Genomic DNA, 115,038 nt, shown 5'->3' with positions numbered 1-115,038 from the left:
ACGCTCCGCGAAGTCGCCGTACACGGCGGCCATCGCGCGGTTCCACGCCAGGTCGTCCCAGCGGCGGCCCAGGACGGTCGCGGGTTGGTCGTGCAGACCGTGGATGAAGCGCAGGACGGACGGTGGCACGTCCTCGTGCAGCACGTCGCGCAGGGGGGCGGGCTGCCCGGCCAGGGCGAACAGGTGGGCACGTTCGCCGGCGTCGAGCCGCAGGGCGACGGCCAGGCGGTCGAGCAGCGGCGCAGACACGCGGATGTCGCGCTGCTGTTCCAGCCACGTGTACCACGTGGTACTGGTCTCGGCGAGCAGGGCGACCTCCTCGCGGCGCAGGCCGGGGGTGCGGCGGCGGGCACCCGTGGGCAGGCCGGCGGCCTCCGGGCTCAGGCGCTGGCGGCGGCTGCGCAGGAAATCCGCGAGTTCGGCGCGGCGCAGGGCGGGGGGAGCAGACGCGGGCGGTTCCTGAAGGGTCATGGCAACCTCGGCGGGCAGAGTGGGCAGGGGGGAACCTCTCAGTACCAGTATAAAGAAGCCCTTGTCCCCCCATAGCTGGGCGACCATGCTCTGCGCATGCCAAGGTCTCTGTGGGTGCTCGCACTGGGCAATTTCGCGGTCGGCACGAGTGGGCTCGTCCTGGCCGGCATCCTCGGTCTGCTCGCCGCCGATCTGGACGTCCCGCTCGGCACGGCCGGCACGGTCATCACCGCCTATGCCCTCACGTACGCCGTGAGCGCCGTCCTCCTGAGCGGCGTCACGGGCCACCTGCCGCGCCGGACGCTGCTGATCGCCGGGTTGGGGCTGTTCACGCTCGGGAACGTCGCGGCGGCGGTCGCGCCGTCGTTCGGGGTCTTGCTGCTGGCCCGCGCCGTCTCGGCGGTCGGGGCCAGCGTGTTCACGCCAGTCGCGTCGGGCGTCGCGGCGGCGCTGGTGCCCCCGGAACTGCGCGGACGGGCGCTGGCCCTGGTCTTTGTCGGCATTCCTGTCGCCACGGTGCTGGGCGTGCCGCTGGGCACATGGATCGGCGGGGCCTTCGGGTGGCGAACGGCGTTCTGGCTGGTCGTGGCCGTGGGCGTGCTGGCCCTCGCCGGAGTCGCCGCGCTGGTGAGGCCGGTGGTGACGCCACCGGCCGCGTCGCCCTGGCGCACGCTGCTGCGCCGCCCCGCGCTGGTGCGGGCGCTGCTGGTCACGGGCCTGCTGTACCTGGGACAGTTCGCGGTGTACCCCTATCTGGTGTCGGCGCTGCGCGGCGTGACCGGCCTGGATGCCGGGGGGATCACGGGCATCCTGCTGCTGTTCGGCGTGGCGGGCCTGCTGGGCAACGCCCTGGGCGGGCGGCTCACCGACGTCTGGAGCGGGCCGGGCACGCTGCGATCGGGCCTGATCCTGACCGCCGCGTCGCTGCTGGCGCTGCCGCTGGTGCTGGGTCACGGGTGGAGCGTGGCGGTGGTGGCCTTCGCGTGGGGAGCGGGCAGCCTGCTGGTGAACCCGCCGCAGCAGTCGCACATCGTGGACCTTGCACCCGGTGCCGCCGGCGTGGCGCTGGCCCTGAACGCGAGCGCCCTGTACGTGGGGCAGGCGCTGGGTGCGCCGCTGGGTGGAGCCTTCGCCGGGAACCATCTGACCCAGCTCGGGTACGTGGGCGGCGGGGTCGTGCTGCTGGCCCTGCTCGTCGCGCTGTGGCCGACCGCAGCCCGACCGGCGCAGGACGGTAAGCCGCACCCGCCCAGATCAGCGGGTGCCCGCTAGACTGCGGGGCGTGAAGCTCAGGCCAGACCATGTCAGAAATTTCTCCATCATCGCCCACGTGGATCACGGCAAGTCCACGCTGGCCGACCGCATCCTCGAGCGGCTGGGCGCGATGGGCGAGCGCGACAAGCGCGACCAGACGCTCGACACGCTGGAACTCGAACGCGAACGTGGGATCACCATCAAGTCCACCCCGGTGCGCCTGACCTATACCCGCGACAACGGGGAGCAGTACACCTTCAACCTGATCGACACGCCGGGCCACGTCGATTTCAACTACGAGGTCTCGCGGTCGCTCGCCGCGTGCGAGGGCGTGCTGCTGCTCGTGGACGCCTCGCAGGGTGTCGAGGCGCAGACCATCGTGAATGCGTATCTGGCGATCGACAACAACCTGGAGATCATCCCGGTCATCAACAAGATCGACCTGCCCGCCGCCGATCCCGAGAACGCCGCGCGGGAACTGGAGGACGTGATCGGCATTCCGGCCAGCGACGCCGTGCTCGCGTCGGGCAAGGCGGGGATCGGCATTCCGGAGATTCTGGAGGCCATCGTCGAGCGCATCCCGCCGCCACCGGGCGACCCGGACGCGCCCCTGAAGGCCCTGATCTTCGATTCCTTCTACGACGCCTACCAGGGCGTGATCCTGTTCGTGCGCGTGCTCGACGGCACCATCCAGGCGAAAGATCAGATCGTCCTGATGAACGCGGACAAGGGCTTTGAGGTGGACAAGGTCGGCACCTTCAGTCCGGGGCTGGTCGTGGGGCAGGAGCTGTCGGCCGGCGCGGTCGGCTGGGTGGCGGCCGGGATCAAGGACATCCATGACGCGCAGGTGGGCGACACACTGACCGGGAAGGAGCTGCGCACGACCGAGGCCTTCCCCGGCTTCAAGCCCGCCCAGCCGGTCGTGTTCTCGGGCCTGTACCCCACCGACACCGAGGACTACCGCAAGCTGCGCGACGCGCTGGAAAAACTCAAGCTCAACGACGCGGCCTTCACCTTCGAACCCGAGACCAGTGAAGCGCTGGGCTTCGGCTTCCGCTGCGGTTTCCTGGGCCTGCTGCACGCCGAGATCATCCAGGAACGGCTGGAGCGCGAGTACGACCTCGACCTGATCGCCACCGCGCCCGCCGTGGTGTACCGCGTGTCCCTGACCAACGGCGAGATCTTCGAGACCCAGAACCCGGCCGAGTTCCCCACCCGCGACCGGATCAAGGTCGTCGAGGAGCCGTACATCAAACTCTCGATCATGCTGCCCGAGGACTACGTGGGGCCGGTCATGCAGCTGCTGCAGGAGCGCCGGGGCTCCATGATCACCATGAACTACCTGGGCAAGCGCGTGGAACTGCTGTACGACGTGCCCTTCGCGGAGATCCTGTACGACTTCCACGACCGCCTCAAGAGCATCAGCCGCGGGTACGCCAGCATGGACTACGAGCAGACCGGCTACCGCGAGGGCGAACTGCGCAAGGTGGACATCATGGTGCAGGGCGAACTCGTCGATGCCCTGGCCGTGATCGTCCACGAGGACAAGGCCTACTCGCTGGGCCGCAAGATCGTGGACAAGATGGCCGAGGTCATCCCCCGGCAGATGTTCCCGGTGCCGGTGCAGGCGACCATCGGCGGGAAAATCATCGCGCGCGCGACCGTCAAGGCGTACCGCAAGGACGTGCTCGCCAAGTGCTACGGCGGCGACATCTCGCGCAAGAAGAAGCTGCTGGAAAAGCAGAAGAAGGGCCGCGCCCGCATGAAGCAGATCGGCACGGTGGAAGTGCCGCAGGAGGCCTTCCTGGCGGTGCTGAGCACCGACGAGTAGTTCCGATGGCCGACGCCCGGCACGTGCAGCGCCTCTACGACCGCCACGCGGCCACGTATGACACCCGCGCCGCGTCGCGCCGGCTGGACACCATGCGGGCCGCGCTGTTTGGCGGCGCCACGGGCGACGTGCTGGAACTCGGCGTGGGCACCGGCGCGACCTTCGAGCACTATCCCGGCGCCCTGCGGAGCCTGAGCGCCCTGGACATCAGCGCGCAGATGCTGGCGCGGGCGCAGGCCAGGGTGTCCGGTCTGCCGTTCCCGGTGCACCTCAGGCAGCACGACTACCAGACGCTGCCCTTCGCGGCGGCGAGCTTCGACACGGTGACGTCCTCGCTGGGGCTGTGCGGCATTCCCGATCCGGCGGGTCTGTTCGCCGAGGTGCGGCGGGTGCTGCGCCCCGGTAGGCACCTGCTCGCCCTGGAACACGTGCGGCCCCCGCGGGGCTGGCTGGGCCTCGTGGCAGACGGCATCGACCCCCTGTTCGAGCGCGTCGTCGGCTGCCACGCCAACCGCCGCACGGCCCGGCTGCTCCAGCAGGCCGGCTTCACCGTGGAGGTGCTGGACTCCCGCGTGGGCGGCATTCTGATCGCGCTGCGGGCCACGCCGGGCTGAGTCCGGGACACCACCGGCCCCCACCCCAGATTCCCGGGACACCGCGCCAGGACGGAGTTCACCCTGCCGGGGGTGGGGCTTGACAAGGATCGCCCGGAGCGTCCGACCGTGAGGGTTCTGTCAGATGCGGCTGCGTACGCTGCTCCCATGAGTTCCCGCAGTGTGTCCATGCCCCGCGACGCGGCCCTGCCGCTGCGTCCCCGGCGCAGCGTGACCCTGCGCTCGCAGTTCACCCTGGTGATCTTCATGCTGGCCTTCCTGCCCAACGTGGTGCTGACCTTCATGGCCCAGCCCAGCGTGCCGGTCGCCAGCCTGATCGGCTGGATGGTCGTGGTGGGCGGGCTGTGCGCCGCCGTGGGATATCTGCTCAGCGGCACGTTGCTGCGCTCCCTGAGCCTGCTGCACGCCGAGGTCGAACGCGGCGACTTCGCCCAGCCGCACGACGACGACCCGGCCGAGATCCTGTCGCTCCGGTCGGCCTTTGCCGATCTGCTGGGCCGACTGGGCACCGAGCAGACGCGCCGCAACGCCTTCATCGCCACGCTGGTACACGACCTGAAGACCCCCCTGATCGCCACCGGTCACCTGACCCGCGTGCTGACCACCATGCCCCTGCCCGACGCCGAGAAGCGCGAGGTGGGCACCCAGATCCAGGCCGAGACGACCCGCCTGCTCGCCCTGGTGCAGCAGATGGCCGATGCCCACCGCTTCGAGCGCGAGGACGTGCAGGTGCAGCTGGTCTCCACCGACCTGCGTGCCCTGCTGGACGACGTGGCCCGACGCATCCACGCGCAGGCGGCTGCCCGTGGCGTGACCGTACGGGTCTACGGCGAGGGCCGGGCCAGCGTCGATGCGCTGGTGCTGGAACGCGCCGTCATCAACCTCACCGAGAACGCCCTGCGCTACGCCTCGCACGAGGTGCAGCTGGGCGTCACGTCGCGCGGCGTGTCCGTCTCGGACGACGGCCCCGGTCTGAGCCTGCCGGTCTCGGAACTCGCGCAGCCCTTCAACTCGCAGCCCACCACCATCGCCGGCCAGCAGTACACCGCGGGCACCGCCGGCCTGGGCCTGTTCATCGCACGCCGCATTGCCGAGGCGCACGGCGGCGGCCTGCGGTACGACCGGGCGCCACCGGGCCTCCTCCCGACCGACCTCCCACCCACCGACCCGCCCCCTGCCTACACGCACCTCACCCTCGTCCTCCCGGAGGTCACCCCATGAGACTCGTAATCGCCGATGATCACCCGCTGTTCCGTATGGGCCTCAAGTACGCCCTGATCAACCAGGGCTTCGATGTGGTGGCCGAGGCCGCCGACGGTCTGGCCGCACTGGACGCGTGCCGCACCCTGCAACCCGACGCGGCGCTGCTGGACGTGAAGATGCCCGGCATGACCGGCATCGAGGTCTGCGAGCGGCTGCGTCTGAGCCATCCGCACGTCGTGTCCGTGCTGATCACGACCTTCGCGGAACCCGCCATCGTGCAGGCTGCCCGCGCCGCCGGAGCCCGCGGCTACGTGAGCAAGGAGACCGATCCCGAGAGCCTGGCCCGCCAGCTGCGCGACATCGTCGCCAACCCCGAGATCGACCGCCTTCCCCACGTGAACGTGCCCCGCCTGACCCCCCGCGAGTCCGAGGTGCTGCCGCTGCTGGCCCAGGGCTACAGCAACAAGGAGATCGCCAAGAACCTGGGCGTGTCCCCGGACACGGTCAAGGATCACCTGGCCCGCCTGTACGCCAAGCTCGACGCCGGCGACCGTACCGAGGCCGTGAGCCGCGCCCGCAGCATCGGCCTGCTGAGCTGAAGCCGCGAGGTCTCAGAGCCGGGAGTCGCCTTCGGGCGCTCCCGGTTCGTCATGTGCGCCGCGCGGCCCCTGAGGGGTGTCGAACGGTGGCCGTCAGATGAGAGTCCTGATTGCCGCCCTGCTGACCACCTCCCTCGCCCTCCTCTCGGCCAACGCGCAGACTGATACCGCTCCCACGACCGAACAGCCCGGCTAGTGGCTGGGGCTGGGCACGGAGGCCATCATCATTCCCGAACTCCAGCTGGCCGCCAGCGTGCCGGTGTACCGCTCGGGCGACCTGAACGTGAGCGTGCGGGGCAACGTGGACGCCACCTACGGCCTGTACGCCCTGGGGGCCGATGTGCTGCTGAACCAGGTCAACCGGGGTTGGTATGGCGGCCCCGGCGCGGCCGTGATTCTGGGCAGCGGGCGCTCTCGGTGGCTACCGCGCTGTACTGGGCAATCACCTGGGCTTCTTCGTCGAGGGCCGCGTGCGCTACCTGTACGTGCCAGAAGTGTTCGTCCGCCAACAGCCACTCACGCCCGGTCAGCCAGTACCGCCCAGGACAGATCTGTCCTCCGTGTTGCCGGGCCTGCACTGGGCCTGACCTACCGCCTCTGACGGATGGTGACGCACATCCGGCACGCACTGGGGCAGCGCTTCCCTACACTGCAAGCATGACCCTGCTCCGAACACTGGCCTTCGCCGCCGCCGCCACCCTCTCCCCTGCCCTGGCGCAGAACGTGACCATGTGGGGGGGCCTGGGCACGGAGCTATTCATCGTTCCCGGCGTGAGACTCGGCCTGAGTGCACCGGTCGGGCAGGTCAGCGGCCTGAACATGGCTGTGCGTGGCACGGCCGGCGTACTGGTCGTGCCGCTGGTCGGTGACCCAGCGCCGGGTACCCAGAGTGGAGGAGTTCTGCCCTTCCCGCTGGTGACGGGCGACTTCGACCTGCTGCTGAGCCGTGACCGTTCCGGGGTGGGCTTCTACGGCGGCCCCAGCGTGGGCACCGTGATGGGCCAGGCGTGGTTGTTCGGAGCGGTGGCCGGATACACGAATACCTTCGGGAGCGGAACCTGGGGCTATTACGTAGAGGGTAAACTCAGGGGGATCGTGGGGCCAGCAGACCTGCGTGGTGTCTCGCCCGGCCTGCACCTTGGCGTCACATACCGCTTCTGATGGGTGATGCCGCAAATAACGCGCGAGGAGAGTCGGCGGTTCCCTACACTGCCAGCATGACCCTGCTCCGAACCCTGGCCTTCACCGTCGTTGCCAGCCTCTCTCCCGCCCTGGCGCAGGGCGTGACCGTGTGGGGCGGCGTGGGCACGGAGGCCTTCTTCTCGCCTCAGGCTACCCTTGGCCTGAGTGCCACGGCCGAACACCTGGGCCGCGTAGCCGTTGATGTGCGAGGCCTGGGCAGCCTCATCGCGCTGAGTGTCGGGTCTGATCCGGCACTGGCATACTCCGTCACGGCTGACGTGCTGTTCTCCGGGAACGGTTCCGGCCTGAACGTATATGGCGGTCCCAGCGTGGGTGTGCTGGGTGACCTCAGCGGGCCTTCCCTGGCCCCTGTCTGGTTGTTTGGTGGAGTGGGAGGCATTAAGGGGAGCTTCGGCAGCGGATCGTATGGCTGGTTTGCCGAGGCGCGCGCCAGGATCGCCTACTCGGGCACTCAGACGTCGTCATCATTCAACGAGTCGCTGCCATTCCTGCCTGTGGCTGGGCTCGCCGTCGGCGTCACGTACCGCTTCTAAACGTTCTGGCTTACCCGCGCCGGGCCGCCTGTACCCTCCTGGGTATGAGCGGCCCCTTCTCGTTGTCGGCGCGTGTCCAGAGCCTCAAGCCCTCCTCGACGGTCGCGGTCAGCAGCCGCGCCCTGGAACTGCGCCGGCAGGGCATCGACGTGATCTCCATGAGCGTGGGCGAGCCGGACTTCGACACGCCACCGCACGTCAAGGCCGCCGCCATCGCCGCCATCGAGAGCGGCAAGACCAAGTACACCGCCGTGAACGGCATCGCGGAACTGCGCGAGGCGATCAGCGCCAAGTTCGCCCGCGAGAACGGTCTGGAGCACGCGCCGGACGCTGTCACGGTCACCAGCGGCGGCAAGCAGGCGCTGTTCAATGCGTTTTTTGCGCTGCTGAACCCGGGCGACGAGGTACTGATCCCGGCCCCGTACTGGGTCAGCTACCCCGAGATGGTGGCGTTCACCGGCGCGGTTCCGGTGCCCGTGCCCACCACGGCCGAGTCCGGCTTTCAGCTCGATCCCGGCGTGCTGGAGGCGCTGGTCACGGCCAGAACGCGCATGATCATTCTGAACAGCCCCGGCAACCCCACGGGGGCGGTCTTCCCGCCGGACGTGCTGGAGGCTGTAGCGCAGATCGCCCAGCGCCACAACCTGATGATCGTCACGGACGAGATGTACGAGCATCTGGTCTATGGGGCCGAACAGGTCAGTATCGGGCGGTACGCGCCGGAGCACACGCTGACCATCAACGGCGCGAGCAAGGCCTACGCCATGACCGGCTGGCGCATCGGCTACGCGGGCGGCCCGAAGGCCGTGATCGCCGCCATGAACGCCATCCAGTCGCAGAGCACCAGCAATGCCAGCAGCGTGTCGCAGTACGCCGCCCTGGCCGCGCTGGAGCAGCACGAGGAGACCGCGCGGTTCATCGAGATGGCACGAAATGCGTATCAGGAGCGCCGGGACGTGATCGTGGCCGGACTGAACGCCCTGGGCCTGCCCACACCCACCCCCCACGGGGCGTTCTACGTCATGGCTGACACGACCCGGATCGACCCGGACGAGCTGGAGGCCGCCCGCCGGATCCTGGACGACGCGCGGGTGGCCGTGGTGCCCGGCACAGACTTCGGAGCGCCGGGCCAGGTGCGCCTGAGCTACGCCACCAGCCTGGAGCAGATCCGCGAGGTGCTGGCGCGGCTGGGGACGCTGGTAGAGGGGTAGCGGTGGGGCGGCGGCCTGACCCCTCAGTCCGCTGCGCGGCCAGCTCCCCGCGGGGGAGCCAACGAACACATCCCTGCCTCCTCTTGAGACGCCTGATGTGAATTACGCTGGACACCGGCTGGGACGCCAATCTTTAGCTCCTCCCCCCTTGCGGGGGAGGCTGGGAGGGGGGTCGCGGGCGTAGCACGCCCTCGTGCTTGACGTCAATTTTCCACGCTGCCCCGAGGCGGCTGATTCTCATTTCACATCAGGCGTCTTGAGGGGAGCTGCCCCGCACGGGCGAACTCGCAGAGCTGCGCAGCAGAGGGGTTCGCCCGCCGTCCTACCTACTCCCCTACCGCGTCAGCGCATACGGAATCACGTGCGGGCGGCCGGTGTCCGGGTCACTCAGGATGTGGCCTTTCAGGTGGAACACGTCGCGCAGCAGGTCGTGGGTCAGGACGTCCTCGGCTGGCCCCTGGGCGTAGACCTCGCCGCCGTGCATGGCGATGATCTCGTCGGAGTAGCGGACGGCCTGGTTGAGGTCGTGGAGCACCATGACGACCGTCTTGCCCTGGTCGTGGTTCAGGCGGCGGGCCAGCTGCAGCACTTCCAGCTGGTGCGACTGGTCGAGGTAGGTGGTCGGCTCGTCGAGCAGCAGGATGTCGGTCTGCTGGGCCAGGCTCATGGCGATCCACGCCCGCTGGCGCTGGCCGCCGCTCAGAGCGTCGAGGGGCCGGCCGGCAAAGACGCGCATGCCGGTCTGGTCGAGCGCCCAGTGCACCGCCTGCCGGTCGTCCTCGCGGCGCACGGGAAAGCGGCCCTGGTGGGGGTGGCGGCCGAACCACACGAGGTCTTCCACGCTCAGGCCCTCAGGGGCAGTCGGTCCCTGGGGCAGGATGGCCAGGCGGCGGGCGACCTCGCGGCTGGGCAGGGTGTGCAGCGCCTGGCCGTACAGGTCGATGTGGCCGCCGCTGGTGGGCAGCAGCCGCGCCAGCGCCCGCAGCAGGGTGCTCTTGCCACAGCCGTTCGGCCCGATGATGCTGGTGACCTTCCCGCCGGGCAGCCGCAGGTCGAGGTTCGGGACGACGATGCTCTTGCCGTACCCGAGGGTGAGGCCGGTGGTCGCCAGGGGCGTGGTGGTGGAATCGGGATCGGTCATGGGGCCTTTCGCAGGGGAGCCGGGCACGGCACCGGACACGGGAACAGTAGCGGGCGGGTGGGGCGCGAGTCTGTGCAGCTGTGCCATATCACGCCGTCCGTCTCAGCAGGAACAGGAAATACGGCGCACCGACCAGGGTGGTGAACAGGCCGGCGGGCACCTCCAGCGGCGGCAGCAGGGCGCGGCCCAGGGTATCGGCGGCCAGCACCAGCAGCGCCCCCACGAGCATGCTGATGGGCAGCAGCCGCGCGTGCCGCCCCCCCACCAGTCGCCGCGCCAGGTGCGGCGCGAGCAGGCCCACGAAGCCCAGGATGCCCGCGCCCGTGACGGCGGCTCCCGCCAGGGCAACCGCGACCGTCAGGCTGAGCAGCCGGGCCACATTCACCCGTGACCCCAGACTGGTCGCCAGGTCTTCTCCCAGGTTCAGCACGTCCAGCGTGCGGGACAGCAGCAGGGCGGCGGGCAGCAGCACCAGCGCCCACGGCACGAGGCGAGCGGCGCGGGCACTGTCGGCGCCGTACACGCTGCCGGTCAGGAAGCTCAGGGCGGCGCCCAGACCGTCGGGGGCCCGCACCAGCACGAGCTGCTGCACGGCCCCCAGCGCGGCGGCCACCGCCACCCCCACCAGTGCCAGACGCACCGGATGCAGCGCGTTCGCACGCGGCCCACTCCACTCGCGCGACAGCAGCAGCACCAGCCCAAAGCCGGCCCACGCGCCGACCAGCGCAGCCCACGGCAGCCCACCGGGGGGCGACCCCGGCCATGCCAGCAGGAACACGGTGGCGGCCAGTCCCGCGCCCGCCCCCACGCCGATCAGATCCGGCGAGGCCAGCGGATTGCGGATCACGCCCTGGAGCACCGCCCCCGACGCGGCGAACATCGCCCCTGCCAGGACAGCCACGACGATCCGGGGGGCACGCAGGTCGATGACCAGCTGCCGCGTCAGGTCGTCCCCCCGGCCCAGGATGACCTGCACGACATCGCCCGGCGGCGTCCTGACCGCGCCGATGCCCAGGGCCAGCACCGCGAGCGCCAGGGTCGCGGCGGCCAGCAGCACGCCCAGCGTGACGGCGCGGGCGGTCGGGAAGGCCGGGCCGGGCGTGATCATAGATGCTGTCCCCTCATGCCCACATCACTCCCGGTAGCCGCTGGCGGGCGCGGCATCCTGGAGCAGCCGGCTCTCGATGGCCTCGCGCACCATGAGTTTCAGGGCCAGGGGGCCGCGTCCGCGTGTCCAGTTGTCGCGGTCGAAGACATAGACGCGCCCCCGCGCCACGGCGGGCAGCTTCTGCCACAGCGGGTTGCGGTGCCACGTCTCCGTGATCGGCGTCTCGTCCGGCGCGGTGAGCAGCACCAGCGTGTGCGGTTGCAGGGCGACCAGTCCCTCCAGCGAGACCTCGTACTGCGTCTGCCCGTCCTTGACCTTCAGCGCATTCGTGCGGCCCAGGGTCTCGAGGTAGCTGCCCACGAAACTCCCCTCGGTGTGCACCGTGACCGTGCGGGGTGTGACGACCGCCGCGACGAAGCCGGGCGCGCCGCGTTTCGTGAAGGCCCGCGCCTTGGCGTTCAGGGCCGCCTGGTCGGCCAGCAGCCGGCGGGCAGCGGCCTCACGCCCCACCAGCTGTCCGATGGCGAGGGTCTGGGCGTTCAGTTCGTCCACGGTGCTGCGGCGGCTCGGATAGACGGCGGTGGGGGCCAGTTTGCCCAGCTGCGGCAGCACGTCCTTGTGGATCAGGCTGTCGGCCAGGATCACGTCGGGCCGGGCGGCGGCGATGGCCTCCAGGCTGGGCTGGCCACGGCTGCCGGTGGCGGGGACACCCTTGACACGCGGCGCGAGGTACGGGGGCGCACCCCGGTCGCCGCCCTGGGTGCCCAGCGCCGCCCCAGCAGGCGTGACCCCCAGCGCGATCAGCGTGTCCAGAAACGAGTATTCCAGCGCCACGACACGCTTCGCGGGACTGTTCAGCGTCAGTGTACCCAGATCGTGTTTCACGGTGATGGCGGCGGCCACGGTGACCGAGGCGGCGGCCAGAGCAATCAGGGTCGAGCGGAGGTTCATTGACACCTTCCTTGGTGACACGGAGCGGTTGGCGTGGACACCTCACCGGCTCCGGCGGGCGATCAGGACGAAGAAGGGCGCTCCCACGGCGGCGACCAGGATGCCGACCGGCGTCTCGGCCGGGCGATCCACGAGGCGGGCGGCGACATCAGCACCGACGAGCATGGCCGCGCCCAGCAGCGCCGACACGGGCAGGCTGAAGCGGTGATCCGGGCCGACCAGCACCCGCGCGGCGTGCGGCACGATCAGCCCGACGAAGCCGATGGGGCCGACCACGCTGACCGACGCGGCGGCCAGCAGCACCCCGAGCAGTGTGACGAGGGCCGAGTCGCGTTCGGTGCGGGCCCCCAGGCCACGCGCCACGTCCTCGCCCAGGGCCAGGACGTTCACGCGCGGCGTGAGCAGCAGCGCCAGCAGCAGCCCGACCAGCATCCAGGGCGCGATCTGCGCCACATGCTCCCAGCCGCGTCCGGCGAGGCTGCCCGCCAGGGTGGACAGCGCCGCCTGGGCGCGTTCCTCCCACAGGATCTGGATGGCCCGGCTGGCGGCCCCGGCCAGACTGGCGACCGCCACACCGGCCAGCGCCAGCCGCAGCGGCGTGACGCCCACGGAGCGCGCGACGCTGTAAGCGGCCAGCGCCGCCAGCAGGCCCCCGGCGAAGGCAGCGGGCACGAACAGCCACGCGGGCGCGGCGGGAAAGAACACCACGGCGGTCAGGATGCCCAGTGCCCCGCCGGCCTCGACCCCCAGGATGCCGGGATCGGCCAGCGGGTTGCGGGTCACCGCCTGGAGGAGCAGGCCGGACACGCCCAGCCCCGCCCCGGCCAGGGCCGCGACCAGCGTGCGCGGCAGCCGCAGCGTGTGGATCACGAGGCTCTCGGTGCTGGTATCCGGATGCAGCAGCAGGCCCGGCAGACGGTTCAGCGGCAGGTCGCTGGCCCCCAGCGCCAGGGATGCCAGTCCGGCGAGCAGCAGCAGCGCCGCGCAGAGCGGCAGCCACGTGATGCGGGTGAGGACACCGGGGCGGGTCAGTGCCATGCCACGCGGTACTGCCGCACGTCGGACTGTGTGGCCGAGTGGCTCGAATCGGTCACGCTCAGGAGGTCGTGGGTGACGGTGGCCCGCACATGTCCGCGCTCGCCCTGCCAGTCGTAGTGCAGCGTCACGTCGTCGCCGTCCACATCGGCCCAGCGGTGGGCGTCCAGCCACGACCAGCCGTGCTGCACAAGCAGGTCACGGTCGAGCACCTGGGCCACGGGCGGCAGACCACTGAAGCCGCGCAGATTCCGGGCGACCTGTGCGGGCGGCACCTCGCGGCGGGCGACCTGCATAGCCAGCGCCGGGGTCAGGTGGGCCCACAGCAGGCCGCTGGGCAGTTCCACGGCGGTGGCGGCAAAGCGGTGCCCGCCGAAGTGGCCGGTGCGCCACGCCCGGACGCCACTGTCCGCGAGGTGCTGGTAGACCGGGACGCCGTAGCGCCCGCACGCGGCGTCCACCGTGCCGTGCGTGCAGACATGGATGTCCGGCCCCGCTGGCACCGGCTGTTCATCCCAGGCGTGCAGATTCTGCGGGTCAAGCAGTGTGTCAATCAGGCCATGTGCCCACTCCGTCTGCGGAAGCTCGCTGGCATAGTCGCGCCGCGTGTAGCCGCCCGCACCGAGCGTGTGATGCCGGACGCGCAGGGGTTGACCGCGTGTGGCCGGGGCACTCATCAGCAGGCCGAAGCCCGCGCCGCTGGCCTCGACCTTGCCGCGCAGGCGCTCGAACAGCTGGTGGTGTTCCGGTGTCCAGTTCGCCACGTCGCGCACCGTCGCCCACACCGGGACATTCAGCTCCAGCACCGTGACCTCCTGCCAGTGGGGCGCGGTGCCGACCGGGTCTTCCCCCAGCGCGAGCGACACGTCCGAGCACAGCGGCCGCCGGGCGGGGCGGTCAGTGGCGGTCACAGGCACGGCTCACACGGGTTCCATCCTCTTCCCGGTCACCCAGGAACGCACCGGATGTCCGTCCATCGCCTGGAATCCGTGCGTTCTCTGTCCAGTCGGATTGAACCCGCAGGACGGCACTGCGGGATTCAACCGGCATCCCGCTCACTTCATCTTCCCCAGGATCACGCGCGTCAGGTCGTTGCTGTTGCGCACGCTCACCAGGGGGCCGGTGTAGGCGCTGAAGTCCTCGGGGACATACACGACGCTCTGGGCGGCCAGCCGCTGGCCGATGGCGGTCTTCTGGAAGGCCTCCACGCCGTTGTACTTGCCGCCGGGGGGGAACAGCACGACCAGGGTCTTCCTGTCCAGGCCCAGCAGGGCCTCGTCACTGATCTGGGCCCCGACCCCCAGCGTGGTCTTGCTCGCGCTGTAGCCGTCCTTGAAGCCCAGGGCCTTCAGATCCGGGATCAGGCGGGTGTCGGTGTAGACCCAGTTCTGCCCACCCGCGAAGGGCGCGACCACGATCACCTTGGGGTAGGTGCGGAACACGCCGGCCTCGGTCAACTTGCGGCCGTTGGCGCGGTTGGTGTCCGACACGGCCTTGATGACCTGCTCGGCCTGCACCTGCCGCCCGAACACGCGGGCCAGGTCGCGCAGCCCCTTCTGCCAGAAGCCGGTGCCGCCCTCCTTGTACCCGACGGTGGGAGCGATCTTACTCAGGTTGTCGTAGTTCTGGTTGCCGTCCCAGGTCAGGCGCACGATCAGGTCAGGCTTCAGGGCCGTCACGACTTCCAGGTTGGGTTTCTGCCAGTCCCCGACATACGCGGGATTACCCAGCTTGGCCCGGCCGAAGTAGCCGCTCTTCAGGACATTGGGCTTGATGGTCGTGCCGCTCACGTCGCTGGGGGTCAGGTACACGCTGCCCAGACCCACGATGCGGTCACTGAGGCCCAGCGCGGCGATCCAGCCCAGGGATTCCTCGTCCATGACCACGATCCGTTTGGGGTCACGCGGCACGGTCGCCCGGCCCTCGTCGTGGGTGATGGTGACGCCCTGGGCAGAGGCGGTGCCAGCAGCAAGGACAGCAGAGGCCAACAGCATGGAGTTCAGGAAGGCGGTCATCATGGCGGCCAATATCGATTAATCCGAGTGGATTAGTCAAGTTACGGGTGTCGGGTGAGTCCTGGGGCCTGTGGCGCAGGCCGGGAGGCCCACACGGAGACGTGCTCCTGCCCGCCGTGGGCCCGGTCGGTCGCGCCCCCCCGGAGGGCAGGGGCCGGGCCGCGGTGCAGCGCTCGCCGTGGGATCGTCATCCGCTGACCCGGCCGTGCGGGTGCCGGTCACCGCACTCCGGTTCGGAACCTTCGCCCGGCAGCCGTCGTACAGTGCCCCGTATGACAAACATGCATCCAGGCAGTGACGGCACGTACTCCCTGCGCGACTTCGTGGCGCAGACCGCCGAGCGCGACCAGCCGGGGGACGTCTTCGAGCTGGAATCCAGCAAGATGCTGGAGGTCAAGGTCAACGGCCGCGTGTGGAGCAAGCTCGGGGCCATGATCGCCTACAAGGGCAACCTCAGCTTCAAGCGCGAGGGCACGCTGGAAGGCGGCCTGATGAAGGCCCTGAAGCGGGCCGTGAGCCAGGAGATGAGCCCCATGGCCAAGATCGAGGGCCGGGGCGTGGTGTATCTGGCCGATCAGGGCAAGGAAATCCAGATCCTGCGGCTGGCGGGCGATACCATCAACGTCAACGGCAACGATCTGCTGGCCTTCGAGGACAGCGTCCAGTACGACATCACCATGCACCGGCGCATGGCGGGCATGGCCTCGGGCGGCCTGTTCAGCGTCCGCGTCAGTGGGCAGGGCATGGTGGCGATCCTGTCGCACGGCAAACCGCTCACGCTGCGCGTCACGCCGAACGAACCGATCTTCACCGACCCCAATGCCACCATCGCGTGGAGCGGCAGCCTGATGCCGCAGCTGCGGGTGGATTCCTCCCTGCGCTCGATCTTCGGGCGCGGCGGCGGCGAGACCTACCAGATGGTCTTCCAGGGCGACGGCTTCGTGGTCGTGCAGCCCTACGAGGAATTCGAGGCCGGCATGGTGGGCGGCGAGAGCAGCAGCCACGGCGGCGGTATGGGCCGCGCCCTGGGTGACCTGTTCGACTGAGCACTGGGTCGGGAACGGCAGCGTGGGCAACACCGCCCCGCTGCCGTTCCCGTTGTGCGCCGTCCCGCACCGTCCCTGCCCAGAACCGGGCACGGGGTCATGGCCATAAAGCACTACACTTCCCCCCGATGAGTCTGGTCGTGTTGGCAACGGGGGGAACGGGCGGGCACATCTATCCGGCGGTGGCGACCGCGCGGGCACTGATGGCACGGGGACACCGGGCGCTGCTGCTGGGGCAGCGGGGCGGGATGGAGGAGCGCGTGGCCGCCGAGCAGGGCCTTGACTTCCGGGGCGTGGAGGCCGGGAAGCTGGCCCGCAGCGGCCAGGGCCGCGCCGACCCCCGCGAACTGCTGCGGGCCGGCGCCGGGGTCATGCAGGCGCGGTCGCTGCTGGCGCAGCTCAGGCCCGGCGTGGTGGTCGGCTTCGGTGGCTTTGCCAGCCTGCCGGGGGTGCTGGCCGCCCAGGCACTGCGGATCCCGACAGTGCTGCACGAGCAGAACGCCCGGCTGGGCCTGACCCAGCGGCTGGCCGTGCGCGGCGCGAGAGCCGTGGGTACCGCGTATCCGGAGGTCGTGGGGCTTGATCCCCGCAAGGGCACCCTGGTGGGGATGCCCGTGCGCGAGGAGCGCCTGCCCCGAACCGAGGCGCTGGCGCGGCTGGGGCTGCAGGATGGCCCGCTCACCATCTTCGTGATGGGCGGGTCGCAGGGCTCGCTGTTCCTGAACAATGCCGTGCCCGACACGCTGCGCAACATCTTCGGGGGCGAGGGTCTGGTCGATCATGACCTGGGCGTGCTGACCCCGCGCATCGACCTGGACTTCGGCGGGGCGCCCACCGCCCCGCCCCCGGAGCTGGGGGCCGGCGTGCAGGTCATCCACTCGACCGGCAAGCGCTGGATGAACGATGTGGCCCCGCGCGTGCGCGACCTCGACTGGTACCACGTGAGCGGCTACGTGGACGCCGTGGCCGCGTGGAGCGCCGCCGACCTGGCGATCACGCGCGGCGGCACCGGCACCCTGGCCGAGGCCGCGTTTCACGGCGTGCCGCTGATCATGGTGCCGCTCCCCGAATCCGCCGAGAACCACCAGTGGCACAACGCCATGACGGTGCAGCGGGCCGGGGCGGGACGTGTGGTCGAGCAGCAGGAGGTCGGCAGAGCGCTGGGAGCGGCGGTGTTAGAGTGTGCGGCAGCAGGCACCCGGATCGCGATGCGGACGGCCGCCCAGAAACGCTCTCAGCCCGGCGCGGCCGAGCGCTTCGCGGATCTGGTCGAACGCCACCTGACTCCGGCCGCCGCCACGACGACATGACCCACTTCCTCCCTGACGGCTCCCCTTCGGACACGCCCACCCTGCACTACCACCTGATGGGTATCGGTGGCATCGGCATGAGCGCCTTCGCGCGGCTGCTCGCAGCGCGCGGACAGCGTGTGAGCGGCTGCGACGCCTCCGCATCCGACCTGACCGCCCAGCTCCAGGCCGAGGGGATCGAGGTCGCGGTCGGGCACGGTGCGGCCCATATCACCGCCGCTCCCTTCGGGCCCATCGACGTGCTGGTGGCCTCCGAGGCCGTGCCCAAGGATCATCCGGAACTGGTGGCGGCGCGGGCGGCGGGCACCGAGGTGCGCCCGCGCATGGCGCTGCTGGACGAACTGCTGGACGTCCCGGACAGCGTCGGTGTGATCGGCACGCACGGCAAGACGACCACCACCTCCATGATCGCCGTGGCGCTGGCCGGCGCCGGCCTCGATCCGGCCGCCTTCGTGGGCGGCATCGTGCCCGAGTTCGGCAGCAACGCCCGCGTGGGGGCCGGCCCCTTCGTGGCCGAGGTGGACGAGTCCGACCGTGGCTTCGCGGCCCTGCGCTGCGGCACCGCCGTGTTCACGAACGCCGAGGACGATCACGTGGGCGGCAACCAGGCGACGTACTGGGAGACCGTCGAGGAACAGCACGCCGGCTTCGCCCGCTTCGTCGCGCAGTCCGGGCGTGTCCTCCTGTGTGCCGACTGGCCGGGCCTGGACGCGCTGTGTGCCGGCAATCCCCACCGCGTGAGCTACGGGCAGGCGGCCGGGGCCGACTACCGCGCGGTGAACCTCCGCCCGGACGCCGATGGCACCGATTTCACGGTGACCGTCCACGGAGCCGTGATGGGCATGGCGCGGGTGGGGCTGCCGGGCACGCACAACGTCCTGAACGCGCTGGCCGCGCTGGCGGTCACGCACCTGCACGGCGGCGACTTCGCGCAGGCGGCGGCGGCGCTGGCCGCGTTCCGGGGACCGGGTCGGCGCTGGCAACGTATCGGGGAGCTGAACGGTGCGCTGGTCATCGACGATTACGCGCACAACGCCACCAAGGTCGCGGCGGCGGTGCAGGCGGCGCGGCAGACCGGGCGGCGCGTGCGGGTCGTCTTCCAGCCGCACCGCTACCTGCGCACCCAGCAGTCGTGGCCCCGGCTGGCCGATGCCCTGATGGACGCCGACGAGGTGCTGCTGCTTGACATCGCCGCCGCGTCTGAACCGCCCATCGAGGGCATCCACGCCACGCTGATCTCGCAGCGCATGGCCGAGCAGGGGCACGCCGCGACTCGCTACATGCCGGACCGGGCCGAGGTCGTGCGCACCCTGCGCGACACCGCCGGGCCGGGGGATATCATCGTGACCATGGGCGCAGGCGACGTCTGGAAGCTGTCGCGGGAACTCGCGGGCGTGCCCGCATGACGGGTGGGGGCGTGACCGATCGGACGGTCAGCCGCACGGGGGCACGGGTCGAACGCCTGCCCCTGGCCCGCTTCACCACGCTGGGTGTGGGCGGCGAGGCCGAGGTGTGGTCTGTGGCGTCCGCCGCCCAGCTCGCCGAGGCGATGGAGCAGCCCTACCGCGTGCTGGGCGGCGGCAGCAACCTGGTGATCGCCGACGAGGGTGTGCCGGAGCGGGTGATCCGACTGGCCGGGCCGCTGGCGGAACGCGACCTGACGCCCGATCCCGGGCTGAGCAGCGCCGACGAGATCGTGACTGGCTGGGTGGGGGGCGGCGTCCCCCTGCCCGGCCTGATCCGGCAGCTCCAGAAACTGGGCCTGAGCAACCTGGAGGGCACGGTGGGCATCCCCGCACAGGTGGGCGGCGCGGTGTGGATGAACGCCGGCACCCGCTACGGCGAGATGTTCGACGGCCTGCATACCATCGAGATCGCCACGCCGCAGGGGACGGTGCAGGTCACACCGGCGGATCTCGCGTGGGGCTACCGGGACAGCGGCATCCCCCGCAACCACGTGGTCACGCGGGTGCGCCTGAAGCTGCGCCGGAGCACCCCAGAGGACGTGCTCGCAAAGATGGACTTCGCGGATCAGGCCAGGAAGGGCCAGCCCAAGATGAAGACGCCGGGCTGCGCGTTCAAGAATCCAGGCGGCGTGAGTGCCGGACGGCTCATCGACGAGGCCGGTCTGAAGGGTACCCGGATCGGGAACGCCCTGATCGCGCCGGAGCATGCCAACTTCATCGTGAACCTGGGCGGTGCGACGGCTGCCGACGTCCACGCCCTGCTGGACGTGATCCGGGGGCGGGTGGCCGTGCCCCTGGAACTGGAGTACGAGCTGTGGCCGACCCAGGGGCAGCCGTGACCGCGCCCGGCCCCGCCGCGCCTCCACGCCCGCGCTGGCCGTGGATCGCGGGAGCCGTGGTGGCGGGCGCGGCGCTGGCCGCGTCGTGGTTCGCGCTGCCGGTGCGGCAGATCGGGGTGAGCGGCAACGTGCAGGTGCCGGCCGCACAGATCAAGCAGCTGGCCGGCGCACACGCGGGTTTCGGGTGGCTGTACTACGGGTCGTGGCGGGCACGCGGCCTGCTGGACAGCCCGTGGATCGAGTCGGCGGTCGTGACCCGCCGCTTTCCCGACCGGGTCTCGATCACGGTGACCGAGCGGCGGCCGGTGGCCCGCTGGAATGCCGGATCGGCCGTGCAGGCCGTGGCAGCGGACGGCACCGTCATGCCCGGCGGCCGTGGTCTGGAACGCCTCCCGCTGATCGAGGGCTGGGGGCCGGACCGGCACCGGGACGCCCTGCGGGTGCTGTCGGCCCTCTCCGCGTACAATGTCAGGTCGGTGACGTACACACCGGCTGGTCTGCGGGTGAAGTTGCCCACGGGCTCGATCTGGAGTGGCGACCTCGATTCCCTCCTGAAGTATGCTGGGAGCATCACCATGTATCCGAATACCGACCTTGCTATTTACCCCTGGGGGGTGAGCGTCCAGGAATGAAGGACAACCCGATCATCGTGGGCCTGGACATCGGCACCACCAAAATCACCACCGTCATCGGCGAGGTCGCCGAGGGCGGCAACGTCGACATCATCGGCGAGGGCAGCATGCCCAGCGAGGGCATGAAGCGCGGCTCGGTCGTCAATCTGGAGCGGGCCACCCACGCCATCCGCCAGTCGGTACAGGCCGCCGAGCGGGTCAGCGGCGTCAAGGTCGACCGCGTGTTCGTGTCGGTGGCCGGCAACCACGCCAAGGCCATCACCAGCCACGGCCTGGCCGCCATCCGGCGCAACCAGGAGATCGCGCAGCCCGACGTCGACCGGGCCATCGAGAACGCCCGCGCCGTGCCGCTCGACCCCAACCTGGAGATCATCCACACCCTGCCGCAGGAGTACGTCGTGGACGGCCAGGAAGGCATCAAGAGTCCGGTCGGCATGCACGGTGTGCGCCTGGAGGTCGATGTCCACATCGTCGCCGGCACGGCCGGGCCGCTGCTGAACCTGCGCCGCTGCGTGCAGGAGGCCGGACTGCAGGTGAGCGGCTTCGTGCTGCACGCCCTGGCGTCGGGCCTGGCCACGCTGGAGGCCGCCGAGCAGATGCAGACGGTCATCGTGGTGGACATGGGCGGCGGCACCACCGACGTCGGCGTGTTCAAGCGCGGCAACCTCGCGCACTCGGCGTGCATTCCCATCGGCGGGGAGCACGTCACGGCCGATCTGGCGCAGATCCTCAAGATCCCGCTGGAAGAAGCCGAGAACGTCAAGAAACGCTATGGCGCGGCCCTGCCGGAACTGGCCGACCAGGATCTGACGCTGGAGATCACCACGGCGTCAGGCAGCACGCACGCCATCAGCGCCTTCGAACTGTCGCGCATCATCAAGCCTCGCCTGGCCGAGATCTTCTCGCTGATCCGCGACGAGATCGACCACACCCTGGGCCCCGTGGAGCTCGTGGCCCAGGGTGTGGTGCTCACCGGCGGCGCGGCCAGCCTGCGCGGTGTGGCCGATCTCGCCCGCGACCGCTTCCGGCTGCCGGTGCGGGTGGGCCGACCGCGCGGGATCGGTGGCCTGAATGACATCGTGAATGGCCCCGCGCACGCGGCCAGTGTGGGACTGGTGCTGTACGGCATCGGACAGGACGGCAAGGTGCCGCACACCGTGTTCCGCGACGATCCCAACAAGGATCAGATCGAGGGTCTGGATCTTCCGCCCGTCATCGTGCAGCCGCCGGTCATCGCCGAGCAGAAGGCCGGCAAGACCGGCGGAGGCGAGGGCTTCGTCGACCGGATCCGCAACCTGTTCAAGGACTGGCTGTAATCGCCGGTTCCTGCCGCCCGCCCGACACGTCGCAGTGTCAGGCGGGCCTCTCCGTACCGACGCGGCACCGCGGGCGCGGCGACCGACCGGGCTGGTCACGCCGTGCCCGGCCTCTGCGAAGGTGCGCTAAACTACCCCGAGTTGAACCGGCCCCCCTGCACAGAGGCGGCCGTTCCTGCAAGGAGACATGATGCAAGCGGCCAGAATTCGCGTGATTGGCTTGGGCGGGGCGGGCAACAATGCCGTCAACCGCATGATTGAGAGCGGACTCGAGGGTGTCGAGTTCATCGCCGGCAACACGGACGCGCAGGTGCTCGCCAAGAGCCACGCCGAGATCCGCATCCAGCTCGGTGACCGCCTGACCCGTGGCCTGGGGGCCGGCGCCGACCCCGAGGTGGGTGAGAAGGCCGCGCTGGAAGACCGCGAACGCATCAAGGAGTACCTGGACGGCACGGACATGCTGTTCATCACGGCCGGCATGGGCGGCGGAACCGGCACCGGCAGCGCGCCGGTCGTCGCCGAGATCGCCCGCGAGATGGGCGTGCTGACCGTCGCCATCGTGACCCGCCCGTTCCGCTTCGAGGGGCCCAAGCGCCAGCGCGTCGCCGAGGAGGGGATCAGCAAGCTCGCGGACCGCGTGGACGGCATGATCGTCGTGAACAACGAGAAGCTGCTCACCGCCGTCGACAAGAAGGTCTCGTTCCGGGAGGCCTTCCTGATCGCCGACCGCGTGCTGTACTACGGCGTCAAGGGCATCAGCGACGTCATCAACGTGGACGGCATGATCAACCTGGACTTCGCGGACGTCCGCAACCTGCTCGCGAACAGCGGCACGGTGCTGATGGGCATCGGCGCGGGGCGCGGCGAGAAGGTCGCCGAGGAAGCCGCGATGAGCGCCATCCACTCGCCGCTGCTGGAGCGCGGGATCGACGGCGCCCGCCGCATCCTGGTGAACGTCACGGGCGGCTACGACCTGTCCATGACCGACGCCAACGAGATCGTCGAGAAGATCCGTGAGGCGACCGGCTTCGACGACCCGGACATCCTGTTCGGCATCACGCCCGACGAGGCTGCCGGCGACGAGGTGCGCGTGACCGTGATTGCCACCGGCTTCAACGACACGACCATCGGCATCGCCTCGGGCCTGCGTGGGCCGAGCGTCGAGACCTTCGTCAAGCCGGTGCGCGGCGGCGGCAGTGGTGGCTACGATCCCAAGGACTATGACATCCCGGCCTTCCTGCGGAACGTCGAGCGGGACTGACGAGAGCAGGAGGCTCAAGGAAGAAGGCAGAAGGCCCGGGGAATCCCGCCTTCTGCCTTCTTCGGTCGGCCACCGGCCGCGCCGCTACACGCTCAGCGTCTTCGCGCAGCGGTACAGGTCGCGGCTGACGTCCTTGCGCTTTTCCCAGGTCTCCTGCAGCGGTGTGTACGTGATGCCGCCCGCGCCGCGCCCCACCATGACGTTGCTGCGGCCCTCCATCAGCGCGTACACAGACGCCTCGCCCAGACGGCTGGCGAGGATGCGGTCGGAGCTGACGGGGCTGCCGCCGCGCTGGATGTGGCCCAGGATGCTGACGCGGGTCTCGTAGCCGGTCTCGGCCTGGATGGCGTCCGCGACGGCCTGCGCGCCGCCGGGGTAGCCCTCGGCCACGATGATGATGCTGCCGAGCTTGCCCTTGGCGACCGAGTCCTTGACGGCGGCGATCGCGTCCGACACGGGTTTGCCATCTTCAGGGATGAAGACCTCCTCGGCGCCGCCGGCCACCGCGACGTCCAGGGCGATGTGCCCGGCGTGGCGGCCCATGACCTCGATCACGAAGATGCGCTCGTGGCTGGCCCCGGTGTCACGCAGCTTGTCCACGGCGTCCAGGGCGGTCTCGACCGCCGTGAAGTAGCCGATGGTGTGGTCGGTGCCGTACAGGTCGTTGTCGATGGTGCCGGGCACGCCGATCACGGGCACGCCGTGCTCCTGCTGGAGGAAATGCCCGCCGTGGAAGCTGCCGTCGCCACCGATCACGATCAGGCCGTCCACGTTCCACTCGCGCAGGTGACGCGCGCCGCGCTCACGCCCCTCCGGCGTGCGCCACGTGTGACTGCGCGCCGTGAGCAGGATGGTGCCGCCGCGCTGGATGGTGTTGGCGACGTCGCGGGCACCGAGCAGGTGCAGTTCGCCCCGGTGCAGCCCGGAGAAGCCCCGGCGGACGCCGACGACCTCGATGCCCTCGAAGGTCGCGGTGCGGACGACGGCCCGGATGGCCGCATTCATGCCGGGAGCGTCGCCACCGCTGGTGAGGACGGCGACGCGCTTGATACCGGCAGGGTTGGAGTGGTGGGTGGGGGTGGGTTCGGTCATGAAGCGTCTCCGTTGGGGTGGGCGGGGTTCGGCCGTGGCCCACAGGCGTCCCGGCACCGACCCCTAGGCCGTCGAATCCTCCGGGGTGGCCGCGCCGGTGACCTGCAGGGCCAGGGCATATGCGTCATTCTTACGCAAACCCCGCGCGACCAGCAGATCACGTATATCCCGAACGGAGTGCCCGCCGGCAGCCAGCGCCGCCGCCTCGGCGTGGTGCGTGTCAGGGCCGGTCGCCTCGGGGGGCGCGGTCTGTCCGCCCACGACGATCACGATCTCCCCTCTGACGTCGGCGGCGAACCGTGCCGCCAGCTCGTCCAGGGTGCCCCGCGCGGTCTCCTCGAACTTCTTGCTCAGTTCGCGGGTCACGCTCGCGGGCCTCTGCGAACCGCAGGCCCCGGCCAGATCCCGCAGCGTGGCGCCCAGCCGGTGGGGGCTCTCGTACACGATGCTGGTCTCGGCGCGCGCCGCGACCGCCGCGAGCCGCTCCTTGCGCTCGCGGCCCGAGCGGGGCAGGAAGCCCTCGAAGGTGAACCGTCCGGTGGGCAGGCCCGAGAGCACCAGCGCCGGGACGAAGGCGGTCGCGCCAGGCAGCACCTCGACCGGGATACCGGCGGCCAGCGCCGCCGCGACCAGTTCCGCGCCGGGATCGCTGATGCCGGGCGTGCCGGCATCCGAGACGTACGCGAGCCGGGGGTGCTGCTCCAGCACCGCCGCCGCGCGGTTCATGGTGTGTGCGTCGAGCCGCACCAGCGGCCGGCGGATCCCCAGGTGCGTCAGCAGGGCGCCGCTGCGGCGGGTGTCCTCGCATGCGACGGCGTCCGCGTTCCGCAACACCTCGACGGCCCGCAGGGTGATGTCGCCCAGGTTGCCCACCGGGGTCGGCACCAGCCACACGCGCGGTTCCGGAGTGCCTGCGGTGTCAGTCATGCCCTGTGTCAGTCATGTCCCGGCGTGTGTGCTCCGAGGGCCAGGCCAGGCGTGGGCTTCAGGCGGATCCTGACCTTGCGCGGGCCGCGCAGCACCCCGGCGATCCGGGCCCGCAACAGTTCGCCCTCGCCGACCGTGACGGTCACGATGGTGCCTTCCGGCAGCCGGGCGCCCACCACGACCACCACCCCATTTTCCACGACGCCCTTGTAGGCCCTCATGCTTCCCTCCCCTGCGCGCGGCGCTGCCGCCGCTGCGCCCTGGCCAGCGCCTCACGTAATGCCACGATCTCGGATTCCCTCGCGCCGCCCAGCCGGGCGTAGCGATCAATCACCTCTGAAGCCTCCCGTCTGCGGTCGAGCCGGAGCAGCAGTGCGCCCAGATGCTCGCCCCCCACAAAATACGCACGTGGGTTCTGCGGATCGGCGCGAACCTGCGCCCGCGCCGCCTCCAGCCGCTCCATGGTGCGCCGGTAGCGCCCCACCTGCCAGCGCACCAGAAACGTCGCCGCCGCAAAGGTCAGCAGCGCCCCCAGCACCGACACGCTGACGGCCTCCGGCACGCCCACCTGCGCGCCCAGCCGCACCGACAGCGGAAAGCAGAAGGCCAGCACGACCAGCACGGCCAGTGTCGCCGCGTAGTTCACGGCGCACCTGCCGCCGGCCCGCTGTCCCTCATGCCGCACAGTGTAGCGGGCCAGTGCAATTCGGATAGGCTGCCCGGCGTGCGGCTGCACCTGATCACTGTCGGAGAACCGAAACTCGCGTATGCCCGTGCGGGCTGGGACGAGTACGAGAAGCGGCTGCGGCGCTACCACAAGGTTCAGGTCACCCGCGTGGCCGGCAAGACCCAGGCGCTGGAGAGTGAGGCCGTGCGCCGGGCGGCGGGGCGTGCCCCCCTGATCCTGCTCGATCCGCGTGGGCAGCAGTTCACGTCCGAGGGGCTGGCCGCCTTTCTGGAGGGCCGCGCCGTGGGAGGCGACGGCGAACTGGCCTTCGCGGTGGGTGGCCCCGACGGCCACACTGACGACCTGCGCACCGGGGCGGCGGCGCTGTGGAGTCTGGGGCAGCTGACCCTGCCGCACGACCTGGCGATGGTGGTGCTGGCCGAGGCGCTGTACCGGGCATCGACCATCACGGCCGGGGAGCCGTATCACCGGGGATGAGCGCTCGACACTTCTACACTGACGGCATGACCGACGCCCTGCCTGACGCCGAGTGGCTCCTGGCCCCGACCCTGTCTGGCCACACCGTCACCCTGGAGGCCCTGACCGAGAACCATGCCGCCGACCTGGCTGCCGGGGCGGACGACGACACCGTGCGCTTCCTGTCGCGAGGCGGCCCGGACGCGAACACGCCCGCCGGGTGGGCCGGGTATGTCGCGCGCCTGAACGCCCTGCCCGCCCGCGTGAACTGGGCCGTGCTGGTGGGCGGCGTGGCGGTCGGCCGGATCTCGTTCAGCGAGGTCCGGCCCGCCGACCGCTGGGTCGAGATCGGCACCATGCTGCTGCCCGCCGCACGGGGCGTGGGCGTGAATCCCGATGCCAAACGCCTGCTGATGACCCGCGCCTTCGAGGTGCTCGGCGCGAACCGCGTGCAGTTCAAGGTCGATGCCCGCAACGAGCGCTCGCGGCGGGCCATGCACAAGCTCGGCGCAGTGCAGGAGGGTACCCTGCGGCAATACCAGCTTCGTCCCGACGGCTACGCGCGGGACTCGGTGATGTTCAGCGTGCTGCACGGCGAGTGGCCGGCGGTGCGGGCCACGCTCGACGCCCGCGTGGTGGCCGGCCGCTGACCCCGGGTTCCGGAGGCCGATATGAGACGGGCCGGAGGATTGTCAGAAAGCCTCTGGTAGCGTGGGTCACGTATGTTCCGCTCCAGCGTCTTCCAGTGGGTGCGTGCCCTTGCCTGGGCCGGCGCCGTGACACTTCCCGGCAGTGCCCACGCCCTGATCGTGCCCATGCCCGGCTGGGTGCCGGTCAACGGAGACGCGAACATCTGGACAGACTCGACCGGCAAGTGCGTGATGCGCGAGGAGCGCTACGGCCAGGCCTTCCCGACCTTCCGTTCCCCCGAGGACGCCCGCACCTTCGCGCTGAAGCTCCAGACGTCGCTCGACGCGCGCGTGGACGCGGTGGTCACGCAGCCGGTCGACCGGGCCGGCAACTGGGGCGTGCTCGCCGCCTACGACTACGTGCAGGCGGGCGCGACCTACCGCGTGTCGCAGCTGTACCTGAGTGACCGCGGCATCCTGCGCACCATCACCGGCAGTTCCGCCACCACCGGGGCAGATGCCTGCGTGAACGCCATGCGCGACTTCATCCGCTATCTGGCGAACTGAGCGGAACCGGGCGGCGTGGCCCGTGCTAACCTCGCCGCTTGAGATGACGCTTCCTGACTTCCCGAGGTTCCGGCCATGACGGTCATCGTCGCGCTGCTGTCGTGGTTCCTGGTGGGCCTGTTCATCCGGGTGAGCAAGGCGCGGGGCTGGGGCCAGCCGATCCGCGTGGACGGCCCCGCGCACCAGCACAAGGAGGGCACCCCCACCGCCGGCGGCGTGCCCTTCGTGCTGGCCATGACCGCGGTGTTCTTTCCGCTGTACCTGACCGGACACGCGGGCGGGACGCGCGAACTGGTCATCATGCTGGCGGCCCTGGCCATGGGCGTGATCGGCGGGATCGACGACCTGCTGAAGGTACGCTCGCGCATGGTGGGCGGCAAGAAGGAACTGCTGGCCCGCGAGAAGTTCCCAATGCAGATCATCGTGGCGCTGGTGTTCGCGTACGTCGCCGCGCCGCTTGCCTCGCACGAACTGCTGCCGGGCCTGGGCTTCTGGGGCGACGTGGCGCTGCTGACCTTCGTGATGGTCGGCTCCGTGAACGCCTTCAACTTCGCCGACGGACTGGACGGCCTGCTGGGCGGCATCGCGATCATCGTGCTGCTGCCGATGTTCGCGCTGTCGCCGGCGGCGGCGCTGCTCACGGGGGCGCTGCTGGGTTTTTTGTGGTTCAACGCCCATCCGGCGCGGGTGTTCATGGGCGACATGGGCAGTCACGCCATCGGGGCGGTCGCGGCCGGGGCGTACATCCTGTATGCCGACGTGTGGCTGCTGCCCATCGCGGCGATCATGCCGGTGATCGCGGTGCTCAGCGTGGTCATCCAGGTGATCTCGTTCCGCACGCGCGGCAAGCGGGTGTTCAAGATGTCGCCCATCCAGCACCACTTCGAGCATCCGGACGTCGGGTGGCCCGAGACCCACGTCGTCATGCGCTTCTGGATGGTCACGGCGCTCGCCACCGCCGGGGTGTGGTGGCTGCTGGGCGGCCGGCCCTGAGTGGCCACGCCCCTGACTGATCCGGCCCCGCCCACCGCCCGCCGTGCCCACCTGCCGGCCGGCGGCACGACCATTTACCGCGCGGTACATACCACCGAGACCGGCGGCGTATACGCGCTGGACGTGGCCGGGGACGCCGGCATCCTGAACCTGTACGCCCCGCTGCCGCCCGCCGAGGAACAGCGGCTGGCGGCCGACTGTGCCCGCGCCGCTGGACTGGCCGGCGTGTATGTGAAGCGCCGCCCGCCCGAGGCCCGGCATCTCGCCAACGTGGCCCGCGAGCACCTGTCGCCGCCCGATCCCATCTGGGGCGACCCCCGCCCCGAGGTCACCGCGCTGGAAGGCGGCGTGCCCTTCGTGATCCGGCCGGGGGCCGACCTGAGCGTGGGGCTGTTCACGGACGCCCGGCCGGCGCGGGCCTGGCTGCGTGCGAACGCCCCGCAGCGCGTGCTGAACACCTTCGCGTACACCTGCGGCTTCGGCGTGGCGGCGGCCCTGGGCGGGGCACGTACCGTGAAGAACGTGGATCTGTCGCGCAAGGTGCTCGCGTGGGGCCAGGAGAACTACGCCCTGAGCGACCTGGAGGCCCCAGACACCGATTTTCTGTACGGCGACGTGTTCGGGTGGCTGACCCGGCTGCACCGGCGCGGCGACGTGTTCGACGTGGTGGTGCTCGACCCGCCGGGCTTCTCGCGCAGTAAGGACGGCGTGTGGCGGGCCGAGCGGGACTATCCCGGCCTGATGGCATCGGCGGCGGCCGTGACCGCGCCGGGCGGCCGGGTGCTGGCCCTGCTGAACCACGCCGGGGTGGACGCGGCGGCCTTCGAGCGCTCGTGCCGCGCGGGGCTGGCCCAGGCCGGCCGCGCCGGCCGGCTCCGTGAGCGTCTGGGCGCAGGCGAGGACTACCCCGGCGCGGCGCACCTGAAGGTGCAGGTGTGGGCACTGGACTGAGCTCTGGGCGTCCAGATGACTTGTGCCCCGCCTCACTTCGTTTTCTAAAGCGGAGCGTATGCTGTGGTCATGACCCAGACCCAGGACACCCACAGCGACGCCGCGACGCCGGCCCAGGTGCTCGTGCCCCTGACCACCCCCGAGGCCGTGGACACCTTCCTGAAGGACTACCCGCTGGCCGCCGTGTTCAAGGCCGGGACGTGCCACAAGACCATGCAGGGCTTTGGGGTGCTGGAGACCTTCCTCCAGAAGCACGACCTGCCCGTGGGCTTCATCCGCGTGGTGGACTGGCGGCCCGCGAGCAACCACGTGGCCGAGCTGACCGGCATCACGCACCACAGCCCGCAGCTGATCCTGTTCCAGGACGGCCAGCCCCAGTTCGAGGTCAACAACTGGGACATCACCCCCGAGGTGCTGGCCCCGGTCTTCACGGCGCACGTGCCGGCCCGTGCCGGCGTGGCGACGGTCGCCACAGACGGCGGCGTGGAGCCCTACCGCCGCCTGATGCGCGCGTATCTGGACGGCCAGCTGTCCGACTGGGCCTTCCAGGATCAGTACGTCAACATGTTCCGCGACGACGCCAGCCTGCGCAGCCAGCGTGAGTTCGAGGCCCTGTCGCGCCTGTTCGGCGATCCCGACGCGTACCACGGCGGCCTGCACCAACTGGGGGCACCGCAGCAGCGCGGTGACCTGCGCCCCAGGGTCGAGGCCCTGCTGGCCGAACTGGGCTGAGTCCCGGCACCATCCTGACGCCCCGGCACGCATCCGCGTGACCGGGGCGTGACGTTTCTCACAGATGTAAGCTGCCCGTAAGACGCGCCGCGGTGTCATGACGGCGTTTCCTCCGGGTGACTCCACCTCACGACCCTGCGATCACGCTGCCTCATCCGAGCGACTGGACGTTCATGACCCCACCCGACACGCTGCCCGCCACCACCGAACCTCTTCCGGCTCCCGAGGATCAGGCCGTCTATCTGGGCCTGAGCACCGACCACTATCCATGGACTGACATCACCATTGACCTCGCCGTGCGGCAGGGCCAGGGCCTGAGCGGCATCTTCGATGCCCGTCAGGACGGCCGCTGGGCGCGGTTCGTGTGGCTGCGTGGCGAGCTGCTGGGCGGCTTCACGTGGGGTGGGCAGGAGGTCACGTGGGCCACCGCCACGCTGGCCCTGCCCCGCGCCCACGTCAGCCTGACCGTCCAGGAGCCCCGCGTGGTGCAGCTCCTGTGGTCGAGCCGCTCCAGCACCCCCCAGCCGCTCGCCGAGCCCTGGCCCGGCGTGCAGGAGGGCCTCCAGCGGGACATGTTCACGGGAGTCGTGCTGGGCGGCGGACACAGCAGCTACTGGGAAGCCGGCCAGATCCAGGCCGGTACCGTGCCGCCGCCAGGTACGGCCTGCCTGACGATCACCCCGTACAGCGAGATCAGCGCCGCGCAACTCGCCGGGTTCTGGCAGGCGCTGCTGGTCACCGTCAACCGGTCGGTGCCGCTGGAGACCACATGGCGGGAGGTCTGCACCCGGCTGTGCAGCACCTACGACTGCCTGGATCCCTTCGCCCAGGAGATCGTCCTGCGCGGCGGCCACCTGTTCGTGGATCCGGAACTGTCGCTGCAGCAGATCCGGCCTGCGCTGCTGGCCGCCCTGCGCGGCACCCTGTCCCGACTCGGCGTGCGCCTGAACGACCTGCCCCTCATGGAACTGCGGGCACGCCCGGAATGGACGGCAGCCGGACTGGAGACCCTGTGACCCCCCTGACGTGGCCCGACGGCCTGAGCGACACCACCCCCATGCCCTACCGCGTGTGGAAGGTCATGCACCACGTGGACGGCACCCGCCAGGCCGGCGACGTGGCCCGTCTGGCCCACACCACCCTGGCGGACGTGCAGGCCCGCGTGGACGAGGCGCACCGCTGGGTGGGCCAGGCCGTCCGGCGCGAACAGCAGGTGGAGGACGCCACGGCGCGGGTCGTCACGCAGTGTCTCGCGGCCGCGGTGGGCCCGCTGGCGTCCGTCATGGTGGACGAGGTGCTGGATGACCTGGGTCACCCGGTGACCCTGAGTGCGCTGCTCGCGTCACTGGCCGCACAGCTCCCGCCGGACCGCGCCCAGCTCTTCGTCCGCCAGCTGCGGGAACGGGGCATGGCATGACGCCGGGTCACCGCGAACGCACCCCACGCTCCGCCGCGCCCTGCGGCACCACACGGCCCTCCGGCACACCAGACTCAGGGAGACCCACATGAAGTACACCGTCGTGATCAGGCAGGCCGTGGGCGACTCGGCCCGGGAGCACCTCGAACAGCAGCTGACCGAACGCTTCGGCCTCGCACCCGAGCAGGCCGCCCGTCTGGCCTCACGGCGCACCGGTCGCCTGATGAAACCCACCAGCCGTGCCCGCGCCGAACTGCTGCTCGGCCTCTTCGAGGCCGTCGGGGCCGATGTCAGCCTGGAGAGTGTGCGCGACGAGACCACGATGCTCAGCGAGCCGTTCCAGGCCGTGGGTGACGTGGCCCCGGTGTCCCGGCCCCCGGTTGCCGACGATGTCGTCCTGGCGTCGTCCCGTGCCCTGCTGGCCGAGGGCGCCTTCGGCGGTGCCAGCCCGACCTGGCCGAGTGCCCCGGCCTCCATGACTGCGCCGGTCACCCCGCTGCCCTCCATGCCGGCGGCCGCCCAGACGGCGGTCTTCGCCGCTCCGGAGCCCGTCCGGTCGTCGTCGGGCGCCGCACCCACAGGGGCCATGCACGCCACCACGGCAGATGTGCTGGCGCTGGAACCCACGCCCAGTCCCTTCGGCCGGCTGACCGCAGCGGCCCCGGGCGATCTGGGCAGCGTCCGGGCGCCTGTCCCCGAGGAGGACGTGTGGTCGGACTTCACCGGCGCCCTGACCATGCACGAGGCCGCCAGCGTGCCCGAGCCGCGCGCCGAGGAGGTCGTGCCGGTCGTGCTGCCCGTCGCGCCCGACGACCGTGGCAGCGTGGCGGTCGGCGGCACCCGTGTCCCCCTGTCGCGGCGCCTGCAACTCGCCACGCTGCTGCCCCTGGCGCTGGCCGCCGCCGTGACCCTGCTGCTGCTGAGCGCCCTGCTGCCCCGCATGCAGAACCAGGTCGTGCAGGATCAGGCCCGCACGCTGGCCGCCACGCTGGGCACCACCCTGCCCACCGGCAGCGAGAGCATCGCGTATATGCAGCTCGACACCGCCCTCAAAGACCCGAACGTGGCCTTCGTACGCATCGAGAAACCGGGCGGGGTGAGCTACCTGCGTTCCAAGGACGCGGCCCAGAACGACGGCTGGAACAGGGAGGTGGCGCAGTGGACCACGGCCCACCCCGCGGGCGGCACCATGAAGCTGGCCGGGGCGTCCTACGTCGTCACGCGCCTGTCGGTGGTCGAGAACGACATCGGGCAGCCGACGGCCCTTCCGGTCGCGGCCGAGAAGGGAGCGCTGATCCACCGCGTCACCATCGGCCTGCGCAACGAGGCGTTCCGGGCGAACCTGCGCAACACCATCCTGCTGGTCATCTTGACCTCGCTGTTCAGTCTGGCGATCGCGGCGTACCTGGCCAACCGCGCCGCACGCGCGGTGGTGCTGCCCATCGAGCAGCTCGTCAAATCCGCCGACGCGATCAGTATGGGCGACCTCTCGCGCCCGGTCACCATCGACCGGAACGACGAGATCGGCGACCTGGCCCAGGCCCTGGAACGCATGCGGGTCAGCCTGGAGTCCGCCCTGGAGCGCCTGCGCCGCCGCAAGCGCGAGTAGAGCGCCCCCCCACGATCAGGACAGCCCATCAGGGCGGCGGGCCGGGATACACCCGGCCCGCCGCCCTGATGCCCGCCGGTCAGTCGGCCTTCATGCCCCGCTTCAGATCACGGATCTGGTCGTGGCTGGCCTTGACCTTGGCGTACTGGGCCTCGACAACGCTGCGCACGTCCGCCGGGAGCTCCGCGTCGTCCAGCACATCCTGATAGTTCTGGATGGCGACGTCCTCACCGCGCTCGGCCTCGGCCACCACGGCGTAGTCGTCGCGTCCGGTCACGGCGTCGCGGACGTTCAGCCACGTGCGGTGAAGGGCCGCACCGACGCTGCCGCCCTCGCGGGGGGTGTCGCCCAGGCGCGTGACGTGCTGCTCGATCTCCGTCGCCAGGGTGGCCCGCTGCCCGCTGCGCTCGGTGAACAGGGACTTGAGCTGCGGATCGGTGGCATGCTCGGCGGCGTCGGCAAAGCCCTTCTCGCCGTCGCGGAGGGTGCCCAGCAGTTTGTTCAGTCTGTCCTGTACCTGGTCGTTGCTCATCATGGCAGTCTCCTTGCGGCCCTTCCCAGGGCCGGATCAAGCTCCCCGAGCGTAGGGGGGGGACTGTGGCCGAACGTGTGCGCCCCGCTACGAACGCCGTTCACGCAACATTGACCAGACCGGCACGAAGTGTCCATCTGTGCCCGAACCTTCAGGCCAGCCGGTACGCTGCAGCCATGACCGACCGCCCCTGGGTGCTGCGCATGACGTGGCGTGATCTGTGCTTCATGCACTGGCCGGTGCGTGCCGAGCTGCTGGCACCGACCCTGCCGCGGGGGCTGACGCTCGATACGCGCGGCGGCCAGGCGTGGCTGGGCGTGGTGCCCTTCACCATGACCGGGGTCGCGCCCCGTGGCGTGCCGGACGTCCCCGGATTGAGCGCCTTTCCCGAGCTGAACCTGCGGACGTACGTGACGGCAGGCGGCGTCGGCGGCGTGTGGTTCTATTCGCTGGACGCCGCCAGTCCCGTGGCCGTGCGGCTGGCCCGCGCCCTGTTCCATCTGCCCTACTTCGACGCGCGGATGTGGGCCACGACAGAGAACAGCATCACCCGCTACGCAAGTCTGCGCACGCACCGGAACGCGCCCGAGGGCCGGTTTGCCGGGGCATACCGGCCGGTCGGTGACCCCCTGAGCGTGGCCTCCGGCAGCCTGGAGGACTGGCTGACCAACCGCCTGTACCTGTATTCCGCCGATCCCGCCGGACACGTGTACCGGGGCCGCATCCACCACACGGCGTGGCCCCTGCGCCGCGCCGAGGCCGTGATCCGCGAGAACACCCTGGCCGACCGCCTGGGCGTGACCCTGACGGGCGAACCGCATCTTCTGCACGCGCAGACCCTGGACGTGCGGGCCGAGTGGGTCGAGCGGATCACGTGACCGGAGCGGTCAGGGACGCGACGGGTCGTCCAGATCGAGCACGAATGGCTCGCGCAGCCCGTTTTCGGCGGCATCACGGGCCACCTGGGGGGCATGGGACAGGGCCAGCACGGCGCGGTACGTGCGCTGAGCCAGTTCGCGGTCGCCCAGGGCGTCGCGCACCTGACCCAGCCGCGCCAGCGTGAGCCCCGCCAGGCTGCGCGGCACCTCGTCGGTGAGGCCGTGGGCGGCGCGTTCCAGCAGTTCACGGGCGGCATTCAGGTCACCCACGGCGAGGTAGATGCTGGCGGCAGCGGCATCCAGTTCGGCCCTGGGGGTCACGCGGTCGCCGGTCTCGCGGGCCAGCGCGGCCAGCAGGGCGTTCAGGTCGTCGTCCTCGCCCAGCGACCACGCGCGGTCGGCCAGGGCCCGCAGGCGGCTGATCTCGCCGGGCACGAAGGTCGCCACGTCGGGCAGGGCCGCGCCGGGGAGTCGCGGCACCAGACCGGGAAGGTCATCCAGCGGAACCAGCACCACGCCCTGCAGTCCCTCCAGGGTCGTGGCGAGTGCCTCCAGCCGCCGCTCCCGCCAGCGCGTGCCCGGCCCCTCGTCCAGCGCGGCGCGGACACGGTCGTGGTAGGTGGCGGCCGCGGCCAGGGTGGCCGGGCTCAGCACCTGCGGGGCGGTCAGGGGCGCCGTGAGCAGCGCCGCGAACTCCCGTTCGGCCTGCCCGGCGTCGCGCAGCCGCTCGCGGCCCTGCGGGTACTGGTTCAGGAACTCGATCAGCTGGGCGTGCTCGGCATCGGCCCACGCCCAGTCCGGGAGAGCGAGCCCGTGAACGTCGATTCCAGCAACGGGAAGTGCGTCCCGCAGCGGGTGATCCGGGTCGTCCGAGGTCGCCCACCACACCGCCCGCACGCCCAGATGGCGCAGCAGTTCCACAACGGTTCCCGCGTTGTACTGCGGGTGCAGCCGCAGCAGGTCGCCCAGATCCGGCAGCAGGGTGACGCTCACGCCTTCGCCCCGCTGCCGCTGCGGGCACGGCCGTCCCGGCCCAGGCGCACCATGTCGGTCACGCCGTCCACGCGCAGCAGGGCCGTACGCACGGAGGCCAGGTCGGCGTTGCCGGTCACGGCAAGGCGCAGCAGGATGTGCGCGACCTTGTCGACCCCCACCCGCGCCTCGACCTTCAGAGGGCTGCGCTTCTCGGCGCTGAGGACACCGAGCACATCGGCCAGCAGGCCCGAGCGATCCGGGCCGGTCACGTCCACATCGACCAGGGTGCTGCCGGGGGTCTCGGCGTCCCAGGAGGCGGCCACACAGCGCTCAGGCTCGTCCTTGAGGAGCCGGATCATGTTCGGGCAGTCGATGCGGTGCACGCTGACGCCCCGCCCACGTGTCAGGTAGCCCATGATCTGGTCGCCCCGGATCGGGGAGCAGCAGTTGCTGAGCTTGGTGGTGGTGGTGAAGCCCTCGACATACACGCCGCCGGTATCGGGGGCGCGCGGGGCGGGGGCCTTGCGCGGACTGGGCACGCCCTGCTCGCGGGCCAGGCTGGGCGACAGCACCCGGCCGACCGTGGCGGGCATGATCTTCCCCGCGCTCAGGGCGAAGTACAGGTCGTCGGGATTGCGCGTGCCGAGCAGCTTCTGCGCCGCTTCCTCCAGCAGCTTGGTGCGCATCAGCTGGCGCACCGCGAGCTGCCGCTTGCGCAGGTGACGCTCCAGCATGTCGTGGCCCTTCTTGAGCGCCTCGGTGCGTTCCTGGGTGCGGAAGTGGTGGCGGATCTTGGTGCGGGCGCTGCGCGTCACCGTGAAATTCAGCCAGTCCTTGCTGGGGTGCCCGTTCTTGCTGGTCACGATCTCGACCATGTCGCCGTTGCCCAGCCGGTGCGACAGCGGCACGATGCTGCCGTTCACCCGCGCCCCCACGGTGGTCTCGCCGATGCGGGAGTGGATGTGGTACGCGAAATCGACCGGCGTGGATCCCAGCGGCAGGCTGATCGCCAGGCCCTTGGGCGTGAACACGCGCACACGCTGCGACAGGATGTCGGACTTCACGGCGTCCATGTAATCCGACGCGTCGTTGATCTCGTTCTGGAGTTCGCGCAGCTGCGCGATCCAGTTCTCACGGTCCTTCTGTGCAAGCTGCGAGCCCTGCTTGTACATCCAGTGCGCGGCGATGCCGTACTCGGCGACCTCGTGCATGCGCCGCGAGCGGATCTGCACCTCGATCGGCTGGCCGCTCTGTGAGATCACAGTGGTGTGCAGCGACTGGTAGCCGTTGGGCTTGGGCACCGCGATGTAGTCCTTGAAACGCCCCGGCAGCGGCGTCCAGATCGAGTGCACGATGCTGACCGTGTGGTAGCAGATGCGCTTCTCGCGCGTCTCCTCGGCGCGTTCACGGCGCTTCTCGTCGGTGCCGGGCGGCACGACCAGATCCCTGGGCGTGAGGATCACGCGGATCGCCAGCAGGTCGAAGATCTGCTCCAGGCCCTTGCCCTCGCGCTGCATCTTGGTGTGGATGCTCCACAGGTGCTTGCTGCGCCCCGCGATGTCGATGTCGAGCACCCACTCGGGCAGCTCCAGGTCGTCGATCAGCGCCTCGTTCAGCTGTGTGACCGCCCGGTCGATCAGCGCCTGGCGCTCCTCCTGCTTCGTGCGCAGGCGGCCGCGCAGGAACTCGTATTCGGTGGGATACAGGTACTGAAAGCTCAGATCCTCCAGTTCCCACTTGATCTGCCCGATCCCGAGCCGGTGCGCCAGCGGCGCGAAGACCTCCATGGTCTCCCGGGCGATGCGCACCTGTTTCTCGGGTTTCATCGCGCCCAGCGTGCGCATGTTGTGCAGCCGATCCGCCAGCTTGACCACGATGATGCGGATGTCGTCGGTCATGGCGACCAGCATCTGGCGCAGGTTCTCGGCCTGGAGATCGCGCCCGGCGTCGCTGACCTCGGCGGCCTGGGAGCCCTGCTTGGAGAGCTTGCTGACCTTGGTCTCGCCCTCGACGATGCGGCGCACGTCCGGCCCGAACTGCTCCTCGATGGCCTCGAAGGTGACGTGCTCGACGTCCTCGACCGTGTCGTGGAGCAGTCCGGCCATCAGGGAGTCGGTGTCCATGCCCAGCCCCGCCAGGATGACCGCGACCGCGACCGGGTGGGTGATGTACGGCTCACCGCTGCGGCGCCTGACGCCGGCATGGGCCTGCCGTGCGAATTCGTAGGCACGCTCGATCCCGGTGCGCTCGGCCACCGGCCGGTCTGCCGTCAGCCGCCTGAGTTCCTTCATCCCCTCGCCGTCCGGCACGACGCAGAGCATAGCGCGTCGTCCGGGCGGGCCTCCGGGGATCAGCTCACGCTCTGCCCACGCCAGGAAACACCCACCCGGTCACGGGTGGGTGGGAGAGGTGGATGTTCAGCCCCTAGCGCCGGTCACGCACGCGCACGGGGATCGGGACCAGCCGCGGTTCGGGAGTGCCCTGGAGCGCTTCCCGGAGCCAGTCAATGAATTCGCGCAGGCCCTTCATGTCCAGAGTGTACGCCTGGAATCCTGACAGAGATGGCACCAATCTTACCCTGGGTTTATCAACCGGAGGTCATATGCACTTGCGTTTTTTCGACGATCCGGATCACGCCATCGGCCGGGTGCGAGAATGGCGGACATGTCCCTGGCGTCCACCCCCCACCCCGTCATCCTGGACGGCGACCCCGGTCACGACGATGTGGTAAATGTCCTGCTCGCACTGGCCAGTCCCGAGCTGAACGTCCTCGGCCTGACCACGGTCTTCGGCAACGTGGGACTGCCCAGAACGACCCGCAACATGCTGATCACGCGGGAACTGGCCCGCTCGAACGTGCCGGTTCACGCCGGGGCCGATCGTCCCCTCGTCGATCCCCGCATCTCTGCCGAGGCCGTTCACGGTGCGAGCGGCCTGGACGGCCCGCACCTGCCCACGCCGACCCGCGGCGTGGAGGCGGAGCACGCGGTGGACTTCATCGTGCGCACCGTCCGCACGCAGCCGCGGCCCGTGACGCTGGTGCCCACCGGCCCCCTGACGAACATCGCGCTCGCGCTGCGGCTCGCGCCGGACATCGCCGGGAACATCGCGCGGATCGTGTGGATGGGCGGCAGCACCGACACCGGCAACTGGACGCCCGCCGCCGAGTTCAATGCCCTGGCCGATCCGCACGCCGCGCACATCGTCTTCACCAGCGGCGTACCCCTCACCATGATCGGCCTGAACGCCTCCCACCAGGCGATCGCACACCCGGCGCGCGTGCAGGCCTTCCGCGACCTGGGCACCCCGGTGGGCGAGTTCGTGGCCGTGCTGCTGGAATTCTTCGCGGAGCACCACCGGGAACGCTACGGCTGGGACGGAGGCGCGCTGCACGATCCCCTGACGGTCGCGTGGCTGCTGCGCCCGGAGCTGTTCCGTACCCGGCCCATGCCCGTGCAGATCGACACCAGCGGCGGCCCCAGCCACGGGCGCACCGTGGCCGACGTGTGGAACGTGACCGGCCAGCCTGTAAACGCCGACGTGATGACCGACATGGATGCCGACGGCTTCTTCGCGTTCCTGACCGAGCGGATCGCCGCGTACCGTTGATGGCCAGGGTGGGCGCTACCCTGCCCCATGCCCGCTGCTGAATTCCGGATGCTGGATGTCGGTGACACCCGCCTGCACGCCCGCGTGGTCGGCGACCCGGCCCTCCCGCCGCTGATCGTGCTGCACGGCGGCCCCGGCCTGGATCACACCGAGTTCGGCACGTACCTCGATCCGCTGGCCGACACAGTGCGGCTTGTGATACTGGATCAGCGGGCCCAGGGACAGAGCGACCGGGACGCGCCGCAGGACACCTGGACACTGGCGCAGATGGCAGCGGACGTGTCCCGCGTGGCCGCTGCCCTGCAAGCCCCACGGTACACGGTGTTCGGGCACTCGTACGGGGCCTTCGTGGCCCTCCAGCACGCGGCGGACTTCCCCGGAGCAGCGGCGGCGACCATCGCGTGCTGCGGCGTGGGCTCGTCGCGCTGGCTGGACGCCATTCCCGCGAAGCTGGAGAGCTTCGAGCCGCTGGAACTGCGCGAACAGGTGCGGGCCTCGTGGGCGGACGAGGCGAACGTGACCACCGAGGCCGACTTCGCCCGCGTGATGCACGAGCAGATGCCGTGGCACTTCGGCGATCCCCTGGATGCCCGGATCGCGGAGTATGAGGCACACACCTGCGCGATGCATCCCCGCTACGCGCCGGACGTGCTGCGTGCCTTCAGCGTGGCCGGCTACGGCGGCATCGAGGTCGAGGAGCGCCTGGGCGCGGTGACGCAGCCGCTGCTGATCCTCGCCGGACGGCACGACCGCACCTGTCCGCCCGAGGCGAGTGTGGTGGTGGCCGACCGTGCCCCCGCCGGCGAACTGCACATCTTCGAGCACAGCGGCCACATGCCCTTCGTGGAACAGCCGGGCGAGTTCCTGGCGGTCGTCCGGGGATTCCTGAAGCGCACGGTGGCCTGACCGATCATCCCAGCGCCCGCAGCCGCCGCGCCGTCTCCGGGGGCAGGGGGTGCCGGGCACCGGACAGTGGATGGAGCGTGGTGTGAAGGGTGCCCGCCGCGTCCAGTGAGCCCACCAGCACCGCCCCCAGGCGATGGCGGCCGCGCGCGAAGGCCCGGCCGTCCAGACTGCCCGGCGTCTCCCCTGTCGTGTGGACGGCCTGTTCGAGCAGTCTCAGGGCCTGAGACAGCATCTCCGGCCCCTCCACGCCGGGCGGCAGTACGGCCGCCAGCACAGTGACCGCGCCGGCCGGGAGCTGTCCGACTTTGTCCGCGAGACTCCGCGCCAGCGTCAGGGGGACGGCGCCCCCCCGCAGGCGCGTGACCTCCACAAAGAAGGCCCCGCTGCCGTCCGGGGCGGCCACCCGGACATCCGGCCCGCGCCCACCGGACGCCGCGAGCGGTTCATACACGAGCGTCCAGCGCCGCTCACGCAGCAGCCACGCCGCCACCGCGAGTTCAGTGTCCACATCGGCCAGCGCGGCCGGATCCGTGACCCGCAGCTTGCGTCGCACCTTGCTGGCGTTGGCCTCCACGAAGGCAGTGAAGGTGCGGGACGCCTGCATCCATCCCCGCAGCCGCGTCTCCAGGGGATGTCCTGGCGATCTGCAGACGTCCTCCAGTACCGAATCTACCCGGCCCATCACCGCCGACGATACGCCCTGACGGGCCTGGCGCACGCAGATCACGGCCGCAACGCCCACGCAACGCCCCGCACCGCACCGTGGAGTCCGGAGGGAACGATGCACAGACACCAGCAAGCCGCCGTCCTGACCCTGGCCCTGATCCTGACCGCCTGCGGGGGCGGCGGCACGCCCGCTCCGGGTGACGGCCTGAGCGCTGCCCAGCGCGCCACACTCCAGGCGGCCCCCGCCCTGGACACGGCCAAGCCGCCCACCGGCGCCCAGACCGTGGACGCCGCGACCCTGGCCGATCTGGTCGACAGCGGGCAGTTCCGCTTCGTGACCCCACAGGAACAGGCGGAACTGGCCCAGGCCGACGCCGCCTCGCCCGACCGGGTGCAGGCCTGGAAGACCGAGATCGGCCGCGCCGCCCCGGCCCTGCTGGCCAGTCTGGGCGACCTGAGCGGCGAGCCCGGCGACACGGCCACCATCCCCATGCCCGGCGAGGGGGCACTGGGCACCGTGCGCGTGAACCGTCCCGTCACCGAACTCGCCGGGTACGTGGCGGCCGTCCGCGCCCTGGCCGACGTGGACGTGCAGCGGCCGTCCTACGCCGCCGACTACCGCAGCCTGCTGGACAGCGCCCGGCGCAGCGGCGTGGATCTCAGCCCCTACGGCCTGACCGACCCACAGCGCCTGACGACCGCGCCCCTGAGCGACCTCCAGGCCGCCCGCGCCCGGCTGGAGACCGCCGTGCAGCGCGTCGGCAGCAGCCTGAAGTCGCCCAGCCGCACCCTGACCGGCCTGACGAGACAGACCATCGACAACCCCACCGAGGAGGAGGGCGCGATCAACATCTTCGGCAAGGGGTACTACGACCGCGCCGGCAGCAAGACCCGCTGCGAGGGCTGGAGCGCCACCGGCCTGTACCACTACGCCGGCTTCCTGCCCAGCGCCCAGCGCTGGACGGCCGTGAAGGCGCAGGGCAACCGGGGGACGTGCTGGGCGTTTGCCATCACGGCGTACATGGAAGACCTCAAGGCGCAGGCGACCGGCAAGCGCTGGAATTTCAGCGAGCAGGCCGCGACCGCCTTCCTGAAATACGACGTGCGCGGCCAGGACAAGGCCATCCTGGGCAAGGTCGCCAATGACGGCGAGGACACCATCGCCGCGTTCCAGACCTTCTTCGACCGCCGCTACAGCCCGGTGCTGGAGACGTCGTGGTACTACAACGGCGGGTGGCAGTGGCCCGCCGCACCCGATGGGCAGGCGCAGACCTACGCCGGCGTGTGCACCGGCTACGACGCGACCTTCGCCAAGGCCTTCGGCAAGTTCCAGACGTGGTGCAGCGCCACCAGCCACGAATACCCGGTCGTGTGCACCACGTTCCTCGGCCTCTATGTCTGCGGCGTGTTGAACGTCGCGGGGAACACCAATCTGTACGCCGCGCAGCCGCTGAACTGGAAGACGAAGGTGGACGCGTGGTACCGCCCGAATTCCAGCGCCGCCGACGCGGCCACGCGCATCGTGAACTACGCGATGGGATCGTGGACGGAACCCGTGGTGATCAGCGTGGACTCCCGCTACCTCCAGCCAGATGCCTCGGGCTTCGTGGGCGACCTGGCCGTCGATCCGGACATCAAGGCACCATTCAGCAACCACGCCGTCGTCCTGGTCGACTACCTGACCGAGGCCGAGACCAAGCAGTACCTGCCGCAGTCGCGCTGGACGACCGGCGGCTACCTGGTGATCCGCAACTCCTGGGGCGACTGCTGGGGCGACTCTGGCTTCGCCTACGTGCCGATGAACTGGGCCAAGAAGTACACCTTCAAGTACGCCCGCGCCGTGAACTGAGGGAAGGTGAGATGCCGCGCTTCTGGCCGCTGGCCAGAGGCGCGGCGCTGTCGTGGAGCCGAATGGTTCTCCGACCGCACGCATACACCAGCTTCACGACACTCGCGGCATCTGCATCAGCCCATCGCGGTCTTGTCTGACAGAATGAAGGCATCGTGAAGACCCTCCATCCGCCATTCTTCCGCGAGGTGCAGGACTCACGCCGGGTGCTGATCGCCGGCATGGGCGGCGGCTTCGACGTGTTCTGCGGCCTGCCTCTGTACTTCGCGCTGCGGGCCGAGGGCAAACAGGTCTTCCTGGCGAACTACTCCTTCACCAGCCTCGCCTTTCATCTGCCAAAAGCCCTGGCGCCAGCGGTCGTCGAGGTCACGCCGGACTCCAGCGTCTCTCCCGGCGACTATTTCCCCGAATACTGGCTGAGCCGCTGGCTGGCCACGCAGGGCGAACCCAGCACCGTCTATGCGTTCCGCAAGGTCGGCGTCCAGCCCCTGAAGACCGCCTACGAGGCGCTTGTCCGCCACCTGAACATCGACACGATCCTCCTCGTGGACGGCGGCACCGACTCGCTGATGCGCGGCGACGAGGTCGACCTGGGCACCCCGCACGAGGACGCCACCAGCCTGGTGGCCGTGAACGAACTGCGCGGCCCGAAGACACTGCTGGCATGTCTCGGCTTCGGCATCGACCGCTTCCACGGCATCTGCCACGCCAACTATCTGGAGGCGACCGCCGACCTCGCCCGCAGCGGCGCGTACCTGGGGGCCTTCAGCCTCACTCCCGACATGCCGCCCGTGCAGAAGTACAGAGACGCCTGCGAGGCCGTGTTCCAGATGATGCCGCGCTACACCAGCATCGTGAACAGCAGCATCGTCGGGGCCATCGACGGGCACTACGGCGACCACCACGCCACCAGCCGCACGCACGGCAGCGAGCTGTGGCTCAACCCGCTGATGGCCCTGTACTGGACATACCGCCTGCCGGCCGTCGCCGCGCGCCTCCAGTACTACCGGCCCATGCTGGACACCATCACGCTCAGCGACGTGGGCCTCGTGATCGAACGGCACCGGGAGGAGGTCACGATCCGGCCGCGGGTGGCAATTCCGGTGTGACAGCGGTGTTCAGTTCCACCCCGGGGCTGAACAGATGCCCCAGGGTTCCACTTCCAACCGCTGCCTTCTCCAGATACTCGCTCCGCTCGATTCAGAGGCGCCCTGGAAACCCCAGGGCCCCTCTGAATTCTGCCGTGACCCGCTGCCAGCCGCGCACCCACGCGACCTCCAGCGTCTTCGGCCAGGGGCCGCGCCGCTCGCTGCCGGGCAGCAGGTGCGGGAGCTCGTAGATGTTCAGCATGAGCTGCATGGGGTACGCGGGCGACTGGGGCACGCGGCCCACGACCCCACCGTCGACGCGGAAGGTGACGTCGTGCGGCGTCCACTCGGCGCTGTACACGTGCAGGTCGGCAGGACTGCCGGGGATCAGGGCGTCCCGCATGTCCAGGGTGAGGGCCGGGTCGTGGATGGGTTTCACGCCGAAGTGCACGCGGAAGGCGTCGGGGCCGCGTTCGTGGCCGAAGACCTCGCACACGCAGATCTCGCCGGACTGTCCCGGTTCCCTCTCGACGCCGATCATCCAGAACGCGCCCAGGTAACCGGGGGGCAGGTCGGCGCGCAGGGCGACCTCGAGCCGGCCGTACTGCGGGGTGTACAGCCAGGTCTCGGGTTGCGCCTCGGTGACGCGCAGGCCCGGGTGGAAGCGGTGCTGGCCCACCGCACTGCCCACCGGCCCGGCGGAGCACCCGGTCTGCACGCTGGACACGCGCAGCGCCCCGTCGAAGGCAGGATTCCACGGCGGCTGATCCTCCGTGATCTGGAGATGCAGGCCCGTGCCCGGCAGGGCGTAGCGGGCGGCGGACGCCTCGCGGCTGGCCCACTGCGGCAGGTAGTGCGGCAGCCAGCGCCCGGGGTGCAGTTCGGGCCCGCTGAAGTCGTCCTCGAAGGTCAGGGCGAAGTCCGGCGAGGTCACGCCAGCCCCAGCCCCCGCCGCAGCGCGTCCAGGGCGGAGGTGCGGAAGGTGCGGGCCACCGCCGAGTCCGGCGCGAAACGCTCGAAGGCGTGGTACGCGCCGGGCACCTCCATGTACTCGCACGGCACCCCGGCGGCTCGGAGTCGGTCGGCGTACGCGCGGTCTTCCCCGTGGAACAGGTCGAGGGTGCCCACGCCGATCCACGCGGGCGGCAGTCCAGTCAGGTCGGCGCGGCGGGCAGGTGCGGCGTACTCGGGGGCATCGTCCATGCGCGGTGGGCGACCCAGGTACGACGTCCACCCCAGCACGTTCGATGCGGGCCGCCAGATGAACTCGCCCCGCCCGGCGTGATCGGCGCTCAGGGCCGTGCGGTCGTCCAGCATGGGGTAGTACAGCAGCTGGAAGGCGGGCGTGACCTCGCCCCGGTCGTGCGCGAGCTGCGCCAGCGCGGCGGCCAGCCCACCCCCGGCACTGTCGCCAACCAGCGCGATGCGGGCCGGATCGATTCCCAGCGCGCCCGCTTCCCGCGCCATCCACGTCAGGGCGGCATAACAGTCCTCCAGCGGGCCGGGGAACGACGTGCCCGGCGCGAGACGGTACTCGACGCCCACGACCAGCACGCCCAGTTCCCGCGCGTAGGCCGCGCTCTGCGGGTGGTACGCCGCGGCCGAACCCGTCACGTACCCGCCCCCGTGAATGTTCAGGATCGCCGCCGCCCCAGCCGGAAGGTTCGGAGGTCGGTACACGAACACCGTCACGTCCGGCGCACCGGGCGGGCCGGGAATGCGGCGCTCCTCGACCTGCACCCCGTCCGGCAGCGCGGGAGCCTTCGCGCGGGCCCGCATCGCCTCCATGACCGCCACGACGCCCGGCGTGAACGGCGGCGACCGGAAGCGCACGAATGGAGAGCGCAACTCGGGGTGCAGCTGGGCGAACGACGCCGCGCGTCTGGTCGAAAGGAACCATGCGCCCACGGCCAGCGCCGCCCCCACCGTCACAAGCTGTACGCGTCTCATGGCTGATTGTCGCACCGGGCGGGTGTCGCCGCGACCTGCGCTGCCGTCTGTGCGGATTGAACGTCGGGCCACCTCCCCGCACCGGGTCACGGCTACGGCTCGGGACTGGGATCAGGAGCTCGGCCTGCACCTGCCTCTTGACCTTCCCGGCACTGGAAGGCCTACGGTGAATGGCGCATGGAAGGACGCCTGCTGATCTCGCAATTCGCCCTGCTCACCGGTCTGACGCCCAAGACCCTGCGGTACTACGACGACATCGGCCTCCTGACGCCCAGGTGGGTCGATGGAGCCACCGGGTACCGGCAGTACGGCATCGAGCAGGTCGGCGTGGGCATCCGCATCCGCCACTGGCGGCACATCGGTCTGCCCCTGCGCGATATCCAGCGACTGATCCACAGTCCAGGCCATGCCACGGAGGTGCTGTCGCGGCACGAGGCCCGGCTGCACGCGGAAATCACCGCGCGCCAGGACGCCCTGCAGAGCCTGAGCACCCTCCTGAAGGAGAACACCATGGAATATCGAGTGGACCACCTGCCCACCCAGCAGGTTCTCCGCATCCGCGAGACCCTGCGGCCCCCACACTACGAGGTGATCCCACAGGCCCTGCAGGAGCTCATGACGTACATCAGGGCCATGGGCTACCCGGTCAGCGCCCCGAGTTTCTTCGTCCACCATGCCGGAGGTCAGGTCGAGTCCAGCACCGTCGACATCTGCGTGCCCGTGGCCGGCGACGTGCAGCCATCAGGCCGCATCGAGGTGCAGCGCTTCGAGGGCAGCCCCGCGTTCATCGGGCGGTTCGTCGGATCCTACGAAAAGACGGGCGCGGCCTACACCGTGATCGCCGAGGAAGCCATCCGCCGTGGCCTGCCGCTGACCGGCACCACGGCCGAGATCTACGTCAAGAGCGTGCCACACACCCCTGACCCCAACGCGTATGAAACCGACATCGCCTTCATGCTCGCACCGGAGAGCGGTGGACGGCCGGTCGGGAGCGACTGAACACCGCGTTACAGGGTCAGGCTGACGTTCCAGAGCCGCCCCTCCTGAAGGGCGATCAGGGCTCCGGAGGAGGTCTTCCAGAGCTGCTCCCCACCCTTCTCGTGCATCATGGTCACGGACATCCCCTGCACCGCACACCATCCCAGGAGGTCGCTGGAGAAGGGGTCAACGCCACAACAGTTCACGAGGTCGGACAGGCCGTGATAGGGACTGGTCAACACCTCGACGCTATCAAGACGGCCTTCGATGAACCAGAACATCAGAGTGTTGCGCTGAAGATGCACGACGCCCTTCCCAGTGCGCACCGCCCCCACCGCCACAAGCTGTTCGCGTTTCATGGCTGATTGTCGCACCAGCAGGTCACAGGTCGATTGACCGATCAGCGTGCGTAATGTGCACGGTGAGCGTGACGTTCCAGAGCCGGCCCTCCTGACGAGCGTGAGGCCCACACTGGGGCGACCACCACTCCCGTCAGCTGCGGGGGTCGCTGTGCAGAATGGCCATGCGGTGCTGGTCGATCCACGCGCCGTCCCACCACAGGGCGTGGCGTTCCGTGCCTTCGTGGATGAAGCCGCACTTCTCGTACACGCGCCGGGCGCGGCGGTTGAAGGCGTACACGCCGAGGCTCACGCGGTGCAGGCCGATCACGTCGAAGGCGTAGGCGAGCACGGCGCGCGTGACCTCGGTGCCGTAGCCGCGGTTCACGTCACCGCTGGCCTGCAGGGTGATGCGGTAATTCATGCTCAGGTTGTCGGCGTCGAGCTGGTTGAGAACAGCCTCGCCCACGTACGCGCCGCCAGTGGCGTGCAGGATGGCCCAGTCGGCGCGGTCGGCGGCGGAGCCGATGCGGTGCAGGAAGGCGGCCACTTGGTCGCGCGTGAAGGTGGCGTGCGTGCCGGTGAGGCGCATGAAGTCGCGGTTTGCCAGCACGGCCAGGGTGTCATCCAGGTGAACTGGCCCCAGCGGCACCAGCCGCAGCCGGGCGGTGCTCAAGATGGCCGGCGGGGTCAGGGCGCTGGGGTTCAGGGTCGGGTTGCTGGGGGGCATGGCGTGCATGCTGCCTGCCGCCCGCCCTGTCGCGCATCCGCGCTTTGCATTACTCCGCAAAGCGCCTTAGCACGTCGCGGCTGATCACCAGCCGCTGCACCTCGTCGGTGCCCTCGCCGATGCGGGTGAGGCGGTTGTCGCGCCACATGCGTTCCACGGGATATTCCTTGATGTACCCGTACCCGCCGAGCATCTGGATGGCCTCGTCGCAGGCCTCGACGCCCACCGTGGTCGCGTACAGCTTGGCGCGGGCGACGGGCACCGTGAAGTTCATGCCGGCGTCCTTGAGGTCGGCGGCCTTGCGGATCAGGAGGCGCGCGGCCTCCAGTTTGGTGTCCATGTCGGCGAGGCGGAAGCTGATGTTCTGGTTCGTGGCGATGGGCTTGCCGAACTGTTCGCGTTCCAGCGTGTAGCGCGTGGCGTACTCGAACGCGGCGCGGCCCAGGCCGAGGCCCATGGCGGCAATGCCGACGCGGCCCCCGTCGAGGACTTTCATGACGTCTTTGAAGGCGTTGCCACGCTCGCCCAGCAGGGCGTCAGCGGGCAGGTGGATGTCCTCGAAGATCAGCTGCGCGGTGTCACTGGAGCGCAGGCCGAGCTTGTCTTCCTTGCGGCCGATGCTGAAGCCCTGAACCTCGTCGCGGTTGAACACGAAAGCGCTGATGCCGTCGTTCTTGCCCTTGCCGGGGCGGGCGGGGTCGGTGCGGGCGAGGATCACGTACGTGCCGCCGACGCTGCCCTGCGTGATGAAGTTCTTGCTGCCGTTCAGGATCCACGAGCCGTCCGGCTGCTCCTTCGCGTTGCTCTGCATGCCGCCGCTGTCGCTGCCGCTGCCGGGTTCCGTCAGGCCCCACGCGCCCAGCTTCTCCGCGCTCGCCAGGGCAGGGAGGAACTTCTGCTTCTGCGCTTCCGTGCCGCCGATCAGGATGTGGCCCTGGCACAGGCTGTTGTGCGAAGCGACGGTCAGGCACAGGCTGCCGTCCACCGCCGCGATTTCTTCGATGATCATGGCGAACGTCGCCGTGTCCAGCCCGGTGCCGCCGTACTCCTCAGGCGTCTGCGCGCCCATGATGCCCATCTCGCCGAGTTCACGGACGATCTGCATGGGGAACTCGCTGGTCTGGTCACGCTCGGCCGCGCCGGGTTCCACCTTGTTCTTCAGGAACGACTTCAGCGCATTGATGATCGTGCGCTGGTCGTCGTTCAGGGGCTGCGTGTTCGGGTTCATGGCGTCGGGACGGTTCAGGGTGCTGGTCATGGGGGGCTCCTTCGGAGGGTTGATGGGTGATGGAGGAAGGCGGGTCATCTTTCAACCATCGACGGAGTTACACCTGGAACACGCCGACGCGGAATTCGTCCTGGTGGGGGTTCTGGGCGCAGGCTTCAAGGGCGCGGATCAGACGCTCGCGGGTGTCGTTCGGCTCAATGATCTCGTCCACCCACAGGCGGGCAGCGGCGTAGCGGGGATCGAGTTCGGTGTCGTACTTGCTCTTGACCTCGTCGTAGAGGCGCAGGATGTCCTCGTCGTCGGGTTCACGACCGGCGCGTTTCAGGGCGGCGAGCTGGATGTCCATGAGGGTCTTGGCGGCGGCGTTGCCGCTCATGACGGCGTACTTGGCGCTGGGCCACGCGAACAGGAAGCGGGGGGCGTAGGCCTTGCCGTTCATGGCGTAGTTTCCCGCGCCGAAAGACCCGCCGGTGATGATGGTGATCTTCGGGACGACGCTGTTGCTGACCGCGTTCACGAGTTTCGCGCCGCGCCGGATGATGCCCTCCTGTTCGCTGTCGCGGCCGACCATGAAGCCGGTCACGTCACTCAGGAACACGAGGGGCACGCCCGCCTGGTTGGCGTCCATGATGAAGCGGGCGGCCTTGTCGGCGCTGTCGCCGTAGATGACGCCGCCGACCTCGATGCGGGTGCGCAGGCCGGGTTCGCCGCCGCTCTTGAGCTTCTTCTTGATGACCGTGCGCTGGTTCGCCACGAACGCGACCGGGTAGCCACCGGCGCGGGCGAAGCCGCACACGAGGGTCTCGCCGTACTCGGGCTTGAACTCGTGGAACTCTCCCCCATCGACCAGGGCGGTGATGAGGTCGCGCACGTCGTAGGTCTTGCTGCCGTCGAAGCCGACGAGGTCGGTGAGGTCGCGTTCCGGGGCGGGCAGCGTCTCCTTCCGGCGACGGGCGAAGGGGGCGGGGTCGCCCTGCGCGTACAGGTCGGCCAGCGCACGGATGCGCCTCAATGCGGCGGCGTCGTCCGGCTCCTTGTAATCGACGGTGCCCGCGATGGAGGCGTGCATGCCCGCCCCGCCCAGCTCCTCGCTGTCCACGACCTGTCCGATGGCGGCCTTCACCAGCGCGGGCCCGGCGAGGTACAGGCCGGAGCCCTCGGTCATGATCAGGGTGTCACACATGACGGGCAGGTACGCGCCGCCCGCGACGCAGTTGCCCATGATCGCGGCGATCTGCGGGATGCCGCGCGCGCTCATGCGGGCGTTCAGGTAGAACACGCGCCCGAAGTCGTCCTGGTCCGGGAAGATCTCGTCCTGCATCGGCAGGTACACGCCCGCACTATCCACGAGGTACACGACCGGCAGGTGGTTTTCCAGCGCGATGGTCTGCGCCCGGATGACCTTCTTCGCGGTGATCGGGAAGAACGCGCCCGCCTTCACGGTGGCGTCGTTGGCGATGATCATCCACGGACGGCCCTGAATCTGGCCGATGCCGGTGACGGTGCCGCCGCTGGGGCAGCCACCGACGTCCCCGTACATCTCCCAGCCGGCGAAGGTCATCAGTTCGTCGAAGGGGGTCTGAACGTCGATCAGTTGCCGGATGCGCTCGCGGGCGGTCAGGCGGTTCCTGTCGTGCTGGCGCTGCTGGGCCCTGGCACCGCCGCCGGCGTGGACGGTGGCCCGGTCAGCGGCAAGGCGCGCGAGGGCGTCCGGCCACGCGGACGCGGAGGGCGGCACCGGGACGGTGCTGGTGTCGGGCTGGGTCATTGTTGACCACAGTCTAACAAACGGTCGTTAGGTCTGCATGGGGGCGGGGCGTGCAGCGGCGCAACGCCTGCGCAACGGTCGCCGGAGCACCATCACGGCACAGGACAGCGGCGCCGTGAGCACCGCATCCGGGAGGATTCCACATGCGACTGATGACCCTGCTGACCGCCCTGACGACCCTGAGCACCGCTGCCGCCCTGGCCGCGCCCGTCACGTTGACCCTCAACGGACAGCCCGCCAGTGTGCCCACCACCGTGATCGGCGGCGTGACCTACGTCAAGCTCGCCGATCTTCAGCGCATCCTGACCGCACAGGGCGGCGCGAACCAGAAGGCCAGTGTGTCCGGCTGCGTGAACGAGTGGCTGTTCAACGGCATCTGGCGCATGCGCGTCACGAAGGTCGCGCCCGTGCAGGATCAGTACTACGGCGACGGCTGGGGCGTGACCATCGAGCTGAAGAACGGCACCACCCAGACCCTGCGCATGGATGACGCGGGGATCCACTACAACGGCGCGGTGAACGTGACCTTCGCGGATGGAGACAGCTGGGCCAGGAGCTGGCGCAGCGGCTGGCAGGACAAGACCTACGCCAAGCTGCCGCAGGGCACCGGCACGGTCTACACCTTCGCGATCTTCCCCGAGACCAAGATGGACGCCGCCGCCGTCCAGGCCATGCCCGCGCAGAAGTTCCTGCTGGACATCGAGCCCAAGACCGCCGACGGGCTCAAGGCGAAGTTCAGCGTGGCCGACCCCAGCTTCCGCGTGGATCTGACCTGCCGGAAGTAGCCAGCGGATCGTCCCGAGCGTGACGTGACGCCGCCGTCCCGGTACCGGACGGCGGCGTCCCTGTGCACCGCGCCCTCTCTACAGCAACCCACCGTCACGCACCGTCCGCTCCCGCGTGCGGCACACGAGTTCCATGTAGCCCAGGGCGGCAAGCAGGGTGCCGAAGGTGTGCCGGCTGGCGTCGGCATGATCCACGACGTCCACGCCGCTGGCATGCACCGTCACGGTGAAGTGGGCCAGCGGCGGTGCCGGGTGGTGGGGGGCGCTGGTCGCCATACCCGACAGTGCATGGCCGGGCGTTGCGGGCACGTTGCAGATCGGGGCGACAACGCTCGTCCGCGTGCCTACACTGGGAGAATGTCCCTGCAGCTGACCCGGGTGCCGGAACGCGCCAAGGCAAAGCCGCCGCTGGTGCTGGCCGTGCTGGCGCTGGGCGGCCCGACGGAACGCTCGGCGCTGGCGCACCTGCTGTGGGAGGACTCCGCGCACGCGCGCTCGAACCTGCGGGTCGAGCTGCACCGGCTGGCGCGCGGCCCCTTCGCGGACGCGGTGAACCCGACCGGCACGCACGTGACCGTCTCGCCGCAGCTCGTGTCGGACGTGGCGACGGCCCGGCAGCGGGCGGCGGCCGGCGACACGGCGGGGGCGCTGGACGCCGCGGGCCCGGAGCTGCTGCCGTGGATCGAGGGCGCGCCCGGTCGGCTCGGCGAGTGGCTGGGGGCCATGCGGGCCGACTGGGCCGCGTTCTACCGTGAGACGGTGCACGGGGCCGCCCGCCGCGCCGAGGACAGCGGCGACCTGGGGGAGGCCCGGGCGCTGGCCCGCCGGGCGAGCGACCTCGACCCGCTGTCGGAGGACGCGCGGCGCGAATGGCTGCGGCTGTGCGTGCTGCTGCGCGACGCCCCGGAGGCGCGGCGCGTCTACGCCGAGTGCGAGGCCATGACCCGCCGCGAGTTCGGCCGCCCGCCGCTGGTGGCGACCCGGGCGTGGCTGGAGCAGCTGGGCGAACCCGGCACGGCCCCGGCCCCCGCCCGCGGGCTCCCCCGCCTGCCGCTGGTGGGGCGCGCGGAGCTGCTGCGCACCCTGCAGGGCAGCGCCGCCTTCACGCTGCTGGTGGGCGACCCGGGCGTGGGCAAGTCGCGTCTGGCGCTGGAGTTCGCGCGGCAGTCGGAGCGCACAGTGGTCGTGCCGGGCGCAGTCACGGCCGGGCCCCTGGCCGCCGTGGCCTTCACGCTCGAGGAGGTGGGGGCCGCGGCCCTCTCGGCCCCGTCGCGCGCGGCGCTGGCGCAGTTGCAGGACACGGCGGCGGTGCGCGAGTTCAGCGCCGCGGCGCGGCAGGAGCTGCACGCGGCGCTGGCCGGAGCGCTGCTGGAGGCGGCCGGGCCGCGCGGCTGCGTGGTCTTCGACGACCTGCACTCGCTCGATGCGGCCAGCCTGGACGTGCTGGGCGCGCTGGTCACGCGGGCGGCGGGCCTGCCTGCGGCCCGCCGCCCGGCGCTCGTGGGCACCGCCCGCGCCTTCGAGCTGCAGGGCAGCGCCGCCGACGGGTGGGTGCGCGCCCAGCGCTCGGCCGGCACCCTGCACGCCGTGACGGTGCCGCCGCTGACGGGGGCCGACGTGCTGGCGCTGGTGCAGCACCTGAGCGCCGGTGCGGGCGGCGCGCAGTTCGCGGCGGCGCTGCTCCAGACCACCGGCGGCAACCCGCTGTTCTTCCTGGAGACCCTGCGCGCCCTGATCGGCAGCGGGCACGTGCGCGTGGACGACGGCGGGCGCTGGCATGTGGACTTCCACGCGGCAGGCGGCTACGCGCACCTGCCGCTGCCGCGTTCCGTGCAGGAGGCGGTGCTGGCGCGGGCCGACCTGCTGGACGGCGCGGCGCGGCGGGTGCTCGACACCCTGAGCATCCAGGGCCTGCCGCTGGGCGCGGCGGTGCTGGCGCAGGCCTGCGGCCTGGACGAATGGGCGGTCGTGGAGGCGATCCGCACCCTGGAGGCCGCCGGCTTCGTGCACGAGGTGAGCGCGGGCCTGACCCTGCGCCACGACCTGCAGCGCGAGGCGCTGCGCAGCGCCCTGCCGGGCCAGCGCCGCGGCGTGCTGCACGCGGCGCTGGCCACGGCCCTGGCCGACTCGGGGGCGGCGGCGCAGGACGTCGCGCAGTGCTTCGAGGCCGGGGGCCGCACGCGCGACGCCGCGCTCTGGTGGGTGCACGCCGGCGACCACGCCCAGCGCGCCTTCGCCATGCCCGAGGCCGCGCAGGCCTACGAGCGCGCCGTGGCGCTGGGTCTGGACGACGCCGAGGCCCTGAGCACCACCCTGAAGGTCTTCGGCATCGCCCTGAACGCGGTGGGCGACGTGCCGCGGGCCCGGGCCCTGCTGCCCGCGCTGCGTGGCCTCCAGGCCGCCTCGCCCCTGGGCGACGCCGAGATCGCCCTGTGCGAGGCTCAGATCCACCTGCTCGACGCCGCGTACGCGGACACGCTGGCCATCGCGGGCCGCGTGCTGGAGCTGGACGTGCCCGACGCGCTGCGGGCCACGGCCCTGTCCCTGCGCGGCACCGCCCTCTTCAAGCTGGGCCAGTTCGCGGACGCCGAGACCGATCTGCGCGCCAGCCGCCGCCTCGAGCCCCTGGACGGCACGGGCCGGGCCTTCCAGGGCACGGCCACGCTGGTGCAGCTCGCCTCGCAGCGCGGCGACCGTGCGGCAGCGCGATCGGAATGCGACGAACTGCTGCGCCTGGCGGGCCTGCTGGGCGATCCCAAGTCCCTGACGCACGCGCAGTTCATCAGCGCCACGCTGCACGCGATGGCCGGCGAGCACGCCCTGGCGCGCCGCGCGCTGGAGGGCGTCGTCGAGCTCGCCGACCGGCACGGGCTCGCGCTGCTGGGCGCGCAGGCCCGCAGCAACCTGGGCGGGGTGCTGCTCGCCGATGGCCAGTACCGCGACGCCCTGCCGCTGCTCGCCGCTGCGCGGCCGCACCTGCCGGAACAGGCGCTGCCCGCTCTCCTGGGCAACCTGGCGGTGTGCCGCTTCCGGCTGGGCCACCTCGGCGCGGCGCTGCAGACCTACGCGGAGGTCGTCGAGCTCGCGCAGGTGCGCGGGGAGGCCCTGCTGACCGTGCGGCGCACCGCGACCCTGCTGAGCATGCAGGTGCAGTGCGGCCTGGACGTGGCCGACGTGGCCACACAGGAGCTGCTGGGCCGCATGGCCGCGCTCGGCAGCGGCGAGTACGCCTTCGTGGCGCACTGCGTGGCGGCGCAGGCAGCGCTGCGGCGGGGCGAGACGGAGCACCCCTCGCTGGCCGTGCTGGAGGGCACCGAGCCCGCCCCGGACGAGCGTGAGCAGCACGCCTACACCCTGGGCTGGGCGGCGCTGCGGCGGGGGGACGTAGACGCCGTCCGCCGCTGGGCAGACGGCGCACCCCCCGGGGCCCTGATCGCTGCCCTGCGGCTGCTCGCCGACCCGGACGCCCCGGATCCCGGCCCCGCGCCCGAGGCAGCGGCGGTGGACGCCCTGATCCTGGCGCACGCCCGGGCGGCCCGTGAGCGGCCCGGTGCAGCCGCCGAACTCACCGAGCGGCTCACCGCGCTGGAGACGTCGTGGCCGGAGCATGGTGGCGCGCTCCGGCGGCGGCTCGCCGCCCTGCCCCCCCTCGGAGCCCACGCGGGGGCGGCGCGCTCTACAGTGCGGACGTGACCGCTGCTCCCGGCCCGTCCCGCCCGCCCGGCCCCCGCTCGCGCTCGCCCCTGGGGCACGCGCGGGTGCTGCGCGCCGATCCGCTGGGGTACATGCGGCACCTGCGCGTGGCCTACGGCGACGTGCTGAGCTTCAGGGTCGGGCCGCGCGAGATCCTGCTCGTCAGCGACCCCGCCGCGGCGCGCGAGGTGCTCGTGGACAAGGCGGCCTCATTCCGCAAGGGCCGGGGCATCCAGAAGATGCGGGACTTCCTGGGATCCGGCCTGCTGACCGCCGAGGGCGCGGAGTGGCGCACCCACCGCCGCCTGATGCAGCCCGCGTTCCACCGGCCCGCCCTGGCCGGCATGGCGGCCGACATCGTGGCGGCGACCCGGCCCACCCTGGAGCGCCTGCACGGCGCGGCGCAGGCGGGGGAACCCGTGGAGCTCGGCGGCGAGATGCTGCGCGTGACGCTGCGGGCCATCTCGGCGGTGCTGTTCGGCACCGGGCTCAGCGACGCGGAACTGGAGGTGGTCGAGCGCGAGCTGCCGCCGCTGCTGGAGCGCACCACGCAGCGCGTCCGGGCGGTCGTCGATCTGCCGGCGCACTGGCCCACGCCCGCCAACCGCCGGGCCACCCGCGCCGGCGCGGCGCTGGACACCGTCGTCGCGCGGATCATCGCGCAGCGCCGCGCGGCCCCGGAGCCGGGGAGCGACCTGCTGGGCCTGCTGCTCGCCGCGCGCGACGAGGACGGCGGCGGCGGCCTGACCGACGCCGAGGTGCGCGACGAGGTCATGACGCTGTTCCTGGCGGGCCACGAGACGACCGCGAACCTGCTGACGTTCCTGTTCCTGGAGTTCGCGCGGCATCCGGACGTACAAGCCCGCGCCCGCGCCGAGGTGCGTGCCGTGCTGGCCGGGCGCGACCCGGACGCCGCCGACGCGCGCGCCCTGCCGTACGTGAACGCGTGCATCCAGGAGGCGCTGCGCCTGTACCCGCCCGCGTGGATCGTGCCGCGTCAGGCGACAGAGCCCGTCACGGTCGCCGGGTACGACCTGCCGGCGGGCGCGAACGTGTCGGTGAACATCTTCCTGATGCAGCGCAGCGCCCGGCACTGGCCGCGCCCGGACGCCTTCGAACCCGGGCGCTGGCTGGACGGCGCGCGGACGCCGGACGCCTTCATGCCGTTCGGGACAGGCGCGCGGATGTGCATCGGCAACCACCTCGCGCTGCTGGAGGCCACGCTGATCACGGCCACGCTGCTGCGTGGCCTGCACTACGACGTGCCGGGCGGCGGCCCCACCGGCCTGCACCCGGGCGTGACCCTTAAGCCGGGCGGGCCGGTGGACGCACGGGTGAGCGCCGTCCGGGAATGAAACAATCCCCGGCCGTGACCGGGGATGGGTCGTGCGGGGATTACTTCGCGGCGTCGTAGCGCTTCTGGACTTCCGCCCAGTTCACAGCGTTCCAGAAGGCCTTGAGGTAATCCGGGCGCTTGTTCTGGTAGTTCAGGTAGTACGCGTGCTCCCACACGTCCACGCCCAGGATCGGGGTGCCGCTCGTGCCGGCGATCGCCTCGCCCATCAGCGGGTTGTCCTGGTTGGCGGTGCTCACCACGCTCAACTTGCCGTCCTTGACGACCAGCCACGCCCAGCCGCTGCCGAAGCGGGTCTTGGCGGCGTCCTCGAACTTCTCCTTGAAGGCGTCGTAGGAGCCGAAGGCGTCGGTGATCGCCTGGAGCAGCTCGCCGCTGGGCTGGCCGCTGCCCTGCGGGCCGAGCACCGTCCAGAACAGCGAGTGGTTGGCGTGGCCGCCCGCGTTGTTGCGCAGCGCGGTCTTCTTGTCGGCGGGCACCTGATCCAGTTTCGTGATCAGTTCCTCGACCGGCAGGTCGGCCATGTCGGTGCCTTCCAGCGCCTTGTTGGCGTTGTCCACGTAGGTCTGGTGGTGCTTGGTGTGGTGGATCTCCATGGTGCGGGCGTCGATATGGGGTTCCAGGGCGTCGTAGGCGTAGGGCAGGGGGGGAAGTGTATAGGCCATGGTCTCACTCCTTTCACGACGGAACACGCGGCCACACGGACGTGGTCTCGGCCCCGGTTCCGGCGGGCGACCCGTATCTTACGCGCCCCTGATTGGAGGGTGGGTGGCTCCGGGGCTTTATGAGGGCTTCATCCCGCCGCTGCCCCCGGATCGGTGCGCGCTGGACACGGCCCGCAAAGCGGTGGCCCCGGATGCACCCGCTCACGCCGCCGGGCCCATGCGCTCGACGCCGGCTGCGGCCCGCCGGAAATCCGGACGCCGCGTCAGCGCGGGCATTTGCTCTAGCATGCACGCGATGCGTTCTCCACTCCCCCGCGCCGTGATGACCCGCCTGGAGACGGGCCGGCTGGTCGTGCTGAGCGTGCTGCTCGGAGCGCTGATCGGCGGCCTGTGCATCGTGCTCCGGACGCTGCTGGACGGCGCCGTCGCGCTGGGCGCGGCCGTGACCGGCTACGCGCCACCCGGCACCCCCGGCGAGGGCGGCCTGCTGATCGCCTTCGGCACGGCCACGCCGTGGGGCCTGCTGGCCCTGCCCTTCGTCGGCGCGGCGTATGCGTGGTTGATCCCGGCCACGCCCGGCGGCCCGCTGACCCAGCTCGTCGGCGGCTACCACGCCCGTGGACAGTGGCCGGACGCGCGGGTTCAGCTGCGCACCCTGGCCGCCACGGTGCTGGGCTACGGCTCCGGGCTGCTCGTCGGGCGCGACGCGGCCTTCACCATGACCGGGCAGCTCGGCACCCGGCTGATGCAGCGCGTGACCCGGCTGGACGCCGTGGAGATCCGTGCCCTGACCCTGGCGGGCGCGGCGGCGGCGCTGGGCGCGGTGCTGCACGCGCCCCTGGCGGCGGCCGTGTTCGTGGTCGAGGTGCTGTACCGCCGCTTCGAATTCGAGTTCGAGGTGCTGATGCCGTGCGTGCTGGCCGCCGTGGCCGGCAGCGCCGTGTACGGTCTGGCCTACGGCTTTTCACCGCTGTTGAGCCTGCCGGACGTGCAGGTGCCGGCCGCCGCACAGGTGCCCGCCTTTGTGCTGGTCGCCGGGCTGGTCACGCTGGCCGGCTGGGTGCTGCTGCTGACCGGCCGGGTTCGGTCGATCCCGATCGCCACGGGCTGGCTGCGCCCGCTGCTGGGCGGGATTTTCGGGCTGATCACGGCCGCCGTCGCGTGGCTGGTCACGCCGAGTGTCCTGGGCGACGGCAGCGGCTTCGTGCAGCTGGCCGTCTCCGGCTTCACCGGCGCCGAGGGCCTGTCGCAGGGCGCGTGGCGCTGGGGACTGCTGGTGCTGGGCACCGCCGTCGCCTTCGGCGGCGGCATCCTGCCGTCGGTGGGGGTGGGCGGGCTGTTGGGCGCGGGGCTGGGCAGTGTCCTGGGGATCGACACCGCCACGTCCACCCTGGTCGGCGCGGTCGCCTTCCTGACCGTGACACTGAACGTCCCGCTGGCCGCGGCCCTGCTGGGCGTCGCGTGGGGCGGCGAGGCGCTGCTGCCGATCGCCCTGCTGTCGAGCGGCCTCGCGCACCTGCTCAGCGGGGTTCCCAGCCTGCTGCCCACCCAGCTCACGTCGCGGCGGGACAGTGGCGTGCATCAGGGCGGCCCGGCCCTGCTGCCCGACACGGTGCGCTTCATCCCGCGCCGCGCGCCCGACACCCCGGCCACCCCCTTCGATGCCCCCACCGACACTGACCCGGCCCCCACGTCAGACCGGGAACTGTACCGGCGGGGCGTGCCGCCGTCGTGGCGCGGGGCACGCCTGCACCTGCTGAGCCTGCCGCCAGGGGTCGAGGTGATCGGCATCGTCCGCGACGGCACCGTGCGTCTCCCCCGCCCCGAACTGCGCCTGACCGACGAGGACGAACTGGTCTTCCTGGCCCGGCCCGATGCGTATGTGGCGCTGGAGGGGCTGCTGCGGCTGCCGGGAGCGTAAAGAAGACGGACGCGCCGCCGGGACACAGGCCACCGGCGGCGCATCCTTATACGGATTCCGTCCGATTCCCGTGCATCCGGGAAAGAACCGGATGCACGTCCATCTCCCGAAATCCGTACTTCTCCTAGTCCCTTCGGTCGTACCCCACCCGCAGTTCTGCGGGATTCAATCGGAGCGCTCCGGTCAGTGCCGGACGGGCAGTTTCCCGGCGATGATCATCTCCAGCACCTCGTCCTGCGAGATCTGGTTCGTGGGGGAACTGCCCACCACGCGGCCGTTCTTCATGACCGTCACGCGGTCGGCGAGGTCGAACACGTCGTGCAGGTCGTGGCTGATCAGGAAGATGCCCACACCCTCCTGCTTCAGCGAGCCGATCAGCTCGTTCACCTGGGCGGTCTCCTGCGGCCCCAGGGCGGCGGTGGGCTCGTCCATGATCAGCACCCGCGCCTTGAAGTAGATCGCGCGGCTGATCGCGATGCACTGGCGCTGCCCGCCGGACAGGTTGAACACGGGCTTCTTCAGATCCGGGAGGTTCACCTTCAGGCGGTCGAGCACCTTGCGCGACTCGAGCTCCATGGTGTCCTCGTCGAGCCGGCCGCCGCGCATCAGTTCGCGCCCCAGGAAGATGTTCGCGGCGACGTCCAGGTTGTCGGCCAGCGCGAGGTTCTGGTAGATGGTCTCGATCCCCAGGTTCTGCGCGGCACGCGGGGAACTGAGTTTCACCTCCTCGCCGTTCATGAACACCTGGCCGCTGTCGGCGGTATAGGCCCCCGAGAGCATCTTGATCAGCGTGGACTTGCCGGCTCCGTTGTGGCCGAGCAGACCCAGCACCTCGCCGGGGTAGAGCTGCACGTCCACGTCTTCCAGGGCGTGCACGCCGCCGAAGGCCTTGGACAGGCCGCGGGTCTCGATCAGGGGGGTGGCTGTCGTGTGGGCGGTCACCGCGTCCTCCGCTTCTGCGCGATCACATCGAGCGTCACGGCCAGCATGAGCACCAGCCCCTGCACGACGTTCTGCCACGCGCTGGACAGGTCGAGCAGCAGCATGCCGTTGATCAGGCTGGCCATCAGCAGCGCGCCCAGGAACGCGCCGGGAATGCTGCCTGTCCCGCCGGCCAGCGAGGTGCCGCCGATCACGGCCGCCGCAATCACGCTGAGTTCCGCAAGGGTGCCGGTGGAGTTCGTGCCGGCGTTCAGGCGGGCCGTCTGGATCGCGCCGGCCAGCGCGGCCAGCGTGCCCATCAGGGCGAACACCGCGATGGTCAGGCGTTCGGTGTTGATCCCGGCCAGGCGCGCGGCCTCGGGGTTGCCGCCGTAGGCGTACACATAGCGCCCGAAGCGGGTGGAACGCACGACCCACATCATGACGGCGGTCACCGCCAGCATGATCAGCACCGGCACCGGCATGCCGCGCGGGAGCCCGGTGCGCGGATCGGGGTAGCCGTTCATGACCAGGATGAAGCCCAGCACGACCAGCAGGCTGCCGCCCGTGAACAGCAGCTGCAGGCCCATGCTGCGGTTGGGCAGGCCGCGGCGCTCACGCTGACGGCGCGTGAGCAGATCCGACGCGACGATGGCCGCCATGAGCAGCAGTCCGACCGCCCAGCTGGCGGGGCCACCGATCGCGCCGTTCAGGCCGCCGCCGAGCACCTGATAGTTCTCGGTCAGGGGGGCGATGGTCTGCCCGCTGGTGAGCAGCCACGCGCCGCCCCGGAAGATCAGCAGGCCGCCCAGCGTGACGATGAACGACGGCACGGCCAGCCGCGCGATCCACGTGCCCTGCAGGGCCCCGACGACCGCGCCGAGCAGCAGGCCCAGCAGCAGCGTGAGCAGCGTGCCCCACCACGTGTCGGCGGTGATGAAGCGGGTATTCACGACCGCCATGAACATGCCGGTGAAGCCCAGGATCGAGCCGATCGACAGGTCGATGTTGCGCATCACGATGACCAGCACCATGCCGCTGACCATCACACCCACCGACGCGGTCTGCACCGACAGGTTCCAGAGGTTGCGGGCACTCATGAAGGTGCCCTGCGTGAACAGGTGGAAAAGGATCCAGATACCGGCGATCGCCAGCACCATGAACACGAGCCGCCCGTCCAGACCGAGCTGGTTCAGACGATCCGGGCGGGAGGTGGTACGGACACTACTCTGCATGCCTTGACTCCAGGGGGGGCCGACACACGCGAGCCGGGGCGCGGGCAGAATCGCCCGTGGCCCCGGTGACGCGGGTCAGGAAAACTTCAGCGGCAGGCGGCCGGGGCCGACGCGCCCGTCACGCCCTTGCAGATCTCGGCCTTGGTGGCCCACTTCGCGGTGATCAGCGTGCCCAGGTTGGCCTTGGTGATCACGACCGGCTTGAGCAGCGTGCCGGACACGCTGACCTTGCGCGGCCCACCGTTGAACGGCTTCGCGCCGGGAACCGACGCGACCTTCATGCCGCCCGAGAGCATCACGGCGATCTTGGCGGCCTCGGTGCCCAGGGTGCGCGAGTCCTTCCACACGGTGCCGGTCTGCTGGCCCAGCGCGATGCGGTTCAGGGCGGCCTTGTCGGCGTCCTGGCCGGACACCGGCACCTTGCCGGCCAGACCCACGCTGGCGAGCGCCGCGACCGAGCCGCCGGCCGTGCCGTCGTTCGACGCGACCACGGCGTCGATCTTGTTGGCGTTGGCAGTCAGGATCTGCTCCATGTTGCGCTGCGCGACTTCCGGCTTCCAGCCTTCCGTGAACTGGTTGCCCACGTTCTTGATCGCGCCGGACTTGATCGCGGCGGCCAGGACTTCCAGCTGGCCGTCGTACAGGAGCTGGGCATTGGGATCGGTGGGGCTGCCCTTGATGAAGGCGTAGTTGCCCCTGGGCTTGGCGGCCAGGATCATGCGCGCCTGCAGGCGGCCGACCTCCTTGTTATCGAAGGAGATGTAGTACGCCCACGGATCCTCGATCAGGCGGTCATAGGAGATCACGGGAATGCCCTCGGCCTTGGCCTTGGCGATCCCCGGCAGCACCGCTTCACTGTCCTGGGCCAGCACGATCAGCACGGTCGCGCCGCGCGTGATCAGGCTCTCGATGTCCGAGAGCTGCTTCTCGTTGCTGCTCTGCGCGTCGGCGCTCAGGTACTTCGCGCCGGCCTTGTCGAGCTGGGCCTTGATGGCGGCCTCGTCGGTCTTCCAGCGTTCCTCCTGGAAGTTCGACCAGCTGACCCCGACCACCACGGGTTTCTGGGCCATGGCGGGCGCAGCGAGCAGGGAGAGGCCGAGCACGGCGGTCATGAGCATGCGGGGTCGTTTCATGGATCTCCTTGCGCGGGCGCAGGGCCCGCAGGGGGCGGTGGCGCGTCACCCAGAACCGGGTCGCCATGCTCCCGGACTCTGCCCAGGACACGGCATGGAGGTGCGCCCACCGCGTCCTGGGGAAATCGATTTCGGTACGGCGATGGTACACCCTGCCACGAGGTCTGCCAAGCAGCGTCGGTCTACACAGCCGGCGGGTTCCGGTCATCCGGCGGGGCGCTAGCGCCCCTGCACCGGCGCGGTGGAGCGCCGCTGGATCAGGCGGGGCGGCAGCAGCGTGGTGCGCGGCGACTCGCCCTCCAGGCGTGCCACCAGACTCTGGACACCGGCCACCGCCATCTCTGCTGCCGGGTGGTACACCGTGGTCAGCCCTCCCGCGATGTACTCCGCGCCCTGGATGTCGTCGAAGCCCACCAGCGACACGTCTGCCGGCACCCGCAGGCCCGCGCCGTGCAGGGCGTGGAAGGCCGCTGCCGCCCCCAGATCCGTCTCGGCAAACACCGCGGTCACGCCGTCCCGCACGGCCTGGAGCAGGCGTCCGCCGTCGTGGATGGCGGGGAGCGGCGTCAGGCCCGCGTGCTCCAGCGCCTGCCGGTAACCGGCCTCGCGCTGGGCGAAATGTTCCACGCCGCTGCCGGCCCCGCCGCCGTAGAACGCGATCCGGCGGTGGCGCAGCTCCAGCAGGTGGCGCACCGCGAGACCGGCACCGTACGCGTGATCCACGTCCACCACGCCGATCCCGGCCGGGGCCACCTGTGTCCACAGCGCCACGATCGGCACCGGCGCGTCCGTCAGGCCGCGCAGCAGGGCGTGCCCGCGCAGCGGATCGCAGCTCACCAGCAGGCCGTCCACCCGCCCATCCAGGAACGACCGCACGTCCAGGTCACCACCGGGATAGACCACCAGCGCCGGCACGTCCAGTTCCCGCGCCGCCTCGCTCAGGCCGGCCATGATCGCGCCGTCGAAGGTGCGCCGCACCGCGTGCGACACCGACAGGCCGCCCAGCAGCGAGTCCGGCTCGGACGGCCCCACCGCCTCCAGCACGACCCCCAGCTGCCCGGTCTGCCGCGTGCGCAGGTGGCGCGCCGCGATGTCCGGCACGTAGCCCAGATCGCGGGCCACGCGGCGCACCCGCTCGGCCGTCCGGGCATGCACCGGGTAGTCCGCCCGGCCCGACAGCACCTTGGAGACCGTGGCCGCGCTCACGCCAGCGGCCACAGCCACCTCCTTGATCCTCACCTTCACGTGACCAGCGTAGAGCACACCCGGTGGGGATCACGTCGCGTGCCCGCCGCGTCCCGCCACGCCGAACCGCCCCCTGGAACCGGACGGATAATGCCCCCCATGCCGCGCGTGGAATGGAGCCGCAACGAGAAACTGGGCATCCTGAACGGCTGGGGCGCGTCCCTGGGCGACGGCTTCCTGAACGTGCCGGTGGTCGTGGCCGGCTTCGCGGCGCGTCTGGGCGCCCCGAACTGGGTGATCGGCCTGCTGCCGTCCATCGCCGCCGGGGGGTGGATGCTGCCGCAGCTCCTCGTCGCGGCGCGGGTGCGGGCCCTGCCGTACAAGCTGCCGGTGTACCGCTCGGCGGCAGGCGTGCGCACCGGCGCGTACCTGGCGATGGTGCTCGTGGCGGGCCTGCTGGCGGATCGCCCCGCCCTGTGCCTGACGCTGTTCGTGCTCGCCATGCTGATCAACTCGCTGGCGTCGGGCGTGTCCGGCCTGCCGTTTCTGGAGGTCATCAGCAAGACGGTGCCCAGCGAGCGCCGCGCCCGCTTCTTCGGCACCCGCAACCTGTACGGGGGCCTGCTCGCCTTCGGGGCTGGCCTGCTCGTCCGGCTGATCCTGGGCTCACCCCTGGAGTTTCCCTACGATTACGCGCTGATCTTCGCGCTGGGCACCGTCGCGTACACCATCGGTTACGCGGTGCTGGGGCGCGTGGACGAGCCGCCGGATCCGCCGCAGGTCGCGCAGGGCGTGCGCGGCGAACTGCGGGCCATCCCCGAGACGCTGCGCGATCCGCACTTCCGGGCCTTCCTGACCGTGCGCCTGCTGCTGGCCGGGGCCAGCATGAGCGATCCCTTCTATGCCGCCAACGCCCTGCGCGAGCTGAAGTTCCCGCCTGCCACCCTGGGCATCTTCGTCATGGCGCTGACCGGGGCCGCTCCGCTGTCGAACGTCGTGTGGCAGCGCGTGGCCGAACGCAAGGGCTCACGCCGGATCATCCGCTACGCCACGTTCTTCTACGGGCTCGCCCCGCTGTATGCCGTGCTGGTCGGGGCGCTGGAGCTGGGCCCGTGGGCCTACCTGGGCGTGTTCATCCTGACCTCGGTGGCCGCTCAGGGCTTCAACCTGGGCCACACCAACCACCTGCTCAACATCGCCCCGGCGGGCGAGCGCAGCCGCTACATCGGCACGCTGAACACGCTGGTGGGCGCGGCCCTGTTCATGCCGGTGCTGGGCGGTCTGCTCGCCGATGTGGGCGGCTACCCGGCTGTGTTCATCCTGAGTGCCGCATTCAGCGCCGCCGCGTGGTGGCAGTGCGGCAAGCTGCGGCGGGACGCGTGAACAGAAGAGCGGCCGCCTGACCGGGAGCTGGATCACCTCCCGGATCGGTGCGGGCAGCGCGGCTCCGCCAGACCCGGCCCCACGCCCCTCAGTGCCCCAGGATCTTGCTCAAAAATTGCTTGGCCCGCTCGTGCTTCGGATGTTCGTAGAACTCGTCCGGCGTGGTGTCCTCGACGATGTTGCCCTGGTCGAAGAACAGCAGGCGGTCGGCGACCTCGCGGGCAAAGCCCATCTCGTGGGTCACGACGATCATGGTCATGCCGGTGCGGGCGAGTTCCTTCATGACGTCCAGCACCTCCTTGATCATCTCGGGATCCAGGGCACTGGTGGGCTCGTCGAAGAGCATGATCTTGGGGTCCATCGCCAGGGCGCGGGCGATGGCCACGCGCTGCTGCTGCCCGCCGGAGAGCTGGGCGGGGTACTTGTGCGCCTGCTCCTCGATGCCGACCCGGCGCAGCAGTTCCAGGCCGCGCGCCTCGGCCTCGGCCCTGCTGGCCTTGCGGACGCGGGTGGGGGCCAGGGTGATGTTCTCCAGGACGGTCAGGTGCGGGAAGAGGTTGAAGCTCTGGAAGACCATGCCGACCTCGCGCCGGATCGCGTCGAGGTTCTTCGCGCCCTGGAGGGGAATGCCGTCCACGGTGATGCTGCCGCCGTCGTGCGGGTCGAGGGCATTGATGGTGCGGATGAAGGTGCTCTTGCCGCTGCCCGACGGGCCGATCACCACCACGACCTCGCCGGGGCGCACGCTCATGCTCACGCCGCGCAACGCATGGAAGGTGCCGAAATGCTTCTGTACGCCCTCGGCCACGATGATCGGCGCGGCGTGGCTCAGGGCGGGGCTGGCGGCGCGGTCGGGACGTGGGGCCGTCATGGCGTCACTGTATCGCGTGGGTGCCGCCAGGGTACGGGCATGGCCGGATCCCGGAAACGGGCGATTTCGTCCGTGTGTTAACATGCCCCTCATTCCCCACGACCCCAACCAGCACGGTTCCACGTGCTGTGCGCAGGAGGATTCTCATGAAGAAGACCACGAAGCAGCTCCTGGCCCTCAGCGTCCTCGCGACCGCCGCCCTGGCCCTCGCCCAGGGCAACACCTTCCTGACCATCGGGTCGGGCAGCACGACCGGCGTGTACTTCCCGGTGGCGACCGGCATGGCCAAACTGATCAACGACAGCGGCAGTGGCGTGCGCGCCAACGCCCGCAGCACCGGCGGCAGCGTCTTCAACGTGAACGCCCTGGGAACCGGCGAGCTGGACGCCGCGCTGGTGCAGAACGACATCACGTACTACGCGTACAAGGGCTCGGGCCTCCAGGCCTTCGAGGGCAAGGCCAACGCCAAGCTCCGCGTGATGGCCATGCTGTACCCCGAGGTGCTGCATCTGGTGGCGCTGAAGGACAGCAAGATCACGTCCGTGGCCGACCTGAAGGGCAAGCGCGTGGTCATCGGCGACCTGGGCTCGGGCACCGAGCAGACCGCCCGGCAGGTGCTGGAAGCCTACGGCGTGGGCTTCGACGACCTCGGGCAGGCCCTGCGCGTGTCGCCCGCCCAGGGCATCTCGCTCATGCAGGACAAGCGGGCCGACGCGCTGTTCTTCACCGGCGGCCTGGGGGCCAGCGTGATCGGGCAGATCGCCCAGACGCTGCCCGTGAGCATCGTGCCGGTCGCGGGCAACCAGGCCGCCAGCCTGATCAAGAAGTACCCCTTCTATGTCCGGTACAACATCCCCGGCGGGCAGTACAAGGGTGTGGGCGCGACCGTGCCCAGCGTGGCGGTGCAGGCGACCCTGGTGACCACCACGAACGTCAGCGAGGACACCGTGTACAAGGCCATGAAGGCCATGTTCGACAACGAATCGGCGCTGAAGGCCATCCACCCCAGCCTGGCGAACAACTTCACGCTGGCCAAGGCCGTCAAGGGTCTGCCGGCGCCGCTGCACGCTGGCGCGGTGAAGTACTTCCGGGAAAAGGGCCTGAACGTCAAGTAAGGCCACGGGCCGCCCGCCTTTCGGGGGTCAGTCGCGGTTCCGGCTGACCCCGTTGCCATTGCCCCACAGTGAGGACGGCATGAGTGATCCGACACGCCCCATCAGTTCCGACCCGACCCTGAGTCCCCCCGGACACGACATGACCGAGGGGGAACGCCGCGCCATCGAGATGGTGGAGGCCGCCGAGACCGGCGGCCGCAAGCTGGGCGGGTGGCAGGCGCTGCTGGTCACGCTGCTCGCCGTGGCGTGGTGCCTGTACCAGATCTACGCCGCGCAGGTCGGGAACGTGGACACCGTGACCCTGCGGGCCACCCACCTGGGCTTCGCCTTCGCACTGGCGTATCTGGTCTTCCCCTTCCGCAAGACACCGGGCCGCCCACAGACGCGGGTGCCGTGGTTCGACTGGCTCCTGGGCCTCGGCGCGACCCTGACGGCCGTCTACCTGATCCGGCAGTACCCGGACATCGCCAACCTCCAGGGCGGGGTGCTCACCAGCACCGACGTGTGGGTGGGCAGCGCCATGATCATCCTGCTGCTGCTCACGGCGTGGCGCACCATCGGGATCGCCATGCCGATCGTGGCGATGGTGTTCATGCTGTATGCCCTGACCGGCCCGCGTGGCCTGATCCGGGGCGACCTGGGGCCGCAGCTCCAGCTGCACGCCGGGCAGACGTGGCCGCAGGTGGTCGGGCAGCTGTTCGCCAACACCGAGGGGATCTTCGGCACCGGCCTGGGCGTGTCGGCGCAGATCGTGTTCCTGTTCGTGCTGTTCGGCGCGGTGTTCGACAAGCTCGGCGCCGGCGACTGGTTCATGAATGTCGCGCAGGGGCTGCTCGGCGCGTTCCGCGGCGGCCCCGCCAAGGCCAGCGTGCTGTCCAGTGCCCTGAACGGCATCATCTCCGGCTCGGCGATCAGCAACGTGGTCACGGGCGGGAACATCACCATCGGCACCATGAAGCGGGTGGGGTACAGCGCCGAGAAAGCCGGCGCGATCGAGGTGGCGAGCAGCAGCAACGGCCAGCTCATGCCGCCCGTCATGGGCGCGGCGGCGTTCATCATGGCCCAAAACCTGAACATCGACTACCGCGCCCTGATCCTCGCGGCGGCCATTCCCGCGTTCCTGTGCTACGGCGCGCTGCTGGTCGTGACCCACATCGAGGCGCTGAAACTGGGCCTGCGGGGACTGCCCCGCAGCGAACTGCCGCGTGTGCGCCAGACGCTGCTGTCGGGGTGGTACTACCTGATCCCGCTGGGCTACCTGCTGGGCACCCTGACCCTGCACCCCGAGGCCACGCCGGAGCGCATCGCGCTGAACACCGTGTACATGATGCTGGTCATGATGGTCATCCAGGAAGCCGTCCTGGGCCGCCGGGACGGGCGCAGCGTCGGCCAGGGGGCTGTGGACGGCCTGAAGAAGATCGTGCAGGCCTTCGAGGGCGCGGCCCGCAGCATGGTCGGGATCGCGGTCGCCACGGCGGCAGCGGGCATCATCGTGGGCATCGTGACCATCACCGGTCTGGGCTTCGGACTGGCCGATATCGTCGAGAACGTGTCGAGCGTCTTCTCGAACCCCTTCCTGAAGATGCTGGTCGTGCTGTTCATGGCACAGCTGATCGCCCTGGTGCTCGGCATGGGCCTGCCCACCACCGCCAACTACATCCTGATGAGCGCCCTGATCGTGCCGATCATCGTGAAGGTCGCGGGGCTGGACACCGGCAACCCGGCCGAGCTGCTGCCCGCGCACATGTTCGTGTTCTACTTCGGGATCATGGCCGACAGCACGCCGCCCGTGGCACTCGCGGCCTTCGCGGCGGCGGCCATCAGCGGCGGCAATCCGGTGGCGACCGGCATCCAGGCCTTCCAGTACGAACTGCGGACCGCGTTGCTGGCGTACATGATGTTCTTCAACCCACAGCTGCTGCTGATTCAGGACGGCAGACTCGGCGGGGTGCCGTTCTGGGACGCGGCCTTCATGGTGGTCTTCGCGTTCATCGGGCTCGTCGCCTTCAGCGCGGCCACCCTGCGCTTCCTGCACCGCCGCACCAATCCCGTGCAGATGATCCTGCTGCTCGTCGCGTCGTTCATCCTGATCATTCCCACGCACATCGCGTACAACCTGGGGGCGCTGGCCCTGATCGCCGCCGTGTACTTCTGGCAGAAGGCCGGGAGCCGCGCCGAACCGCCCAGCGGGCTGCCCGCTGCCGCGTGAGCTGACCGGTTCGCCCCCGGCGTCCAGGGTGGCGGCCGGGGGCGTGTCGTCTCGCGGAGATCGGTGGCAGGATGTAGGGGTGACCCCCCCGCCCGCTCCGCCTGACGCGCCGTCCCGGCCGCTCCGCGACCCGTCGAGCTGGTGGGACGCCCGCGATGTCCGTCACCTCCTGCGGCTGATGTGGAGTCGCCCACCGGTGCGTCTGCTGGCCTACCTCCTGCTGGGCTGGGCGGCATGGCGCGTCCTGGTCTGGGGCTCGGGGCTGCTGGCGGGCGTGATCGTCATGGTGCTCAGCGCGTATGCCCTGGCGTTCCTGGCACAGCCGGTGCTCGTGTGGCTGGAACGCCGCCGCGTGGGCCGACCGGTGGGTGTGCTGCTGCTCCTGATCGTCACCGTGGCGCTGCTGACCTTCCTGATCACGGCCGTCAGTGCCCAGGTCACCGGCCTGATCAACGGCATCCCGCAGATCGCGCAGACCCTGGAGAACGTACTGTTCCGGCTGCTCGACCGTCTGGACACGATCCCCGGGGCCCAGGGCCTGAAGGCCAGCGTGGACAAGTACCTGGGCGAACAGACGGCCAACCTGACGCAGAACGCCGGGCCGATCCTCGACCGCGTGCTGAGCAGTGGCCCGGACGTGCTGAACACCCTGTCGAACCTCATCGGCTGGCTGGGACAGGTGGGATTCATCGTGACCCTGGCGCTGTACTTCATGTTCGACTATGGGCGGGTGGGCCTGAGCGTGCTGCGCCTGTTCCCCCGGGCGTGGCAGCCCACCGTGTACCGCCTGTCGGAGGACGTCAGCGAGAGCTTCGGCGGGTACATGCGCGGCCAGCTGCTGCTGATGGTGGCGGGCGCAGCGCTGGCGTACGTGGGTCTGCTGGTGCTCAAGGTGCCCAATGCCCTGGCGCTGGGCCTCCTGAGCGGGCTGCTGACGGTGGTGCCCTATGTGGGGATCGTGGTGGCCGCCGTCATCGCCATGCTCCAGGCCCTGCCGCAGGGGACGATCACGGTGGGGCTGGTCGCCGCCGTGTTCTTCGTCATCAACCAGTTGCAGGGCAACGTCCTCGGCCCGCTGATCATGGGCCGCACGCTGTCGCTGAGCCCCGCCGCGATCCTGGTCGCGCTGCTGGTCGGCCTGAGCCTGGGCGGCGCGCTGGGCGCGATCCTGGCCGTGCCCATCGCCACGCTGGGCAAACGCTGGGTGCAGCGGTACTGGCTGACCAGCACCGCGTACCGTGGCCCCGGCCTGGACGCCGCCCCGGCCGGCCCAGCATCCCAGGTGTCCGGACACGTATCCTCCGGGGAATGACCCCCCTGCTTCCCTACGATCCCGATGCCCACGCCCGGCTGCTCAGCGCGTACTGCCTGAGCGCGGCCCCCGGCGAGCGGCTGCTGGTCAGCGGTGCGGCCGACACCGTGCCGCTGGTGCGGGCGGTCACGCGGGCCATGCTGCAGGCCGGGGCGCGGCCGGTGCCGCGCGTGGAGTACTCCGAATTCCAGGACGACCTCGCCCGGTTCGCGTCGGACGAGGTGCTCGACACCTACCACCCGGTTGAGGCCGAGGACATCGGTGCGCTGGACGGCAGCCTGCGCGTGCTGGGGGGCGAGGCGCCGGTGCAGGCGGACGCCGCCCGCCGCGCCCGGCTGCTGGCGGCCCGCGCCCCGCTGGCCACCCTGCGGGCCCGGCGCAAGTGGGCGCTGACCCTGTACCCCACGGCGGCCGGAGCCGAGCTGGCCGGCATGACCGCGCCCGAATACGAGGACTTCGTGATGCGGGCCATGTTCCTCGACCGGCCCGATCCGGTGGCTGCGTGGGGCAAGGTGCGGGCCACGCAGGCCACCCTGATCGAGCGTCTGTCCCGCGCCGATCACATCCGGATCGAGGCGCCGGGCACCGACCTGACCCTGCGCGTCGGCGGGCGCACGTGGGCCAACAGCGACGGCCGGCGCAACATGCCCAGCGGCGAGGTCTTCACCGGCCCCCTGGAGGACAGCGCCGACGGCGTGATCACCTTCACGGTGCCGGCTCCCTACCACGGACAGATGGTGCGGGGGGCCCGCCTGGAATTCCGGGACGGCGTGGTCATCTCGGCCACCGCCGACGAGGGAGAAGACGTGCTGCACGCCGCGCTGGCGACCGATCCCGGTGCCCGCCGCCTGGGCGAACTGGGCATCGGCACCAATGCGGGCATCCAGCGCCCCAGCGGGAACATCCTGTTCGACGAGAAGATCGGCGGCACGGTGCACCTGGCCCTGGGCCGCTCGTATCCCGAGACCGGCGGCGTGAACCTCAGCGGCATCCACTGGGATCTGATCACCGATCTGCGTGCCGGGGGCCGCCTGAGTGCCGACGGCGAGGTCATCCAGCAGGACGGGATCTTCGTGTGAACACCGGCCCCATCTGGGTGCTGTCCGGCAGCCCTGGCGTGGGCAAGAGCAGCGTGGCCCGCGCCCTGCTGGCCCGCACCCCACGCGGCCTGCACCTGCCGATCGACGACCTGCGCGATCTGGTGGTCTCCGGCCTCGCGCCGCCCAGCCTGACGGATGACCCGGAGGCCACCCACCAGTTCCGTCTGGCCCGCGAGGCGGCCCGCTTCCACGCGCGGCTCTACGCCGAGGCCGGCTTTGTGGTCGCGCTGGACGACGTGCTGTGGCCCGCCGACCTGGCGATGCTCCGGGTGGCGTGGGACGGACTGGACGTGCGACCGGTGCTGCTGGCACCGTCCCTGGCGGTCACGCACGGACGGAATGCGGCGCGGGTGGGCAAGCCCTTCGACACGGCGCTGCTGGTGCCCATGATCGACGCGCTGCACCCCGGTCTCCAGCCGGCCGACTTCCTGGCCGCCGGCTGGCACGTGCTGGAGACCAGTGACCTGACGGTCGAGCAGACGGCCGACGCCCTGCTCGCGCTGCCGTGGTGAGCGTTACAGCGTGCGCGTTCTGCGCCAGCCCAGCAGCACGATGATCAGCGCGAAGGCGATCATGGCCAGCACGGGGATCGTGATGACCGTGTTGAGCGGCGACCCCACGCCCCACACCGGCCACGGCGTCCCGCACGACGAGCTGGGATCGGTGGTGCACGCCCGCAACACCGGCACCACGCCCCACGTCTCCAGGTTCTGATACAGCGCCGTCAGCCCGCCGATCACGGCCAGCGGCAGGACGTACACGCGGATGCCCAGGTCGCCGCGCAGGGCGGCGATGCCGAGCAGCACCGCCAGCGGGTACATGCACACGCGCTGATACCAGCACAGGATGCACGGCCGGAAGCCGCGGATCTCGCTGAAATACAGGCTACCCAGCGTGGCGACCAGGGCGATGACCCAGGCCACGTAGACGCGGTTGTCGCGGGTCACGGCCTCAGTTGCTGGCAGCGTCGATCGCCGCGCTGACATCCGCGAGGGCGTAGGAACTCTGCCCGGAGGCGTTCATGACCTCGCGCCCGTTCACGAACACCGTGGGGGTGTGGTTCACCCCGGCCCGCTCGACCTGGGCCTTGTCGGCCTCGACGCGGGCAGCCGTGGCGTCGGTGTCCAGACACGTGGCGAAGGCGGCCTGATCCAGTCCCTCGACGTTCCCCGCCAGCTCCTTCAGGCGGGACTTGGTGGCCCACACGGTGGTCTCGTCGCCCTGGCCCCGGAACAGGATCGTCTTGTAGGCATTGAAGCCGTCGTTGCCGCGCTGGTCGTACACGCAGCGGGCCGCCTGCGAGGCGAACTTCGAGTCGTCCTGCGGCAGCCCGCGCGAGGGGCTGGACAGGAACGGCCAGATCATCGAGTAGAGTTTCGCCTTGCCGGTGTCGATGTACCTGGTTTTCAGTTCCGGCGCGATGGTGTCCTCGAAGGACTTGCACACCGGGCACTTGAAGTCCTCGACGACGACCACACTCACGGGCGCCCCCTCCTGTCCGGCGAAGGCCACGCCATCCAGATTGAAGTTCGGGGTCAGGCCCGCACCAGGAGCGGGTTTGCCACGCACCGCGAAGAGGGCCAGCGCGATCAGCGCCACGGCGATCAGGGTGCCGATCACCAGGACGGTGCGATTGGAGTTACTTCCCTGGAGTCTGGTCATGGTGGTGCCGAGTCTACCGCCCGCACGTTAGAGCACGGAGAAGGATGTCCCGCCAGTGTCGGTCACGCGGGAACGTTGCCCGTGTCCTGGCGGGCCTGCCGGCGCAGCACGGCCCGGTAGATGATGCCGGTCAGCTGCCGCACGAAGCTGAAGCCGAGGCCCAGCCCCATGGCGAGTAGGGCCGTGCGCTGGAAGGTGGCGTTGGCGGGCAGCGTCAGCTGCGGGTCGATCTTCGTGCCGTAGCGGCCCACGGCCAGCAGCACGCCCGCGTACAGCACGGCGGCGAAGGGCAGCACCAACGGCCCCCCGGAGTGCTTGATGAGCAGTACTGAGAACAGTGCCCCGCCCACCAGCGGCAGGATCACCAGCCACTGCGCGGGCGGCGGCTCCGGGCTGAAGTACCCCAGCCCCCCCAGCGCCAGCCCGATGTACCCGAACCACCCGCCGAACTCGTCGGCCAGCAGGGTCAGCAGCACCCAGACCAGCAGCAGGGTGGGCCATTCACCCGGCGTCCACATGAAGTAGGCCAGTGCCAGCACGGACATGATGCCGCCGAAGAGCCGCAGGAAGGCCAGGAACTGGCCCCGGTGGCGCAGTTCCGCCGGCGTGCGGATCCGGCGGCGGCGCGTGGGCACGGGCGACACCGGGGCCTGAGGCTCCACGGTCACCCCGGCGAGATCAGGCGGTGACGTGGGGGTCGGCTCCGGGCGCTCGGTCATGCTGCTCCCTTCTTAGCACGTCCTTTCCGCACCGGGGCAGTGCCGACCAGTTCGCGTTCCGGCTGTGCGGCCGCCGGGACGATGCCCGGCACCTTCCGCAGGTACTCGCCGGTGTGGCTGGTGGGGTGGGCCGCCATCTCCTCGGGGGTGCCGGTGGCGACGACTGTACCGCCGCGCACACCGCCTTCCGGGCCCAGGTCGATGAGGTGGTCGCCGCACTTCATGACGTCGAGGTTGTGCTCGATGATGACCAGGGTGTTGCCGCCGTCCACGAGGCGCTGCAGCACCTCCATGAGCTTGCGGACGTCCTCGAAGTGCAGGCCCGTGGTGGGCTCGTCGAGGATGTAGATGGTCTTGCCGGTCGCGCGCTTGCTCAGTTCCGTGGCGAGCTTGATGCGCTGCGCCTCGCCGCCCGAGAGCGTGGTGCTCGGCTGCCCGATGCGCATGTAGCCCAGGCCCACGTCGAGCAGCAGCTGCATCTTGCGCTGGATGGGCGGGATCGCCTCGAAGAAGGTGTTCGCGTCCTCGACGGTCATGTCCAGCACGTCGGCAATCGTCCTGCCGTTGTACTTCACCTCCAGCGTCTCGCGGTTGTAGCGGGCTCCCTTGCAGACCTCGCACGGCACGTAGATGTCCGGCAGGAAGTTCATCTCGATCTTCATGACGCCGTCGCCCTTGCAGTGCTCGCAGCGCCCGCCCTTCACGTTGAACGAGAAGCGCCCCGCGAGGTACCCGCGCCGCCGCGCTTCCGGCGTGCGGGTGAACAGGTCGCGGATCTCGGTGAACACGCCGGTGTACGTGGCGGGGTTGCTGCGCGGCGTGCGTCCGATGGGACTCTGGTCGATCTCGATGACCTTGTCGAGGTGCTCCATGCCCTCGATGCGGTCGAACTTCCCAGGCGTGGTCTTCGCGCCGTTCAGCTCTTTCGCCAGGGTGGCGTGCAGGATGTCGTGGATCAGGGTGCTCTTGCCGCTGCCGGACGGGCCGGTCACGACGGTCATGGTGCCGAGCGGGATCTCGATGTCCACGTTCTGCAGGTTGTGCTCGCGCGCGCCGATGACCTTCAGGCGCTTGCCGCTGCCCCGGCGGCGCTCGGCGGGCACCTCGATCTTCAGCTCTCCGCGCAGGTAGCGGCCGGTCAGGCTGTTCTTGTCGCGCCTGACCTGCTCGGGCGTACCCACCGCGACCACCTCGCCGCCGTGCACGCCGGCCCCCGGGCCCATGTCCACGAGGTAGTCGGCCTCCATCATGGTGTCCTCGTCGTGCTCGACGACAATCAACGTGTTGCCCAGGTCGCGCAGGTGCTTGAGCGTGCCGATCAGGCGGTGGTTGTCCTTGGGGTGCAGGCCGATGCTGGGCTCGTCGAGCACGTACAGCACGCCCGTCAGCCCGCTGCCGACCTGTGTGGCGAGCCGGATGCGCTGCGCCTCTCCCCCACTCAGGGTGTTCGCGGTGCGGTCGAGGCTCAGGTAGTCGAGGCCCACGTCCACCAGGAACTTCAGCCGCGTGCGGATCGCCTTGAGGATCGGCGCAGACACAGCCGTGCCGAAGTCGTTCAGGACGTACTCGTACTTGCGGGGCGCGTGCGCCTTCGCCTCGCCGCCGAGGTGCCCCCCGAGGTACGGCTCGATGGTCGCGTGGTCGAGCGCCCCGTCCTGCAACTGCCGGAAGTACGCGTCGGCGTCGAGCACGCTCATGGCGCTGGCCTGCGAGATGTTCAGGCCGCCCACCCGCACCGCCAGGATCTCCGGCTTGTACCGCGTGCCGCCGCACGTGGGGCACGGCCGCAGCTCCATCAGCTCCTCCAGCTTCTCGCGCATGAACTCCGACTCGGTGTCCGCATAGCGGCGCTCCAGATTGGCGATGACCCCCTCGAACTCGGTCGTGAAGCGCATGGTCTCCTTGCCGCCCCGGCGGTAGACGACCTCGAAGGGCTGTCCCGGCCCATACAGCACGGCCTTCTGGGCCTTCGCGCTCAGCTCGCGCCACGGGGCCTTCAGATCGAACTCCAGATGCTCGGAGAGGGCCTTGAGCTTGTCCCAGTAGTACACGCCGCCGCCCGTGCCCTTCTTGCTCCACGGCAGGATCGCGCCCTCGGCGATGCTGAGGCGCTCGTCGATCACCAGTTCCGGCGAGAACTCCTGCTTGCTGCCCAGGCCAGCGCAGTCGGGGCACGCCCCGTATGGGTTGTTGAAGGAGAAGGAGCGGGGCTCCAGTTCCTCCAGCACGCTGCCGTGTTCCGGGCACGCGAACTTCTCGGAGTACAGCTCCTCGTGCGCGCCGCCGTCCTCGCCGCCGTCGGGCATCAGCACGCGCAGCAGGCCCTCGCCGCGGCGCAGGCCGAGTTCCACGCTCTCCGCCACGCGGCTGCGGTCGGCCTCGCGCAGCGTCACGCGGTCGATCACCACGTCCACATCGTGCTTCTCGAACTTCTCCAGCTTCAGCTTCTCAGCTTCCTCCAGCTCGTACAGCGTGCCGTCCACGCGCACCCGCGCGAAGCCCTCGCGGCGCAGGTCGCCGAACAGCTTGCGGTACTCGCCCTTGCGGCCCCGCACGACCGGCGCGAGCAGGATCGCGCGCTTGTCGAGGAAGCCCGCGAGCAGGCGATCCGTGATCTCGCTGGGGCTCTGCTTCTCGATCTTGCGCCCGCAGATGGGGCAGTACGGCGTGCCCACGCGGGCGTACAGCAGCCGCAGGTAGTCGTGGATCTCGGTGACGGTGCCGACCGTGGAGCGCGGGTTGTGGCTGGTCGTCTTCTGGTCGATGGAGATGGCCGGCGACAGGCCCGTGATGCTCTCCACGTCCGGCTTCTCCATCAGGCCCAGGAACTGGCGGGCGTATGCGGACAGGGACTCGACGTAGCGGCGCTGGCCCTCGGCGTAGATGGTGTCGAAGGCCAGGGTGCTCTTACCGCTGCCGGACACACCCGTGATCACCACGAACTGGTCGCGCGGAAGCTCCACGGTGATGTCCTTGAGGTTGTGTTCCTTCGCGCCGCGGACGATCAGGTTGCTCTGCAAGGTGGGGGCTCCTTTTTTCCTGTCCTGCACAGCATGCAGCGTCACAGGCGGGTTATGACTGGGGCGTAAGGCACAATACGTCCTACGCTCTGAAACGGGCCATTCTAGCAGGACGGGCCGGGATCGGGCTAGGCGTCAGGACATGGCGGGAATGGGCAACAAGGAAACGAATCAGGGAGGCGGGGTCCGCGGGTCAACCCTCCGCCCCGCCGGGGCACCTCCCCTCAAGGGGAGGCAAGGATGTGATGGTTGGCTCCCCCCCAGGGGAGCTGGCCGCGCAGCGGACTGAGGGGTTCACGCAGGTGGGCGAGCCTGGCAAGCCGAGAATCCTCCCCACCCCCCTTGCACTCGCTCCAGCTTTCCTGTATGGTTCTTCCTTGTGCGCCGACCGGGAGTCACCCGGCGGCCGGAGAGTGCCCCACACTCAGGACGAGCTTTCGCGATAAGGCGTTTGTAGTTCACAGGGGACTTTCCCGAAAGGACTACAAATGAATTTTGATCAACTGATCGCGCCCGAACTTGCGGCGCGCCTCGCTGAGCGCGGTATCACGGAAGCCACCTCCATTCAGGTCGAGAGCCTGCCCCAGACGCTGGCCGGCAAGGATCTGATCGGCCGTGCCCGCACCGGCACCGGCAAGACGCTGGCCTTCGCGCTGCCGATCATCCAGGCGCTGGCCCCCAGCCGCGAGCGTGGCCGCCTGCCCCGCGCCATCATCGTGGCCCCCACCCGCGAACTCGCCAAGCAGGTCGCGGACGAGTTCTCCAAGAGCGGCGGCGAACTGGTCACCGTGACCGTGTATGGCGGGGCTTCCTACGGCCCGCAGGAGAACGCCCTGCGCCGTGGCGTGGACATCGTCGTGGGTACGCCGGGTCGCCTGATCGATCATCTGGATCGCGGCAACCTGGATCTCGGCGACGTGAAGTTCGCGGTGCTCGACGAGGCCGACGAGATGCTGTCGGTGGGCTTCGCCGAGGCCATCGAGACCATCCTGGAAAAGACGCCGGCCGAGCGCCAGACCATGCTGTTCAGCGCCACGCTGAACGGTGACGTGCGCCGCCTGAGCAAGAAGTACATGAACGAGCCCGTCGTGGTGGACGTGGTGGGCGAGGGCAAGAGCCAGGCCGCGCAGACGGTCGAGCACCTGAAGATCAAGGTGGGCCGCAGCCGCACCCGCGTGCTGGCCGACCTGCTCACCGTGTACAACCCGGAGAAGGCCATCGTCTTCACCCGCACCAAGCGCGAGGCGGACGAACTGGCGAACGAACTGATTCACCGTGGTCTGGAGTCCGAGGCGCTGCACGGCGACCTGGCGCAGACGCAGCGCGAGCGTGCCCTGGGGGCCTTCCGCAGCGGCCGTGTGGGCGTGCTCGTGGCGACCGACGTCGCCGCGCGTGGCCTGGACATCCCCGAGGTCGATCTGGTGGTGCAGTACCACCTGCCGCAGGATCCCGAGAGCTACGTGCACCGTTCGGGCCGCACCGGCCGCGCGGGCCGCACCGGCACCGCCGTGATCATGTACTCCGACCGGGAGCAGCGTGACGTGGCGGGCCTGGAACGCATCACGGGCGTGCGCTTCGCCGAGCGCGGCCTGCCCACGCCCAAGGAAGTGGCCCAGGCCAGCGCCAAGGCCAGCGCCGACGCCGTCCGTAAGGTCGACAGCGACGCCGCCGCCGGCTTCCAGTCCGAGGCCGAACGTCTGTTCAGCGAACTGGGCCTGGAGGCCCTGACCCGCGCCCTGGCCAAGATCAGCGGCGTGACCGAGCCCCTGAAGGCGGCCAGCCTGCTGTCCGGCGAGGAAGGCCTGACCACGGTCATCCTGCACGGCGAGCGCCTGGGCGTGGCCCGCACGGTCGCCCTGCTGGCCCGCGTGGGTGATGTCGACACGCGCCGCCTGGGCAAGGTGCGCCAGTGGCGCGGCGGCACTGTGGCCGACGTGCCCAGCGAGTTCATCGCCAAGCTGATCGCCGCCAACCCCCTGGAAGGCGAGATCCAGATCGAAGTCGCGCAGGAACTGCCGGAACTGTTCGAGGCCCCGACCCGGGAACGCCAGGGCGGCTCGTACCAGGGCGGCGGCAACCGCGGCTACCGCGACGAGGGTGGCTACCGTGGTGGCCGCTCCGGCGGCGGCAACAGCGGCGGCGGCCAGGGCCGCTGGAGCCGTGACGGCGGCCAGGGCGGCGGGAACCGTGGGGGCGGCCAGGGCCGGTACGCCGACCGCAACCAGGGTCAGGCCCGTCCCCGCGAGGACTTCGCCGACCGTGAATTCCGCGGCTGAGTCCAGCTGAAGGAAGGATCCCCGTCCGTGTGGCGGGGGTCTTCCGTTGATGCCGGGTGCGTGGCGCCGATCCCGACTCGGGCGCTGGGCGCGGCACCAGTGGGGTGGCGCGTGTGCGTTGCGGCAGCGTCCTGAGTGTCCCCCAGCCCGTTCCGCCCGCCCGTCTAGACCCGGCTTGCCTTCCTCATGCGGCGCGCCGTAAGCTGACCGGCATGAGTGCGGCTCTCGTGGTGGTAATTCTTGGCGTCGGGGATCTTCGAGGCTGAGCGTTACCGCGTGCCGCATCCCCCGCCCACCACAGAGGCGGGGGTTTTTCATAGGGAGGCTGGGCAGCATGGCGAAAGAAGGTGCAGACGGGCAACGGGATCGCGGTGACATGACCGGCGCGAAGGCGCTGTGGGCGACGCTCGCGAACCACGGCATCACGACCGTGTTCGGCTACCCCGGCGGGGCGATCATGCCGGTGTACGACGCGCTGACGTTCTACCCGGAGGTGCGGCACGTGCTCACGCGCCACGAGCAGGGCGCGGCGCACGCCGCCGAGGGCTGGGCCAAGGCGACGGGCGAGCTCGGCGTGTGCATGGCGACGAGCGGGCCCGGCGCGACGAACCTCGTGACGGGCCTCGCGGACGCCATGCTGGACAGCGTGCCGCTGCTGGCGATCACGGGGAACGTGGCGCGGCACCTGATGGGCACGGACGCCTTCCAGGAGGCGGACATCACCGGGATCACGCTGCCCATCACGAAGCACAACTACGTGGTGCGCGAGGTCGAGGATCTGCCGCGCATCGTCGCGGAGGCGATCCGCATCGCGCGTAGCGGGCGGCCGGGACCGGTGCTGGTGGACATTCCCAAGGACATCCAGCTCGCGGCGTTCCACGGGGAGATCCCCACGCCGCACGCCCGCCCGGAGATTCCCGCACCCACCCCCGAATCGATCGAGCGGGCCCGCGAGCTCCTGCGGGGCGCGAAGCAGCCGGTGATGATGGTCGGCGGTGGGGCGCTCGACGCCGCCCCGGAGATCACGGCGCTGGCCCGCGCGTGGGACATCCCCGTGATCACGACCCTGATGGGCCTGGGGGCCTTCCCGTCCAGCGACCCGCTGTGGCTGGGCATGCCCGGCATGCACGGCAGCGTGGCCGCGAACCGGGCGATCAGCGAGGCGGACGTGCTGCTGGGCATCGGCCTGCGTTTCGACGACCGGGTGACGGGCCGCGTGAACGGCTTCGCGCCGAAGGCCAGCATCATCCACGTGGAACTGGACGCCGCGGAGATCGGGAAGATCATCCGCACGCATGTGCCGGTGCGCGGCGACGCGAAGGTGGCCGCCGCCCAGCTGACCGAGGGCGCGCAGAAGATCCTGACGCCCGAGTGGAAGGCCACGCTGGACGAGTGGACGTCCCGCACGGTCACGCCCGAGACGTGGGGCGCGGGCTACGCCGTGAAGGCCGTCGTGGATCGCCTGACACCCGACGACATCCTGAGCAGCGACGTGGGACAGCACCAGATGCTCGCCGCGCAGCTCGCCCGCTTCGAGAAACCCCGCCGCTGGATCAACTCCGGCGGGCTGGGCACCATGGGCTTCGGCTTCCCCGCCGCGATCGGCGCGGGCATGGCGGAACCCGGCGTGCGCAGTGTGGTGATCGCCGGGGACGGCGGCTTCCAGATGACCGCGCAGGAACTCGCCACGCTGAAGATGTACGACATCCGCAACGTCAAGATCTGCATCATCAACAACTCCTTCCTGGGCATGGTGCGCCAGTGGCAGGAGATGTTCCACGAGAAGCGCTACTCGGAGGTGTGGCTGGGCGACAGCAACCCCGACTTCGTGAAACTGGCCGATGCCTACGACGTGCCCGGCTACCGCGCGACCAGCGCCGAGGAGCTGCCCGCCGCCATCGACGCATGGCTGGCCGACCCGAAATCCGCGCTGCTGGAGGTCGTCGTGCCGCACGAGCACGGCGTCTTCCCGATGGTGCCCGCCGGCGCGGCACTGTCCGAACTCATCGAGACCGAGCCCAAACGCACCCCCGACCTGAGTGACGCCATGGAACACGCCGCCGAGGAGGCCAACAAAGCATGAACAGGAATCTGATGGGAGCCGGCGGACTCTGGATGGACATCCGGGCACGGGGGAACGCAACGGGCCGCACGACTACGGAGCGCGCATGACCGCTCAGGATCAACTCCTCTCCCTGCTCGTCCGCGACGAACCGCGCGTCCTGACCCGCATCACGGCCCTGTTCGGGCGGCGCGGGTACAACATCAAGAGCCTGTCGGTCGGCACCACCGAGCACCCCGGCGTGTCCCGCATGACCATCGTCGTCCACGGCGACCGCGGCGTCGTCGAACAGGCCATCAAACAGCTCGAGAAGCTGCACGACGTCGTGAAGATCATCGACCACAGCCTCGAGAAGTTCGTCGACCGGGAACTCGTGCTCGTCAAGGTCGCCATCACGCCCGACAGCCGCGTGGAAGTCCGCCAGATCGCCGAGGACTTCCGCAGCCGCATCGTCGACGTCGGCCGGCACGCCCTGACCTTCGAGGTCACCGGCGACGAGGGCAAACTCACCGCGTTCATCGAGCAGATGCGCCCCTTCGGCATCCTGGAGACCATGCGCACCGGCCGGATCGCCCTGACGCGCGGCAGCAACGCAGACATCCCCACCCACGTCTACCACGCGGGCGAGACCGAGGCGCTGAAACCCGTGATGGAAGGGGTCGAGGCACGAGAAGAGCGGGCGCGGCACGTGCCGAACCTGTTCTGAGTGGCCGAGAAATCTAGATCTGGAAACTACCTGATGTGGGTTCTGGAGCCCGCCTTTTTTACTCAGCTTGATGTCTCTCCCGACGTTCCCGTGCTGGCCTCGACTATGGATCAGACGGACAGACGCTGGCTCCTCGGGATCAGTGAAATGTTTCTGGAAGGCAACGTCAGATTGACGGGAGTGCGTCTAGAGGCCAAGAATTGGGAGAATCTCTCGTTCGCCTTACACAAGGCAGCGGATGCCCAGGTCGAACCCCATGTCCAGAGCACGGACTGGGCAGGTGAGTTCGGCGTGCTGGCCGGATTCGCCTACGACGGTAACGACCTGAAGGCCCACGGATATCTCCGCGATTCCGAGTACTACTACTGCGAAATGACGTTCCAGAAGCCTGAACTGTACGTCGAGTACTTCGACCGTCGTGAGTTCACTCCCCACGCCCTCCCCTAGCCCACACATCCCCCCGTACCCCCACCTGTAGGAGAATCCACGAATGGCAGCAACAATGTATTACGACCGTGACGTCAACACCGACATCCTCGAGAACAAGCTGGTCGCGATCATCGGCTACGGCTCGCAGGCGCACGCGCACGCGCAGAACCTGCGGGACAGCGGCTTCAACGTGGTCGTGGGCCTGCGCGACGGCTCTTCCAGCAAGGCCAAGGCCGAGCAGGCCGGGCTGCGCGTGGCAAGCATCGAGGACGCCGTGAAGGAAGCGGACGTGGTCATGCTCCTGATCCCGGACGAGCAGCAGCCGAAGACGTACGAGCAGAGCATCGCCCCGAACCTGACGGACGGCAAGGCGCTGGCGTTCGGGCACGGCTTCAACGTTCACTTCGGGCGGATCAAGCCGCCGGCGGGCGTGGACGTGTTCCTGGTCGCGCCGAAGGGCCCCGGTCACATGCTGCGCCGCGTGTACGCGGACGGCGCGGGCATGCCCGGTATCTTCGCCGTGCAGCAGGACGCGACCGGGAAGGCGCGCGAGATCGCCCTGGCGTACGCGCGCGGCATCGGCTGCACGAAGGCCGGCGTGCTGGAGACGACCTTCAAGGAGGAGACCGAGACCGATCTGTTCGGCGAGCAGTCGGTGCTGTGCGGCGGTGTGACGCACCTGATCCAGGCGGGCTTCGAGACGCTGGTCGAGGCCGGGTACCAGCCGGAGATCGCGTACTTCGAGACGCTGCACGAGGTGAAGCTGATCGTCGACCTGATCTACGAGAAGGGCTTCGAGGGCATGCGCCACTCGATCAGCAACACCGCCGAGTTCGGCGACTACGTGACGGGGCCGCGCATCATCACGTCGGAGACGAAGGCCGAGATGGGCCGCGTGCTGGGTGACATCCAGAGCGGCGCGTTCGCGAAGCGCTTCATCGACGACGCGGAGGCCGGCTTCCCGTACATGAACGAGCAGCGCGGCAAGATGCGCACGCACACGCTGGAGACGGTCGGCAAGGAACTGCGCGACCAGATGCCCTTCATCACGAAGAAGGCCCTGGAAGTCTAGGCACGCCTCCAGGGGCCAGGAGATACGGGGAGACCCGACTCCTGGCCCCTGCTGTCGTTCGGGGATCGGGTCGCTGCGGCCCCGGTCGGGTGGATTCCGGACACACCACGCCAGCGCCCGGAGCTGGCCTCTGCCCGGGAGTGGCGCCCCGGGAGGGCATGGCACGCGCCCCGCCCTCCCGAGAATGGGGTGGTCATTGTGATGTTTCCGACATGGCCTGCACGTACGGTAGACAGTATGTTGGCCGTGCACTCACAATTCGGTATGGTGCGCGCCCGTGCCGTGATCTGGATGTGGACGCTGATCCGGTGTGTGCTTGCCGCGGTGATACTGGCCCTGGCGGCCATGCCGGCGTCGGCGCAGGTGGCGTTCAGCGCCCGCTACACCAACACCGCGACCAGCGGCGACATCGTCCTGATCGGGAACGTGAACTACCACTGCTCGACCGCGAACCCGCCCGCGACCGCCGCGCAGGTCACGGCCTGCAACACCGCGCGCACGGCCGGCAACCAGTCGGTCACCAACAACGGCGTGTACATGGTGGCCGTGGACACGGACAGCAACGCGGCGACCACCAACTCCAGTTCTGCCACACTGACGCTGCAGTCGGGCAGCAGCGTGCTGTTCGCAGGCCTGTACTGGGCGGGAATCAGTTCAAGCGCCACGAACCGGGCATCGGCGGTGTTCGCCACGCCGGCGGGCTCGTCCACCGTCACGGCGACCACCACGGCCGTGATCGGCTCCACGTACCAGTCCTTCGTGAACGTGACCTCCCTGGTACAGGCCGGCGGGAACGGCATGTACACGGTGGGGAACATCGCGAGCACGCAGGGGGCGACGTACTGGGGCGGGTGGACGCTGGTCGTGGCGTACCGCAACACGGCGCTGCCCACCAGGAACCTCGCGGTGTTCGACGGACTGCTGCAGGCGAACAATGCGGCCACGCCGGTGGACATCACGGTGAGCGGGTTCCTCACACCCAGTTTCGGCACGGTGAACAGCACGATCGGCGTGGTCGCGTATGACGGCGACGCCGGTCAGGCTGAAGGGGCCAGCGCGACGCCCACGGGCAGCCTGCGGTTCGGGCCGAACACGGCGGCGCTGAGCACCGTGTCGAACACCGTGAACCCGGTCAACGACGTGTTCAACTCGTCGATCTCCACGACCACGGGCACGGCCGGCGCGGGCACGAACGTCACGACCGGGCGCACCCCGGCGTATACGAACACGCTGGGCGTGGACATCGATACCTTCACGCCGAACACCCCGCTGCCCAACGGCAGCACCTCGGCGGTGGTGCGCGTGATCGGCACGAGCGGTGACGTGATCTTCCCGGGGATCATCACGCTGGCCACGGAGATCTTCGTGCCGAACATCAAGGACTCGCTGACCAAGACCGTGACGGATGTCAACGGCGGTGCGCTGCTGCCCGGCGACGTGCTGGAATACGATCTGACCGTCAAGAATCAGGGCAACGACGGGGCCGTGAATGTGGTGCTGACCGACCCGATTCCATCCAACACCACGTTTGTCCCTGGCTCGATCACCACCACCCTGATCAACGCTGGCCTCAAGACCGATGCGGGCGGCGACGACCAGGCGGAGTACGACACGGCGACCAACCGGGTGGTGGCACGGCTGGGCACCGGGGCGACCGCCACCACCGGCGGCACCCTGGCTCCCGGCACAGAGACCCACCTGATCTTCCGGGTCACGGTGAATTCTGGAACCCCGGGCGACACCACGATCAACAACACGGGCACCGTGACCTACCGCCAGCAGACCCTGGGCACCACCGTGAGCGACACCAGTGACAGCGATCCCGTGGCAGCGGGCGACCAGCCGGCGACCATCCGGGTGGCCACGCCGGATCTCAGGGTGGACAAGTTCCACACCGGCAACTTTGCCCCGGGCGTGCCCGGCACCTTCACATTGCGGGTGACCAACAGCGGCTCGGCCCCCACGATCGGTACCGTGACCGTGACCGATACCCTGCCCGCGGGCATGACGGCCCAGAGCATCAGCGGCACCGGCTGGACGTGCACCCTGTCGCCGCTGGCGTGCACCACGGGGGCGATCCTGCCCCCGGGCAGCGCCTATCCGGACATCGCCCTCGCGGCCTCGGCACCCGGGGGCACGTATACCAACTCGGCCACCGTGTCGGGCGGTGGCGAGGGCAGCAGTGCCGCCGGCAACAACACGGACACCGACAGCGTGACGGTGGTCACCTCGCCACCCCCCAACGTCGTCGTGACCAAGACCGTACAGAACGTGACCCGATCCGGCAGCGTCACGACCAGCAACAGCGCGAGGCCCGGCGACGTACTGGAGTACTGTGTCAGCTTCAGCAATACCGGCAGGACGGTCAGCCCGGTCACCGTGAGAGACACCCTGCCCGCCAACACGGATCCGGAGCTCGATGCCTACGGTACCGGGCTCGGCCTCCGGCTCACCATAGGTGCGGTCACCACCACCCTGACCTCGGCCGCCGACACCGACGCTGCGTCGCTGGTGGGGCAGGCCGTGACCCTGAGTCTGGGCAGCCTGTCGAGCACGAATGGCGGCAGCGTGTGTTTCCGCGCCCGCGTGCGCTGACGCCACCGCACCATCCGGTGCAGAATCCGCACCCCCCACCGCACCCCCCCTATCACATGAGAAACCTGCTGAAGGCACGGTGGACTCATGATTAAGATGCAGGAACAGGATGCGACCACTTGTTCTGCCACAGACGTTCCGACCGCTCCTGCTGAGGCTGGTGGCGCTGGTCAGCGTCTGCCTGACGTGGGCCGGCGCACAGACGAACTTCAGCGCGCGGTACACGAACACGGCCACCAACGGCGACATCGTCCTGATCGGCAACGTCAACTATCACTGCTCGCTGTCGACGGCGCAGGCCACGTCCGCACAGATCAGCACGTGCAACTCCGCCCGCACGGCCGGAAACCAGACGGCCACCAACAACGGCGTGTACATGATCCCGGTGGACTCCGACAGCAACGCGGCCACGACCAATTCCAGCTCCGCGACCCTGAGCCTGGGCAGCGGGAGCAGCGTCCTGTTCGCCGGGCTGTACTGGAGCGGGATCAGCACCAGCGCCACGAACCGCGCCACCGTCACCTTCGCCACGCCCTCCGGGCTGAGCACGCTCACCGCCGGTAGCACCAGCGTCATCGGCGGGAACACCTACCAGTCCTTCGCGAACGTGACCGCACTCGTGCAGGCGGGGGGCAGTGGGGTCTACACCGTCGGGAACATTGCCAGCACGCTCGGGGCCGCGAACTGGGCCGGGTGGTCACTGGTCGTGGCGTACCGGAACGCGGCGCTGCCCACCAGGAACCTCGCGGTGTTCGACGGCTTTCTCCAGGCCAGCACTCCGGCGACGCCGCTGGACATCACGGTCAGTGGCTTCCTCACGCCCAGCATCGGTACCGTGAAGAGCACGATCGGTGTGGTGGCGTGGGACGGCGACGCCGGGCAGGCGGAGGGGGCGTCAGCGACACCCCAGGGCAGCCTGCGGTTCGGGCCGACCACGGCGGCGCTCAACACCGTGTCGAACACCGTGAACCCCGTGAACGACGTGTTCAACTCGTCGATCTCCACGACCACGGGGACGGCCGGCGCGGGCACGAACGTCACGGCGGGCCGCACGCCCAACTTCACGAACACGCTGGGCATGGACATCGACACCTTCACACCAAACACCCCGCTGCCGAACGGCAGCACCTCGGCGGTGGTGCGCGTGATCGGCACGAGCGGTGACGTGATCAATCCGGGCGTGATCACGCTGGCCACGGAGATCTTCGTGCCGAACATCAAGGATTCCCTGACCAAGACCGTGATGGATGTCAACGGCGGTGCGCTGCTGCCCGGCGACGTGCTGGAATACGATCTGACCGTCAAGAACCTGGGCAACGACAACGCGGTGAACACCGTGCTGACCGACGCCATCCCCGCCAACACCACCTTCGTCCCCGGGTCGATCCGGTTCACCCTGATCAACGCTGGCCCCAAGACCGATGCGGGCGGCGACGATCCGGCGGAGTACGACACGGCGACCAACCGGGTGGTGGCACGGCTGGGCACCGGGGCGACCGCCACCACCGGCGGCACCCTGGCTCCCAACGCCGAGACCCACCTGATCTTCCGGGTCACGGTGAACGCCGCCACGACCGGCGATACGGTGATCAGCAATTCCGGCACCGTGACCTACCGCCAGCAGACCCTGGGCACCACCGTGAGCGACACCAGTGACAGCGATCCCGTGGCAGCGGGCGACCAGCCGGCGACCATCCGGGTGGCCACGCCGGATCTCACGGTGGACAAGTTCCACACCGGCACGTTCACGCCGGGCGTGGCGGGCACTTTCACGCTGCGCATCTCGAACGGCGGCGCGGCCCCCACCTTCGGCACCGTCACGGTCACGGACACGCCGCCTGCGGGCCTGACGGTTCAGGCCATCAGTGGCAGCGGCTGGACGTGCGTGCTCGCCACCCGCACCTGCACGCGCAGCGACGTCCTGGCTGTGGGTGCCAGCCACCCGGACATCACCGTGACGGCCGTGGCGGCTACGGCCGGCACCTTCGCCAACGTGGCCAGCGTGAGCGGCGGCGGCGAGGGCACGTCTGCAACCGGCAACAACGCGGACTCGGACAGCGTGCAGGTGGTCGCGCTGCCGCCTGCCGTGACCCTGACCAAGCGCGTCCGCAACGTCACGACCGGCTCGGCTGCCGGCACGCTGGCGACCGCCCGTCCGGGAGAGACGCTGGAGTACTGCGTGAGCTTCAGCAACACCGGCGGAACCGCCCTGGACTTTGTCGTACAGGACACGCTGGATCCGGCCACGACGGCCGTGCTCGACGCCTACGGCCCCGGCCTGGGCCTGCAGCTGACCGTGAACGCGGCCACCACCACCCTGACCTCGGCCGCCGATGCCGATGCCGGCACGCTGAGCGCCCAGCAGATCACGCTGAACCACGGCACGCTGACCCCGGGCACCACGGGCAGCGTGTGCTTCCGCGCCCTGATCCGCTAGACGACCCTTGCACTGAGCCCCCTCCCGCGCTTACCCTGGGCGCATGTCCAGTTTCGGCCTGCTTCTTCTTACCCGTCCTCCGGTGGAGTGAACGGCCAGGAGCGCATGGTCTGAACCCCCCGGAGGAGCCCCCTCCGGGGCTTTTCGTTTGCCGCCCTCACCCCGCACAGGAGCCCACCATGACCCAGCAAGACACGCCTGCCCAAGCCGAACGCATCCGCATCTTCGACACGACCCTGCGCGACGGCGAGCAGTCACCCGGCGTGGCGCTGAACCACACGCAGAAACTGGAGATCGCGCACCAGCTGGCGCGGCTGGGCGTGGACGTCATCGAGGCGGGCTTCCCCATCGCGTCGCCCGGTGATCTGGAGGGCGTGAGCCGCATCGCGCGCGAGGTGCGCGGGCCGATCATCGCCGGGCTGGCGCGGGCGGGCCGCCCGGACATCGAGGCCGCCGCGAAGGCCGTGGAGGCCGCCGAAAAGCCGCGCATCCACACGTTCATCGCCACGAGCCCCATCCACATGCAGAAGAAGCTGAACCTGGAGCCCGACGCCGTGGTGGAGCGCGCCGTGCAGGCCGTGCAGTACGCCCGCACCTTCGTCGACGACGTGGAATTCAGCGCCGAGGACGCCACCCGCAGCGAGTGGGCCTTCCTGGTGCGGATCTTCAAGGCCGCCGTGGAGGCCGGCGCGACGACCATCAACGTGCCGGACACCGTGGGCTACACCACCCCGAAGGAGATGCGCGAGCTGTTCGCCTACCTGAAGGGCGAACTGCCCGCCCACGTGATCCTGTCGAGCCACTGCCACGACGACTTGGGCATGGCGGTCGCGAACTCCATCGCCGCCGCCGAGGGCGGTGCGCGGCAGATCGAGTGCACCGTGAACGGCATCGGCGAGCGCGCCGGGAACGCCAGCCTGGAGGAGATCGTCATGGCGTTCCACACCCGCCGGGACGTGTACGGCTTCGAGACCGGCATCCGCACCCGCGAGATCTACCGCGCCAGCCGCATGATCTCCCGCCTGAGCGGCATGCCGGTGCAGCCGAACAAGGCCATCGTCGGCGACAACGCCTTCGCGCACGAGTCCGGCATCCACCAGGACGGCGTGATTAAGGCCCGCGAGACGTACGAGATCATGAACGCCGAGATGGTCGGCCGCGAGGCCGCCGTGCTGGTCATGGGCAAGCACTCCGGCCGCGCCGCATTCCGCAAGGCCCTGACCGACCTGGGCTACGCCGACATGCCCGACGACAAGGTGCAGTCCCTGTTCGCGCGCTTCAAGGACATGGCCGACCGCAAGGGCCAGATCTACGCCGACGACCTGCGCGCCCTGGTCGACGCCCGCAGCGACGTCCCACAGACCTTCACCCTGGACGGCTTCCAGATCACGTCCGGCATGAACATGACCCCCGTCGCGTTCGTGCGCCTGGAGACCCCGGACGGCCCCGTGGACGCCACCGCGCACGGCGACGGCCCCGTCGAGGCCGCGTTCCAGGCCATCAACAAGATCACGGGCCTGACCCCCACCCTGGAGACGTACCGCATCCAGGCCGTCACCAGCGGCGGGGACGCCCTCGGCGAGGTCAGCATCAGCGCCCGGCACGGGGAGACGCTTCTCCACGGCACCGGCGTCGCCACCGACGTCGTCGAGGCCAGCGCCCGCGCGTGGGTGCGCATCCAGAACATGATCGTGGCCGGCATGGGGGCCGAGCGGCGGCAGGGCGACTTCGCGCCGGGGCGGATCTGAGGATGGAGGATCGGTCGCCGCGGCGCGGCTGATGGTGCATGGGCGGGGCACAGGTTCCCGCCCATCTCCATTGAAGGAGGACGTAGACGATGATCGACACCGCGCCATTCCGGCACACTGCCGCCCGGCTCGGCTTCGATGCCAGTGGCGACGCTGCCACCAGCGCCATCCTCCGGACGCTGGCGGCCAGCAAGCCAGCCGGACGAATGCTCGAACTGGGCACGGGCGTGGGCTTCGGCACGGCGCACCTGCTCGCCGGGATGGATCGCGCCGCCCGGAACCTGCTGGGCACTGACCCACGTGTGACGTTCACCGTGCAGGACGGCACGGACTGGCTTCACGCCCACCAGGGGCAGCACGACGATCTGATCTTCGCGGACACGTGGCCCGGCAAGTTCTGGACGCTGGATGAGACGCTGAGTCTACTGGCACCGGGCGGGATCTACGTTATCGACGATCTGTTGCCCCAGGCGAACTGGCCCGACGGACACCAAGAGAAGGTGGACGCGCTCCGGGCTGACCTGAACTCCCTCACCGACCTGCACTGCGCGTTCCTCGACGACGCCACGGGGCTGATGCTCTGTACCCGAATCCGAAAGGAGTGACCATGATCCTCGAAATCGCCATGCTCAACGTCCGCCCCGGCCAGACTGCCGACTTCGAGGCCGCCTTTGCCCACGCTCAGCACATCATCGCCAGCATGAAGGGCTACGTGCGTCACGAGCTTCAGCAGTGCGTCGAGGACGACCACAAGTACGTGCTGCTGGTGTGGTGGGACACGCTGGAGGATCACACCGTCGGCTTCCGGGGCAGCGCCGGGTATCAGGAATGGCGGGCGCTGCTCCACCACTTCTACGACCCCTTCCCGACCGTCGAGCACTTCCGGCAGGTTCTGCCGTAAAGCAGACTGGTCGTCCAGCTCACCGCTGACGGCACATCGTGGAGCGGTCAGCCGGTGCCCAGCCCCGTCACTCCACCCGCGTCCACGTCGGCAGTCCGGCGCACAGCACCTCGACCATGCCGCTGTCGGAGGCGATGAACAGGTGGCGGTAGCGGGGGCGGCTGCGCAGTTCTGCCTCCCACTGCTCGCGCATCTCGCGGGCCTGGGCTTGAAGGGTGTCCAGATCGGGCTCCTCGCCGTCCGGCCAGGAGATCACCACATCCAGACCACCGGAGACCTGATCCTCTGGCCGGTAGTAGCGACCGGTGGGCTCCGGCCACGACGGGTTGTCGGACAGCGGCTCCGGCCGCGACGCGACGGGCGGGCCATACGGCGGAAACGCCCCCACCGCCGGGTTGTCGTCCAGGATCTCCTCTATCCACGGGTTCGGGAAGTTCACGACCTCGTGCAGGAAGCGGCGTTCGGTGCCCGGCCGCCACGCATAGGCGTGGGCGTACGGCCCGCTGTAGAACTCGTCGAAGACCTCCAGCGCGAAGATCTGACCCTGGAAGGAATCCCACTCCAGCCGCACGACCGGCCGCCCATCTTCCGGGGCATCCATGTCAGACAGCTCTACTGTCAGGGCCGGGGAGTCCGTCCACCGCTGCTCCAGCCGCGTGACCATCGGCCGGGCAAGGGCGTTCACGGCGGCACTCAGGGCGTCATCCGGCCACGGCGCGAACTCGTAGCGCGAGAACCGTTCCATACGGCCCATGTCAGTGCACCCGCACGCCCTTGGTCATGGGCTGCTTCTGCACCCACTTCACGAACTTCTGCACCTCCTCGCGCGCCAGGATGGCCTCGACGGTGTTCAGCTCGTTCGCCAGTTCTGAATTGCTGAACGTCTTGCTCAGGTAGCCCTGGCATGCCGGGCACATCTTCACGGTGGGAATCTCGCCCAGTTTCACGCCCTGGCGGCGGCCCTGCGACTTGGGCACGAGGTGGTGGTCGGTGAGGTTCGGGGCCTCGCGGCCGCACAGCACGCAGACCTCCGGGGGCTTGGGTTCCGCATACCAGCTGTCCTCTCCACGTTTCCGGGCCATACGGGCAGGATACGCGGCGGGCCTCCGGTGGGTGCGGACGGCTCGCATGGTGCAGGCGCAACCTTCGGCGAGATGGCGGCGTATCCGGGTCATGCGCGTCCGGGTCCGTGACCTCGGACGCGCGTGAGAGGAGCGAAAGAATCCGGATCGTAGGGTGATCCCTGAGCGGAGGACGCCGGGCGGGTGGCGCGCAGATGCGCCTCGCCAGGCCCCGACGTCTGTCTATAGTGACCCGAGTGCCAGTGGAGGAATTTATCGTGCAGGCCGACCATATCACCCCACCGTCCACGCGCGGACGGCACCCGTGAGCGCCTTCCTGACCACCGTCCTGACCTTCCCCACCGTGCTGTGGAGCGTGCTGCTCGCCGCGTGCGGCGCGTACTGGGCCCTGACCGCGGCCGGACTGCTGCACTCCGGCGACGACGGCGGCGTGGAGGACGCCGGCGTGCTGGCCCGCGCCGGGCTGGGCGGCGTGCCCGCGTCGGTCGTGCTGACCGCCCTGACGCTGTCCGGGTGGCTGGCGAGCTACTTCGCGCACCTGCTGCTGCTGCCGGCCGTGTCCGGCAGCGCGCGGGCGCTCGTGGGGCTCGCGGTGCTGCTCGGCTCGCTGGCCGTGGCGACCGCCGTGACCCGCGCGCTGCTGCGGCCCCTGCGCGCCGTGGCCGCCCGCGTGAGCCCCCCGGCGGCGCGGCCACTCGCGGGCCGGGTGGGCACCGTGACCTCGCCGCACGTGGACGAGACGTCGGGCCGCGCGGCCGTCGAGGACGGTGGGGCCGGCCTGATCCTGGAGGTGCGCGCGCAGCCGCCGGACCGCCCCCGGCGCGGCGACCGGATCGTGATCCTGTCGCACGACCGCGCCACGAACACCTACGCCGTGACCTCCGAAGACCGTTTCGACGCCTGAGCCCACCCCTGCAAGGAGCTGCCATGCCTGACCTGTCCCTCGTCCTGCCCTTCGTGATCGGCCTCGCGGTGCTGCTGGTGGTGCTGCTGGGCGTGATCGGCCTCGTGCGCGCGTTCTACGTGAAGGTCGAGCAGGGCACCGCGCTGATCGTGAACGACCTGAGCGCCACGCCCAAGGTGCGCTTCACGGGCGCGCTGGTCATTCCCGTGCTGTACAAGGCCGAGAGCATGCGCATCAGCCTGATCACACTGCAGGTCGACCGGCGCGGCAAGGAGGGCCTGATCTGCCGGGACAACATCCGGGCGGACATCACGGTCGCGTACTACCTGCGCGTGAACGAGACGACCGAGGACGTCCTGAAGGTCGCCAAGGCCATCGGCGCGAACCGCGCGTCCGACCGCGCCGCCGTGGACGAGCTGTTCAACGCGAAGTTCAGCGAGGCCCTGAAGACCGTGGGCAAGAAGTTCGAGTTCACGGAGCTGTTCGACAAGCGCGAGGAGTTCCGCGACGCCGTGATCAGCGTGATCGGCCGCGACCTGAACGGCTACGTGCTCGAGGACGTCGCCATCGACTACCTGGAGCAGACGCCCAAGGCGCTGCTGGACGAGAACAACATCATGGACGCCGAGGGCATCCGCAAGATCACGCAGCTCACCGCGCAGCAGAACGTGGTCACGAACGAGCTCACGCAGAACCAGCACCTCGCCATGACGAAGAAGAACGTCGAGACGCGCGAGTCCACCCTGGCCCTGGAACGCCAGCAGGCGGAGGCGGAGGCCCGCCAGAAGCGCGAGATCGAGACCATCCAGGCGCGCGAGCACGCCGAGACCGAGAAGGTGCGCGAGGAACAGCGGCTGGTGTCCGAGCAGGCGCGCATCGCCACGGCCGAGCAGGTGCAGATCCGCGAGCAGGAACGCCAGCGGCAGGTGGAGATCGCGGAGCAGAACCGCCTGCGCGCCATCGCCATCGAGGCCGAGCGGGTCCGGCGGGCCGCGCAGCTGGAGGCCGTCACGACCGCCCGCGAGGTCAAGCTGCAGGAGGTCGAGCGCGACAAGGTCGTCGAGCAGGGCGTCATGGACGTGGCAAACATCACGCGCGAGCGCATCTCGATCGACAAGACCGTGGCGCAGGAGGAGGAACGCATCAACGAGGTGCGCGAGGTGAGCGCCGCCGACCGCGCCAAGCAGGTGCGCGTCATGGACGCCGAGGCCGCCGCGCAGGAGGTGCTGATCCAGCAGATCAAGGCCGCGGAGGCCGCCGAGGCCGCCGCGAAGCACCGCGCCGTGGAACTCACCACCCTGGCCCAGGCGGAGTTCGACGCCGCGTCCAGGCAGGCGGAGGCGAAGAAGATCCTCGCGGACGCGGTGCGCGTGGAGCAGGCCGCGCCGGGACTGGCCGCCGCGCTCGTGCAGGAGGCGAACGCCAGCGCCCTGGAGAAGGTCGGGACGGCCGAGGCGCGCGTGATCGAGGTGAAGGCCGAGGCGAACTACAAGCAGGGCAGCGCCGACGCCCGCGTGCTCGCCGAGCGTCTGGCCGCCGAGGCCGACGGCGAGGCGAAGATGGGCAGCGCCCGCGCCGCCGCCACCGAGGCCCTGGGCAGCGCCGAGGCGAGCGCCACCGGCCGCAAGATGAGCGCCGAGGCCGAGGGCCTGACCGCGAAGTTCGAGGCGATGGGCCGCATGAGCCCCGAGGCCCGCAGCCACGAGGAGTTCCGCATGGCGCTGCAGACCAGCCTGGAGCAGGCCCTGGCGACCCTGGACACCGACAAGGCCGTGAGCCGCGAGAACGCCGAGGTGATCGCCAGCGCCCTGCGCGGCGCGAAGATCGACCTCGTGGGCGGCGAGGGCGGCATGTTCGAGGCGCTGAGCAAGGCCGTGTCGCTCGGCCGCGCCGTCGAGGGCTTCACCGCCAAGAGCCCGCTGGTGCAGGAACTGCTGGAGACGTACCTGGGCGTGAGCCCCAGGCCCGCCGACGCGCCCACGCCGCCCGCGCCGCCCACCGTGATCCGGCCCGTGGTCGAGCAGCGCTGAGGACCGGCCATCCCCGGCCCGCGGAGCCGACCGTGGGCCGGCGGGCCGACCCGCCCCGCTCCCGCCCCTCCCCCACCCGAGGATCACCATGACCGAACCGACCGCCCCACCCGCCGCGACCCCCGCCCCCGAGGCCGCCACCGACCAGGCCGTGGCGCAGGGCGGCGCGTACGAGGTGCTGCGCCGGCGGCTGAGCGCCCTGGCCGAGCGGGTGCAGGGCGTGGCGGACGACCTGAACGCCCGCCGGATCGCGGAGTTCGGCCGCAGCGGCATGACCCTGGCGGGCCGCGTACGCATCCGCACCGAGCACAACAGCGTGGGCCGCGACATCGTGGGCGTGGGCGACATGCTGTGCTTCGGCTTCAACGTGTTCCTGGGCCTCAAGGCGCAGACGCGCCGGGAGGACGTGTTCGCCCTGCACCGCCTGGTCGAGGTGGACGGCGGGTACGACGTGCAGCCGGTGGAGCTGGCCGGGTCGTTCCTGGCCGACCCCACCTTCGTGCGGGATTTCGAGGAGCTGTACGCGTATTACAAGGACGCGCGGCTGCTGCAGCTGACCGTGCAGGGCGGGTGGCTGCTCGCGGCGTTCCAGATCGGGGCGCGCAGCAGCGACATGCGGGTGTTCCGCTGGTCGCTGCCGGCGGCGGGCGGCGCGTCGTACGTGGACGCCCGCGGCGAGCGGGAGCTCGCGCCGCCCGCACCCTTCGACTTCGAGTGGGTGCGGGCCGGGCGCGAGCTGGAGGTGAGCGGCCGGCACCCGCACCTGAACATCCTGGACACGCTGTTCGTGGAGACGAGCGGCGGCGACCTGACGGTGAAGATCGAGAACAACACCGAGACCGGGCAGGGGATCTACGCCGAGCCGGTCGAGGACACCACGCAGTCGCTCGACGACGCCCGCTTCGAGTACGCGCGCGTGGGCTCGCTGATCCTGCTGCGGGTGCTGCCGTACCGCGAGACGGTGTGGCGCGGGCTGGTGTACAACACCGTCACGCGGCGGGTGGTGCGGCTGGACGCGATCACGCAGGCGTGCATCCAGCTTCCGGAGGATCACGGGATCATCTTCCCCGGCGGGTACTACCTGCAGGGCGGTGAGCACCGCGCCTTCGACGCGGCCATGCAGGGGATGGCGTTCCGGCGGGCGCTGCGTTCGCCGAACGGCGAGGACGTGCTGTACGAATTCTACGAGCGCGAGAGCGGGCGGTCGGCGCTGTTCGTGTACAACGTGATCCGCCGCGAGCTGGGCAGTCCGCTGTTCGCGCACGGCTGCGCCACGCTGCCGGACGGCCGCATGGTGCTGTTCCACGCCGAGGGCGACGAGGCCACCCGCGTGCACCAGATGCAGGTGTGGCACACGCCCTTCGTGAGTGACGAGTTCGCCGCGGCGCGCCCGCCCGCCGCGACGTTCCTGGGCCGGGTGGGCAACGCGGAACTCGTGCGCGGCGTGTCCGACCTGTACGACCTCGCGCGGAGCATGGCGCACCCGGACGTGTCGGCCGAGCGCTACGCCCGCCTGACCGCCGCGACGCGCCGCCTGCCCGAGACGCACCACTGGTTCACCGCCCCCGACGTGGGCGACCTGGGCGGGCTGCTGCACGAGGTCACCGCGACCGGCGAGGCGGTGCTCGACGAGTTCGAGAAGGTGCAGGCGATCCGCGCGGCCTCGGAGGCGGCGCTCGCGGAGGTCACGGCGGCGCAGCGCTCGCTGCTGGGGCGCGTGCAGCCGGAGGCGTGGACGCGCATCCAGGAGTTCGTGGACGTGCTGGGGGAACTGTCGGCCCTGCGCGGCCGGCTGCTGACGGTGCGCGAGCGCCGCTACGTGGACACGGACGCCATCGACGCCCTGACGGCCGCCGTGCAGGACGCCCACGCGCGCACGGGCGCGGCGACCGGCGCGTTCCTCGCGGGGCCCCGGGCCCTCGCGCCGCTGGGCGAGGAGCTGAGCACCGTGGAGGCCCGTGCCGGGGCCGCCGGGACGGCCCGTGAGCTGGGGGCGGAGCTGGAGGCACTGGGGCGGCTGTCGGGGCAGCTCGACACCCTCTCGGAGCTGCTGTCGTCGCTGCCGGCCGAGGACGCCACGCAGCGCACCGCGGTCGTGGAAACGATCTCGGCGCTGTACGCCCGCGTGAACGGCGCGCGCGCCCGCACCGAGCAGCGCCGCCGCAGCCTGGGCTCGGCCGAGGCGGTGGCGGGCTTCGCCGCGCAGCTGGGGCTGTACGGGCAGGCGGTGACGGGCGCGCTGGCGCTGGCGACCACGCCCGAACGCGCCGACGAGCAGCTCGCGCGGCTGCTGGTCACGCTGGAGGAACTGGAGGGGCAGTTCGGCGAGCACGAGGACTTCCTGCCGGACATCCTCGCGAAGCGCGAGGAGACGCTGGAACTGCTGGGCGCGCACCGGCAGGCGCTGCTCGACGACCGCCAGCGCCGCGCGCAGGCCCTGGCCGACGCCGCCGCGCGCATCCTGGAGGGCCTGGGCCGCCGCACCGAGCGCCTGGGCACGCCCGACGAGCTGAACGCCTTCTTCGCGGGCGATCCGCTGATCCTGAAGCTGCGCGACCTCGCCGGCCGCCTGCGCGACCTGAAGGACAGCGTGAAGGCCGACGACCTCGAGGCCCGCCTGACCGCCGCGCGCGACCAGGCCGTGCGCGCCCAGCGCGACCGCGCCGAGCTGTTCGAGGGCGGCGGCGCGGTGATCCGCCTGGGCCCGCGCCACCGCTTCAGCGTGAACACCCAGCCCCTCGACCTGACGCTGCTGCCGCGCCCGGACGGCCTCGCGGTGCACCTGACCGGCACCGAGTACCTCGAACCCCTGCGCAACCCCGCCCTGGACGGCCAGCGGGCGCTGTGGGGAGCCACGGTGGAGTCCGAGTCGCCGGAGGTGCCGCGCGCCGAGTACCTCGCGGGCGAGCTGCTGCGCGCCGCCGAGACCGGCGAGGGCGGCCTGGGCGTGGACGCCCTGACCCGTGCGAGCGCCGACCCGGCCGCGTGGGCGCGCACCATGCGCGAGTTCGCCGCGCCGCGCTACCGCGAGGGCTACGAGACCGGCATCCACGACCACGACGCCGCGCTGATCCTGCGGGCCCTGCTGCCGCTGCGCCGCGCCGCCGGCCCGCTGGTGTGGCCGCCCCGCGCCCGCGCCCTGGCCGCCTTGTACTGGGCCGACCCGGGAGCCGACCCCGGAGCCGATCACGCCGCGTGGGCCGCGCGGATCGCCAGCGCCCACGCCATGCGCGAGCTGTTCGGCCACGCCTCCGCCCTGGACGACGCCACCGCCGACCTGGGCGCGGCCATCGCGGCCCACGCTGGGGCGCGGGGCCTGCCGCACACGCCCGCCGACGTGCACCACGCCGCCGCGTCCCTGGTGGGCGAGCTGCACGCGCCGCAGCCGGTCATCGGTTTCACGCGCGCCGCCGCCGAGCTGCGCGCGGCGCTGGAGGCCCGCCTGGACGCCGCGGGGCAGCGGGACGGCTTCCGCGCGGCGCTGGCCGGACTGGAGGGCGACCCCGCCGGACGCTGGGCGCTCGTGACGCACTGGCTGGACGCGCTGGCCGCCACGCCCGAGTTCGCGGCCCGCGCGCGCTTCGTGCCGGAGGCCGCCGCGCTGCTGCTGTGCGGCGACGCCCTGCGCCACGAGATCCGCGACGTGACCCTGGACGCCCGCGTGGAGGGCCTGCTGTCCGAACACCCCCGCATCGTGGGCGGCACGCTTGACATGGCCGTGGACGACACCCTGGCCCGCCTGGACGTGCACCGCCGCGAGTTCGTGCCCGCGTTCCGCGCGTTCCACACGGCCCGGCAGGACGTGATCCGCCACGAGCGCGAGGCCCTGCGCCTGGACGAGTTCCGCGCGCGGCCCCTGACGTCGTTCGTGCGCAACCGCCTCATCAACGACGTGTACCTGCCGCTGATCGGCGACAACCTCGCCAAGCAGATGGGCACCGCCGGGGAGGGCAAGCGCAGCGACCTGATGGGCCTGCTGATGCTGATCTCACCGCCCGGCTACGGCAAGACCACCCTGATGGAGTACGTGGCGAACCGCCTGGGCCTCGTCTTCATGAAGATTGGCGGCCCGGCGCTGGGGCACGGGGTGCGCTCGCTCGACCCGGCGCAGGCCCCGGACGCGACCAGCCGGCAGGAACTGGAGAAACTGAACCTCGCGCTGGAGATGGGCAACAACGTCATGCTGTACGTGGACGACATCCAGCACACGCACCCGGAGTTCCTGCAGAAGTTCATCTCCCTGACCGACGGCACCCGCCGCATCGAGGGCGTGTGGCGCGGCGGCACGAAGACCTACGACCTGCGCGGCCGCAAGTTCGCGGTCGTCATGGCCGGCAACCCCTACACCGAGTCCGGCGAGGTCTTCCGCGTGCCGGACATGCTCGCCAACCGCGCCGACATCTACAACCTCGGCGACGTGCTGGGCGGCGTGGAGGACGCGTTCCTGCTCAGCTACATCGAGAACAGCCTGACGAGCAACCCCGTCCTGGCCCCCCTGGCCACCCGCGACCTGAACGACGTGTACACCCTGGTCGACCGCGCGCTGGGCCGCGACACGACCGGCCGCCCCCTGAGCCACACGTACTCCGCCGCCGAGGCCGCCGAACTGATCGCCACCCTGCAGCGCGTGATCCGCGTGCGCGACGTGCTGGCCCGCGTGAACGCCGCGTACATCGCCAGCGCCGCGCAGGCCGACGCGTACCGCACCGAACCGCCCTTCCGCCTGCAGGGCAGCTACCGCAACATGACCAAACTCGCCGAGAAGGTCTCCCCCGTCATGAACGACGCGGAACTCGACCAGCTCATCACCGACCACTACCGCGGCGAGGCGCAGCTCCTCACGACCGGCGCGGAGGAGAACCTGCTCAAGCTGGCCGAACTGCGCGGCACCCTGACCCCCGTGGAGGCCGAGCGCTGGGCGCAGATCCGGGCGGACTACCTGCGCCACCGCCGCATGGGCAGCGCCGACACCGACACCGGGCAGCGCATGGTCGCGCAGCTCGCCGACATCGCCAGCGGCCTCCAGGGCCTCGGCCACGCGCCCGCCGCCCCGCCGCCCGAGGCCCTCGCCGACGCGCTGGGCCACACCCTGGGCCCCGTGCTCGCCGACCTCTCCGGGGCCCTGCACGCCCTCGCGCAGGCCCGGCCCGAACCCACGCCCCTCCCCCCGCCCCCACCCGCACCGCCCAGCGACCTGCCGGACGCCCTGCGCGCCAGCATCGAGCCGCTCGTCGCGTCCATCGCCGCGTCGGCCGGACGGCAGGATCAGGTGAACGCCGCGATCCTGCACCTCGTCGACGCCATCCTCAAACGGCAGACGTACCTCAAGACGCCCACGCCACCCCGCCCCGGCGTGGGCCGCAGCGAGGACTGACCGCGGTCTTCCGACCCCGGGCGGAGCGCACGCCCCGGCCCTCACCTCCCGGCGGACACCACCACCTGCTCCGCCGGATCATGGGCCACCCCGGGCGCACCCGTCGCCACCGTGTCTGCCCGCTCCCACGGCCGTTCCCGCGCAAAGAAGGGGAACTCCTCGGCCATCCACTCGTCCCAGAACGTCAGGGCCTCCGGCGTGCCCCCGTCCCGCACCATGGCCCGCGCCTTCGCCTGTCCGGTGTCCGTCTGCACCCACACCACCACGTCCGTCCACGGCATCAGCTCGCGCCGGGCCGCGCCGCTGCCCTCCACGACCAGCAGCGGGCACCCGGCCGGCACCACCACCGCGCCCTCGCGACCCCGCGCGTCCCACGCCGGGGGCCGGTACTGCACGGCCTGTCCGGCGTGGACGGGCACCAGCACACCATCCCGCAGCAGGTTCGCCCAGTCGAAGAACGCGTGGTGCCACGCGAGGTCGTCCGTGTGCACCACCGCCGCCCCCGGCACCGCCCGCGCGAGTGCCGCCGCAAACGTGGACTTCCCGCTGCCCCCACGCCCGTCCACCGCCACCACCCCCGGCCGCAGGCCCGGCGCGGGGAGCTTCGCCCGCCACGACTCCAGCAGCGACGTCGCGGGCATGGCCGTCCACGGCCCGAAGGCCGGTTCTTCCGGTGGCAGGAGCATGGGGCGCAGCGTACAGGACGGGAAACGAGCGGGGTCGCTGAGGAGCGTTCCAAGGAGGGACGAAGCGCAGGTACACTCAATCCATGACGGAATCCGCCTTCCGCACCATGACCGAGGAGGAATACCTCCGCTGGAACGGGCCGCGCGACGGCAAGTGGGAGTTCGTGGACGGCTTCGTGTACGCCCAGGCTGGGGCGAGCCGACCCCACAACCGCATCTCCACCAACATCCAACGCGTGTTCCTGCCAGCGACCGACAACGGTTCATGCTGGACGCACGTCAGCGACCTGAAAGTCCGCGTGTACCGCGACAGCAGACCGCGGTATTACCTGCCGGACATTGTCGTGGTGTGCGATCCGGATTCGACCGGAGACGTCGAGACCGCACCATGTCTGATCGTGGAGATCCTGAGCGCCAGCACCCGCGCCGTGGACGAGTCGTTCAAGGCCAGCGACTACCGCCGCCTAGGCAGCCTCCAGGGCTACCTGCTCGTGGACAGCGAGGCGCGCGGCGTCGAGTTCCACCGCCGCGTGGGCGACGACTGGCAGATCGAGGTGGTCGAGGAGAGCGTTGACCTGCCATGTTTGAGCGTGACGCTCCGCGTGGATGACATCTACCGGGGCGTCGAGGTGTGACCCAGGCCGGGCAGGATTAGGGCAGCCACCCGCGCCGCCCGCCTGTACACCCGCAGCAGCGAAGGCTGGAGCGAGGAATATGCCGAAGGCAGGGGATGTTTGTGGTGCCATGCGTTAACGTTGGGATGTCACTGAATTTTGTTTATGAAGCGAACGCTTAATCATCTTACTCCACATCGAAGGTATACTTAAAATCGACAGTCTTTATATGTTAAGCAAAAACTAATTTAATAGTTATGCATAAATAATAAAACTATGGTTTTTGAGCCGAAAGAACAATTGCTTCACAATGTTTATCCAGCAAAGTATTTAGAGCTTCGCTTAGATTTTCGGCGAACTGTCTAAATTGCAGCACATCTGCTCTTGGTATGCCACCAGATTTAGCAGAATGGGCAACGATATTCCTTACTTTTATTAGCGAATCAAGTTTATCTTTAATATAAGTTTCTGCCACCGGCGTAGTTGTAATAGTTTCATAAATTGGCTTGATTTGAGCGAAAGGATCAATGATTCCCAAGTTCTTCAGCATTTCACTGACAGTATCAGGATTCGGATTTCCGCCTGTATTAGAAAATGCCAAAGGATCAAGCCGGTTGGCTGCAATATCTATGGCCGCCGTGTGGATATCATCTATTCTATCTTCCCTCTTCTTTCCATCGTATCCATTTCCCCTTGTCGCGTATTGCAATGTAAGAAAATAGTGGCTTGTTAAGAGTTTTATAGGCAGTCTTTTAAAGTCATATGTCCTATGGTCGGACATATGAGTATTTATGTATTTTACCGCCTCTTGAACACGTAGTTTTACATAATCTTCAAATGCTGCTACCGTAAGTACAACGGCGGCACCGCGCAGTGCTGCTACTTTCTCAATATCGGCCATAGGAGGCGGATCTTGATGTGTATTTTCTAAACCAATTAGAGCGTCAACCAATGCGATGCCCTCGCGTAGAGATGCAGCAGCACCCATCTATCTAACCAGCCTCAGTAATCATATCAATGACACGTTCGATCCTCTCGATGAAGTAAGATGGTATTGCAGCATTAATATTCTTTTGAAAATCGACATCGTTGAAGAGATCTTGCATACCAAGGACGATTTTCTCACGATTATCTTCTAAATATTCTAATGGAAACTTATCAACCGCAATCATTTGTGCATCGTACAAAGCGGCAATTATCGGTGCCCTCCATTTCCCCGTGGACTGATTCCACCTTCGAAAAGCATTTTCACCAAATACAATTTCAATCTTATTGACACTCTCAATAAATCTCCTCCTCATAGATTCAATTTTTTGATCATCCAAATGTCTAAATTCAGCCATATATTCATCCATCGTCCGTGCCACACCACCTCTGAATTTTTTCCAGTTGTCAACAAATGTGAAAAATCGGAGTACAAGTTCGGCATCCTTCATTTCTTTATATATTGTAGATTTGCTTTTGGCCGTGATCCTTAACAATCTATGGAATTTTGCATCTTCGCTGAGGTCTAAAATAAGATCGTTTAATGATCCAGTGAATGTACTGTTCCTAAGTTCTTGCGCGTTTAATTTGACGCCCCCAGTATTAAGTCTTTCAAATACCTCAAATTTAATATCAGGATCCGATTGACGTAAGATGATTATCGCGCGCAATGTCGGTCGAGTGGTAATCACCGTTTGCAGATCTTCAGGAAACTCGGAAAATTTCTTACCATTCAGTTCAGAGAAGACGTATAAACCTTTGATATCGAAGCGGTCATTCAAGAAGTCGGATATCGCGGTTAACCTCTGTTTCCCATCAATCACACTATACTTTCCATAAGTGTCCTCATTTAGAAATATAGGTGGTATAGGAACATTCATCAACAATGACTCTATAAGCCTTGACTTTCTTAGATCATCCCATCTAAATCTCCGTTGGTATTTAGGCTTAAGATCAATCATTTGCTTCCGTATTAATGTATCTAACGTGTCCAAGTTATAATCAACTACGCTTGTAACTATCTCCTTCTGCTTCTCCTCCCACAGAATAATTGGCTTTTTATCGTCCTTCAGCTCTATGAATGCACTATCATCATATAAAAGTATTTCCCTAGTCACCTCATACCCCCTATGCGAAAGTCCAAAATAAACACGGTAAGCTTTGAACATCAAAAGCTTACCGCAAGCCGAAATTTTTACAAGCAGGTTTGCTACTGCTTACGCCTTGACTTCGTTCCCCTTCGCCAGAATGCCGCGCAGCACGGTCTGGAGAATGCCGCCGTTCTTGTAGTAGTCGATCTCGACGGGCGTGTCGATGCGGCACTGCACGGTGATCTCGCGGGTGGCCCCGTTCTGCGGCGTGACGCGCACGACGACGTCCTGGCGGGGCTTGAGGTCGCCGGGCAGGATCACGTCGAAGGTCTCGTCGCCGGTGATACCCAGGCTGTCGGCAGTGTCGCCGTTCTTGTACTGCAGGGGCAGGACGCCCATGCCGACGAGGTTGCTGCGGTGGATGCGTTCGAAGCTCTCGGCGATGACGGCCTTGACGCCCAGCAGGAAGGTGCCCTTGGCGGCCCAGTCGCGGCTGCTGCCCATGCCGTAGTCCTTCCCGGCGAAGATGACCAGCGGGATGTTGCTGGCCTTGTAGTTCACGCTGGCGTCGTAGATGCTGCTGACCTGCCCGGTGGTGTAGTCGGTGGTGAAGCCGCCTTCGGTGCCGGGGGCGAGCTGGTTCTTCAGGCGGATGTTGGCGAACGTGCCGCGCGTCATGATGCGGTCGTTGCCGCGGCGGCTGCCGTAGGAGTTGAAGTCCTTGGGCGCGATGCCGCGCTCGGCGAGGAACTTCCCGGCGGGCGTGTCGGCCTTGAAGGAACCGGCGGGGCTGATGTGGTCGGTGGTGACGCTGTCGCCGACCTTCACCAGCGCGCGGGCTCCCTCGATGCTGACGATGTCGCTGGGGCCGCCGGCGAGGTTGTCGAAGAAGGGCGGGTTCTGGATGTACGTGCTGTCTTCCTTCCAGTCGAACAGCGCGCCCTCGGCGACGGGAATGGCGTTCCAGTCCTGGTTGCTCTTCTCGATGCCGTCGTAGACCTTGCGGAACATCTCGGCGTTGATCGCGCCGTCCATGACGGTCTGGATCTCACTGGCGGTGGGCCAGATGTCGCGCAGGTACACCGGCTGGCCGTCCTTGCCGGTGCCGATGGGGTCGTTGACGATGTCGTTCACGACCGTGCCGGCCAGCGCGTAGGCGACGACCAGCGGGGGGCTGGCGAGGTAGTTCGCGCGGATGTGCGGGTTCACGCGCCCCTCGAAGTTGCGGTTACCCGAGAGCACGCTGGCGGCCACGAGGTCGCCTTCCTGGATGGCCTGCACGACGGGTTCGGGCAGCGGGCCGCTGTTGCCGATGCAGGTCATGCAGCCGTAGCCGACGGTGTTGAAGCCGATCTGGTCGAGGTACGTCTGGAGGCCCGCGGCTTCCAGGTACTCGGTGACGACGCGGCTGCCGGGCGCGAGGCTGGTCTTGACCCACGGCTGGCTCTTCAGGCCCAGTTCGATGGCCTTCTTGGCGACGAGGCCCGCGGCGATCAGCACGCTGGGGTTGCTGGTGTTCGTGCAGGACGTGATGCTGGCCAGGGTGACGGCCCCGTGCCCGATCTTGAGGTCGGTGCCGCCGATGGTGCCCTGCGCGTCCAGCTTGTCGCTGCTCAGCTCGAAGCCGCGGCCCTTGACGGGCGCGGTGAGCGCGTCGGCGAACACGGTGTGCATGTCGCTCAGGTTCACGCGATCCTGCGGGCGCTTGGGGCCGGCAAGGCTGGGGACGATGGTGCCCAGGTCGAGTTCGATGGTGTCCGTGAACACGGGGTCGGGCGTCTCGTCGGTGCGGAACATGCCCTGGGCCTTGTAGTAGGACTCGACCAACTCGATCTCGTCTTCCAGGCGGCCGGTGCGGCGCAGGTAGCGCAGCGCCTCGTCGTCCACGGGGAAGAAGCCCATGGTCGCGCCGTACTCGGGGGCCATGTTGGCGATCGTGGCGCGGTCGGGCAGGGTCATGTTGCTCAGGCCCGCGCCGTAGAACTCGACGAACTTGCCCACCACGCCCTTCTGGCGCAGCATCTCGGTCACGCGCAGCGCGAGGTCGGTGGCGGTCGCGCCCTCGGGCATCGCGCCCGTGATCTTGAAGCCGATCACCTCGGGCATGAGCATGTAGATGGGCTGGCCCAGCATGACGGCCTCGGCCTCGATCCCGCCGACGCCCCAGCCGACGATGCCAAGGCCGTTGATCATGGTGGTGTGGCTGTCCGTGCCCACCAGGCTGTCGGGGTACACGACGACGCCGTCGTCCTCGGGGCGGCTCTGCACGCCCTTGGCGAGGTACTCGAGGTTGACCTGGTGCACGATGCCGCTGGCGGGCGGCACGACGCCGAAGTTGTCGAAGGCCTGCTGGCCCCAGCGCAGGAACTCGTAGCGCTCACGGTTGCGCTCGAATTCCAGGGCCATGTTGTTCGCCAGGGCGAAGTCCGTGCCGAACTCGTCCACCTGCACGGAGTGGTCGATGACCAGATCCACCGGGATCAGCGGGTTGATCTTGCTGGGGTCGCCGCCGAGTTTGACCATCGCGCTGCGCATGGCGGCGAGGTCGACGACGGCAGGCACACCCGTGAAGTCCTGCAGGATCACGCGGGCGGGCTTGAAGGGAATCTCGACTTCCTCGTTCTTCGGGCTCCACCCGGCGACGGTGGTGACGTCCTCGCGGCGCACGTCATAGTCGTTCGCCTCGCGCAGCACGCTCTCGAGCAGCACCCTGATCGACACCGGCAGTGTGCTGATGTCGTGGCCCTGGTCAGCCAGTTTGTGCAGGTTGTAGAAATACAGTTTCTGACCGGACTTCGTGGTGAGCGTGTCACGCGCACCGAACAGATTCATCGCCATGATGGAACTCCTCCTCGCCCTGCGGGTCGCGTCGGGCTTTTTTGCCTACCCATCATAAGCCTCCCCCACGTGTGGAAGGGCGTTACCCGCACAGGCACGAGTGGACAGGATGCGTAACCACTATAGGGACAACACTCTGCCCTCTGCCCTCTGCCCTCTGCCCTCTGCCCTCTGCCCTCTGCCCTCTGCCCTCTGCCCTCTGCCCTCTGCCCTCCGCCCTCTGCCCTCTGCCCTCTGCCCTCTGGTAGCCTTCGCCCCACATCCCACCCGACGAGGTTCCCGCCATGACCATGCCGACCCCCGCCCGACCCGACCAGCTCCAGCCCCACGAGCGCGCCCGCATGGACGCCCTGGAACGCACCGTCCGCGACGGCCTGCGCGACTTCCAGCGCACCGGCGAGGCCCTCGCCCAGATCCGCGACAACCACCTGTACCGCGTGGCCTTCGAGAGCTTCGAGGAGTATCTGGAACAGCGCTGGGGCTTCACGCGCACGCAGGCCGGCCGCCTGATCGACGCCGCCGAAACTGCAAAGGTACTTGAGCCCCTGGGCATCACCCCGCAGAGCGAGCGGCAGGCCCGCGCACTCAAGCCTGCCGCGAAGATCCTGACGGAGCTGGAGCCCGAGCAGCAGCGCGTCGTGGGCCGCCTGATCGAGGCCGCCGCGCAGGCCGCGGACGACGACGTGCCGTGGGACGCCTCCGCCCACCCCGCCGAGGTGCGGATCATGGCGAACGTCGTGCAGAAGCTCACGCCCGACACCACCGTCCACCACCCGGACAGCGGCGACGAGGTGCCCTTCGAGACCCTGAGCCCCCGCGAGCGGGACGAGGTCATCCGCACGCACGTCGACCAGAAGACCCAGGCGTACCGCGAGAAGCAGGAGGCGAAGGCAAACAAGGCCCCCGTCGAGAACGTGAACTGGACGGACTGGTGCGTGAACTACGCCGCGCAGGCCCTCGGGCCGGGGCAGCGCATCGAGATCGTCGTGGAACGCGACGGCAGCGGCAGCGCCCGCGCCCAGGCGAGGGTCGTGGACGCCACGACCGGCGAGGTGTTTGCCGAGGGGCAGGGCGCACCGTTTCTCAAGAAGGCGGTGCTGAACCTCGTGGCAGAGGTCAAGGGGTAGGCGGAAAAAGCCAACGGCATGTCTTCGGAACCCTGCATCGGTAAGGTTGGCCGGCCAGTCATCTTCAACCTCTCACCTACGGCCTGGTCACCCACGCCTCCTGCGGAGCGCGATCCACGTCCGTCCACCCGATGACACGCCGTGCCCCGAGTGAAGGCCGTATCTCTGCTTCGTCACCAGCCATCGGCTCGTTTCCCCCGAAGTGCTCGGCGCGATCCACCATCAGGTACCGTCGCGGGAAGAGATACTCGCCTACGGAGTGGTCGAAGAAGCGTTCGTACCAGCACGTGACGCCCTCGAAGCTGACGGTACCGTTCAGCGGCCCATCCCAGTAGTCCTCGAAGGTCAAGTCCTCCAGCCGGGTAGGCTCGATCGGCCGGAGGCGATCAAAGTCAGGATCGTCCAGGAACTCGGCGTACGTCACCGCCCGCCACTTCGCACGTGCCAGGAGGGCAACTTCCCACGCCGCGTGAAACTGCCGGACGTCGATGGACTGCTGGATGCCGTTGCCCTCACCGAGTGGGACGTCCGACAGGGGAATGTCCAGAGAGCACAAGAACGCACCGTGATAGAGATCGTGGTTCACCTGCCGGTGCGCCTTCCCTTCCACATATTCGATGTACCTCACCAGGGAGTCCGCGGGGTCGGCCGGCAGCCGGCGCATGTAGGACGTTGCGCGTGTGCCCCGCTGTTCCCAGCGCATCGGCATGATCCGTGGGCGGGTGGTGATCTCGTTCACCAGCCACCGCCGCTCTTCCGGTGTGAGCGGCCACGTGGCCCCCGTCCGCTCGTTGACCAGGGCATACCCGTCGCCGCTGCGGGGATCAGACGCGTCGCGGATGTGCCACGCCCAGCCCGGATTCGAGCCGTCCCACAGACACGCGAACCTGTCCTGCCAGTCGTCCTGCATGCTCCATGCTAGCCGGGGGCTGTCCCTTCCACAGCCCGTCTCCGGCGCAGCGGAAGGGCGGCGAGCCACCGCCCGCCGCTCCTCCGCTACCCTTTTCCCATGCCTGACCTGCTCCTCTCCGACCGGCCCGGTTTCACGCCCATGATCTCGCGGCTGGTCGGGATGATGGACTATGCGCGGGCCACGACGCTCCAGGCCGTGCAGGGAATGAGCGTGGAGGAACTCGACCTGATCCCGCCGGAGTTCGGGAACAGCGCGGGCATGCTGCTGGAGCATTTCGCGGCGGTGGAGCGGATCTACCAGCTGATCAGCACGGATCATCCCGATCCGGACGCCGCGCTGGAGGCGAGGTGGTGGCCGGGCCTGAACCTGGGCGAGCAGGGCCGCGAAACGATCCGGGGCCGGCCGCTGGGGCAGTACCTGACGCAGCTGCGTGAGGTGCGCGCGGAGACGCTGCGGATCTTCGCCGAAAAAGACGACGGGTGGCTGGACGAGCCGCTGCCCTTCTGGGGCACGACCGGGAACCGGCACTTCATGTGGTTCCACGTGCTGGAGGACGAGGTCAACCACCGGGGGCAGATCCGGCTGATCCACAAATTCATTCCGCGGCTGCGGGATCGCGGGATGCTGGGCGCGGGCTTCGATGCGGCGGGGCCGGACGGCCTGGGCCTGCGCTGCACGGTGGTCTACCCGGAGAGCCCGGCGGCCGTGGCGGGGCTGCGGGCGGGCGACGTGGTGCTGGCCTACGACGGGCAGGACGTGACGGGCACGCTGTTCGACGAGCTGCCGCTGGCGCAGGCGGCGGGCGTGGGCAGCACGTTCCGGGTGCAGCGGGAGGACGGCCCGCGGGACATCCGCGTGACGCGCGTGGCCCGGCCCGGCTGACACGCCGTTCGGGGCACAATGGGGGCATGCCCGGCCCGCTGCAAGGCTTTACGGTCGTCACCCTCGCGCTGAACGTGCCCGGCCCGGTGGCGGCGGCGAGCTTGCGGGACGACGGGGCGCGGGTGGTGAAGGTGGAACCCCCGGCGGGCGATCCGCTGTCGTGGATGGCCCCTGCGTGGTACGCGGAGCTGCACAGGGACGTGGACGTGCGGACGCTGCACCTCAAGACGCCGGAGGGTCTGACGGAGCTGCTGAACGTGCTGGCGGACGCAGACGTGCTGCTCACGTCGTTCCGGCCGTCCGCGCTGGGGCGGCTGGGGCTGGGGCCGGACATGCTCTCGGCGCACTACCCGCGGCTGTGCCGGGTGCAGGTGGTGGGCGACAGCCGCGCGCCGGAGGAGCCGGGCCACGACCTGACGTACCAGGTCATGGCGGGGCTGGTCGATCCGGCCGCGCCGGTCATGCCGCGCACGCTGCTGGCCGACATGCTGGGCAGCCGGGAGGCGTACGCGGCGGCGCTGGCCCTGCTGCTGGGCCGCGAGCGCGGGTCGGCGGAGCGGGTGCGGGTGGTGGGGCTGGGCGACGCGGCGCGCTTCGCGGCGCTGCCGTTCACGGTGGGCCTGACGGCGGGGGGCGGGGTGCTGTCGGGCGCGCAGGACATCTACCGGCTGTATCGCACGGCGGACGGGTGGGTGGCGGCGGCCCCGCTGGAGGCGCGGTTCGCGCAGCGCTGGGCGGAGGTGATCGGGCCGGACGCGGTGGCGACCATCGCCACGCGGCCGACGGCGCACTGGTTGGCCGTGGCGCGGGCGAACGATCTGCCGGTGGTCGAACTGGCGGCAAAACCATCGTCCTGACCGTGCGTTAATCCGACTTCTCCGCTCCGGTTCGTGCGTTGAGTCCGGGGGGCGGGGGGAGTAGACTGAGCTTATTGAGAATTATTCCTGTTAAGCCCGTTCCCCCCACTCCAGGAGCTTCCGTGACCACCTCCACCCCCGCGACCCTCCCCCGCGCCGAGGCCCCCGCCTCCGGACGCTTCGTCCTGACGCCCCAGCTCCGCACCGCCGTCACCCTGACCGCCCTCACGCTGCTGGGCCTGCTCGTCGGGCTGGTGGGCGAGTACGTGCTGCGCGTGCCGGCCGTCATGTGGGGGGGCTTTCTCGTCGCGTACCTCGCGGGCGGCATCCCCGCCGGGCGCGAGGCGCTGCACTCGCTGTTCGTGGAGAAAAAGCTGGATGTCGACCTGCTGATGGTGCTCGCCGCGCTGGGGGCCGCGAGCATCGGGCAGGCGGCCGACGGCGCGATCCTGCTGTTCCTGTTCAGCCTGAGCAACACCCTGCAGGACTGGGCGATGGGCCGCACGAAGAACGCCATCCAGGCGCTCATGGATCTGAACCCCGAGGGCGCGACCGTCCGCCGGGACGGCGTGGAGAAATGGTGCGCGCTCGGCGAGATCCGCATCGGCGACCTGCTCGTGGTCAAGCCCGGCGAGCGCATCGCCGCCGACGCCCGCGTGGTGCGGGGCAACACCAGCGTGGACGAGAGCCCCATCACGGGCGAGAGCGTGCCCATCGACAAGGCGGTCGGCGCGGCGCTCGCGTCGGGCACCGTGAACCTGAACGGCAGCGTGGAGGCCGAGGTCACGCGCCCCGCCGGTGAGAGCACCCTGGCTCGGCTGGTCTCCCTGATGGAGGAGGCGCAGACGCAGAAGAGCCGCACCGAGAGCGTCACCGAGCGCTGGGAGAGCCCCTACGCCCTGATCGTGCTCGTGAGCGTGCCGCTCGTGTACGCGCTGCTCCGCTACGGGTTCGGGCTGGGCGTGGACGTGGCGTGGTACCGCGCCATGACCTTCATGGTGGTCGCCTCGCCCTGCGCGGTCGTGATCTCCACGCCCGCCGTGATGCTCTCGGCCATGGCCGCCGCCGCCCGCCACGGCGTGCTGTTCAAGAGCTCGGCGGCGCTGGACGCGCTGGCGGGCGTGCAGACGGTCGCCTTCGACAAGACCGGCACCCTGACCCAGGCGAAGATGACCCTCACGCAGATCGTGGCCGACGACGAGGGGGCCGCGCTGTCGCTGGCCGCCGGGCTGGAGGGCCACAGCGAGCACCCCATCGCGCAGGCGGTCGTGACGGCCGCCCGCGCGCGCGGCGTGACCCCCGAGCCCGTGCAGGACGCGCAGGCGATCCCCGGGCACGGCATCGCGGCGGTGGACGGCCGCGGCGAGCGCGTGTGGGCCGGGAACCTGCGGCTCGCGCAGCGCGAGGGGGCCGCGCTGACGCCAGGGCAGCAGGCGGCGCTCGCGACCCTCAGTGCCCAGGGCTCCTCCACCGTGATCGTCGGGCGGGGACGCACGGTGCTGGGGGTCATGGGCGTGGCCGACGCGCTGCGCCCCGGCATCGCCGACGCCATCCGCGGCCTGCGGGACGCGGGCATCGCGCACCCCGTCATGCTCACCGGCGACAAGCGCGAGGTCGCGCAGACCGTGGCGGCCAGCGTGGGCCTGACCGAGTTCCGCGCGGAACTGCTGCCCGAGGACAAGCTGCGCATCATCGGGGAACTGCCGGGCCCCGTGGCGATGGTCGGGGACGGCGTGAACGACGCGCCCGCCCTGGCGCGCGCCGACCTGGGCGTGGCGGTCGCGTCCGGCACGGACGTCGCCATCGAGAGCGCGGACGTGGTGCTCATGCGCAGCGACCTCGGGAAGCTGGCGGGCGCGGTGCGGCTGGCCCGCGCGGCGCGGCGCACCGTGATCATCAATCTCGCCTTCGCGTTCGGGATCATCCTGATCGTGGCCCCGCTGGCGGTGGCCGGGAAGGTGCCGCTGCCGCTGGGCGTGGTCGCGCACGAGGGCGGCACGGTGTTCGTGGTGTTCATGGGCCTGCGCCTGCTCGCGCGGCGGCTGTGACAACCCTCAGCGTTCGCCCAGCGCCCCTTCACCCGGCCCGGGCGGGAATGTGCGGGAATCGGGGCATGCCCACGCCCGCCGGAGGACTGCCATGCGCCTGAACCGAACCCGCCGATCCCTGCTGCCCCGAATCCTGCTTGGCCTGGTCGCCGCGTTCGTGCTGATCCAGCTCGTGCCGTACGGCCGCGCGCACAGCAACCCGCCCGTGACCGCCACGCCCGCGTGGAGCGACCCCGACACCAGGGCGCTGTTCGCCCGCGCGTGCGCCGACTGCCACAGCCACGCGACCGTGTGGCCGTGGTACTCCAACGTGGCCCCCGTGTCGTGGCTGCTCACGCGGCACGTGGAGGAGGGCCGCAGCAAGTTCAACGCGAGCGTCCCGGGCTTCGGCCGCGAAGCGCGCGAGGCGGCCGAGCAGGTGGAGTCCGGCAGGATGCCCGACCGCTCCTATCTGCCCCTGCACCCCGAAGCCCGGCTCAGCGCAGCGGAGCGGACACAGCTCTCCGAGGGTCTGGCGCTGACCTTCGGCCGGGACGAGGATCGAGGGGAGCAGGACGGCAACTGACGCGGCCAGGGCGGGCGGACGCCACGGCCTGGGACAAGCCGCAAGCTCTCATAAACGCCCGCCCACCGAAAGCCAACGGGGCGGGGGGTACGCTTGGCGGGCAGACACAACACGCGCCCCGACCGCGGGAGCAGGGAGGCTGGATCATGGGAGAAGGCAAGCCGAGCAGCGAGGCCCACGCAAACGTCTCGCAGGACACCATCAACGACCAGTCGCAGTGGAACACGGGCACGCCGAAGAATCCCGGCGATCCGGCCACGACCGGTCAGTACACGGGCGTGAGCGACGCGAATGCCGATGCCGGGGCCGACACGTCCCAGGCACAGCAGGTGAGTTCCACGACCGATCCCCGCCCCGCCGCCAATGACGGCCAGGACGCCAATCCCAGCACCTACGGCGGCATGAAGGACGGGATGCCCGCCAGCGGCGCGGCCACCAACCCCGACAAGACCGTGGACGGCGACCAGGGCGCGTAAACGCACCGGATCAGAGGGGCAAGTCCAGTGTGACTTGCCCCTCTCCTATTCGCCGGGAAATTCCAGCAGCACGTGTTCCGCGCTGAAGCCCGGCCCCATGGCGCTCAGGACGGCGCGGCCGGCGGGACGATCCCGCAGTGTCTCGGCCAGGACGAACAGGACGGTTACGCTGCTCATGTTGCCGAAATCGCGCAGCACTTGGCGGCTGGCGTCCAGTGCCCCGGCGGGCAGGCTCAGGGCCTCCTCGTAGGCGGCGAGCACCTTCACGCCGCCGGGATGCACCACGAAGCGCGTCACGCTGTCCCGGCACCACCCATGCGCGGCCAGCGCCTCCTGCACGTTCTCCCGCATCATGCCGCGCACCAGGGTGGGAATGTCACGGGAGAAGCGCACCTTCAGGCCGTCGTCCACGACATCCCAGCCCATGATGTCCTCGCTGTGCTCGATCAGGGTGGAGTACGCGCCGCAGAGTGCCGCCAGTGGGGGCGGGCCGGGCACGTCCGGCGCGGTGATGACAAGGGCCGCGCCACCGTCCGAGAACAGGGCGGTGCCCACAAAGTTGCTCTTGGATTCGTCGCCCTTCACGAGGGTCAGCGAGCATAGCTCCACCGCCACATACAGCACGCGGCGGAAGCCGGCCCGCACCAGATCGGCCGCCCGCGCCAGCCCGGCCGCACCGCCCGCGCAGCCCAGGCCCCACACCGGCAGCCGCGCCGCGTGTGGATTGATCCCCAGGAAGCCGATCAGGTCGGCATCCAGACTGGGGGTGCTCAGGCCACTGGTGGTCACGACCACCACGGCATCGACCTCGGCGGGCGCGATCTGGGCCTGGGCCAGCGCCTCGGCCCCCAGCCGCCGGATCAGGGCCCGCGCCTCCCCGATGAACACGTCATTCTTCTCGCCGAAGCTGCGCGGTTGGAGATACCACGCCAGCGGCCGGGCCAGGGCACGGGTGTCGATCTGGGCGTTGTCGAACACATCCAGCAGCTGTGGGCGGGCCGCCAGACGCGGAAACAGCGTGCGGGCCGCCTCGCGGATCTCGGTCTGCGGGGTGTGGTGGGGCGGGGTACCGGTCACCAGGGCACGGATGACCGGCACACGGGAAGGAGTCATGCCGGGCATTCTGCCGTCCGCACGGTGGACGCAACCGTACCACGAGGTTCAGTCGGCCCCGCAGGGCAGGGAAACGCCCCTCCACGCAGGGCGCAGAGGGGCGTACCGGGGCGGCATGCTCAGCTCTGCTGGCTGTCCTTCGCCCACTCGGCCTTCCCGACCTCGTCCAGCGAGTGGAAGTCCTCGTCGGAGAGATCCACGTTGGCGGCGGCGACATTCTCCTCGAGGTGCTTCACCTTGCTTGTGCCGGGGATGGGCAGCATGACCGGGCTGCGGCGCAGCACCCACGCCAGGGCCACCTGCGACGGGCTGGCGTTCACGCGCTTCGCGACCTCGGCGAGCACGCTGCC

At 69.8% G+C, this 115,038-nt stretch carries 101 protein-coding genes (2 of these 101 cut by a window edge); 60 read left to right on the top strand and 41 right to left on the bottom strand.

Translation table 11 applies throughout. The annotated features are described in order from the left end of the window. A protein-coding gene (locus tag U2P90_RS08325; RefSeq protein ID WP_322474548.1) for a helix-turn-helix transcriptional regulator crosses the window boundary here: on the bottom strand, positions 1-471 show its 5' portion. The gene continues 387 nt to the left of window position 1, outside the view; the window shows 471 of its 858 coding nt (coding positions 1-471); it begins with the start codon at positions 469-471; its stop codon lies off the left edge, out of view. Positions 472-567: 96 nt separating this feature from the next. Here U2P90_RS08325 and U2P90_RS08320 point away from each other — a divergent pair, with 96 nt between their 5' ends. The 8 genes from U2P90_RS08320 to U2P90_RS08285 all read left to right on the top strand — a co-directional run bounded on the left by U2P90_RS08320 (position 568) and on the right by U2P90_RS08285 (position 8,919). Further along, on the top strand, positions 568-1,743 hold the full coding sequence (locus tag U2P90_RS08320) for an MFS transporter (RefSeq protein ID WP_322474547.1): 1,176 nt from the start codon (positions 568-570) through the stop codon (positions 1,741-1,743). A gap of 1 nt (position 1,744) precedes the next feature. Further along, positions 1,745-3,556 carry a translation elongation factor 4 gene (lepA, locus tag U2P90_RS08315; protein ID WP_295822538.1) on the top strand — a complete coding sequence of 604 codons (1,812 nt, stop codon included), beginning with the start codon at positions 1,745-1,747 and terminating at the stop codon, positions 3,554-3,556. Between the two features lie 5 nt (positions 3,557-3,561). Beyond that, complete coding sequence (locus U2P90_RS08310) at positions 3,562-4,170, top strand: class I SAM-dependent methyltransferase (protein ID WP_322474546.1); 609 nt, start codon at positions 3,562-3,564, stop codon at positions 4,168-4,170. A 147-nt stretch (positions 4,171-4,317) separates the two neighbouring features. Then, a complete protein-coding gene (locus U2P90_RS08305; RefSeq protein ID WP_380103485.1) occupies positions 4,318-5,391 on the top strand; it encodes a sensor histidine kinase in 1,074 nt (357 codons plus the stop codon). Further along, entirely contained in the window at positions 5,388-5,972 is a 585-nt protein-coding gene (locus U2P90_RS08300) for a response regulator (RefSeq protein WP_295822528.1), read from the top strand. Before U2P90_RS08305 ends, U2P90_RS08300 begins: the two co-directional genes overlap by 4 nt. 657 nt (positions 5,973-6,629) lie before the next feature. Further along, positions 6,630-7,133 carry a hypothetical protein gene (locus U2P90_RS08295; RefSeq protein ID WP_322474545.1) on the top strand — a complete coding sequence of 168 codons (504 nt, stop codon included), beginning with the start codon at positions 6,630-6,632 and terminating at the stop codon, positions 7,131-7,133. 56 nt (positions 7,134-7,189) lie between these two features. Next, a complete protein-coding gene (locus U2P90_RS08290) occupies positions 7,190-7,708 on the top strand; it encodes a hypothetical protein (RefSeq protein WP_322474544.1) in 519 nt (172 codons plus the stop codon). A 44-nt stretch (positions 7,709-7,752) separates the two neighbouring features. Further along, positions 7,753-8,919, top strand: a complete 1,167-nt coding sequence (locus U2P90_RS08285) for a pyridoxal phosphate-dependent aminotransferase (RefSeq protein WP_322474543.1) — start codon at positions 7,753-7,755, stop codon at positions 8,917-8,919. Between the two features lie 334 nt (positions 8,920-9,253). Here the strand turns inward: U2P90_RS08285 and U2P90_RS08280 are convergent, their stop codons facing one another. The 6 genes from U2P90_RS08280 to U2P90_RS08255 all read right to left on the bottom strand — a co-directional run bounded on the left by U2P90_RS08280 (position 9,254) and on the right by U2P90_RS08255 (position 15,172). Then, entirely contained in the window at positions 9,254-10,060 is an 807-nt protein-coding gene (locus U2P90_RS08280; protein ID WP_322474542.1) for an ABC transporter ATP-binding protein, read from the bottom strand. A gap of 88 nt (positions 10,061-10,148) precedes the next feature. Further along, on the bottom strand, positions 10,149-11,168 hold the full coding sequence (locus tag U2P90_RS08275; RefSeq protein ID WP_322474541.1) for a FecCD family ABC transporter permease: 1,020 nt from the start codon (positions 11,166-11,168) through the stop codon (positions 10,149-10,151). A gap of 24 nt (positions 11,169-11,192) precedes the next feature. Continuing rightward, positions 11,193-12,119 carry an ABC transporter substrate-binding protein gene (locus U2P90_RS08270; protein ID WP_322474540.1) on the bottom strand — a complete coding sequence of 309 codons (927 nt, stop codon included), beginning with the start codon at positions 12,117-12,119 and terminating at the stop codon, positions 11,193-11,195. A gap of 42 nt (positions 12,120-12,161) precedes the next feature. Further along, positions 12,162-13,157 carry a FecCD family ABC transporter permease gene (locus U2P90_RS08265; protein WP_322474539.1) on the bottom strand — a complete coding sequence of 332 codons (996 nt, stop codon included), beginning with the start codon at positions 13,155-13,157 and terminating at the stop codon, positions 12,162-12,164. Next, a complete protein-coding gene (locus tag U2P90_RS08260; protein WP_322474538.1) occupies positions 13,148-14,065 on the bottom strand; it encodes a sucrase ferredoxin in 918 nt (305 codons plus the stop codon). The genes U2P90_RS08265 and U2P90_RS08260 overlap by 10 nt, the downstream gene beginning before the upstream one ends. Positions 14,066-14,209: 144 nt before the next feature. After that, a complete protein-coding gene (locus U2P90_RS08255) occupies positions 14,210-15,172 on the bottom strand; it encodes an iron-siderophore ABC transporter substrate-binding protein (protein ID WP_322474537.1) in 963 nt (320 codons plus the stop codon). A gap of 269 nt (positions 15,173-15,441) precedes the next feature. Here U2P90_RS08255 and U2P90_RS08250 point away from each other — a divergent pair, with 269 nt between their 5' ends. The 7 genes from U2P90_RS08250 (at position 15,442) to ftsZ (ending at position 23,039) form a co-directional block, all read left to right on the top strand. Continuing rightward, the gene (locus U2P90_RS08250; RefSeq protein ID WP_295816600.1) at positions 15,442-16,215 is read left to right on the top strand and encodes an AIM24 family protein; all 774 of its coding nucleotides are present in this window, start codon (positions 15,442-15,444) and stop codon (positions 16,213-16,215) included. A 128-nt stretch (positions 16,216-16,343) separates the two neighbouring features. Then, complete coding sequence (gene murG / locus U2P90_RS08245) at positions 16,344-17,525, top strand: undecaprenyldiphospho-muramoylpentapeptide beta-N-acetylglucosaminyltransferase (protein WP_322474536.1); 1,182 nt, start codon at positions 16,344-16,346, stop codon at positions 17,523-17,525. Next, the gene (murC, locus tag U2P90_RS08240) at positions 17,522-18,931 is read left to right on the top strand and encodes a UDP-N-acetylmuramate--L-alanine ligase (protein ID WP_322474535.1); all 1,410 of its coding nucleotides are present in this window, start codon (positions 17,522-17,524) and stop codon (positions 18,929-18,931) included. The genes murG and murC overlap by 4 nt, the downstream gene beginning before the upstream one ends. Beyond that, complete coding sequence (locus U2P90_RS08235; protein ID WP_380103491.1) at positions 18,928-19,830, top strand: UDP-N-acetylmuramate dehydrogenase; 903 nt, start codon at positions 18,928-18,930, stop codon at positions 19,828-19,830. Before murC ends, U2P90_RS08235 begins: the two co-directional genes overlap by 4 nt. After that, positions 19,827-20,462: a cell division protein FtsQ/DivIB gene (locus U2P90_RS08230; RefSeq protein WP_322474533.1), complete on the top strand. Its 636-nt coding sequence runs from the start codon at positions 19,827-19,829 to the stop codon at positions 20,460-20,462. The genes U2P90_RS08235 and U2P90_RS08230 overlap by 4 nt, the downstream gene beginning before the upstream one ends. Further along, entirely contained in the window at positions 20,459-21,778 is a 1,320-nt protein-coding gene (gene ftsA, locus U2P90_RS08225; protein ID WP_295816608.1) for a cell division protein FtsA, read from the top strand. Before U2P90_RS08230 ends, ftsA begins: the two co-directional genes overlap by 4 nt. A 190-nt stretch (positions 21,779-21,968) precedes the next feature. Then, positions 21,969-23,039: a cell division protein FtsZ gene (ftsZ, locus tag U2P90_RS08220; RefSeq protein WP_295816656.1), complete on the top strand. Its 1,071-nt coding sequence runs from the start codon at positions 21,969-21,971 to the stop codon at positions 23,037-23,039. A gap of 84 nt (positions 23,040-23,123) precedes the next feature. On the opposite strand, the gene pfkA is transcribed toward ftsZ, so the two are convergent. From pfkA to U2P90_RS08200, 4 genes are all read right to left on the bottom strand, one after another. After that, on the bottom strand, positions 23,124-24,131 hold the full coding sequence (pfkA, locus tag U2P90_RS08215; protein ID WP_295816610.1) for a 6-phosphofructokinase: 1,008 nt from the start codon (positions 24,129-24,131) through the stop codon (positions 23,124-23,126). A 63-nt stretch (positions 24,132-24,194) separates the two neighbouring features. Beyond that, complete coding sequence (gene rsmI / locus U2P90_RS08210; RefSeq protein ID WP_322474532.1) at positions 24,195-25,058, bottom strand: 16S rRNA (cytidine(1402)-2'-O)-methyltransferase; 864 nt, start codon at positions 25,056-25,058, stop codon at positions 24,195-24,197. Positions 25,059-25,066: 8 nt separating this feature from the next. Then, positions 25,067-25,279: a hypothetical protein gene (locus tag U2P90_RS08205; RefSeq protein WP_295816614.1), complete on the bottom strand. Its 213-nt coding sequence runs from the start codon at positions 25,277-25,279 to the stop codon at positions 25,067-25,069. Next, on the bottom strand, positions 25,276-25,704 hold the full coding sequence (locus U2P90_RS08200; protein ID WP_295816616.1) for a hypothetical protein: 429 nt from the start codon (positions 25,702-25,704) through the stop codon (positions 25,276-25,278). The genes U2P90_RS08205 and U2P90_RS08200 overlap by 4 nt, the downstream gene beginning before the upstream one ends. A gap of 78 nt (positions 25,705-25,782) precedes the next feature. On the opposite strand from U2P90_RS08200, the gene U2P90_RS08195 reads away from it, so the two are divergent. The 9 genes from U2P90_RS08195 to U2P90_RS08155 all read left to right on the top strand — a co-directional run bounded on the left by U2P90_RS08195 (position 25,783) and on the right by U2P90_RS08155 (position 33,100). Beyond that, the gene (locus U2P90_RS08195) at positions 25,783-26,223 is read left to right on the top strand and encodes a 23S rRNA (pseudouridine(1915)-N(3))-methyltransferase RlmH (protein WP_322474531.1); all 441 of its coding nucleotides are present in this window, start codon (positions 25,783-25,785) and stop codon (positions 26,221-26,223) included. A 26-nt stretch (positions 26,224-26,249) separates the two neighbouring features. Beyond that, positions 26,250-26,852 (top strand): GNAT family N-acetyltransferase, encoded by a 603-nt coding sequence (locus U2P90_RS08190; protein WP_322474530.1) that lies wholly within the window; start codon positions 26,250-26,252, stop codon positions 26,850-26,852. 72 nt (positions 26,853-26,924) lie between these two features. After that, a complete protein-coding gene (locus tag U2P90_RS08185) occupies positions 26,925-27,398 on the top strand; it encodes a hypothetical protein (RefSeq protein WP_322474529.1) in 474 nt (157 codons plus the stop codon). Between the two features lie 75 nt (positions 27,399-27,473). After that, a complete protein-coding gene (locus tag U2P90_RS08180; RefSeq protein WP_322474528.1) occupies positions 27,474-28,391 on the top strand; it encodes a phospho-N-acetylmuramoyl-pentapeptide-transferase in 918 nt (305 codons plus the stop codon). Beyond that, positions 28,392-29,342, top strand: coding sequence for a class I SAM-dependent rRNA methyltransferase (locus tag U2P90_RS08175; protein ID WP_322474527.1), 951 nt, complete (start codon positions 28,392-28,394; stop codon positions 29,340-29,342). Between the two features lie 69 nt (positions 29,343-29,411). After that, complete coding sequence (locus U2P90_RS08170; protein ID WP_295816625.1) at positions 29,412-30,074, top strand: monothiol bacilliredoxin BrxC family protein; 663 nt, start codon at positions 29,412-29,414, stop codon at positions 30,072-30,074. A gap of 173 nt (positions 30,075-30,247) precedes the next feature. After that, complete coding sequence (locus U2P90_RS08165) at positions 30,248-31,090, top strand: hypothetical protein (RefSeq protein ID WP_295816627.1); 843 nt, start codon at positions 30,248-30,250, stop codon at positions 31,088-31,090. Next, positions 31,087-31,491 (top strand): hypothetical protein, encoded by a 405-nt coding sequence (locus tag U2P90_RS08160; protein ID WP_295816629.1) that lies wholly within the window; start codon positions 31,087-31,089, stop codon positions 31,489-31,491. Before U2P90_RS08165 ends, U2P90_RS08160 begins: the two co-directional genes overlap by 4 nt. An 88-nt stretch (positions 31,492-31,579) precedes the next feature. After that, the gene (locus U2P90_RS08155) at positions 31,580-33,100 is read left to right on the top strand and encodes a HAMP domain-containing protein (RefSeq protein WP_322474526.1); all 1,521 of its coding nucleotides are present in this window, start codon (positions 31,580-31,582) and stop codon (positions 33,098-33,100) included. A gap of 79 nt (positions 33,101-33,179) precedes the next feature. On the opposite strand, the gene U2P90_RS08150 is transcribed toward U2P90_RS08155, so the two are convergent. Next, a complete protein-coding gene (locus U2P90_RS08150; protein WP_322474525.1) occupies positions 33,180-33,635 on the bottom strand; it encodes a PA2169 family four-helix-bundle protein in 456 nt (151 codons plus the stop codon). Between the two features lie 173 nt (positions 33,636-33,808). On the opposite strand from U2P90_RS08150, the gene U2P90_RS08145 reads away from it, so the two are divergent. Then, positions 33,809-34,510 (top strand): YqjF family protein, encoded by a 702-nt coding sequence (locus tag U2P90_RS08145; protein WP_322474524.1) that lies wholly within the window; start codon positions 33,809-33,811, stop codon positions 34,508-34,510. Positions 34,511-34,519: 9 nt separating this feature from the next. Here the strand turns inward: U2P90_RS08145 and U2P90_RS08140 are convergent, their stop codons facing one another. Then, positions 34,520-35,503 carry a hypothetical protein gene (locus tag U2P90_RS08140; RefSeq protein WP_322474523.1) on the bottom strand — a complete coding sequence of 328 codons (984 nt, stop codon included), beginning with the start codon at positions 35,501-35,503 and terminating at the stop codon, positions 34,520-34,522. Next, positions 35,500-37,776 (bottom strand): RelA/SpoT family protein, encoded by a 2,277-nt coding sequence (locus U2P90_RS08135; RefSeq protein WP_295816658.1) that lies wholly within the window; start codon positions 37,774-37,776, stop codon positions 35,500-35,502. Before U2P90_RS08135 ends, U2P90_RS08140 begins: the two co-directional genes overlap by 4 nt. 373 nt (positions 37,777-38,149) lie before the next feature. On the opposite strand from U2P90_RS08135, the gene U2P90_RS08130 reads away from it, so the two are divergent. Continuing rightward, positions 38,150-39,094: a nucleoside hydrolase gene (locus U2P90_RS08130; RefSeq protein WP_322474522.1), complete on the top strand. Its 945-nt coding sequence runs from the start codon at positions 38,150-38,152 to the stop codon at positions 39,092-39,094. Between the two features lie 27 nt (positions 39,095-39,121). Continuing rightward, entirely contained in the window at positions 39,122-40,000 is an 879-nt protein-coding gene (locus tag U2P90_RS08125; RefSeq protein ID WP_322474521.1) for an alpha/beta fold hydrolase, read from the top strand. A 4-nt stretch (positions 40,001-40,004) separates the two neighbouring features. Here the strand turns inward: U2P90_RS08125 and U2P90_RS08120 are convergent, their stop codons facing one another. After that, positions 40,005-40,604, bottom strand: a complete 600-nt coding sequence (locus U2P90_RS08120) for a hypothetical protein (RefSeq protein ID WP_322474520.1) — start codon at positions 40,602-40,604, stop codon at positions 40,005-40,007. Positions 40,605-40,781: 177 nt separating this feature from the next. On the opposite strand from U2P90_RS08120, the gene U2P90_RS08115 reads away from it, so the two are divergent. Further along, positions 40,782-42,515, top strand: a complete 1,734-nt coding sequence (locus U2P90_RS08115; RefSeq protein ID WP_322474519.1) for a C1 family peptidase — start codon at positions 40,782-40,784, stop codon at positions 42,513-42,515. Positions 42,516-42,670: 155 nt separating this feature from the next. After that, positions 42,671-43,624: a DUF1152 domain-containing protein gene (locus U2P90_RS08110; RefSeq protein WP_322474518.1), complete on the top strand. Its 954-nt coding sequence runs from the start codon at positions 42,671-42,673 to the stop codon at positions 43,622-43,624. 91 nt (positions 43,625-43,715) lie between these two features. On the opposite strand, the gene U2P90_RS08105 is transcribed toward U2P90_RS08110, so the two are convergent. Both U2P90_RS08105 and U2P90_RS08100 read right to left on the bottom strand, forming a co-directional pair. Continuing rightward, positions 43,716-44,537, bottom strand: coding sequence for a glycoside hydrolase family 16 protein (locus U2P90_RS08105; protein WP_322474517.1), 822 nt, complete (start codon positions 44,535-44,537; stop codon positions 43,716-43,718). Continuing rightward, positions 44,534-45,553 (bottom strand): alpha/beta hydrolase, encoded by a 1,020-nt coding sequence (locus U2P90_RS08100; RefSeq protein ID WP_322474516.1) that lies wholly within the window; start codon positions 45,551-45,553, stop codon positions 44,534-44,536. The genes U2P90_RS08105 and U2P90_RS08100 overlap by 4 nt, the downstream gene beginning before the upstream one ends. A gap of 177 nt (positions 45,554-45,730) precedes the next feature. On the opposite strand from U2P90_RS08100, the gene U2P90_RS08095 reads away from it, so the two are divergent. Then, entirely contained in the window at positions 45,731-46,552 is an 822-nt protein-coding gene (locus U2P90_RS08095) for a MerR family transcriptional regulator (protein ID WP_322474515.1), read from the top strand. An 8-nt stretch (positions 46,553-46,560) separates the two neighbouring features. On the opposite strand, the gene U2P90_RS08090 is transcribed toward U2P90_RS08095, so the two are convergent. The 4 genes from U2P90_RS08090 to U2P90_RS08075 form a co-directional block, all read right to left on the bottom strand. Then, positions 46,561-46,890: a hypothetical protein gene (locus tag U2P90_RS08090; RefSeq protein WP_322474514.1), complete on the bottom strand. Its 330-nt coding sequence runs from the start codon at positions 46,888-46,890 to the stop codon at positions 46,561-46,563. Positions 46,891-47,023: 133 nt separating this feature from the next. Then, positions 47,024-47,599 (bottom strand): GNAT family N-acetyltransferase, encoded by a 576-nt coding sequence (locus tag U2P90_RS08085; protein WP_322474513.1) that lies wholly within the window; start codon positions 47,597-47,599, stop codon positions 47,024-47,026. Positions 47,600-47,648: 49 nt separating this feature from the next. Beyond that, a complete protein-coding gene (locus tag U2P90_RS08080; RefSeq protein ID WP_322474512.1) occupies positions 47,649-48,857 on the bottom strand; it encodes an acyl-CoA dehydrogenase family protein in 1,209 nt (402 codons plus the stop codon). Between the two features lie 67 nt (positions 48,858-48,924). Then, positions 48,925-50,595, bottom strand: a complete 1,671-nt coding sequence (locus U2P90_RS08075; RefSeq protein WP_322474511.1) for an acyl-CoA carboxylase subunit beta — start codon at positions 50,593-50,595, stop codon at positions 48,925-48,927. A gap of 143 nt (positions 50,596-50,738) precedes the next feature. On the opposite strand from U2P90_RS08075, the gene U2P90_RS08070 reads away from it, so the two are divergent. Then, on the top strand, positions 50,739-51,380 hold the full coding sequence (locus U2P90_RS08070) for a hypothetical protein (protein ID WP_295823499.1): 642 nt from the start codon (positions 50,739-50,741) through the stop codon (positions 51,378-51,380). Positions 51,381-51,458: 78 nt separating this feature from the next. On the opposite strand, the gene U2P90_RS08065 is transcribed toward U2P90_RS08070, so the two are convergent. Beyond that, entirely contained in the window at positions 51,459-51,656 is a 198-nt protein-coding gene (locus tag U2P90_RS08065; RefSeq protein ID WP_295823498.1) for a hypothetical protein, read from the bottom strand. 81 nt (positions 51,657-51,737) lie between these two features. Between U2P90_RS08065 and U2P90_RS08060 the strand changes: the two genes are divergently transcribed. After that, the gene (locus U2P90_RS08060; protein ID WP_322474510.1) at positions 51,738-55,073 is read left to right on the top strand and encodes an ATP-binding protein; all 3,336 of its coding nucleotides are present in this window, start codon (positions 51,738-51,740) and stop codon (positions 55,071-55,073) included. Next, positions 55,070-56,428 carry a cytochrome P450 gene (locus U2P90_RS08055; protein WP_322474509.1) on the top strand — a complete coding sequence of 453 codons (1,359 nt, stop codon included), beginning with the start codon at positions 55,070-55,072 and terminating at the stop codon, positions 56,426-56,428. Before U2P90_RS08060 ends, U2P90_RS08055 begins: the two co-directional genes overlap by 4 nt. Before the next feature lie 40 nt (positions 56,429-56,468). Here the strand turns inward: U2P90_RS08055 and sodA are convergent, their stop codons facing one another. Further along, positions 56,469-57,092, bottom strand: a complete 624-nt coding sequence (gene sodA, locus U2P90_RS08050) for a superoxide dismutase [Mn] (protein WP_295823304.1) — start codon at positions 57,090-57,092, stop codon at positions 56,469-56,471. Between the two features lie 295 nt (positions 57,093-57,387). Between sodA and U2P90_RS08045 the strand changes: the two genes are divergently transcribed. Beyond that, positions 57,388-59,013: a chloride channel protein gene (locus U2P90_RS08045; protein ID WP_322474508.1), complete on the top strand. Its 1,626-nt coding sequence runs from the start codon at positions 57,388-57,390 to the stop codon at positions 59,011-59,013. Positions 59,014-59,196: 183 nt separating this feature from the next. Here the strand turns inward: U2P90_RS08045 and U2P90_RS08040 are convergent, their stop codons facing one another. The 4 genes from U2P90_RS08040 to U2P90_RS08025 form a co-directional block, all read right to left on the bottom strand. Beyond that, the gene (locus U2P90_RS08040) at positions 59,197-59,955 is read right to left on the bottom strand and encodes an ATP-binding cassette domain-containing protein (RefSeq protein ID WP_295822039.1); all 759 of its coding nucleotides are present in this window, start codon (positions 59,953-59,955) and stop codon (positions 59,197-59,199) included. Beyond that, the gene (locus U2P90_RS08035; RefSeq protein ID WP_295822037.1) at positions 59,952-61,169 is read right to left on the bottom strand and encodes a sugar ABC transporter permease; all 1,218 of its coding nucleotides are present in this window, start codon (positions 61,167-61,169) and stop codon (positions 59,952-59,954) included. Before U2P90_RS08035 ends, U2P90_RS08040 begins: the two co-directional genes overlap by 4 nt. 86 nt (positions 61,170-61,255) lie before the next feature. Next, entirely contained in the window at positions 61,256-62,302 is a 1,047-nt protein-coding gene (gene xylF, locus U2P90_RS08030) for a D-xylose ABC transporter substrate-binding protein (RefSeq protein WP_295822034.1), read from the bottom strand. Between the two features lie 219 nt (positions 62,303-62,521). Beyond that, positions 62,522-63,547 (bottom strand): LacI family DNA-binding transcriptional regulator, encoded by a 1,026-nt coding sequence (locus tag U2P90_RS08025; protein WP_322474507.1) that lies wholly within the window; start codon positions 63,545-63,547, stop codon positions 62,522-62,524. Positions 63,548-63,646: 99 nt separating this feature from the next. On the opposite strand from U2P90_RS08025, the gene U2P90_RS08020 reads away from it, so the two are divergent. Then, the gene (locus tag U2P90_RS08020; protein ID WP_295822030.1) at positions 63,647-64,870 is read left to right on the top strand and encodes an MFS transporter; all 1,224 of its coding nucleotides are present in this window, start codon (positions 63,647-63,649) and stop codon (positions 64,868-64,870) included. 88 nt (positions 64,871-64,958) lie between these two features. On the opposite strand, the gene U2P90_RS08015 is transcribed toward U2P90_RS08020, so the two are convergent. Next, on the bottom strand, positions 64,959-65,741 hold the full coding sequence (locus U2P90_RS08015; protein WP_295822028.1) for an amino acid ABC transporter ATP-binding protein: 783 nt from the start codon (positions 65,739-65,741) through the stop codon (positions 64,959-64,961). 146 nt (positions 65,742-65,887) lie between these two features. Between U2P90_RS08015 and U2P90_RS08010 the strand changes: the two genes are divergently transcribed. The 5 genes from U2P90_RS08010 to U2P90_RS07990 all read left to right on the top strand — a co-directional run bounded on the left by U2P90_RS08010 (position 65,888) and on the right by U2P90_RS07990 (position 71,989). Continuing rightward, positions 65,888-66,856 carry a TAXI family TRAP transporter solute-binding subunit gene (locus tag U2P90_RS08010; protein WP_322474506.1) on the top strand — a complete coding sequence of 323 codons (969 nt, stop codon included), beginning with the start codon at positions 65,888-65,890 and terminating at the stop codon, positions 66,854-66,856. 79 nt (positions 66,857-66,935) lie between these two features. Further along, positions 66,936-69,065 carry a TRAP transporter permease gene (locus U2P90_RS08005; RefSeq protein WP_322474505.1) on the top strand — a complete coding sequence of 710 codons (2,130 nt, stop codon included), beginning with the start codon at positions 66,936-66,938 and terminating at the stop codon, positions 69,063-69,065. 79 nt (positions 69,066-69,144) lie between these two features. Beyond that, on the top strand, positions 69,145-70,377 hold the full coding sequence (locus U2P90_RS08000) for an AI-2E family transporter (RefSeq protein ID WP_322474504.1): 1,233 nt from the start codon (positions 69,145-69,147) through the stop codon (positions 70,375-70,377). Further along, on the top strand, positions 70,374-71,456 hold the full coding sequence (locus tag U2P90_RS07995) for an aminopeptidase (RefSeq protein WP_322474503.1): 1,083 nt from the start codon (positions 70,374-70,376) through the stop codon (positions 71,454-71,456). Before U2P90_RS08000 ends, U2P90_RS07995 begins: the two co-directional genes overlap by 4 nt. Beyond that, on the top strand, positions 71,453-71,989 hold the full coding sequence (locus tag U2P90_RS07990) for an AAA family ATPase (RefSeq protein WP_322474502.1): 537 nt from the start codon (positions 71,453-71,455) through the stop codon (positions 71,987-71,989). Before U2P90_RS07995 ends, U2P90_RS07990 begins: the two co-directional genes overlap by 4 nt. Positions 71,990-71,992: 3 nt before the next feature. Here U2P90_RS07990 and U2P90_RS07985 read toward each other — a convergent pair whose 3' ends face one another. From U2P90_RS07985 to uvrA, 4 genes are all read right to left on the bottom strand, one after another. Beyond that, positions 71,993-72,424, bottom strand: coding sequence for a disulfide bond formation protein B (locus tag U2P90_RS07985; RefSeq protein WP_322474501.1), 432 nt, complete (start codon positions 72,422-72,424; stop codon positions 71,993-71,995). Between the two features lie 4 nt (positions 72,425-72,428). Then, the gene (locus U2P90_RS07980) at positions 72,429-73,139 is read right to left on the bottom strand and encodes a DsbA family protein (protein ID WP_322474500.1); all 711 of its coding nucleotides are present in this window, start codon (positions 73,137-73,139) and stop codon (positions 72,429-72,431) included. 62 nt (positions 73,140-73,201) lie between these two features. Beyond that, positions 73,202-73,858: a hypothetical protein gene (locus tag U2P90_RS07975; protein ID WP_322474499.1), complete on the bottom strand. Its 657-nt coding sequence runs from the start codon at positions 73,856-73,858 to the stop codon at positions 73,202-73,204. Next, positions 73,855-76,878, bottom strand: coding sequence for an excinuclease ABC subunit UvrA (gene uvrA, locus U2P90_RS07970; RefSeq protein WP_322474677.1), 3,024 nt, complete (start codon positions 76,876-76,878; stop codon positions 73,855-73,857). Before uvrA ends, U2P90_RS07975 begins: the two co-directional genes overlap by 4 nt. Positions 76,879-77,366: 488 nt before the next feature. Here uvrA and U2P90_RS07965 point away from each other — a divergent pair, with 488 nt between their 5' ends. From U2P90_RS07965 to U2P90_RS07920, 10 genes are all read left to right on the top strand, one after another. Continuing rightward, positions 77,367-79,154 (top strand): DEAD/DEAH box helicase, encoded by a 1,788-nt coding sequence (locus U2P90_RS07965; RefSeq protein WP_295820738.1) that lies wholly within the window; start codon positions 77,367-77,369, stop codon positions 79,152-79,154. A gap of 376 nt (positions 79,155-79,530) precedes the next feature. Continuing rightward, positions 79,531-81,237, top strand: a complete 1,707-nt coding sequence (gene ilvB / locus U2P90_RS07960) for a biosynthetic-type acetolactate synthase large subunit (RefSeq protein WP_322474498.1) — start codon at positions 79,531-79,533, stop codon at positions 81,235-81,237. 85 nt (positions 81,238-81,322) lie between these two features. Beyond that, positions 81,323-81,922 carry an acetolactate synthase small subunit gene (gene ilvN / locus U2P90_RS07955; protein ID WP_322474497.1) on the top strand — a complete coding sequence of 200 codons (600 nt, stop codon included), beginning with the start codon at positions 81,323-81,325 and terminating at the stop codon, positions 81,920-81,922. Further along, on the top strand, positions 81,923-82,369 hold the full coding sequence (locus U2P90_RS07950; RefSeq protein ID WP_322474496.1) for a hypothetical protein: 447 nt from the start codon (positions 81,923-81,925) through the stop codon (positions 82,367-82,369). A gap of 43 nt (positions 82,370-82,412) precedes the next feature. Then, the gene (gene ilvC, locus U2P90_RS07945) at positions 82,413-83,423 is read left to right on the top strand and encodes a ketol-acid reductoisomerase (RefSeq protein ID WP_322474495.1); all 1,011 of its coding nucleotides are present in this window, start codon (positions 82,413-82,415) and stop codon (positions 83,421-83,423) included. A gap of 264 nt (positions 83,424-83,687) precedes the next feature. Then, on the top strand, positions 83,688-86,018 hold the full coding sequence (locus tag U2P90_RS07940) for a hypothetical protein (RefSeq protein ID WP_322474494.1): 2,331 nt from the start codon (positions 83,688-83,690) through the stop codon (positions 86,016-86,018). A 109-nt stretch (positions 86,019-86,127) separates the two neighbouring features. Then, complete coding sequence (locus U2P90_RS07935; protein ID WP_322474493.1) at positions 86,128-88,455, top strand: beta strand repeat-containing protein; 2,328 nt, start codon at positions 86,128-86,130, stop codon at positions 88,453-88,455. A gap of 179 nt (positions 88,456-88,634) precedes the next feature. After that, a complete protein-coding gene (locus tag U2P90_RS07930) occupies positions 88,635-90,203 on the top strand; it encodes a 2-isopropylmalate synthase (RefSeq protein WP_322474492.1) in 1,569 nt (522 codons plus the stop codon). Between the two features lie 89 nt (positions 90,204-90,292). Further along, positions 90,293-90,808, top strand: coding sequence for an O-methyltransferase (locus U2P90_RS07925; protein WP_322474491.1), 516 nt, complete (start codon positions 90,293-90,295; stop codon positions 90,806-90,808). 2 nt (positions 90,809-90,810) lie between these two features. Continuing rightward, positions 90,811-91,104, top strand: a complete 294-nt coding sequence (locus U2P90_RS07920; RefSeq protein ID WP_322474490.1) for an antibiotic biosynthesis monooxygenase family protein — start codon at positions 90,811-90,813, stop codon at positions 91,102-91,104. Positions 91,105-91,171: 67 nt separating this feature from the next. Here the strand turns inward: U2P90_RS07920 and U2P90_RS07915 are convergent, their stop codons facing one another. Both U2P90_RS07915 and U2P90_RS07910 read right to left on the bottom strand, forming a co-directional pair. Beyond that, on the bottom strand, positions 91,172-91,849 hold the full coding sequence (locus U2P90_RS07915; protein ID WP_322474489.1) for a hypothetical protein: 678 nt from the start codon (positions 91,847-91,849) through the stop codon (positions 91,172-91,174). Between the two features lie 10 nt (positions 91,850-91,859). Next, positions 91,860-92,186, bottom strand: a complete 327-nt coding sequence (locus tag U2P90_RS07910) for an HNH endonuclease (protein ID WP_295823259.1) — start codon at positions 92,184-92,186, stop codon at positions 91,860-91,862. 304 nt (positions 92,187-92,490) lie between these two features. Here U2P90_RS07910 and U2P90_RS07905 point away from each other — a divergent pair, with 304 nt between their 5' ends. The 3 genes from U2P90_RS07905 to U2P90_RS07895 all read left to right on the top strand — a co-directional run bounded on the left by U2P90_RS07905 (position 92,491) and on the right by U2P90_RS07895 (position 100,494). After that, positions 92,491-93,090 (top strand): hypothetical protein, encoded by a 600-nt coding sequence (locus U2P90_RS07905; protein ID WP_322474488.1) that lies wholly within the window; start codon positions 92,491-92,493, stop codon positions 93,088-93,090. Positions 93,091-93,113: 23 nt separating this feature from the next. Beyond that, complete coding sequence (locus U2P90_RS07900; protein WP_322474487.1) at positions 93,114-95,120, top strand: hypothetical protein; 2,007 nt, start codon at positions 93,114-93,116, stop codon at positions 95,118-95,120. Between the two features lie 88 nt (positions 95,121-95,208). Beyond that, the gene (locus U2P90_RS07895) at positions 95,209-100,494 is read left to right on the top strand and encodes a DNA repair ATPase (protein WP_322474486.1); all 5,286 of its coding nucleotides are present in this window, start codon (positions 95,209-95,211) and stop codon (positions 100,492-100,494) included. Positions 100,495-100,535: 41 nt separating this feature from the next. Here U2P90_RS07895 and U2P90_RS07890 read toward each other — a convergent pair whose 3' ends face one another. Further along, positions 100,536-101,180: a uridine kinase family protein gene (locus U2P90_RS07890; RefSeq protein WP_322474485.1), complete on the bottom strand. Its 645-nt coding sequence runs from the start codon at positions 101,178-101,180 to the stop codon at positions 100,536-100,538. A gap of 83 nt (positions 101,181-101,263) precedes the next feature. Between U2P90_RS07890 and U2P90_RS07885 the strand changes: the two genes are divergently transcribed. Then, positions 101,264-101,815 carry a Uma2 family endonuclease gene (locus U2P90_RS07885; RefSeq protein ID WP_322474484.1) on the top strand — a complete coding sequence of 184 codons (552 nt, stop codon included), beginning with the start codon at positions 101,264-101,266 and terminating at the stop codon, positions 101,813-101,815. Between the two features lie 253 nt (positions 101,816-102,068). Here U2P90_RS07885 and U2P90_RS07880 read toward each other — a convergent pair whose 3' ends face one another. From U2P90_RS07880 to acnA, 3 genes are read right to left on the bottom strand one after another with little or no spacing between them, the layout of a single operon-like run. Next, positions 102,069-102,782, bottom strand: a complete 714-nt coding sequence (locus U2P90_RS07880) for a HEPN domain-containing protein (protein WP_322474483.1) — start codon at positions 102,780-102,782, stop codon at positions 102,069-102,071. 4 nt (positions 102,783-102,786) lie between these two features. Then, positions 102,787-103,947 carry a DUF262 domain-containing protein gene (locus U2P90_RS07875; protein WP_322474482.1) on the bottom strand — a complete coding sequence of 387 codons (1,161 nt, stop codon included), beginning with the start codon at positions 103,945-103,947 and terminating at the stop codon, positions 102,787-102,789. 48 nt (positions 103,948-103,995) lie between these two features. After that, on the bottom strand, positions 103,996-106,707 hold the full coding sequence (gene acnA / locus U2P90_RS07870) for an aconitate hydratase AcnA (RefSeq protein ID WP_322474481.1): 2,712 nt from the start codon (positions 106,705-106,707) through the stop codon (positions 103,996-103,998). Positions 106,708-106,991: 284 nt separating this feature from the next. Between acnA and U2P90_RS07865 the strand changes: the two genes are divergently transcribed. Then, positions 106,992-107,834, top strand: coding sequence for a hypothetical protein (locus tag U2P90_RS07865; RefSeq protein WP_322474480.1), 843 nt, complete (start codon positions 106,992-106,994; stop codon positions 107,832-107,834). A gap of 76 nt (positions 107,835-107,910) precedes the next feature. Here the strand turns inward: U2P90_RS07865 and U2P90_RS07860 are convergent, their stop codons facing one another. After that, positions 107,911-108,744, bottom strand: a complete 834-nt coding sequence (locus tag U2P90_RS07860) for a hypothetical protein (RefSeq protein ID WP_322474479.1) — start codon at positions 108,742-108,744, stop codon at positions 107,911-107,913. A 99-nt stretch (positions 108,745-108,843) separates the two neighbouring features. Between U2P90_RS07860 and U2P90_RS07855 the strand changes: the two genes are divergently transcribed. From U2P90_RS07855 to U2P90_RS07835, 5 genes are all read left to right on the top strand, one after another. Beyond that, positions 108,844-109,629: a DUF664 domain-containing protein gene (locus U2P90_RS07855; protein WP_322474478.1), complete on the top strand. Its 786-nt coding sequence runs from the start codon at positions 108,844-108,846 to the stop codon at positions 109,627-109,629. A 26-nt stretch (positions 109,630-109,655) separates the two neighbouring features. Continuing rightward, positions 109,656-110,486, top strand: coding sequence for a CoA transferase (locus U2P90_RS07850; RefSeq protein WP_322474477.1), 831 nt, complete (start codon positions 109,656-109,658; stop codon positions 110,484-110,486). A 122-nt stretch (positions 110,487-110,608) separates the two neighbouring features. After that, on the top strand, positions 110,609-112,534 hold the full coding sequence (locus tag U2P90_RS07845; RefSeq protein ID WP_322474476.1) for a heavy metal translocating P-type ATPase: 1,926 nt from the start codon (positions 110,609-110,611) through the stop codon (positions 112,532-112,534). A gap of 91 nt (positions 112,535-112,625) precedes the next feature. Then, complete coding sequence (locus tag U2P90_RS07840; RefSeq protein ID WP_322474475.1) at positions 112,626-113,099, top strand: heme-binding domain-containing protein; 474 nt, start codon at positions 112,626-112,628, stop codon at positions 113,097-113,099. 146 nt (positions 113,100-113,245) lie between these two features. Continuing rightward, positions 113,246-113,575 carry a hypothetical protein gene (locus U2P90_RS07835; RefSeq protein ID WP_322474474.1) on the top strand — a complete coding sequence of 110 codons (330 nt, stop codon included), beginning with the start codon at positions 113,246-113,248 and terminating at the stop codon, positions 113,573-113,575. Positions 113,576-113,620: 45 nt separating this feature from the next. Here the strand turns inward: U2P90_RS07835 and U2P90_RS07830 are convergent, their stop codons facing one another. Both U2P90_RS07830 and U2P90_RS07825 read right to left on the bottom strand, forming a co-directional pair. After that, a complete protein-coding gene (locus tag U2P90_RS07830; protein WP_322474473.1) occupies positions 113,621-114,697 on the bottom strand; it encodes a type III polyketide synthase in 1,077 nt (358 codons plus the stop codon). A gap of 110 nt (positions 114,698-114,807) precedes the next feature. Beyond that, positions 114,808-115,038, bottom strand: the 3' portion of a protein-coding gene (locus tag U2P90_RS07825; protein ID WP_322474472.1) for an aldo/keto reductase. The gene runs 672 nt beyond the window's last position; the window shows 231 of its 903 coding nt (coding positions 673-903); its start codon lies beyond the right edge, outside the window; it ends in the stop codon at positions 114,808-114,810.

Source organism: Deinococcus sp. AB2017081 (genome assembly GCF_034440735.1).
Lineage (GTDB): Bacteria > Deinococcota > Deinococci > Deinococcales > Deinococcaceae > Deinococcus > Deinococcus rufus.
Note: the sequence above shows the minus strand (reverse complement) of the source record. Positions and strands in the feature narration are given on the sequence as shown.

Coding starts and splice junctions, on each gene's coding strand:
- U2P90_RS08320 (WP_322474547.1), top strand. CDS start 568: ATGCCAAGGTCTCTGTGGGTGCTCGCACTGGGCAATTTCGCGGTCGGC.
- U2P90_RS08310 (WP_322474546.1), top strand. CDS start 3,562: ATGGCCGACGCCCGGCACGTGCAGCGCCTCTACGACCGCCACGCGGCC.
- U2P90_RS08305 (WP_380103485.1), top strand. CDS start 4,318: ATGAGTTCCCGCAGTGTGTCCATGCCCCGCGACGCGGCCCTGCCGCTG.
- U2P90_RS08300 (WP_295822528.1), top strand. CDS start 5,388: ATGAGACTCGTAATCGCCGATGATCACCCGCTGTTCCGTATGGGCCTC.
- U2P90_RS08295 (WP_322474545.1), top strand. CDS start 6,630: ATGACCCTGCTCCGAACACTGGCCTTCGCCGCCGCCGCCACCCTCTCC.
- U2P90_RS08290 (WP_322474544.1), top strand. CDS start 7,190: ATGACCCTGCTCCGAACCCTGGCCTTCACCGTCGTTGCCAGCCTCTCT.
- U2P90_RS08285 (WP_322474543.1), top strand. CDS start 7,753: ATGAGCGGCCCCTTCTCGTTGTCGGCGCGTGTCCAGAGCCTCAAGCCC.
- U2P90_RS08280 (WP_322474542.1), bottom strand. CDS start 10,060: ATGACCGATCCCGATTCCACCACCACGCCCCTGGCGACCACCGGCCTC.
- U2P90_RS08275 (WP_322474541.1), bottom strand. CDS start 11,168: ATGATCACGCCCGGCCCGGCCTTCCCGACCGCCCGCGCCGTCACGCTG.
- U2P90_RS08270 (WP_322474540.1), bottom strand. CDS start 12,119: ATGAACCTCCGCTCGACCCTGATTGCTCTGGCCGCCGCCTCGGTCACC.
- U2P90_RS08265 (WP_322474539.1), bottom strand. CDS start 13,157: ATGGCACTGACCCGCCCCGGTGTCCTCACCCGCATCACGTGGCTGCCG.
- U2P90_RS08255 (WP_322474537.1), bottom strand. CDS start 15,172: ATGATGACCGCCTTCCTGAACTCCATGCTGTTGGCCTCTGCTGTCCTT.
- U2P90_RS08250 (WP_295816600.1), top strand. CDS start 15,442: ATGACAAACATGCATCCAGGCAGTGACGGCACGTACTCCCTGCGCGAC.
- murG (WP_322474536.1), top strand. CDS start 16,344: ATGAGTCTGGTCGTGTTGGCAACGGGGGGAACGGGCGGGCACATCTAT.
- murC (WP_322474535.1), top strand. CDS start 17,522: ATGACCCACTTCCTCCCTGACGGCTCCCCTTCGGACACGCCCACCCTG.
- U2P90_RS08235 (WP_380103491.1), top strand. CDS start 18,928: ATGACGGGTGGGGGCGTGACCGATCGGACGGTCAGCCGCACGGGGGCA.
- ftsA (WP_295816608.1), top strand. CDS start 20,459: ATGAAGGACAACCCGATCATCGTGGGCCTGGACATCGGCACCACCAAA.
- ftsZ (WP_295816656.1), top strand. CDS start 21,969: ATGCAAGCGGCCAGAATTCGCGTGATTGGCTTGGGCGGGGCGGGCAAC.
- pfkA (WP_295816610.1), bottom strand. CDS start 24,131: ATGACCGAACCCACCCCCACCCACCACTCCAACCCTGCCGGTATCAAG.
- rsmI (WP_322474532.1), bottom strand. CDS start 25,058: ATGACTGACACCGCAGGCACTCCGGAACCGCGCGTGTGGCTGGTGCCG.
- U2P90_RS08205 (WP_295816614.1), bottom strand. CDS start 25,279: ATGAGGGCCTACAAGGGCGTCGTGGAAAATGGGGTGGTGGTCGTGGTG.
- U2P90_RS08190 (WP_322474530.1), top strand. CDS start 26,250: ATGACCGACGCCCTGCCTGACGCCGAGTGGCTCCTGGCCCCGACCCTG.
- U2P90_RS08185 (WP_322474529.1), top strand. CDS start 26,925: ATGTTCCGCTCCAGCGTCTTCCAGTGGGTGCGTGCCCTTGCCTGGGCC.
- U2P90_RS08180 (WP_322474528.1), top strand. CDS start 27,474: ATGACGGTCATCGTCGCGCTGCTGTCGTGGTTCCTGGTGGGCCTGTTC.
- U2P90_RS08170 (WP_295816625.1), top strand. CDS start 29,412: ATGACCCAGACCCAGGACACCCACAGCGACGCCGCGACGCCGGCCCAG.
- U2P90_RS08165 (WP_295816627.1), top strand. CDS start 30,248: ATGACCCCACCCGACACGCTGCCCGCCACCACCGAACCTCTTCCGGCT.
- U2P90_RS08155 (WP_322474526.1), top strand. CDS start 31,580: ATGAAGTACACCGTCGTGATCAGGCAGGCCGTGGGCGACTCGGCCCGG.
- U2P90_RS08150 (WP_322474525.1), bottom strand. CDS start 33,635: ATGATGAGCAACGACCAGGTACAGGACAGACTGAACAAACTGCTGGGC.
- U2P90_RS08145 (WP_322474524.1), top strand. CDS start 33,809: ATGACCGACCGCCCCTGGGTGCTGCGCATGACGTGGCGTGATCTGTGC.
- U2P90_RS08135 (WP_295816658.1), bottom strand. CDS start 37,776: ATGAAGGAACTCAGGCGGCTGACGGCAGACCGGCCGGTGGCCGAGCGC.
- U2P90_RS08130 (WP_322474522.1), top strand. CDS start 38,150: ATGTCCCTGGCGTCCACCCCCCACCCCGTCATCCTGGACGGCGACCCC.
- U2P90_RS08125 (WP_322474521.1), top strand. CDS start 39,122: ATGCCCGCTGCTGAATTCCGGATGCTGGATGTCGGTGACACCCGCCTG.
- U2P90_RS08120 (WP_322474520.1), bottom strand. CDS start 40,604: ATGCAGGCGTCCCGCACCTTCACTGCCTTCGTGGAGGCCAACGCCAGC.
- U2P90_RS08115 (WP_322474519.1), top strand. CDS start 40,782: ATGCACAGACACCAGCAAGCCGCCGTCCTGACCCTGGCCCTGATCCTG.
- U2P90_RS08100 (WP_322474516.1), bottom strand. CDS start 45,553: ATGAGACGCGTACAGCTTGTGACGGTGGGGGCGGCGCTGGCCGTGGGC.
- U2P90_RS08095 (WP_322474515.1), top strand. CDS start 45,731: ATGGAAGGACGCCTGCTGATCTCGCAATTCGCCCTGCTCACCGGTCTG.
- U2P90_RS08090 (WP_322474514.1), bottom strand. CDS start 46,890: ATGAAACGCGAACAGCTTGTGGCGGTGGGGGCGGTGCGCACTGGGAAG.
- U2P90_RS08085 (WP_322474513.1), bottom strand. CDS start 47,599: ATGCCCCCCAGCAACCCGACCCTGAACCCCAGCGCCCTGACCCCGCCG.
- U2P90_RS08080 (WP_322474512.1), bottom strand. CDS start 48,857: ATGACCAGCACCCTGAACCGTCCCGACGCCATGAACCCGAACACGCAG.
- U2P90_RS08075 (WP_322474511.1), bottom strand. CDS start 50,595: ATGACCCAGCCCGACACCAGCACCGTCCCGGTGCCGCCCTCCGCGTCC.
- U2P90_RS08070 (WP_295823499.1), top strand. CDS start 50,739: ATGCGACTGATGACCCTGCTGACCGCCCTGACGACCCTGAGCACCGCT.
- U2P90_RS08065 (WP_295823498.1), bottom strand. CDS start 51,656: ATGGCGACCAGCGCCCCCCACCACCCGGCACCGCCGCTGGCCCACTTC.
- U2P90_RS08060 (WP_322474510.1), top strand. CDS start 51,738: ATGTCCCTGCAGCTGACCCGGGTGCCGGAACGCGCCAAGGCAAAGCCG.
- sodA (WP_295823304.1), bottom strand. CDS start 57,092: ATGGCCTATACACTTCCCCCCCTGCCCTACGCCTACGACGCCCTGGAA.
- U2P90_RS08045 (WP_322474508.1), top strand. CDS start 57,388: ATGCGTTCTCCACTCCCCCGCGCCGTGATGACCCGCCTGGAGACGGGC.
- U2P90_RS08035 (WP_295822037.1), bottom strand. CDS start 61,169: ATGCAGAGTAGTGTCCGTACCACCTCCCGCCCGGATCGTCTGAACCAG.
- xylF (WP_295822034.1), bottom strand. CDS start 62,302: ATGAAACGACCCCGCATGCTCATGACCGCCGTGCTCGGCCTCTCCCTG.
- U2P90_RS08020 (WP_295822030.1), top strand. CDS start 63,647: ATGCCGCGCGTGGAATGGAGCCGCAACGAGAAACTGGGCATCCTGAAC.
- U2P90_RS08015 (WP_295822028.1), bottom strand. CDS start 65,741: ATGACGGCCCCACGTCCCGACCGCGCCGCCAGCCCCGCCCTGAGCCAC.
- U2P90_RS08010 (WP_322474506.1), top strand. CDS start 65,888: ATGAAGAAGACCACGAAGCAGCTCCTGGCCCTCAGCGTCCTCGCGACC.
- U2P90_RS08005 (WP_322474505.1), top strand. CDS start 66,936: ATGAGTGATCCGACACGCCCCATCAGTTCCGACCCGACCCTGAGTCCC.
- U2P90_RS07995 (WP_322474503.1), top strand. CDS start 70,374: ATGACCCCCCTGCTTCCCTACGATCCCGATGCCCACGCCCGGCTGCTC.
- U2P90_RS07980 (WP_322474500.1), bottom strand. CDS start 73,139: ATGACCAGACTCCAGGGAAGTAACTCCAATCGCACCGTCCTGGTGATC.
- U2P90_RS07975 (WP_322474499.1), bottom strand. CDS start 73,858: ATGACCGAGCGCCCGGAGCCGACCCCCACGTCACCGCCTGATCTCGCC.
- U2P90_RS07965 (WP_295820738.1), top strand. CDS start 77,367: ATGAATTTTGATCAACTGATCGCGCCCGAACTTGCGGCGCGCCTCGCT.
- ilvB (WP_322474498.1), top strand. CDS start 79,531: ATGACCGGCGCGAAGGCGCTGTGGGCGACGCTCGCGAACCACGGCATC.
- ilvN (WP_322474497.1), top strand. CDS start 81,323: ATGACCGCTCAGGATCAACTCCTCTCCCTGCTCGTCCGCGACGAACCG.
- ilvC (WP_322474495.1), top strand. CDS start 82,413: ATGGCAGCAACAATGTATTACGACCGTGACGTCAACACCGACATCCTC.
- U2P90_RS07940 (WP_322474494.1), top strand. CDS start 83,688: ATGGTGCGCGCCCGTGCCGTGATCTGGATGTGGACGCTGATCCGGTGT.
- U2P90_RS07935 (WP_322474493.1), top strand. CDS start 86,128: ATGCGACCACTTGTTCTGCCACAGACGTTCCGACCGCTCCTGCTGAGG.
- U2P90_RS07930 (WP_322474492.1), top strand. CDS start 88,635: ATGACCCAGCAAGACACGCCTGCCCAAGCCGAACGCATCCGCATCTTC.
- U2P90_RS07925 (WP_322474491.1), top strand. CDS start 90,293: ATGATCGACACCGCGCCATTCCGGCACACTGCCGCCCGGCTCGGCTTC.
- U2P90_RS07920 (WP_322474490.1), top strand. CDS start 90,811: ATGATCCTCGAAATCGCCATGCTCAACGTCCGCCCCGGCCAGACTGCC.
- U2P90_RS07915 (WP_322474489.1), bottom strand. CDS start 91,849: ATGGAACGGTTCTCGCGCTACGAGTTCGCGCCGTGGCCGGATGACGCC.
- U2P90_RS07910 (WP_295823259.1), bottom strand. CDS start 92,186: ATGGCCCGGAAACGTGGAGAGGACAGCTGGTATGCGGAACCCAAGCCC.
- U2P90_RS07900 (WP_322474487.1), top strand. CDS start 93,114: ATGCCTGACCTGTCCCTCGTCCTGCCCTTCGTGATCGGCCTCGCGGTG.
- U2P90_RS07895 (WP_322474486.1), top strand. CDS start 95,209: ATGACCGAACCGACCGCCCCACCCGCCGCGACCCCCGCCCCCGAGGCC.
- U2P90_RS07890 (WP_322474485.1), bottom strand. CDS start 101,180: ATGCTCCTGCCACCGGAAGAACCGGCCTTCGGGCCGTGGACGGCCATG.
- U2P90_RS07885 (WP_322474484.1), top strand. CDS start 101,264: ATGACGGAATCCGCCTTCCGCACCATGACCGAGGAGGAATACCTCCGC.
- U2P90_RS07880 (WP_322474483.1), bottom strand. CDS start 102,782: ATGGGTGCTGCTGCATCTCTACGCGAGGGCATCGCATTGGTTGACGCT.
- U2P90_RS07875 (WP_322474482.1), bottom strand. CDS start 103,947: ATGTTCAAAGCTTACCGTGTTTATTTTGGACTTTCGCATAGGGGGTAT.
- acnA (WP_322474481.1), bottom strand. CDS start 106,707: ATGGCGATGAATCTGTTCGGTGCGCGTGACACGCTCACCACGAAGTCC.
- U2P90_RS07865 (WP_322474480.1), top strand. CDS start 106,992: ATGACCATGCCGACCCCCGCCCGACCCGACCAGCTCCAGCCCCACGAG.
- U2P90_RS07860 (WP_322474479.1), bottom strand. CDS start 108,744: ATGCAGGACGACTGGCAGGACAGGTTCGCGTGTCTGTGGGACGGCTCG.
- U2P90_RS07855 (WP_322474478.1), top strand. CDS start 108,844: ATGCCTGACCTGCTCCTCTCCGACCGGCCCGGTTTCACGCCCATGATC.
- U2P90_RS07850 (WP_322474477.1), top strand. CDS start 109,656: ATGCCCGGCCCGCTGCAAGGCTTTACGGTCGTCACCCTCGCGCTGAAC.
- U2P90_RS07840 (WP_322474475.1), top strand. CDS start 112,626: ATGCGCCTGAACCGAACCCGCCGATCCCTGCTGCCCCGAATCCTGCTT.
- U2P90_RS07835 (WP_322474474.1), top strand. CDS start 113,246: ATGGGAGAAGGCAAGCCGAGCAGCGAGGCCCACGCAAACGTCTCGCAG.
- U2P90_RS07830 (WP_322474473.1), bottom strand. CDS start 114,697: ATGCCCGGCATGACTCCTTCCCGTGTGCCGGTCATCCGTGCCCTGGTG.